The following is an 84,138-nucleotide window of genomic DNA, read 5'->3' as shown; positions in this document are numbered from 1 at the left end:
GCCCTGAACGCCGGCCAGGACCTGGCCGTCATCTCCAGCCGAATCACCGCAGGCGAAAACGCCAACCTCTCGGCAGGCGAAAACCTCAGCATCCTGGCCGCGCAGGACAGTGACTACTACCTCTACGACAAGAAGAGCAAAGGCAGTTGGGGCAAAAAGAAAACCAAACGCGATGAAGTGACCGATATCCGCAATGTCGGCAGCGAAATCACATCCGGCGGCGACCTGACGCTGGAGAGCGGTGGCGACCAGTTGTACCAGGTGGCGAAGCTTACCAGTGGCAATGACCTGACCATTGACAGTGGTGGGGGCATCACCTTTGAGGGGGTGAAGGACCTGCATCAGGAGAGTCATACCAAGAGTAATAACGACGCCTTTTGGACCTCCTCCAAAGGTAAAGGTAGTACCGATGAAACCTTGCGTCAGACGCAGATGGTTGCCAAGGGCGAGATGACAATCAAAGCCGTTAATGGCTTGAAAATCGACATCAAGCAAGTCGACCAGCAAACCGTCACACAGGCCATTGATGCGATGGTCCAAGCTGACCCGCAACTGGCCTGGTTGAAAGAGGCTGAGAAGCGTGGAGACGTGGATTGGCGGCAGGTGAAGGAAATCCATGAGTCCTTCAAGTACAGCAACTCCGGGCTTGGTCCTGCTTCGCAGATCATCATTGCAATTGTAATGGCAGCAGTTGTGGGGCCTATGGCTATGGGAGCTGTCGGAGCTGCAACTGGAGGAGCAGTTGCTGCCGGAACCATGAGTGCAAGCACTGCCACGTTCCTGTCGGCTGGAGCCGGTGCTATTGCTGCTGGTGCTGCAACGAACGCGAGCGTTAGCTTTATCAATAATGGCGGAAACCTTGGTGCTGTATTCAAGGATGTTACCTCTTCCGACGCTATGAAGGGGTATTTGATCTCTGGTGTTACTGCTGGTCTGACGTCAGCCTATTTTGATGGATTGACCGGTACTCATTTTGATCAGGCCACGCAAAAGCTTGTTGGAGTACCGCTCGACACTTTGAAGGGCATAGGCCAGTTTGCGGGTAATCAGTTATTGCAGGCTGGTACTTCGACACTCTTGAGTAAAGCGTTAGGGGTGGAAAGTAGTGGTAGCGATGCGCTGAAAAACGCTCTGTTCAATACTTTGGCAGCAGCCAGTTTCAATGCGGTTGGTGATTACACCTACAATGTCTTTGAAACTGGAACTCCACCCAAGATCATCATTCACGCCATGGTCGGTGGTTTGCTATCCAAGGCAACAGGAGGCGATTTCAAGACTGGGGCTTTGGCTGCTGGAGCTAATGAAGCCTTGGTGGGGCATTTGAATACGTTGGTTAGCGGTAATGAGAGCTTGTTGAGTATGAGTTCTCAAATCGTTGGGGTATTGGCGGCTGCTTCGCAAAAGGATGCTGATGCCAGCTCGATCCAGAAGGGAGCCTGGATTGCGAACAACGCTACGCAATATAACCTTTTGAGTGACCACGCGAGACAGGTGCGTGACAACGCACGTGAGGCTTACCAAAATGAAGGGCGAGTAGAATCAGCTAAGAAGTTGGTGACGCTTGAGAATGCAGATCAGCGTAGCGACAATTTGCTGGAGGTTTACAGGACTAACCCAGACTCTTTGACTAGAGCTGATAGAGTAGAACTGGCAGCCTACATCCAAGTGTATGTTGCTCAACAGACTGCTATGTATGGTTCAGAGCAGGCACAAGCCAGTCTTGCCAACCTTCTGAGAAATGGCTCGACAATAAACGGTTACCCTTATGCTGGAACATCAGACGCTAAAATAGCTTACAGCGATGCCATTCGTGCCGAACTTAGTTTTGCGGAACAGTTTGGCTGGTCGCGTGACCAAAGCCAAAATGAGCAGATATACCACGATGCTAAAGGGCTATTGCTTAATAATAATCATATGCAAGGGTTGGCAAATATTGGCAATCCTGCTATATACGGCCTGTCTGGTTCGCTAGGAGCGACAATTCGTATCGCTGCTGCGGCTAACGGTGTGCTGCAAGCGAGCTATGGTGCACAACAGGCGATCAACGGGGATGCTTGGAACGCCGCAGGCAATATAGCTTTTGGTGCCTTGGGTGTTGTTGGAAGCTTAGGGATTCCGGGGGCGAAGCCCTCAGCTTTTACTGGTGCAGCAGAAGTGCCAGCTACTTCTGCAATTGCACGGGTAGGACTGCGGGAAGATCTTGCAGCGCAAGCCGGGATCCCTCGAAATATGGTCGAAGCTCCGGCAAATGTTTGGGGGAAATCAATTGATGATATCCAGCAGTCTTTCAAGATGGATGGTGCCAAGCTCACATATGTACCGCCGAAAACTGGAACATCTGGTAACGCACAGGTGTACAAAGTTGAGGGTGGCACAACAGGTATTAAAGAGATTCAATATAGTCCATCTACTGTTGATGCACCGGTTAAATCAGTGCATGTGGGTGAGTACTATAAAATCACATACGTTGATGGTAGTAAGGCGAAGGTTATTGATCCTGCGACCTACAGGCCTACATTTCAAGGGCCCTCTAAGCCTATTTATGATGCAAATACGACATACTTGAATCCGCAAGGTCAGAAAGTGAAATTCAACCCTGTCACCAATATATGGGTTTCCGAATGATGCCAATAGAAGATTTTTCTATAGTTTGGGATGCTTCAATTGTTCCTGGTGTATCACTTGCAGGAATACCGTTGAATGTTAGTGTTATTGATCTGGATGCTGTGCTTTCGAGATATTTGACTGATAAAAATTCTTTGCGATATAGGTTTGAAGGAGCTCCAGACCTTTGTTTGAGTGGATATGGTCTGGATGAGTACGGTAATGGCGGGTATTCTTTTTCAGTTTTTGATGATGAAATCGTCAGTGTGTTAAGAAAAGGAGTTCCTGCATTATCTGTTCTTATTCGTAGTGGGAGGGTGTTCGCGGTTAAGGTTTATGATTTTAGCTTTCCAGGTGAACCTGCGCATAAATTTGTTTACAAGGGGCTCTTGTCAGAGTGCATTGGCTTGGGAAGCCTTGTATCTGATATTTTGCCATTCTCTAGTTTAGAGTTTGATGAGGCCGAGGAGTGGTTTTATACCGAGCGTGCTTATGGTGCTCTTGAAATTACGGGGTGGGGGGTGGCTCTGGACGAGCAGCCGAATCAGCTTATTACAGCTATTTGTGTAGTTCAAGGATACTAGGCTCTGTACGAAATCCCTTGAAACATCGAAACGGGTAAAATCGCAGCCATCAAAGGCAGGAGACCCTGATGGCAAAGCGTTACGAACTCGATGATGCATCCTGGGAAATGATCGAAGATCTTATCGCCCAGGATCAGAAAACCGGACGGCCCCGAAGCAATGATCGCCTGATGCTCAACGGCGTACTTTGGGTGATGTACTCAGGGGCCGGCTGGCGCGATATGCCGGAGCGATTCGGCCCTTGGTCAACGGTCTATCAACGGTTTCGAGACTGGCGCAATAGAAGCACGTTTGACCAGATGCTCAAGCGCTTGCACATCAGGCTCAACGAGCAAGGGCTGATTGATCTGGATACCTGGATGATCGACTCCACCGCAGTGTGCGTAACTTGGGCCTCTTTATGTTTGATCACTCTCCCCTCAAATAAAATACGGGGGCGGTATTTCTGAATTTGAATAATGGATTTTTAAATTAAAAGAAATAAGTTTCTGTGTGAGCTTTCTGCTGTTTGTGTTAACGAAAACAGTTACTCTTTGGGCGAAGTTCTAGGTGGTGATTGTGTTTGTGTTGTCTCAGAGGGTGTTGGATGGAAAGTTTATTACGTTGAACGTGAAAAGCCTGTTGAACTTGCAGTGCTTGATAGTGAGGAGGAAGCGTAGGGTTTTGTATATGCGATTTTCTGCAAGTGGCTTGGTGTAAATACGGTTGTGTAGGGGCGTATGAGTAAAAATTTAAAGCTTTAATTTTTATGGGGTTCTCAATTTTTTAATCCTAATATGGGTTCATTCGAGCGTCAGGTTAAGGCCGCGGTGATGTCAGGAGAGACAGTCAGTTATAGGGCGATTCCAGTTTGCACAGCTTCCAATCCCATGCCGACGAGTGTTACGTTGACGGCTCGTGGTTCGGGAGGTTCTACTCTTGATTTGTCAATTCCGAATGTCAGTGGAGTTAAGTGAGAATGATGGATGAGCTAATTAATATTCTTCCGCCACCGTCGCGATATGGCCTCGACAGTGCCGCGTGGGTGAAATTTGAAACTGAAGAAAAACTGCGCGTGCCGCAAGATTTTAAGGAATTTATATCGATTTATGGTGGTGGTCAGATTGATGGTTTTTTGTGGGTTTTGAACCATTTTTCTGTTAATCGTAATTTGAGCTTTGAAAAAAGTAAGTACTTTCAAGAGGCTTATGCTTCCATGCGACAGGAGTTTCCATCTGACTACTTTAGGCCCGCTTATCCTGAACAGGGCTCTTTTCTTCCCTGGGCGGTAACGGACAACGGAGAGACTTTTGTCTGGCTGGTTGATGGGAATCCGGACTCATGGAAAGTTGCCATTCACAGTTCGGATCAGGGCGAGGAGGAAAGTTGTAGTTGTGGATGCGTAGATTTATTTTAAATATTCTTCGTAGAGATATGTCTTCACGTATTCTCCCCAGTCAATTCCCGCCCGCTAACCTAGAAAAACATGTCTTTAAGGCGACAGATTAAGCTCATGCGGAATCCCTTGGAACATCGAGGTGACGCTGACAACATATGAGGTATTATTAGCTGGGCAGAAATATCTAGGTCCTTAGTATAAAGAAATTGGTAAGCCTAGCTCTGGTGTTTTTCATAGCGTGAATGGCACTAGGGAGTTTCGAGGCGGCTCAGGGTCTCTATCAGGAATCCGTGCTCCAAGAGTGTCACATATAGATATTAGGAGTTGGTATGTCTTTGGTTAGAGAGGGGGTGGTTGTAGGTGGTGAGTATTCTGGTTGGAGTATTTTCATTGATGATGATCGTGAGGGTGAAACTGGTGGTTATTATTTATATCTAAAGAAAAATAATGTTCAGGGGGGCGATTATTGGTTTGAATTTGAGGGGGGGCTTCAGGTTCAATTAGCCGATTTTAGTGTTGATTGGAGTGATTGATTTATAAGCGTCATGAGCTAGATATGCATGTCAATGATACTGTGTTGTATGTCTTGCTTGTCGATTGTTAGAGAGATTGAAATTTTTATATTAATACAATGGCGATGGTCAAGCCGCCAGCGCCTGCCAGCCCTGTCTATGTGCCGCTCATTATTCCCCAGGTAAAACGCTAACAATCCATCAGATAAAAGGGACGATATAACTACATCCCTTTTATCGATCCCCGCTCATTTCCCCACCTTATTCGACGAATACCCACCCGACGGATCAAAGCACTGACTGTCATAGCGCGGGCTCTTGCACTGCGATACCGCAGTCGGTGGCGGTGGTCTGTCTCGCTGGTATTGCTTGTAGCTTTCTGTCTCGTAGACGGTGACTTTCGCCCGGCCGCTGACTTTCAGGTATTCGGTTGCTTTGAGGTTGACCTTGTGGGCGTGGTCTACGGGTTCGCCCTGGCGCAGCATTTTGGGCGGGCCTTGTCTTTGCAGGGAGCTGTTTACGTCGCCTTCAGCGCACGGGATGGATGCGAAGCTCACATGGCCTTCAGGTGAGGTGCATTTGAAGATTTCGCTGTGGGCAGTGCCGGTGAAGTTCAGCGCGGCGGCTGCCAGCGCCAGTGAAGGCCATTTCATGAAGTCTCTCCGTTGAGGGCGCAAGGCTAGCATTTGCAAAAGGTTGCGGCTACCGCTGGTCTGTTGTGTCGCACTCTTGTGATCTGAGGTTTTCTGACGTGCAGGTATCAGACTCAAACCGATCTGACTGGAGGTACGCAATGACAGGCGATAAATCGAAGGCTGGAAACTCAGACGACCCGGATTTCAACACGGAATCTCCCGATGCCGAGGATCCGCAAATGGACCCTGTGAAGCCTGCGAAGACGCCGGCGAAAGAGAAGGGCACCCAGGATGATTACCCGCCTTACAATCCGGAAAAGTAAGGGCTCGGCAGGAAGTTATTTATTTGCATCCAGATACTCCAGCAGGTCTTCCATGCGCTGGTCGTTACCCATCCACCAGAGTTTCATGCGGGTGCCGGGTACCATTTCGCTGGGGTCCTTGATGAAGGCGCTGAGCTTTTCGCGTGTCCAGACGATGCCGGAAGCCTGCATCTCGGGGGTGTACTTGTAGTCGGGGTATTGCGCGGCCTGGCGGTCGATGATGCCGTTGAGAGGCGGGCCGAATGCGCTGCGGGCCGAGGGGCCGATCTTGTGGCAGCCGGAGCAGAGTCGGGTAAAGACCGCCTTGCCTGCTTCTGCATCGCCAGCGGCCTGGGCGGTAGTCTGGAGCAGCAGGGCCAGTATCAGTAGCACGGTTTTTTTCATGTACGTCCCATGGGCATTTTTCAAACGCCGAAAACCACGAAGCCCCTGAGATTCTGTGAATTCAGGGGCTTCGCGTTTTTCTAATTTGGCGGTGAAGGAGAGATTCGAACTCTCGATACAATTTCTTGTATACACACTTTCCAGGCGTGCTCCTTAAGCCACTCGGACACTTCACCGTATCTCTTCAGACTGTTGTGTCTGCCGAGGCGCGCTAATGTATTCGAAACGTTTTCTGAACGCAAACTTTTTTTCAGAATTTTCATGCGCTTAAGCAAAAAGTGCAGCTTTGGGGGGGCGTTCCCGGCTTCCTTGCCGGGCTCGGGGCGTACTGTGGAGCGGATCAGGCGCTGAAGCCGCCGTCGATGGTCAGGCTCGCGCCAGTTATATAGCCCGTTTCTGGACCTGCGAGGTAGGCCACGAAACTGGCGATTTCTTCACTCTTGCCATAACGCGGGATGGCCATGAAACCCATCAGGCTTTCGGCGAACTCGCCATGGGCCGGGTTCATGTCGGTATCCACCGGGCCTGGCTGCACGTTATTGACGGTAATGCCCTGCGGGCCGAGGTCACGGGCCAGGCCTTTGGTCAGGCCGACCAGTGCCGATTTGCTCATGGCATAGGGTGCGCCGCCTGCGAAGGGCATGCGGTCGGCATTGGTGCTGCCGATATTGATGATGCGGCCACCTTCGTTCATATGGCGGGCAGCTTCCTGGGTGGCGATGAACACGCCGCGCACGTTGATAGCCAGGATTCTGTCGAAGTCTTCCAGGCTGAATTCATCCAGCGAGCCTACGGCCAGCACGCCCGCATTGTTGACCAGAATATCCAGGCCCCCGAAGGTTTCGGCGGTGGTCTGTACGGCATGCCGAATGGCGTTGGCATCAGCGCTGTCGGCACGGATGGCCAGTGCCTTGTTGCCGTTGGCATTGATGCTGTCCTGCAGGTCAAGTGCATTGACTTCGGAATTGACGTAAGTAAAGGCAACGGCCGCGCCTTCCTTGGCCAGGCGCCTGACAATGGCGGCACCGATACCGCGTGAGCCGCCCTGAACGAGTGCGACTTTACCGGCGAGGCTTGGGTGTTGAGTCATGATGTTCTCCTGAGCGAGTGCAACGTGGGAGTGGGATGTTTCAGCGTAGTCCCCCAACCCGGACCTTGCAGGAGTTGCCGCGCTACCGATTCTGCAAGAAAACCACATACCCCCTGAACCACTCGTTGTCCTGCAGATACCCGGGCGCTTGCCATTCGCCGCCCTGTATCAGGCCGATCTTGAAGGGCAGGCCTAGGCGGTTCATGCGGGGCAGGTAGGCGGCGTAGTCAGGGATGCTGTGGCGGCCCTGATAGGTTTGCACCACCACTTCGTCGATCACGCCTTTGAGGTCGCCGATGGTGCTGGCGTCGGCGTTGCTGCTCCAGTCCATGAGGCCGGTGATGCTCAGGCGGTATTCAGGTGGCAGACGGCGGCGCAGGTCGCGCAGGAAGTCGACGTATTCATTCAGGTAGCGGGTGCGGGCATCGAAATCGATCTGGATGCCGACCAGGGTATTGCCTGCCTGTCGCCAGCGTTCGACCTGGCCGAGCAACTGGCGGTAGACCGACTCGGGCCAGCGCAGGGTGTGAGCGCGATACACCACCCAGAGCTGTTCCTGAGGCAGTCGGGTAACGGGCATGCCCTGGGCGATGAAGTTGACCCGCTGCTGCGGGTCCCGGTGCGAGGTGCTGATCTGGCCTTGTAACACGTACAGCGTTCGGGCCTGCGCCAGCACCGGTTGCGAGTTGACGCCGCCCCATAACCAGAAGGCGTCGTAATCCGAGGCGTCCACCGCTGCCCAGGCATTCAGCGGACCCAGCAGCCAGAGCAGCGGCAGGCAACGCCAGACACTCATCGCAAGTTACCAGTAATACTGCAGCGATTTGCTCCAGCGGGTATCGGCGAACTCGCCTTTCAACTGTTTGAACCAGGCCTTGCGTACGGCGGGAGCGACATCCTTGCCGTTGCAACTGTTATAGCCCGAAGGTGCGTAGCAATTGATGGCGCGAAACAGCGCGTAAGCCTTGTCGTCACGGGCCGCCTTGGGGTTGGCGATGACCAGCTTGTAACCTTCGAGCCGGGAGAAGACCTCACCGGCAAATCCCGGTGCAGTGCCGCCCAGGCTGTCGGCGTGACGCTTCTGGTCAAGTGGCATGCTGTCCAGCTGGTTGCGCAGCATGAATTCGCCCAGGCAGTTGAGGCCTTGCGGGTTCTTGTTGTCAGCCTGCAAGACCGCGGCTGTCTGGGCAATGCTCGGGCAGGTGTAGCCGGACTGGGCCTTGTCGCCTTGCCAGTGGAAGAGGGCGAGTTCCGGTCCCTTTTCATACACATAGCCCAGGCTGTAACCCAGCTTCTCGTCGGGAAGCGTGGCAGGCAATCGCTTGAAGTCCTCGGCAAAATCGGCATAGCGGCTGCGCAGCAGGTCTTTGTAGAGCAGGACGAACAGCGCGGTGTTGCGTTCCGTGGCATCGGGGCCTTGAGTGGTTTGCTGACGCAGCAAGTCGGCATCGGCCACATGCCTGAGCAGGGTGTAGCGAACCTGTTGTGACTGAATCGGCGAGTCTGTCGCAAAGACCCGGGCCAGTTGTTCATCCCGTTCATAACTCATGGCCAGGGCCAGTTCCAGTTGCTCCCGTTGCAGTGGTTGCCTGGCCAGCGGCAACAGGTGTTCCCACAAGGCCTGGGCGGCTTTCCAGTCCTGTCGGGCTTGCAGTGCCAGGCCGCGCAGCATCTGCTGGCTGAAGCTCAAATAGTCGAGAGTGGCCGGTGGCTCATCTGGCAGCAGTGTCAGGGCTTTTGCCGGGTTGTCTTGGACATAGAAGGCAAATGCGGCCTGCAAGTATTCATACAGGGCAGGTTGTTCGGCAAAGATCGCTTTCTGCGCCTGCAGGTCGGCTTCGGTCAATTGAGGCGTCGACTTTTCCCGCATCCACATCAGGTCATTGATGGCCATCAGCAAGGGTGTCTGCACAGCTTGCCGGTTGACCGTCAGCAGCTTGGTATCCACCTCGCTGACCAGATCATCCAGAGAAACATTGCGCTGCGCATCGCTGGTTTGCGTCAGTTGCAGGGCGAAATCCCTGGCTAGCTTGTCGGCGTCATTGGCCAGCCAGTGAACGCGCCGCAACAAGCCTTGAGCCGAAGCGGTGTACTCGCCTTGAGGATAAACCTGCACATAACGCTCGAAACCGCTTTCGGCCCGTTGCAGCGCAGCCTTGTCCAGTTGCTCGGCAGAGCGTTCGCCGTATTCATTGAAGGCGTTTTGCTGAGCATCGTTCAGCGCGGTGCGTGCGCTCATGTACAGCGCGGTCTGTTTGAGCCAGGGCTGTGTGCTGTCGGCAAGGGCCGCAAAGCCTTTTGCCGCATCGGCGAAACGACCGCTGTAAAAGTCGCTGGCGGCTTGCAGATAAGTGGCGAACGCCTTGCCGGTGGCAGACTTCAGATCAGCGGGGAGCATGCTGGCCTGCTGGCTGGCGTCCCAGCCGCACACGGTCAGCAATTGCAGGCGGGCATAGGCCAGTGCGCGGCGCTCGGTGTCGCTCAGTTCGGGGCTGGCAATCAACTGCCCTATAAAGGCAGTGGCGCTTGCCTGGCCATTGCTGCGACAGCGACTGCCTTCTCCTTGCAGGAATGCATCGCCAGCGGTTTCGGTGACTTCGTGCTTGATGCCCAGTTTTTCCAGCAACGGGCTCAAGGCCGTATTGACAGGTTGCTCTGGAGATTCAGCTTCGTCCTGAGTTTTGATTGCCGCCAGACGATAAAGAGGAAAAGGCACCGGGCCATAACCCTGCGCCAGATCGTCGTTGTTCAGTGCATGGGGTTGTATCGCCAGCGCACCCTGATCGGCCAGCAACAGGCGCAGATTGACCTGGCTGTCGTTACCGGGACTGAGGAAAGCCAGGTTGCTACAGATGTCCAGACGCTCCTTGAGGATCGTCCAGTTCGGGTAGCAGGAATCATCGCCGCTGGCCTGGGCCTGAGTGCAGAAAACAGAGCCGACAGCAAGGGCCAGAGCAGTCAATAGCCGGGTGCGCATGGGGATGTCCTTGAGCCATGAGAATGAACACTGGCAATCATACAGACCAATACGCCGCTTTGTTTGCGGTCTTTTCGCGACTGAAGTCGGTCCTCCAGTCGCTCCCTCGCAGTCCGATCACAGCATCCGCTTGAGCGTATTGTCCTTGCGCACGAAGTGATGCCAGATCGCAGCCGCTGCATGCAGGCCGATCACGTAATAGAAGATCGAGGCCAGCAGCTTGTGCAGGTCCTCGAACCGTTCGGCTACACGCCCCGAAGTGGGGAAGGGCCAGGGAATCTGCAGTTCAGTCAGCGGAATCGGCAAGGCGCCTTTTTCAACCATGACCGTGAGCAGCCCGAGCACTGGCTGGGCGAACAGGAAGGCATACAGGGCATAGTGCGACACGGTCGCCGCAAGGCGCAGCGCGCCTTCCAGAGGCGGGGTAATCCCCGGCGGTCGATGGCGACGGCGTTCTGCCACGCGAAAGAAGGCCAGGGTCAATATCGCGATGCCGACCCAGAAGTGGCTTTGCACGACGAAGGTTCGGTATTCCGATCCCCTGCTGAACTGGGTACGGCTGAGAATCAAGGCATAAGCCAGCACAATCAGGATGGCCATGATCCAATGCAACCATCTGGCCCGACAGGTGTAGCGTGCAGACGACGGTAAATCCACGTTTTTGAACCTTGTCATGTTGATCTAAAGCCTGCTGTGCATCGCGCTTTGCATCGCTTTGAGTGAGGATAGCTTCAAAAGAGTGCTTCCTGACACTTTTGCAATTGTTACGTCATAAAGCAAACCTCATGCCTTGAAGCGTTCATGAGCCAGTGTGAAGCGTGCCGCCTGCGTGAAGTTCCAGCGTAGATGACCAGCGGCAAGGCGATCACGAGTTTGACAAGCGACGGAACCTGTACATCCCCAAGGCTTCATATGACTTGAATGTCGTGAAGGAGCGAGCCTTGACCAGTGCCAATCCCCCCTTGGGCAACATCACGCCGGTATCAGCGAACATTTCATTGAACGTGCTGACCATGAACATGCATATGGGTTTCGGCATCTTCAACCGTCGTTTCATTCTGCCGGAGCTGCGCGAGGCAGTACGGAGTGTGTCCGCCGATATCGTGTTCCTGCAGGAAGTCCATGGCGAGCACCAGAGTCATGCCCGGCGCATCAAGGACTGGCCGACGATTTCGCAGTATGAGTTTCTGGCCGACAGCATGTGGAAGGACTTTGCCTATGGGCGCAACGCGGTGTACCCGGAAGGGGATCACGGCAACGCGCTGCTGTCCAAGTACCCCATCGTCCAGCATGAAAACCTCGATATCTCCATTCACGGCACTGAAGAGCGCGGGTTATTGCACTGCATCCTCGAGGTCCCGCATTACGGGCATGTACATGCGGTCTGTGTGCATCTGGGGTTGTTCGAGAGCCACCGGCAACAACAGCTCAAGCTGCTGGCCGGGTTGATGGAGCGTTTGCCGGCCGGTGTGCCGGTGATTGTTGCCGGGGATTTCAACGATTGGCGTCAGCGCGCCGATGCGTTGTTGCAAGGCACCGGGCTGCATGAGGTCTTCGTCGAGCGTTTCGGCGCGCCGGCCAAGAGCTTTCCGGCCCGCTGGCCCCTGCTGAGGCTGGATCGGATTTACGTACGCAACGCGACCACCCACAAGCCCAGAGTGCTGTCCAACCGGCCCTGGTCCCATCTTTCCGATCATGCACCCTTGGCGGTGGAGGTAACGTTATGAGCAGCAATGCCAGGGAGCAGCAGGAGCAGTGGCGCGATGGTAATTGCGTGGAGCTGTTGATCAACGGCGAAGATTTCTTTTCCCGGGTCTTCGAGTGCATTCGTGCCGCCCGCAAGGAAGTGCTGGTCGAGACCTTCATCATTTTCGAGGACCGCATCGGCAAGGGTTTGCAGGAGGCTCTGATCGAGGCGGCGAACAATGGTGCGCGGGTCGTCGTCACAGTGGACGACTATGGCACTTCGGACCTGAGTTCCGGGTTCGTCAAAGCAATGATCGAGGCGGGTATCCAGATCCAGCTGTTCGATCCGCGCCCGCGTTTCATAGGGATGCGCACCAATCTGTTCCGGCGCTTGCATCGCAAGGTGGTGGTGATCGACGGTGAACTGGGTTTCATTGGCGGTATCAACTACAGCGTCGATCACATGACCGATACCGGGCTCACCGCCAAGCAGGACTATGCCGTGCTGGTCCGTGGCCCGATCCTCGCCGATATCCATCGCAGTGCGCTGCACATGCTCAACCCGACAGTGCGCGCAACGCTGAAGCAGATTCCCCTGAAACTGAAATACGCCGGCAGTGCCCGGATGATGCTGGCCGAACGCGACAACACCAATCACACCACCGATATTGAGGAGCAATACCTCAAAGCGATTCGGGGCGCGACCCAGCGAATCACCATCGCCAACGCCTACTTTTTCCCCAGCTATCGCTTCCTGCGCGAGCTGCGCAATGCGTCAAGACGCGGGGTGAAGGTCACGCTGATTCTGCAGGGGCAGCCCGACATGCCGTTCGTGCGGGTCTGTTCACGGCTGACGTATACCTACCTGCTGCGTGATGGCGTGGTGATTCACGAATACAAGCAACGGGCATTGCACGGCAAGGTCGCGCTGATCGATCGGGAGTGGTCCACCATCGGCTCCAGCAATCTGGACCCGCTCAGTCTGGCGCTGAATCTTGAGGCCAACCTGTTCATTCGTGACCAGGACCTCAACCAGCGCCTGCATGAGCATCTGTGCGAACTCGCTGCTGCACATAGCACCCAGATCAATCTCAAGGGCGCGGCCCGTGGTCAGTGGTGGCGTGCGCCGATGATTTTCCTGTGCTTCCACTTCCTGCGGCATTTTCCGGCCATCGCCGGGTTGTTTCCGGTTCACGGTATGCGCCTCAAGCCCATCAGGGCAGGGGATGTGATGCCCGAGGCGCGTGTCATCGAGCAGCAGGCTCATCAGGATTTACGAGACAGGGAGCAATCGTCATGACTCAGGTCGCCCAGGCATCAGCCGATAATGGCCACGGGACCCGCTGGAAGTGGGCCAAGCGTGGCTTGAACCTGTTTTTCTTCATCGCCGTGCCGGTGTTGCTGTTCATGCTGGTCAAGAACCTCGACTGGCAGGAAGTCAGCCATGCCTTGCAGTCCTACAAACTCAGTACCCTGAGTATTGCGGTACTGGTAGCGCTGGTCAGTTACCTGACGTATTGCGGGTTCGACATCCTGGCGCGTTATTACACGGGCCATAAGCTGTCGATACAGCAGATCGTACCGGTGACGTTCGTCTGCTACGCCTTCAACCTCAATCTGAGTTCCTGGGTGGGCGGGATTGCCTTGCGCTATCGCCTGTATTCCCGGCTTGGGCTGGATGTGCCGACCATTACCCGAATTCTGAGCTTCAGCCTGATCACCAACTGGCTGGGCTACATGTTGCTGGCGGGAGCCGTGTTCTCGATGGGCTTTCCAAAGCTGCCCAAGGCCTGGGAGGTCGGTACGACGTCCTTGCAACTGATCGGTGTGGCTCTGCTGGTGCTGTGCTTTTCCTACCTGCTGGCGTGTCGCTTTTCCAAACGGCGCTCCTGGAATCTGCGAGGGCAGGAAATCGTTCTGCCTTCCCTCGGGCAGGCGTTGATGCAGGCCGGTCTCGGGGCCTTGAACTGGTCGTTGATGGCGATGGTGATTTACACCCTGCTGCCGGATAACGCGTTCTATCCGGCGATATTGGGTGTGCTGTTGATCAGCAGTATTGCAGGTGTCATTACCCACATTCCGGCAGGTCTCGGGGTGCTGGAAACCGTGTTCATCACCTTGTTGGCCAATGAGTTTTCCAAAGGCAGCCTGCTGGCCGGACTGATCGGCTACCGGGCCATTTACTTCCTGTTGCCTCTGCTGATTGCTCTGCTGGTGTATGTGGTGCTGGAGAAAAAGGCCAAGAAGCTCAGCGCAAAGAATCAGAAACGCATGTGAAAAAGGAGCGAATTCATTCGCGACAGGCCCGTACATGCGATGAGATATACCGCATTCAGTGGCGTATCGCGGATAAATCCGCTCCTACAAATTACACGCCCTGGCGCGCAAACATTTTCACGGCATCGACCGCATGGCTGGTGCCTTCGCTGATCTGGACGATCACCGAGCCGGCCTGATCGGCCAGATCTACACCCTTGACGGCGTTGTTGCGGGTGTTCTCCATGCTGTCGATGGCCTGGCGGGTTTCGTTCTGGATCACGCCGATCATCTCCGATATTTCGGCCGTGGAGCGGCTGGTGCGTCCGGCCAGTTGGCGAACTTCATCGGCCACCACCGCAAAACCGCGACCCTGATCACCGGCACGAGCCGCTTCGATGGCCGCGTTCAGCGCCAGCAGGTTGGTCTGCTCCGCAATACTGCGAATGGTGTTGACGATGGTGGTGATCTGCTCCGAACGTTCGCCCAGTTGGGTAACGATGCGTGACGAATCCTCGATATTCACCGAGATCTGGCGCATTTCGGTCGCGGCCTGCTGAATCACTTGGGTGCCTTGTTCGGTGACTTTCCGGGTTTGTACCGAGATGTGATAGGCCTGGGCAGCACTGTCGGTATCGCGCTCATGTTTTTCGACTCGTGCAGTGATGTCCGAGGCGAATTTGATGATTTTCCACAGCTTCCCGTCCGTGTCGTATACGGGGTTGTAACTGGCTTCCAGCCACAGAGTCTGCCCATGGCGGTTGACACGTTTGAACTGGCCGCTGAAGAACTCGCCCTTGTTCAGGCGTTTCCAGAAGTCGGCATATTCGCTGCTGTTGGTGATTTCCGGCGGGCACAACAGCTTGTGGCTCTTGCCGATCAAGTCTTTTTCGCTGTAGCCCATCAGGTTCGTCAGGTTGCTGTTGGCACACAGGATCCGGCCTTCCAGATCGAACTCGATCACAGCCATGGCACGGTCAAGGGCCTGCAGCTTGTTTTTCGCTTCGCTGTCGGCCTGCACCTTGGCGGTGATGTCCAGCGCGTACTTGACGATTTTCACGGTCTTGCCCGACTCATCCTTGATCGGGTTATAACTGGCTTCAAGCCATACCGTCTCGCCATTGCCGGCTACACGACGGAAAGTCGAGGAGACAAACTCTCCGGCTCTCAGGCGATTCCACAACTGGCTGTATTCCGGACTGCGGGCGTATTCGGGCGGGCAGAATTTGCGGTGCTCCTTGCCCAGCACGTCTTCGCGACGGTAATGCATGGTTTTCAGGAAGTTGTCATTGACTGTCAGCACAACACCATTGAGATCGAACTCGATAATGGCCATCGAGCGATCAAGTGCTTTTAATAGCCAGGCTTGTTGGTCAATGGTCTGCTGGAGGGCAATTAATTCTTTTTTGTTTGAATTAAATAGCATGGCGGCGTGGCTCAGGAGGAAGTTGCAATGAGGGTTCCCGTCCTTCGGCCTGCGGTGCGTAGGGCACTCGTGCGTATCCTTCTGCGATGATGGCACTATAGGTGGCACTTCGGGCGTTTGTACAACGGATTATGAAAAAAACATCCAGATGATAATGATGTTCAACTTTGTAGCTAATACGAACATTGTTTTGTATTGGATCACTTGAAAGTTTTATTCAAATGAATGGTTTCATGGTTTTTTGACGCCAATCAAATAACCGGCAGCCTCCCTCTAAAGGCTGCGCCATGAAAGAGTGCCTCAGTCCTCGAACCCCGCCTGTTCATGAATTTCATCCACCTTCAATTCCAGGCGATAGGCCACGGCAATGAACAGTGCCTGGCACAGGCACAGTGTGGCGCTCAAGGAGCGGAAGGCGAACGAACTGCCTTCATTGACCAGCAGCACCGAATTGGCTCGTTTGGCCAATGGCGAAAGGTTGCTGTCGGTGATGATCAGGGTCTTGGCCTGATTGTGCTGGGCGATGCGCAGGCAATGCTGGGTTTCCTTGCCGTAGGGCGTGAAGCTGATGGCAATGACCAGGTCATTGGCCCGCACGCTGCGCATCTGTTCCCGATAACTGCCGCCAAGGCCCGAAATCAGGTGGATGCGCTTGTTGGTGTGTTGCAGGTTATAGACCAGATAATCGGCCACGGCGAAGGAGCGGCGCACGCCCACCACGTAGATATTGTCAGCGTTGACCACCAGGTCCACGGCTTTCTCGAATTCGTCGTCGTCCAGGTCCGCGCCCAGTCGCTCCAGGCCCGACAAGGTGGCATTCACGCATTCGCGAGCCAGATCGCCGCCGCGGGCTTTCTGGGACTTGTTGGCGATCATGTTGCGGATGCGTTGCTGGTAGTTCTGTACCGGCGTGGTCTTGTGGGTATAGGCCTCGCGGAACAGCGCCTGCATTTCACTGAAACCGCTGAAGCCGAAGCGCTGGGAAAAGCGCACGATGGCTGAAGGATGAACTTCGCATTCCCGGGCGATATCGCTGATGCGATCGACCATGATCCGGTCGCTCTGCTGGCTCATGTAGCTGGCGATACGCTTGAGCTGACGTGGCAGGCCGTCATATTCATTGGTGATCAGCCGCAGCAGGCCCTCGGCACTGGTCGGTGGCGTATCGAGGCCTGTGTCCGGCAGGGACGGCTGCTCGGTGCTGTTCATATCTCAATCCTTTTTGCTTGTTCTTTAGGGCGCCACACGCTGTACGAAAATGGTCGAGTGTCGTTGATCGCGCATTGATCTGGCCGCTTTCGTACATAGCCATGAACTATATCTCACCTGTCAGCCAAGTGTGACAGCACTCCTCGCATCGTCATTGGAAAAAATATTCTACTTGAAAAAATTATAGAATAATTATTGATTGATCCTGCGGGACGTTTTAGGCTCTGTCCTACCAAAAGCATTTTGCGCATCAATGGCGTGACATGCAGGCTGATAAAAATAACAGGAGCCACCATGGGCCAGACTCGCTTTGTCAGTGGGCGTCAGTTGGATCTGATCTGCCTCGGACGCCTTGGCGTCGACCTCTACGCGCAGCAGGTTGGAGCGCGGCTGGAAGATGTCTCAAGCTTTGCCAAATACCTGGGCGGTTCGTCGGCGAACATCGCCTTCGGCACGGCTCGACTGGGCCTCAAATCGGCCATGCTCACCCGTGTTGGCGACGATCACATGGGGCGTTTCCTGGTTGAATCACTTGCGCGTGAAGGCTGTGATGTCAGCGCAATCAAGCGTGATCCCGAGCGTCTGACGGCCATGGTGCTGCTTGGGTTGAAAGATCGTGAAACATTTCCGTTGGTGTTCTACCGCGAAAACTGCGCCGATATGGCCTTGCGCGCCGAAGACATCGACGAAGCCCAGATTGCTTCAAGCAAGGCCCTGCTGATTACCGGCACGCATTTCTCCACCGAGCAGGTTTTCAAGGCCAGCAGTCAGGCACTGGATTACGCCGAAAAGCACAACGTCAGACGGGTTCTGGATATCGATTACCGGCCAGTCCTGTGGGGCGTGGCCGGCAAGGCCGATGGCGAAACCCGGTTTGTCGCCGATCAGCATGTCAGCCAGCATGTGCAGCGCATTCTGCCGCGTTTTGACCTGATCGTCGGCACCGAAGAAGAGTTTCTGATCGCGGGCGGGACCGAGGACTTGCTCGCTGCCTTGCGGGTGGTGCGTGGGCTGACGGCTGCGACTCTGGTGGTCAAGCTCGGGCCGCAGGGCTGCACCGTGATTCACGGTGCGATTCCGGCCCGCCTCGAAGACGGTGCCATTTATCCGGGCGTGCGGGTCGAAGTGCTCAATGTGCTGGGGGCCGGTGACGCTTTCATGTCTGGCTTCCTCAGCGGCTGGCTCAAGGATGCCAGTGACGAGCGCTGCTGCCAGTTGGCCAATGCCTGCGGCGGTCTGGTGGTGTCGCGCCATGCCTGCGCACCCGCCATGCCGACTCCGGCGGAACTGGATTATCTGTTCAACAGCCCGGTGCCGATCACCCGGCCGGATCGCGATGTTGTCCTGCAACGCCTGCATCAGGTCAGCGTGCCTCGCAAACAGTGGAAGCAGTTGTTCATCTTTGCCTTCGATCATCGCGGGCAACTGGTGGAGCTGGCCCAGCAGGCCGGACGCGACCTTGGCAGCATCAGTCATCTCAAGCAGCTCTTTATAACGGCTGTCGAGCGTGTCGAAGCTGATCTGCACAAGCGCGGTATCGAGGCTGATGTCGGTCTGCTTGCCGATCAGCGATTCGGTCAGGACTCACTCAACGCTGCCACCGGTCGCGACTGGTGGGTTGCCCGACCAGTGGAAGTGCAGGGCTCAAGGCCGTTGGCGTTCGAGCATGGCCGCTCCATTGGCAGCAATCTGTTGAGCTGGCCTCAGGAACAGATCATCAAGTGTCTGGTGCAGTACCACCCTGACGACGAGCCGCTTCTGCGTCTTGAGCAGGAGGCACAGATCAAAGGCTTGTACGAGGCCTCGCAAGTCAGTTGCCATGAGTTGCTGCTGGAAATCATCCCGCCCAAGGACCACCCGTCGACTCATCCCGACGTCATGTACCGTGCCCTCAAGCGTTTGTACAACCTGGGCATCTATCCTGCGTGGTGGAAGATCGAAGCGCAGAGCACCGAGGTCTGGCAGCAACTGGATGCCTTGATTCAGGAGCGTGACCCGTATTGCCGTGGCGTGGTACTGCTGGGGCTCAATGCACCAGTCGAACAGTTGGCCGTCGGGTTTGCCCAGGCGCGTCACAGCACGACCTGCAAGGGATTTGCCGTTGGCCGGACGATTTTCAGGGAGCCGAGTCGCGCCTGGATGGCCGGGGAAATCGACGACGCTACCCTGATCAGTCAGGTGCAGAGTACGTTTATCTGGTTGATCGAGTCCTGGCGCGAAGCCCGCGCCTGACCCCATCCTCATTGACGCAGTGATAACAACAAGAAAAGGTGCAGCCATGCCTGTTTCCGCATCCAACATCCGCATCGGCATCAATCCGATTTCCTGGAGCAACGACGACTTGCCGGCGCTGGGCGGCGAAACGCCGTTGAGCACTGCCCTGAGCGAGGGCAAGGAAATCGGCTACGAAGGTTTTGAACTCAACGGCAAATTTCCCAAGGACGCCAAAGGTGTCGGTGATGTGCTGCGTCCTTATGGGCTGGCGCTGGTGTCGGGCTGGTATTCCAGCCGACTGGCACGGCGTTCGGTGGCCGAGGAAATCGAAGCCATTGCCTCCCATGTAGAACTGCTGGCGCAGAACGGTGCTTCGGTGCTGGTGTATGGCGAAGTCGCCGATTCCATTCAGGGGCAACGCATTCCTCTGGTCGAACGGCCCCGTTTCCACACCGATGTCGCCTGGCGTGAATATGCCGACAAGCTCACCGAGCTGGCGCGTTTCACCCTTTCCCGGGGCGTGCGTCTTGCCTATCACCACCACATGGGCGCCTACGTCGAGTCGCCTCAGGACATTGATCGCCTGATGGCGCTGACCGGTCCCGAAGTGGGCCTGCTGTTCGATTCGGGCCATTGTTACATGGGCGGTGGCGAACCCTTGCAGGTGCTGGGCAAGCATATCGACCGCGTCTGTCATGTGCATTTCAAGGATGTGCGCAAGCCGGTCGTGCAACTGGCGCGCAACAATCTATGGAGTTTCCCGGACTGCATCGTCAACGGCACCTTTACCGTGCCCGGCGATGGCGATATCGATTTCTCGGCGCTGCTCAAGGTGCTGCTGCAGGCTGGTTATCAGGGCTGGCTGGTCGTCGAAGCCGAACAGGACCCTGCCGTCGCGCCCAGCTATGTCTACGCCAAAAAAGGCTATGACACGCTGCGCCAACTGTTGGTGGATGCTCGATAACGGAGGACTGAACAATGAATCTGTTGACTAAAAGCAAGGCACAGGGGCGCGACATCGTCGAGTTGCAGGATGGCGCGCTGGAATATGTCGGCTTCGCCGCGTATCGCCTGGAAACCGGTGAGCGTTTGTCCCTCAATGCCGAAGACAACGAATTGTGCGTGGTGCTGCTCACCGGCCATGCCAGTGTGAGCGGCGAAGCATTGGGGCAGGGCGCGTTCAGCTGGGAAAACATCGGCGACCGGCACTCGGTCTTTGAAGAGAAGTCGCCGTTTGCCGTGTACCTGCCGCCCCACAGCCAGGCACATTTCACGGCACTGGGGCCTGCGCAACTGGCGGTCTGCAAGGCGCCCGGCGACAGTTCCAAGCATGCCCCGGCGCGCCTTATCACGCCGGACAGCATGAAGCGCAGCGTGCGCGGCAAAAACGCCAATACCCGTTATGTCTGCGACATCCTGCCGGATACGGAGCAGGCCCATTCGCTGCTGGTGGTGGAAGTGCGTACGCCATCCGGGCATTCCTCCAGCTATCCGCCTCACAAGCACGACATGGATAACCTGCCCCACGAGAGCTATCTCGAAGAAACCTATTACCACCAGGTCAACCCGCCACAGGGTTTCGTCTTCCAGCGGGTCTACACCGACGATCGCAGCATCGATCAGGCCATGGCCGTGGAAAACAACGATCTGGTGACCGTACCCAAAGGCTATCACCCGGTCAGCGTGCCTTACGGCTACGAGTCTTATTACCTGAACGTGATGGCAGGCCCCAAGCGTGCCTGGCAGTTCAATAACGACCCGCAGCACAGTTGGTTGCTGGATCTTTAACCTCTTTCGATTTGGAGTCAGTCAGATGAGCGAGTCCCCGGTTATCGGCCATTACATCAACGGCCAGTTGAATAACGGTGATGGCGAGCGTTACAGCGATGTGTTCAATCCGGTCAGCGGCAAGGTTCAGGCGCGGGTTGCCCTGGCCAGCCTCAAGACCATCGACGAAGCCGTCGCCTCGGCCCAGGCAGCGTTTCCAGCCTGGGCGGATCAGTCGTCCCTGCGTCGTGCGCGGGTCATGTTCAAGTTCAAGGAGCTGCTGGACAGACATCACGAAGAGCTGGCGCAGATCATTTGTCGCGAGCACGGCAAGGTCCTGTCCGATGCCCGTGGCGAGGTGGTGCGCGGCATTGAAATCGTCGAGTTTGCCTGTGGTGCGCCGAGCCTGCTGAAAAGCGATTTCAGCGATAACATCGGCGGTGGCATCGACAACTGGAACCTGCGTCAGCCGCTGGGCGTCTGTGCCGGGGTTACGCCGTTCAACTTCCCGGTGATGGTGCCGCTGTGGATGATTCCCCTGGCACTGGTCACCGGCAACTGCTTCATCCTCAAGCCTTCGGAACGTGACCCTTCGGCGAGCCTGCTGATGGCGCGTCTGCTGAAGGAGGCCGGTTTGCCGGACGGCGTGTTCAGCGTCGTGCAGGGCGACAAGGCGGCCGTGGACGGTCTGCTGCAACATCCGGGCATCGAAGCGATTTCCTTTGTGGGCTCGACTCCGATTGCCGAATACATCCACCAGCAAGGCACTGCCCACGGCAAGCGTGTGCAGGCATTGGGTGGCGCCAAGAACCATATGATCGTGATGCCCGATGCCGACCTGGATCAGGCCGCCGATGCCTTGATCGGCGCAGCCTATGGTTCGGCTGGCGAACGCTGCATGGCGATTTCCATTGCGGTGGTGGTCGGCGATGTCGGCCAGCAACTGATCGAAAAACTGCTGCCACGCATCGATCAGCTCAAGGTGGGTGATGGCATGCAGGCCGACTCGGACATGGGGCCGCTGGTCACTGCGGTACATAAAGCCAAGGTCGAGGGCTATATCGATCAGGGCGTCAAAGAAGGCGCGAAGCTGATTGTGGACGGTCGCAACTTCACAGTGCCGGGTGCCGAGCAGGGCTTCTTCGTCGGGGCGACGCTGTTCGATAACGTCACGCCCGAGATGCAGATCTACAAGGAGGAAATCTTCGGCCCGGTGCTGGGCATCGTCCATGTGCCGGATTTCGCCAGCGCTGTAGCGCTGATCAATGCCCATGAGTTCGGCAACGGCGTGTCGTGTTTTACCAGCGATGGCGGCGTGGCCCGCGCCTTTGCCCGCTCGATCAAGGTCGGCATGGTGGGCATCAACGTGCCGATTCCGGTGCCCATGGCCTGGCATTCCTTCGGTGGCTGGAAGCGTTCGCTGTTCGGCGATCACCATGCCTACGGCGAAGAGGGCCTGCGCTTCTACAGCCGCTACAAGAGTGTCATGCAACGCTGGCCGGACAGCATCGCCAAAGGTCCTGAATTCAGCATGCCAACCGCCAAGTAACCTTCAGACAATGGACTGTGGAGAACAATAACAATGAGTCAGCCCCTGCGCTTTGCCCTCAATCGTATGGTCGCCCCACGCCTGTCCCTGCCGGACTTTGTCGATCTGGCAGTGAAGCTTGGAGCCGACGCCATCGAAATTCGCAACGACCTCAAAGGTATCGAGATCGAGGACGGTACGTCGCCACAGACCGTCCGCGAGCTCTGTGCTGCCAAGGGGGTTCGTGTGCTGTCGATCAATGCTTTGTACCCGTTCGATGTGTGGAATGACGAGCGTCGGGCCCAGGCTACGAAGCTGGCGCAATATGCCCGCGATTGCGGTGCCGAAGCGCTGGTGATGTGCCCGCTCAACGAACGTGGCGATACGCGTAATGCCGCGCAGCGTGCCACAGGCCTGCGCACGGCCTTGACCGAGCTGGCTCCGATTCTGCGCGAACACGGGATTCTCGGTTTCGTCGAGCCACTGGGTTTTGAAGAGTGCGCGTTGCGCTTCAAGCGTCAGGCGGTGGATGCGATCAGAGGCGTGGGCGGGCTGGATGTGTATCGGTTAGTGCATGACACCTTCCATCACCACCTGGCGGGTGAGGTTGAGCTGTTCCCCGAACTCACCGGGCTGGTACACATCTCCGGTGTCGAAGATACCCAGGCGCCCCTCAACAGTATTCGCGACGGGCATCGGGTTCTGGTGGGCGAAGCGGACATTCTGGGAAATGCCAGTCAGATCGAACGGTTATTGGCCAGTGGCTACAACGGGCATCTGTCCTTCGAGCCGTTTGCCGAAAGCGTGCATGCCCTGGACAACATTCCCCAGGCCATCGAACAGAGCATGAGTCATTTGTCCCAATGCTGCCTTCGCGGCTAAATCCGCACAGATATCGGTAGGAGCGAATTCATTCGCGAAGAGACAACCCACAAGAACAAGGTGCAAGCATGAGTACAACCCGATTGACCATGGCCCAGGCGCTGGTGAAGTTTCTGGATAACCAGTATGTCGAAGTCGATGGCGTGCAGAGCAAGTTCGTCGCCGGGGTTTTCACCATCTTCGGCCATGGCAACGTGCTGGGGATTGGTCAGGCGCTGGAGCAGGACAGTGGCGATCTCGTGGTTCATCAGGGCCGTAACGAACAGGGCATGTGTCACGCCGCTATCGGTTTTGCCAAACAGCATCTGCGGCGCAAGATCTACGCCTGCAGCTCTTCGGTGGGGCCGGGCGCTGCCAATATGCTGACCGCTGCGGCGACCGCTTCGGCCAATCGTATTCCCTTACTGTTGCTGCCCGGCGATGTCTACGCCAGTCGCCAGCCCGACCCGGTGCTGCAGCAGATCGAGCAGTTCCATGACCTGAGCATCAGCACCAACGATGCCTTCAAGGCTGTCAGCAAATACTGGGACCGCATCAACCGTCCCGAGCAGTTGATGAGCGCTGCCCTCAGTGCCATGCGGGTGCTGACCGATCCGGCTGAAACCGGTGCCGTGACCCTGGCCCTGCCTCAGGATGTACAGGCCGAAGCCTACGATTACCCCGACAGCTTCCTGCAAAAGCGTGTGCATCGCATCGACCGTCGCCCGCCAAGCCGTGCGATGCTCGATGACGCGCTGGCGTTGCTCAAGAGCAAACGCAAGCCGCTGCTGATTTGTGGTGGTGGGGTCCGTTATTCCGGTGCCGCCCAGGCCTTGCAGGATTTTGCGGAACGCTTCGAGATTCCTTTCGCGGAAACCCAGGCCGGCAAGAGCGCCATTGTCTCGGCCCATCCCCTGAACATGGGTGGCATTGGTGAGACGGGCACGCTGGCGGCCAACCAACTGGCCAAAGAAGCAGACCTGATCATTGGCATCGGCACGCGTTACAGCGATTTCACCACCGCCTCGAAATGGCTGTTCCAGAATCCGGATGTGCAGTTTCTCAACCTTAACGTCGGCGCTTTCGACGTTCAGAAGCTCGATGGTGTACAGGTTCTGGCCGATGCCCGGGAAGCCTTGCAGGAGCTGCTTCAGGGTTTGCAGGCCAGCGACTATCGAGCAGCCTGGGGAGACGCTCCCGGACGTGCGAAGCAGGAGCTGGATGCAGAAGTCGATCGCATCTATGCCGCCGAATACCAGGCCATTGATTTCACCCCGGAAATCAATGACCACATGGATCCGGCCGTGTTGCGCGAATTCATCGAGGTGACCGGTTCCTGCCTGACCCAGAGCGCTGTGCTGGGTGTGCTCAACCAGAGCCTGCCAAAAGACGCTGTCATCGTCGCCGCTGCTGGCAGCCTGCCGGGCGACCTGCAGCGTGCCTGGCGCAGTACCGGCGTCGATACCTATCACGTCGAGTATGGCTATTCCTGCATGGGCTACGAGGTCAATGCCGCACTGGGCGTCAAGCTGGCCGCGCCGCAGCGGGAAGTCTTCGCGCTGGTGGGTGACGGCTCCTACATGATGCTCCACTCGGAACTGGCGACCTCGGTTCAGGAGCGACGCAAGATCAATATCGTGCTGCTGGACAACATGACCTTCGGTTGCATCAACAACCTGCAGATGGGCAACGGCATGAACAGCTTCGGCACCGAGTTCCGTTTCCGTAACCCGGAAACCGATCTGCTCGATGGCGACTTCGTGCCGGTGGACTTCGCCATGAGCGCAGCGGCCTATGGCTGCAAGACCTACAAGGTCAACACCCTTGAGCAACTGCGCGAGGCGCTGGCAGATGCGCAACGGCAGACCGTTTCGACGCTCATTGATATCAAGGTCCTGCCCAAGACCATGATCCACAACTACCTGTCCTGGTGGCGGGTGGGTGTCGCCGAGGTATCCACCACCGGCACCACGGCTCAGGTGTACGAAAAGCTCAACAAGGAACTGGCCAAGGCCCGTCAATATTGATTGCGGTTATTCATTCGGAATGAATTCAACAGGAGCACTGCAATGGCTTTGAAATTAGGCGTAATCGGTACTGGCGCAATCGGTCGTGATCATATCCGGCGTTGCAGCAAGACTTTGCTTGGCAGTCAGGTGGTGGCCGTCACCGACATCAATCTCGAACAGGCAGCCACTGTGGTTCGTGAGCTGGATATCACGGCTGAAGTCTATGCCGATGGTCACGCCCTGATTGCCGCACCGGATGTGGAGGCCGTGCTGGTGACTTCATGGGGGCCGACCCATGAAGAGTTCGTGCTGGCAGCGATTGCCGCAGGCAAGCCGGTGTTCTGCGAGAAGCCTCTGGCGGTCACTGCCGAAGGTTGCCGTCGTATCGTCGAGGCGGAAATCGCGTTCGGCAAACGTTTGGTGCAGGTCGGGTTCATGCGTCCTTATGACGAAGGCTATCGTGCCCTTAAGTCGGTGATCGACAGTGGCAGGATCGGCGAGCCATTGATGCTGCACTGCGCTCATCGCAACCCGACCGTGGGCGAGAACTACAAGACCGACATGGCAATCACCGACACCCTGATCCACGAGATCGATGTGCTGCGCTGGCTGCTCGACGATGACTATATTTCGGTGCAAGTGGTCTTCCCGCGCAAGTCCTCCAGGGCGCTGGCGCACCTCAAGGATCCGCAGATCGTACTGCTGGAAACCGCCAAGGGAACCCGCATCGACGTCGAGGTCTTCGTCAATTGCCAGTACGGTTATGACATCCAGTGCGAAGTGGTAGGCGAGACCGGTATCGCCAGGCTGCCCGAGCCGTCGCAAGTCCAGTTGCGCAGCGAGGCCAAGCTGTCGAATGCAATCCTGATGGACTGGAAGGACCGTTTTATCGCGGCCTATGATGTCGAATTGCAGGCTTTCATCGATGGCGTGAATGCCGGTAAAGTCGGTGGTCCTTCAGCCTGGGATGGCTATGCCGCTGCCGTGACGGCCGACGCCTGCGTCGAAGCGCAGCGCAGTGGTGCGATCGTGCCGGTCAGCCTGGCCAGTCGTCCCGGGTTCTACGGCTGAAAAAGAGTGGTCAGCGATAGCAACAACAGGAGGACTTCATGCGAATAGGATTGGTGGGCTACGGAAAGGGCGGGCGTTACTTTCATGCAACGCTGCTTTCAAGTTTGCCCGATGCAACATTTGTGGGGGTCGTGACCCGCTCACCCGAGCGGCGGCAGGAAGTGGCCAACGATCATCCCGATGTCGCGACCTTCGATACCCTGGCCGATCTGGTCGCAGCCGGTGTCGATGCGGTGGTGATCTCCACGCCGCTGGCTTCCCGTCGCGCTCTGATACTCGAAGCCATCGAGCTGGGCGTGAACGTGGTCAGTGACAAGCCTTTTTCCGATAACGCCGCCCAGGCCCGTGAGTTTGTAGACGCGGCGAAGCGGCGGGGCGTGCAACTGAGCGTTTATCAGAACCGGCGTTGGGATTCGGACTTCCTGACCTTGCGCAAACTGATCGACAACGATGTGCTTGGCTCCATCAGTCGTTTTGAATCCAGTATCGAACGCTATTCCCCCAGGTCGGTGGGCAAGACCAGCGGTGGTGGTCTGTTGCGTGATCTTGGCAGTCATCTGGTGGATCAGGCGCTGGTGCTGTTCGGCCCGGTCAGCCGGGTCTATGCCGAACTGCAGTTTTCCGCGCCCGATGCGCCGGACCACGCCTTTTTCATTTCCCTGACCCACGCCAATGGTGTCGTTTCGCATCTGGCCGGCAGTTGCCTGCAAAACACGCCAAGACCGCGTTTCAGGGTCAGTGGAACCCAGGGTTGCTACAGCGTCGAAGGTCTGGACGGTCAGGAAGAGGCCGCTCTTGCGGGGCTGACGCCCAGGTCTGAAGGCGAGCGCTGGGGTGTCGAAGAGCACAGGCGCTGGGGCTGGTTCGAGCACGGCGACCACCGGGAGCGGGTTCCCTCGGAGCAGGGATGCTGGCTGGAGTTCTATAAACAGTTGCAGGATTCCATCGACGCTGGCGGGCAGAATCCTGTGGATGCAAACGATGCAGTCGCGACTGCCGTGGTGCTGGACGCTGCACGGCTGAGTGCGCAGGAGGGGCGAGTGATCGCCTTGTAAACAGCGCGTTTTTTCAGAGTTACACGCAAGCCCCGGTTCTCTGGAGAGAGTCGGGGCTTGCTGCTATCGACATTCCGGGAGAGTGAAATAAAAAATTCTAAAATGAGTTGAATTGGAAAATATTTTCCAATAAAGTCGTTTTCAGGTTGCCGACTATCGAATCACCTGCGCTGTCAGACTTGTCTGAAGGTCGCAGGGAACAAGCAAACAAAAACAAGACAAAGATAGGTACCGTCGATGAAAACCCCTACCCGCGGCCAACAGGCCATGCGTTCTGCCCCCTCGTCATTCTGGATCTCTGTCATGGAGCGATTCCTTACGCTCGTCGCACGCGGCATGTGCGTGCAGCACAAGGACGCGCAACTGTTCTGCATACCCGGTGCTACGGGTGTTCGTCTGCCGAAATAAACCGCTCTTCGCTACGTCGTTACCAAGTCTGAACAACAACAAGAATTTGGAGACAGACCTTCATGAAGACCAAGATTCGTTTCACCTCCCTGGCTCTGGCCCTGCTTCTGGGCAGCGGCACTGCACTGGCCGACATCAGGATCGGCGTGGCCATGTCGCAGTTCGATGACACCTGGCTGACCTATCTGCGCGAAGACATGAAAGACCATGCCAAGACACTGCCCGATGGTGTCGACCTGCAGTTCGTCGATGCCCGTGCGGATGTGAACAAGCAGATCGATCAGGTACAGGAGCTCATCGGCAAGAAAGTCGACGCACTGATCGTGAACCCCGTGGATACCGCAGCGACCGCCCGTATCACCAAATTCGCCACGGCAGCCAAAATCCCGCTGGTGTACGTCAATCGTCGTCCCGACGATCCCAAGCTGCCCGAAGGCGTTGCCACCGTCACCTCCGATGACATGGAGGCTGGTCGCATGCAGATGCAATACATCGCCGAAAAACTGGGTGGCAAGGGCAGCGTCATGATCCTGCTGGGGGATCTGGCCAACAACTCGACGCAGAACCGCACCAAAGGCATCAAAGAGGTGCTGGGCAAATATCCCGACATCAAGATTGATCAGGAACAGACCGGTATCTGGTTACGCCAGAAAGGCATGGACCTGACCAACGACTGGATCACCCAGGGCAGAGCCTTCAATGCGGTGCTGGCCAACAACGACGAGATGGCGATTGGCGCTTCCATGGCACTCAAGCAGGCTGGCACCAAGCCCGGCAGCGTGCTGGTTGCCGGAGTGGATGGCACGCCTGACGGTCTCAATGCCGTGAAGCGTGGCGACCTGGCGGTATCGGTCTTTCAGGATGCTCACGGTCAGGCTACAGGCGCAATCGATGCCGCTGTGAAGCTGGCCAAAAAGGAAAAGGTCGAGCCGCAGGCCATCCTGATTCCGTATCGCCTGATCACGCCTGAAAACGTCGACGAATTCACTAAAAAGAAACAGTGAAGAGGCCAGGGGAGGGCGCAAGCCTGCCCTCCCACAGCTTGCTGCCTGAGGAGTTTCGATCATGTTCGGTTCCGCTACTGCCACCCGCCATGCCCAGCACGAGACGCCGTCCGCTGCTCGTGTCGATGACCCTGCTGCCACTGACGTTTCATCTCCCTATCTGCTGGAAATCAGCAATATCAGCAAGGGCTTTCCGGGCGTCATAGCCCTCAATGATGTACAGCTGCGGGTCCGGCCCGGCACTGTACTGGCCCTGATGGGCGAGAATGGCGCAGGCAAGTCGACCCTGATGAAAATCATCGCCGGAATTTATCAACCCGATACCGGCGAGATACGCCTGCGGGGCAATCCCGTGCGCTTCGATACGCCTCTCTCTGCCTTGCAGGCGGGTATTGCCATGATCCATCAGGAGTTGAACCTGATGCCGTTCATGAGCATTGCAGAGAACATCTGGATCGGCCGCGAACAACTCAACAGCCTGCACATGGTCGATCATCGGGAAATGTACCGCTGCACGTCCGAGCTGCTGGAGCGCTTGCGCATAAGGCTCGATCCGCAGGAGCTGGTAGGCAACCTGAGCATTGCCGAGCGCCAGATGGTGGAGATTGCCAAGGCAGTGTCCTATGACTCCGACGTTCTCATCATGGACGAGCCGACATCTGCCATTACCGAAACGGAAGTCGCCCACCTGTTTTCCATCATTGGCGACCTGCGTGCCCAGGGCAAAGGCATCATCTATATCACCCACAAGATGAGTGAAGTGTTCGAGATCGCCGATGAAGTGGCGGTGTTTCGCGACGGTGCCTACATCGGTCTGCAGCGTGCGGAAAGCATGGACGGCGACAGCCTGATCTCGATGATGGTCGGGCGCGAACTGACCCAGCTCTTTCCCGAGCGGGAAAAACCCATCGGCGACCTGCTGCTGTCGGTGCGTGACCTGAGTCTGGACGGGGTATTCCAGGGCGTGTCCTTCGACCTGCATGCCGGCGAGATTCTTGGCATTGCGGGGCTGATGGGGTCCGGCAGGACCAATGTGGCCGAAACCCTGTTCGGTGTCACGCCCAGTCAGGGCGGTGAAATACAACTCGATGGCGTGCCGGTGCATATTGCCGATCCGCATCAGGCCATCGAAAAGGGCTTCGCGCTACTGACCGAAGATCGCAAGCTGACGGGGCTTTTCCCCTGCCTGTCGGTCATGGAGAACATGGAAATGGCCGTTCTGGCCAACTATGCCGGCAATGGTTTTGTCCAGCAGAAAGCCCTGCGGGCGCTGTGCGAAGACATGTGCAAGAAGTTGCGTGTCAAGACGCCGTCCCTTGAGCAGTGCATCGATACGCTTTCTGGCGGCAACCAGCAGAAGGCATTGCTGGCCCGCTGGCTGATGACCAACCCCAGAATCCTGATTCTCGATGAGCCGACCCGCGGCATCGATGTGGGGGCCAAGGCAGAAATCTATCGCCTGATTTCCTTGCTGGCCGGTGAGGGTATGGCCGTGATCATGATTTCCTCCGAGTTGCCCGAAGTGCTGGGCATGAGTGACCGGATCATGGTCATGCACGAAGGCGAAATGATGGGCATCCTCGATCGCAGTGAGGCCACCCAGGAAAAGGTCATGCACCTGGCTTCCGGCCATTTGGTTCACTGAGTTGCCCGTCCGGACGGGCGGCAGAAGAACAAGAGGGAAATGGAAATGAGCAACGCAATTTTGCAGAACAAACCGGCCCTGGCGCCGAACAAGAGCAAACGGCGGCTGCCTACCGAACTGAGTATTTTTCTGGTGCTGATCGGTATCGGGCTCGTCTTCGAATTGTTGGGCTGGATCGTGCGCGACCAGAGCTTCCTGCTCAACTCCCAGCGACTGGTGTTGATGATCCTGCAAGTCTCGATCATCGGCCTGCTGGCTATCGGTGTCACTCAGGTCATCATTACCACCGGTATCGATCTGTCGTCGGGCTCGGTGCTGGCTCTGTCGGCGATGATTGCCGCCAGTCTGGCGCAGACGTCGGATTTTTCCAGGGCGGTCTTTCCATCGCTCACCGACTTGCCGGTCTGGATACCGGTGGTCGTGGGGCTTGGAGTCGGGCTGCTGGCCGGGGCAATCAACGGCAGTATCATCGCAATCACCGGGATTCCACCTTTCATTGCGACGCTGGGCATGATGGTGTCGGCTCGCGGACTGGCGCGTTTCTATACCGAAGGCCAGCCGGTGAGCATGCTTTCCGATTCCTACACGGCGATTGGTCAGGGGGCGATGCCGGTCATCATCTTTCTGGTTGTCGCGGTGATCTTTCACATCGCCTTGCGCTACACCAAGTACGGCAAGTACACCTACGCCATTGGCGGCAACATGCAGGCGGCTCGTACTTCGGGTATCAACGTCAAACGTCATCTGGTCATTGTCTACAGCATTGCGGGTCTGCTGGCGGGTCTGGCCGGGGTCGTGGCTTCGGCACGGGCGGCGACAGGGCAGGCGGGGATGGGCATGTCCTATGAACTGGATGCCATTGCCGCCGCCGTGATCGGCGGCACCAGCCTGGCCGGTGGCGTCGGGCGCATTACCGGCACTGTGATCGGCGCGTTGATCCTGGGCGTCATGGCCAGCGGCTTCACCTTTGTTGGTGTGGATGCTTATGTTCAGGACATCATCAAGGGCCTGATCATTGTGGTTGCAGTGGTAATCGATCAGTATCGCAACAAGCGCAAAGCCAAGCGTTGATAGCGGATTGAGCACAAAAGGGCCTTCAAGAGGCCCTTTTGTGCTTTTTCCTTTATCGGAACTGATCTCTCGAAGCAGAGTCAGAGGCTCTTCACACAGGTATCAAGGCCTGATTTTCAGGGGCGTCGATGCAGTCGGGGTACAAAATCCCTTCAATTGTATTGCCGACGGGCCAAGCCGGCCTTAGACTGCCGCCCCTCGTAAATTGAGTGCCTGGTGGCGCTTGGAGATCATGGCGCTTTTACGGCAACGTTGAGCCGCTCCTCAATGCACGTTTTTTTATAGAGAAATCAATGACAAAGGAAAAGTTGCTGGCCATGCCGGCCGATGACTACATGAATGCTGAACAGCATGCTTTCTTCGTCGAGCTGTTGCAGGCCATGAAGGTTGAAATCCACGAGCGTATCGAGCAAAGCCGCATTGCTATCGAGAGCCTGGACACCCCGGCCGATCCTGCCGATGCTGCTTCGGTAGAAGAAGAGCGTCATTGGCTGGTGAATGTCATCGACCGCGATCAGCGCATGCTGCCACAGCTGGAAATGGCTCTGTCGCGTATTGCCGATGACACCTTTGGCTGGTGCGACGACAGCGGAGAGCCTATTGGCCTCAAGCGCCTGCTGATCAGCCCGACGACCAAATATTGCATCGAAGCGCAAGAGCGCCACGAGCAGATCGACAAGCACCAGCGCCAGGCCTGATCCACAGGCTGGAGTGAGGTGTCACCTGACCGGGAGGCTATTTTAGCCTCCCGGTTTTGTTGTGTCTGGAGTTTACCCATTTCCCCGATGTATCTATTCAGGAGGCTGTAAATGCCCTGTGAGTTTTGCTGGATAATACTTTTCTAAACTATTGTGATATTTATGTGTTGTTTAGTCTGAATAATATTGTCTCGGTTTGTAGGATTGCTCTGTAAATTTCTCCGTTACTTGACTGTTGTCTATTGCTGGGCAAGCTGTTTAATCAATTGTATTGAATTGGTTAAAAGGCAGTCATACGAGATGACTGTTTTCTACGGACGGACAGACAATGAAAAATACATGGAAAGTTAATCGGGGGGCTGCGGTATCGGATACCGTCATGCTCCGTGTTACGGTGCGTGCAGGCCTTTTCTTCGATGGGACGGGCAATAATCGCTCCAATAGCCAGATAGGCGCCGATTGCCGCGCCATGATGGAAATCAACGACCGGAAACATATAATCGAGTGTGCGGGACGGCACTCAGATCCCAATAGCAGTTACAGCAATGATCTGAGTAATATTGCCCGGCTGGTTGCACTTTATCGCCATCAATATGTAGCCCGGAATGATGGGGAAGGCTTGAAAGTTTATTGGCCTGTTTATATCAGTGGCGCCGGTACAACTTCCGGGGGCGGGGATTCCCTCTGGCCGGGGCAGAGTTTTGGTCGCGGCACCACGGGCGTGGTGGCCAAGGCCGAGCATGCCATCAAGAAGCTCGGCTCTCGCCTCAAGGCGTTTGCCCTGGATAATCCCGGGTGCGTCATCGAGGCCCTTGAGCTGGATGTATTCGGTTTCAGTCGTGGGGCAGCCTCGGCCCGGCATTTCGTCAATGAAGTCCTCAAGCAGGCTCAAGGTGCGCTCGAACCCGCTCTGGCAAGCCGCAAGGTCCCGCTGGGGCCGGATTTCAGCTGGGGCAAGGGCAGCGTCAGGCTGAAGGTCATCGGGTTGTTCGATACGGTTGCTGCCATTGGCAGTTTCAAGGATCTCTACAATGTCCGCGATTCGGCCAACAACAGAGTCAACCTCTATCTGCCCCCCGGATGTGCCCAGCAGGTGCTGCATCTGGTGGCGCGGGACGAGTCGCGGCGCAATTTTGCGCTCAACAGCATCACCCCTGACTGGGGTCGGGAGATTGTGTTGCCCGGAGCCCATGCCGACATTGGAGGGGGTTACCATCCGCAGATGGAAGAAAAGCTGTTCTTGACCCGGCCCCGACTGAGCATGACTTCCCGTGATACGGCCTGCGAGTCGAGTACAGCCTGGTTGCAGGCTCAGGAAGACTTGCAGGCGCTGGATGCCGGGCAGTGGATTGATCCCCGGGATCGCGAGGCCTCGTTACGGGTGGAGTGTTGCGAAGTCTTTGGTCGTGCGCACGCGACAGCCCTGGGTCTGAAGACGGTGATGGCGGCAGCCTGTTTGCGTCGTCAGGTGTTCGGGCATCTGTCGCGGGTCTATCTGCGGGTCATGCATGCACTGGCCTGTGATGAAGGCGTGCCGTTCGGGCCGGTTCCCGACACTGCTGAGTTACGGCTCGTTCCTGAGCTGGAAAGCATCTGCCGCAAGTTGATCACTTATGCCCGCGGCGGTGCCTATACCCTGAACGAGCAGGAAGAATGCCTGCTGCGCTGGCGCTACATTCATCACTCGGCGCACTGGAATGCGATCATCGGCCGGGTCGGCAGTTTCAGTGATGCGGTATTCGTGCATGCGCCGCAGCCTGGGGGCCGTGTCCGGTATCCAAACACAAGTCAGCCTGGATACCGGCATTGAGTTCCGGGCGCTATGGGCTCTTGTGCAGCAACACATTGAGTTCGTCGACCACAGGAGCCCAGTCGGCATCTTCGCGAAGTTCTTCCTTCAGGAAACGAGCCTGTTGGGGTGTCCAGAACTCGGCGTCGATCAGTTTCACATCATCAGGCAGTGAATGGTTGGCAATGAAGTTCTGGATGCTATCCTCATCCGAGTCCAGGCCCAGTTGGGCGAACAGGTTGGGCAGAGAGTGGGTTGGCAGTTCCATGTCATCTCCTTGGCTACAGGGTTGGCCTTTGTCCCTTATGGGAGTGCCGACGGCGGACAAGAGTTCGACGAACCTTTTATTGATCCGGCGACAGGTGCTAATGTCTGTCTCGCGTGCCGAACCGTGCCGCTTTCCCTGTCCCTGATATCTCTCTGTACAAAAGGTATATATGCCGCTGGCGTTGTCTGTCGGTAGAATCCGCCTCCAGCCTGCCCGGCAGGGTGGCGACCATGGAATCATCGCTCGCAGTTTCAGTGCGTGTCAGCAGGTATTTCAGCCGCTCCGGTGGCCTGTAAGGATGCTTATTTTTTGACTGTCCTGGCTTTGTCAGGCAGCTTTATTTTCATGTTCGAGGATTTGTACATTGGCTGTAAGTAACCTGGATACCCATTCTCTGTTTGTGCTCGGTGATCTACGTGCGCAGTTGGTCAAGCAGTTCCAGTCACGTTTTGTCTACGTCACCGAGCAATCGCCCGACGGCATCTACATGTCCGAAATCGACACCGAAACAGCACTGGTAGTCGATGACAAACCGCGCCTTGAACTCAAGGTAGGGGATCATTTTCGCGCTTCGGTCCTGCCCAGCCGTGAAGGCGGAAAGTTTGAATTGAAGTTCCGCGATATCAAGTTCACCGTCTATGGCCTGGGTGATTACGCCTATGTTGATATTCCTGAAGGCCACGGCATCGTTTTCAGAGAAGGTCATGGCGTGTTCATGGTCTTTGCGGCCAATGAACAATTGCAGGGCGGTTTGAGCAAGCCTCTGAAAGCGGCCATCGGCAAGGCTGCCAAATGGCGCAAGGGTGAGCTGACCTTCAAGGCCAGCGAGTGATTCAAGCCTGACTGCAAGTCTTCGCGAGCAGGGCTGCCCGCGAAGTGATCAATGACGTTTCAGTTTTCCACTGAATCTCGTGCGGGACGATCGCCACTGACTTCCGGCGGAACATCGTTATCTCCGGCCATGCGCTTGCGGAACAGCCCGGTACGGGCCAGCAGCAGCGTGGTGACCGGCACGGTGATCGACAGCAGGACTGGAATCAGCCAGGCGTGAATCACCGGTCCTGATTTCAGTGCCGAGAAATAAATGATCGAGGCCAGTGCAACGAGCCAGGCTCCCAGCGTGGAGGCCAGGGCCGGTGGGTGCATGCGCTGAAAAAAGGTCTTCAGGCGCAACAGGCCCAAGGCGCCGGTCAAGGCGAACACACTGCTGGTAACCAGCAGTAACGAGGTAATGACCTGCACCCAGAAGGGAAGGGTCTGTAGCGAATTCATTCGATCACCTCTCCGCGCAACAGGAATTTGGCCAGGGCAAAGGAGCCGACGAAACCGAACAGGGCGATCAGCAGGGCTGCCTCGAAATAGGTGTCGCTGGCATAGCGTATGCCCAGCACCAGCATCATCAGCATGGCAATGACGTACAGGTAATCCAGAGCCAGTACGCGATCCTGTGCCGACGGCCCCCTGAACAGACGAATCAGGGTAATCACCATCGCCAGGGCAAAGATGAGCAGGCTGAGCAGAATGGCATTGTCGAGCAGTGCAGTCATTCGAAAATCTCCATCAAGGGGCGCTCATAAGCTGTCTTGAAGTGCTCGATGAATTGCGCTTCATCTTCCAGATCGAACACATGCATCAGCAGAATGCTGCGGTCCAGCGCCAGTTCCGACCAGACGGTGCCGGGTACCACGGTCGTGACCATCGCCAGTGCGGCAAGGCCGCTGGGATCGCGCAGGTCCAATGGCACCTTGACGAATGCCGAGCGTGGCGGGCGACGTTTCAGGTTCCAGACCGACATGAATATCTGCAGGTTCGAGATGACTGTGTCGTAGCCCACCCGCAGGAAAAACTTCAGGATCGTGCCGGGTTTGCGAATGCGTACCGGAGTCGGTCGCAGAGGTGCCATGAGCATCGGAGCCAGGAAGCCGAATATCGCACCCAGCAACAGGGTGCCGGGGCTGATGGAAAGGTTCAGCACCAGCCACAACACCCAGAGCGCCAGGGAAAACCATGGGGCGGGGAAGAAGAACTTCATCATGGCTGCACCTGCGAGACGTCTTTGGGGCTGGTCGGCCCTGGCACGGGGCGTGTGGCCATGACCGATTGCACGTACTGCGTGGGCGTATGCAAGGCGGCAGCGGTATCCTGTGTGTAGCGCAACAGCGGTTCTGCCTTGATCGTCAGGGCAATGCACAGACCCAGCAGAATAATGATGGGCAGGCACTCATTGCGGCGCAACAGCGGCGAAGGGCTTTCCAGCGGAGTCCAGAAACGCTGGATGCCGAGGCGGGAAAAGGCAATCAGCGAGGCCAGGCCCGAGAAGATCAGCAGGCCGATCAACATCCAGCCTTGAGTGGAAATGGCCTCGTCCTTTGCCACGTCCAGCCCCAACGGGTTGAGCAGGGCGCTGAGCAGGGTCAACTTGCCGATGAAGCCCGAGAGTGGTGGCATGCCGATGATCAGCAGGGCGCAGGCCACGAAGCTCAAACCCAGAAAGGCCATGGTCATGGGAATGACCTGACCGACCACGGCTTTCTGCTCGTCATCCAGGTTGGTGCCCGGCGGCGGGTGCAGGGATTCCATATTGCGTGGCAACTGGTCTGCATCATCTTCGAGAGGAATCTCGTTGGAGGAGCGTGAGCGCTCGATCAGTTCGCCCAGCAGGAACATCGCGCTCAGCGCCAGGGTCGAGCTGACCAGATAGAACAGCGCGCCCGAGGTCAGGCTCGGCTGAGCGAAACCGATAGCCGCCAGCAGGATGCCCGCCGATACCAGAATGCTCAGGCTGGCCAGACGCTCCAGGCGCTGGGCGGCGATGATCGCGACGGCTGCGGTGACGATGGTTGCCATGCCGCCATAGATCAGCCAGTCCCCGCCGAAGAAGGCCGAAGGCCCGGCCTGTTCGGAGAACAGCAGCGTCCACAGGCGCAGCAGGGTGTAGATGCCGACCTTGGTCATGATGGCGAACATGGCCGCAACCGGGGCACTGGCTGCCGAGTAAGCCGGCACCAGCCAGAAGTTCAGTGGCCACATACCGGCCTTGGCCAGAAATGCGGTGGCCAGAATCGCTGCGCCCGCATGCAGCAGGCCGAGGTCGGATTCCGGCACCTGAGGGATCTTGATCGCCAGATCTGCCAGGTTGAGAGTGCCCGTTACGCCGTAGATCAATGCGGCGCCAATCAGGAACAGCGATGAAGCCAGCAGGTTGATCGAGATGTAATGCAGGCCCGCCGACACCCGGGCACGACCCGAACCGTGCAGCATCAGGCCATAGGAGGCCGCCAGCAAGACCTCGAAGAACACGAACAGGTTGAACAGGTCGGCGGTCAGGAAGGCGCCATACAGGCCCATCAACTGAATCTGGAACAAGGCATGGAAGCTGGCGCCTGCCCGGTCCCAGCGGGCCAGTGCGAACAGCAACGCACACACGGCGATGATGCCGGTCAGCACCAGCATCAGGGCAGACAGGTGGTCCACCACCAGCACGATACCGAACGGCACTTCCCAGTTACCCGGCAGATACACACCGATGGTGCCCGTGGTGCCGCTCTTCTGGACCCACAGCAGCAATGTGATGGAAATCGCCAGCCCGAGCATGCTCGACAGCAGGTTGATGCGGCCCTTGAGCGGCCTGTGTTTTTCACCTAGCCAGAGCATCAGCCCGGCGGTCACCAGTGGCAACAGGATGGGAGCAACGATCAGTTGGTTCATCCAGCTCATGCCTTGGGCTCCCTGCCATCTACATGGTCAGTGCCGGTCAGGCCGCGGGAAGCCAGCAGCACGACCAGAAACAGCGCGGTCATGGCGAAGCTGATGACGATTGCGGTCAGTACCAGCGCCTGTGGCAGGGGATCGGTGTAATTGAGCAGATCCTGAGGAATGCCGTCCTTGATGATGGGCTCCTTGCCGATGAACAGGCTGCCCATGCTGAAAATGAACAGGTTCACGCCATAGGACAGCAGGCACAGCCCCATCACCACCTGAAAGGTACGCGGGCGCAGTATCAGCCAGACACCGGATGCAGCGAGAACGCCAATGGCGACTGCGATGACTTCTTCCATCAGACGGCTCCTTGTGTAGTCGCGGATTCGGCCGCAGGGCGGACAATCGGTTTCGGCAACTGGGTCGGTCGATGGCTGCGAACCGACTGGTGGGCCAGCGCGGTAAGGATCAACAGGGTCGAGCCGACGACCACGGCATACACGCCCACATCGAAGAACAAGGCGCTGGCGAAATGGACCTCACCGAGTATCGGCAGGTCCAGATGCGCGGTATGGGTGGTCATGAACGGATACCCCAGAGCCATGGAAACCAGGCCGGTGGTGACAGCGCACAGCAGGCCGGTGCCCATCCAGCGCAGAGGCCGCAGGCTCATCTGCGCCTCGACCCACTGAGTTCCGGCAACCATGTATTGCAGGATGAACGCCACGGACATCACGAGACCGGCGACGAACCCGCCGCCTGGCTGGTTATGGCCGCGCATGAACAGGTACATCGAAATCATGAACGCGATGGGCAGCAGCAGGCGCACCAGCGCAGCCGGCACCATCATGAAACCCAGTGCCGTATCGCTTGCGCTGCGCGGGTTGATCAGGTCAGTGACCACGTCACGGGCCAGCAGGCGTTGCTGGGTAGGCAGGGCGATGCTTTCCTTGGGTGGGCGGAAACGTCGCAACAAGGCGAATACTGTCAGGGCCACGGCAGCCAGTACCGTGATTTCACCGAAAGTATCGAAGCCCCGGAAGTCCACCAGCATCACGTTGACCACGTTGGTGCCGCCACCTTCGGGCAATGCCCGGCTCAGGTAGAACGAAGAGATGGCGTTGGGGGTCTGGCGGGTCAGCATGGCATAGGACAGCAAGGCCATGCCGACACCGACCAGTGCGGACAGTGTCAGGTCGCGTATACGTCGGGTGCGGGCGTTGATGCGTGTGCTGACCGATGGCGCGACATCTTCGTTACGCCGCGGCATCCAGCGCAGGCCCAGCAGAATCAGCACGGTGGTCACCACTTCGACCACCAGCTGAGTCAGTGCCAGATCCGGTGCCGAGAACCAGACAAACGTGATGCAGGTCATCAGGCCACAGACGCTGACCATGATCAGTGCAGCCAGACGGTGATACTTGCCTTGCCATGCGGCCCCGAGGGCGCAGGCAATCGCGATCAGCCACAGGGTTACAAATACCCCGGAGCCCGGAATCTTCGGCCGGTCACCCCAGGTCAGGCCGCTGAAGTACATCGGGATAAAGCCCAGCAGTGTCGCCGTCAGGACCAGCATGAACAATTGCGGCTGCAGGCGACGGGTGCTGACCTGACGTTCGAAGCGTCGGGCCCAGTGCATCATGATCACCTGGCAACGCTCGAAAAACAGCTTGCCGTTGAGTCGCGATACCAGTGGCGGGCCGACAAAACGCTCCTGGCGGAACGACTTGCGCAGCAGCAGATACAGCACGATGCCACCGGCCATGGCGATCAGGCTCATGATCATCGGCGCGTTCCAGCCATGCCAGATTGCCAGGCTGTACTGGGGCAACGTGTCGCCCACCACCGGTTGTGCAGCAGCGGCCAGCAGTGGCGCGACCGATTGAGCCGGGAAAATACCGACCACCAGACAGGCCATCACCAGCAACTCCACCGGCGCACGCATCCAGCGTGGCGGCTCGTGGGGCAGCAGAGGAAGGTCTTTGGCTGCCGGGCCGAAAAACACATCCACGGTAAAGCGCAGGGAGTAGGCGACGCTGAAAGCCCCGGCAATGGTCGCGATGATGGGCAATGCCATCTCCACCCAGGTCGTGGCGGAAATGAACACGGTTTCGGCGAAGAACATCTCTTTGGACAGGAAGCCGTTGAGCAGCGGCACCCCAGCCATCGACGCGCTGGCAACCATGGCCAGTGTCGCAGTGTAGGGGATCAGCTTTATCAGGCCGCTGAGACGCCGGATATCCCGGGTTCCGCTTTCGTGGTCGATGATCCCCGCCGCCATGAACAGTGAGGCTTTGAAGGTGGCGTGGTTGAGAATGTGGAACACGGCTGCAACGGCTGCCAGCGGACTGTTGAGGCCCAGCAGCAAGGTGATCAGGCCCAGATGGCTGATAGTCGAGTAAGCCAGCAAGCCTTTCAGGTCATTCTGGAAAATGGCTGAGTAGGCGCCGAGCACCAGCGTGCAGGCGCCGGCCCCGCTGACGATCCAGAACCACTGTTCGGTGCCGGACAGCGAAGGCCACAGGCGTGCAAGCAGAAACACGCCGGCCTTGACCATGGTTGCCGAGTGCAGATAAGCCGAGACCGGCGTCGGTGCGGCCATGGCATGGGGTAGCCAGAAGTGGAACGGAAACTGTGCGCTCTTGCTCAAGGCGCCGATCAGGATCAGGGTCAATAACACCGGGTACAGCGCATGGGCGCGGATCGCGTCGCCTGAGGCCAGCACGCGGTCCAGGTCATAACTGCCCACCACATGCCCCAGCATCAGCGCGCCCACCAGCAACGCCAGCCCACCGGCACCCGTGACCATCAACGCCATGTAGGCGCCGCGTCGGGCGTCATTGCGGTGGTGCCAGTAGCCGATCAGCAGGAAGGAAAAGACGCTGGTCAGTTCCCAGAAAAACACGATCTGGATCAGATTGCCGGAGATCACCAGCCCCAGCATGGCGCCCATGAACGCCAGAAAGAAGGCAAAGAAGCGCGGAACAGGATCGTCCGGTGACATGTAATAGCGGGCATACAAGGACACCAGTGTGCCGATGCCCAGCACCATCATCGAGAACATCCAGGCAAACCCGTCCATGCGCAGGACGAAATTCAGTCCCAGGCTGGGCAGCCAGTAATATTCTTCACGAATCACACCGCCGTCGGCGATCTGAGGGAACCACAACGCCACCTGCACGGCACCGATCAGAGCGATCATGCCTGCGAGCAGGGATTCAGCGTTACGCGCGTTGTGCGGCAAAAGTGCCGCCAGACAGCTGCCGATGAAAGGCAGAAGCAGTAGAACTATCAGAGACATAGGCTTCTAATCTGCAGGGAAATGTCAAGCATCATACGTGCCAGACGTCGCATCTCCAAACGCGAGTCTGCAGGAATTTCCTACAAGAAGTGTCTGTTTTAAACCTGAGAGCCTTGCCGGGCGTGGAATCTGGGCTTATTGATCCAGTCTTTGCACGCTTTCTTCCTGATCCACTTCCTGCTCCCTGGCCTTGGCCCGTGTCTTCATTTCACTGACGATCACACCCGCGACAATCAGCGCTGCGCCCAACAGCGCGATACCCGGCAAACGTTCACCCGCCAGCCTTCCGGCAATGCCAGCCCAGACCGGCTCGCCCGCGTAGATAACGGTTGCACGGGTCGGGGAGACGCTTTTCTGTGCCCAGTTCATGGCGACCTGGATGATTGCGCTCATGGCGCCCAGCCCCACGGCGCTGATGACCAGAAGCCAGGAGAAGCCCGGCAGGCTTTCGCCGGTGGGGACGATCATCAGGAACGCCAGTATCGAGGCGGTTGCCAGTTGCACGACGGTGACCCGTCGTACATCGACCTTGCCTGCGTAGGCGCCGATCATGATGATTTCGGCCGCGATCGCCACGGCGCTGATGATGGTGGCAACCTCTCCAGGGCTGAATTGCAGCGAGGCGCCTTCCGGTCCCGACAGCAGCATCAGGCCGCTGAAGGCCAGGGCAATGCCCAGGCTGGGCATCAGGCCGGGACGACGCCCCAGCACCAGCCATTGCAGCAATGGCACGCAAGGGACATACAATGCAGTGATGAACGCCGACTGGCTGCTGGGAATGGTTTGCAGGCCTATGGTCTGCAATCCGTAGCCGAGCATGATCGAAATGCCTATGAATAGACCGGCCTTGAGTTCAAGCAAGGTGAGATCACGCATTATTTTCATCGAAAACAACGCTACGATGCAGGCCGCCGCTGCGAAACGCAGGCCCACGAAAAACATCGGGCCGCTGACGGTGAGCGCGTGCTGGACCAGCAGGAATGTGCCGCCCCACAGGACAGTGATAAGGATCAATACCGCTTCAGCCTTGCTGACGCGCGGTACCCGGCGAATGGAGGTCATGAGGGTTTTCCAGGCTTTAAAGCCTTGCATGCAATGGGACACGCAACACACAATGCGTCGCAAAATGTGGGCAGTATAATGCGCAAAGGGTTCAGATGAGCAATATCGTGCACAAAGAAAATTCCCAGCGTGCCCCTGTGCTGCAGCATGTCAGCCACAACGTCCGCCGCCTGCGCAATGGCGCGGGGCTGAGTCAGAGCGCTCTGGCGGAAAAGTCCGGCGTCAGCCGCCGCATGCTGGTGGCTATCGAAGCGGGGGAGAAGAATGTCAGCCTCGCGACCCTGGACCGGGTGGCCGAGGCGCTGGAAGTGGCTTTCAGTGACTTGATCCAGGCCCCCGAGCTGGCGGATCACAGCCGTATCAATGAACTGGCCTGGGAAGGCACCCGGCCGGGCAGCAAGGCCGTGCTGCTGGCCAAGGCTCTCGCCCGGCGCGAGGTCGAGTTGTGGGAGTTCACTCTCGAGCCCGGGGATGTCTACGCATCCGAGGCAGATCCTGAAGGCTGGAGCGAACAGGTCTATGTCGTCGAAGGGCATCTGAGCATTGGCTTTGCCGGGCCGGACAGGCAGCATCGGGTCGGTCCCGGCGAATTCTTCATGTTCCCCAGCAACCAGCCACATACGTATCGCAATGAAGGTGAGATTACCCTGCGTTTTGTACGCAATGTGGTGCTGTAAATACAGACTTCCCTGCAACCAGCCCGAGGCGATGTTCGATGCGCGATGACAAGACCCTGCCTGCCGTAGCCGATGTCCTGATCATTGGCGGTGGCCTGAGTGGCACCATGCTCGCAGTCCAGTTGCTGCGCCAGCCCGGCGTGCGACGAATCCTGATCGTCGAGCCCCGTGCCGAGCTGGGCAGGGGCGAGGCCTACAGCGCTACTGAGCCGGGACATACCCTCAATGGCAATGCTGCCCGGATGAGCGCTGACCCCGACAACCCTGACGACCTGACCCACTGGCTGACCCAGTATCTGGCCGATGGCGGCTGGCCTGAGTCAAAGGAGCAATCGGTGCCGGTGTCGGTGCTGTTTCCGCCACGAGGCGTCTTTGGACTGTATGTGCAGCAACGTCTGCGGGAGGCTCAGGCGGTCGGGCAGGTTCACGGCTCCAGTGTCGAGCATGTGTACGGGGAAGCGGTGGATCTGCTGACGAATGAGTCGGGTGTCACTGTCACCCTGGCCGACGGGACCGAGTTGCAGGCCCGTTTCGCGGTGCTGGCCACGGGAATGTACGCGGCTTCACGTACGCCACAGCATCATTCCAATGGCCTCAATGCGGCAGCGCTCGATCCCTGGAACGTCGAGGTCATGCGTCGGCTGGATCCGCAGTCCACAGTGCTGATCATCGGTTCCGGGCTGACCATGGTCGATGCCGTGGTGTCCTTGCAGCAGTCCGGGCATCGTGGCCCCATCCGGGTGTTTTCCCGTCATGGCCTGCTGCCTCATGTCCGCCGTCAGCCGCCGGAGTGGGCCGACTTCCTGGGCCAGGATCACAGTATTCGCAGTACCCGGCAATTGGTGCGCAAGGTGCGTGAACAGTGTGAACTGGCCATCGAAAGCGGTATAGACTGGCAAGCCCCTCTGGATACAGTGCGGGCCAATATCGGTCGTTTGTGGAACCAGGCTTCCGATCGCCAGCGCCGTCAGTTCGTCAGGCATGTGCGGCCCTGGTGGGAAAGCCATCACCATCGTTCGCCACCGCCCAGTGCTGCGCTGCTCGCGGACCTGGTGCAGCAGGGGCGCCTGACTATTCAGGCGGCCTCTTTGCAAGGGGTGAAGTCCGAACCTCAGGGGCGGGTACACATTCAGGTCCGGCATCGTGGCCAGAGCCAGTCGTCACTGGTTCCCGGAGATGCCCTGATCAACTCCACGGGTATCGAATACGACTGGCGCCGTGTCGACCGGCCCTTGCCACGCCAACTGCTGGCACGCGGCCTGATTCAGCCTGGTCCTCTGGCGTTGGGGATTGCCGCCGATCTCGATGGAGCAGTTCTCGATGCCAAGGGGCGCCGTTCACCGCGTCTGTTTGCCATGGGCCCGCCGTTGCGGGGCATATGGTGGGAAAGCACTGCGGTGACCGATGTGGCGATCCAGTCCAAGGCACTGGCCTTGCGCTTGACCGCCTTGCTCTCAGACTGACAGGTGCAGCATCCGCTCACCTTGCAGGTTTTCACCGGGGCGGCGTTTGTTGACGGCCAGCTCTCCGATGCGAATCAGGTGCGCCCGTGTGACATTGCGGGTCAGGCCCAGCAGGTTGGCGGTGTGTACCTGATTGTGATGGCAGAAGCGATAAGCCGCTCTTAGCAGGGCATCTTCGACTTTCTCATGCAGCGCACCAGCCTGTTCTTCAAACAGCTTCTGGAAGGCGCGCTTGAGCAGTTCTTCCGCCGACTCATCGCCCCTTGGCGACTCTTCCTGGCGCTCGATCCTCAGGTTCGAGAGGCGCAGGTCTTCATGCTGGATGATTCCGTTACGGCAGACCAGCAAGGTGTGGTGGATGACGTTTTCCAGTTCGCGAATATTGCCCGGCCAGCTGTAGCTCTTGAGCTTCAGTTCGGCTTCGGCATTGATGCGTATCGGGCCGTAGTTCAGGCGTTGGCTGTAGATGTCGATGAAGTGTCGGGCCAGCGGCAGAATATCGCCCGGCCGCTCGCGCAGCGGGCTCAACTCCAGATTGACCACGTCCAGCCGGTAATACAGATCCTCGCGGAAATGCCCGGCATTGATGGCTTTTTCCAGTTGCACGTTGGTCGCGGCCAGCACCCTGACATTGATGGGAATGCTCTTGCGCGAGCCCAGGCGTACCACCTCACGCTCCTGCAAGACACGCAGCAGCTTGACCTGCAGAGGCATGGACAGATCGCCGATTTCATCCAGAAACAGCGTGCCGCCATCGGCCTCTTCAAACCAGCCGGACTTGGCGCTCAGGGCGCCGGTGAAGGCGCCTTTCTCGTGGCCGAACAGCTCGGCCTCGATCAGGGATTCGGAGAATGCGCCGCAATTGACCGCCACGAAAGGTTTGTCGCGGCGATGACTGAGTTCATGGATATGCCGTGCAACCAGCTCCTTGCCGGTGCCGGTCTCCCCGATGATCAGCACGCTGGCATCGCTGGGCGCCACTTGCTGCACGTGGGCCAGCAAGTCTCGGGATTTCGGGTCCTCGAAAACCTGGGCCGTAGCCCGGATTGAAGTCGCCAGGGCCGGCGAAGGCGGCAAGGTCAGCAGTTGCACAGACATCACTTGGCCTGCGGTGGCAGATCATTGGCGATCATTTCGCCAAAGGGGCCGGTGAGGTTGGTAATGCCGCGTCCTGCCAGGCTGGCATAAGGCTCAGGCAGCAGCGGGAACACCAGCTCGGCGAAGCGGTAGGCTTCCTCCAGATGTGGGTAGCCGGAGAAGATAAAGCTCTCGATGCCCAGGTCCGCGTACTCTTTGATGCGCTCCGCGACTTCCTGCGGATTGCCCACCAGCGCCGTACCGGCACCACCGCGCACCAGACCGACGCCGGCCCACAGGTTGGGGGCGATTTCCAGGTTGTCGCGACGACCGTCATGCAATGCAGCCATGCGGCGCTGACCTTCGGAGTCGAAACGGGAGAAGGATTTCTGCGCAGCCGCGATGGTTTCGTCGCTGATGTGTTCGATCAGGGTGCTGGCAGCTTTCCAGGCTTCTTCACTGGTTTCACGCACGATCACATGCAGACGGATACCGAATTTGACAGTGCGGCCCTTGCGTGCAGCACGCTCGCGGACATCGGCCAGTTTTTCGGCCACCGCAGCCGGTGGCTCGCCCCAGGTCAGATAGACATCCACCTGATCGGCGGCCAGATCATGGGCGGCGTCGGAAGAACCACCGAAGTACAGGGGCGGGTAAGGTTGCTGGATCGGCGGGTACAGCGCCTTGGCGTTCTGCACGCGCAGATGCTTGCCCTCGAAATCCACGGATTCGCCTTGCAGCACGCGACGCCAGATTTGCAGGAACTCGTCGCTGACTTCGTAGCGTTCGCTGTGATCAAGGAAACTGCCATCGCCACGGTTTTCATCCGGGTCGCCACCGGTGACCACGTTGATCAGCAAGCGGCCACCTGAGAGGCGGTCCAGAGTCGCGGCCATACGGGCCGAAACCGTCGGCGAAATGATCCCCGGACGAATCGCCACCAGAAACCTCAGGCGCTCGGTCAGCGGCACCAGCGCCGAAGCGATGACCCATGAGTCTTCGCAGGAACGGCCGGTAGGAATCAACACACCGTGATAGCCCAGGTCATCGGCGGCCTGCGCCACCTGCTTCAGGTAGTTGAGCGTGACCGGGCGTGCGCCTTTGGTCGTACCCAGAAAATGACCATCGCCGTGGGTGGGAAGAAACCAGAAAACGTTCATGACAATTCCTTGGGAAGATCAGGCAGTGTTGATAGCTGAACAGCACCTACTGTTGCCTCGCAAACAGTTGGCTCACAGCATGGGAGTGGTGCCAGTTATAAAGGCTGCGATTTATTCCGTAAAAGAACGTAAGCGTATATTTTTATAGCTTTATTGAATATGAAGGGGCGAGCTGTTTGTAAGGCAGCAAACAGTATTCGCGAGGCGTCATTGAAGACGACTGATTTTCTTTGGATTCACTGGCCCCTCGCGAATGAATGCGCTTCCACGGAAACTCCACCCATACGCCCGTCACTGAGTCGAAACTTTTGCCTGCACAGCCCTGTCATTTTTTACGATGAGCAACGGGAGACAGGCAATGGCAAGGGCAATATGGAAAGGAGCAATCAGTTTCGGGCTGGTGCATATTCCGGTGGCGCTGGTATCGGCGACTTCGTCCCAGGGGGTTGATTTCGACTGGCTCGACAAGCGCAGCATGGACCCGGTTGGCTACAAGCGGATCAACAAGGTCACAGGCAAAGAGGTGACCAGTGCGAACATCGTCAAGGGTGTGGAGTACGAGAAGGATCGCTATGTCGTACTCAGCGAAGAGGAAATTCGCTCTGCTCACCCGCGAGCGACACAGACCATCGATATTTTCGGTTTCGTCGACAGCCAGCAGATTCCCCTGCAGAACATCGACACGCCTTATTACCTGGCCCCGGACAAGCGGGGCGGCAAGGTTTATGCCTTGTTACGCGAGACCCTGAAGGACACAAAAAAGGTGGCCTTGGCCAATGTAGTGCTTCATACCCGTGAACATCTGGCTGCCGTGATGCCTCTGGAGTCAGCGTTGGTGCTGGTGATCCTGCGCTGGCCGGCTGATGTGCGAGGGCTCGACGAGCTCGAACTGAACGATGAAGTGACGGATGTTTCCCTGACCAAGAGCGAACGTGACATGGCCAAGCGTCTGGTCAAGGACATGAGCGCCGATTGGCAGCCCGACGAGTACCGCGACACGTTTCAGGAAAAGATCATGCATCTGGTCGAAACCAAGGCGCGGGAAGGCAGCATCGAAGACGTGGGTACCGATAGCGGTGAAGACGAACGCCAGAGTGCCGATGTCATCGACCTGACCGATCTGCTCAGGCGCAGCCTGGCAGGCAAGAGCACCGCGAAAAGCAGCAAGCCGGCCAGCAAAGGCAAACCCCGGCCGCCAGCCAAACAGCGCCCGGCGACCAGAAAAGCCAGCAAGGCTTCCTGAGCGCTCCGGAGATAACTGATCATGGCCAAGTCCGTCAGCGAATACACCCGCAAGCGCAACTTTGAAATTACCTCCGAGCCTGCTGAAGCGTCGGAAAAGAAAGGCAAGGCGCCTGCGCGGGCGTTGAGTTTCGTGATTCAGAAACACGATGCGCGCAACCTGCATTACGACTTTCGCCTGGAGCTCGGCGGCACTCTCAAAAGCTGGGCGGTTCCCAAGGGACCGAGCCTGGACCCGACGCAGAAACGTCTGGCGGTTCATGTGGAGGATCATCCCCTGGGTTACGCCAGCTTTGAGGGCAGTATTCCCAAGGGGCAATATGGCGGCGGGGACGTGATTGTCTGGGACCGGGGCGTCTGGCAACCCCATGGCGATCCGCAAGAGGCCTATCGGCAAGGCAAGCTCAAGTTCACCCTCATCGGTGAAAAGCTGACCGGCGACTGGGCACTGGTGCGTACTCGCCTCAAAGGCAGTGGCGACAAGGAGCAATGGCTGCTGATCAAGGAAAAGGATGCCGTCGCCCGGCCTGCTGCCGAGTACGACATCATTCGCGAACAGCCGCAAAGCGTAATCAGTGGCAATCAAGTGGGCGTGACGCGGACCGTCAAGGAGAAAAAGACGGCGAAAAAGCCCCGACTCACAAAGCACGACAGCTTTCCCGGACAACTCGCGCCCCAACTGGCGACGCTGGTAGAGGCGCCGCCCGAAGGTGACTGGCTCTACGAAATCAAGTTCGATGGCTATCGAATCCTCACCCGCTTTCAGGGCGGTGAGGTGCAACTGTTGACTCGTAACGGCAATGACTGGACTGACCGCATGCCGCAACTGGCCAGTGCCCTCAAGGCGCTGAAGCTCAAGGACAGTTGGCTCGATGGCGAAGTGGTGGTGCTCGACGGGCAGGGGCTGCCGGATTTTCAGGCACTGCAGAATGCCTTCGAGACTGGACGCAGCCAGGACATCCTTTATTACCTGTTCGATGCGCCGTTTCTGAAAGGGCAGGATATGCGCGAAAGACCTGTCGAAGAACGGCGTGAGGCGCTCAGCCAGGTGCTCGACCAGCAGAGTAGTGCTTTGTTGTGTTACTCCGATGCGTTTCGAACCGGGCACAAGGACATTATCGAAAGTGCCAGCGCCATGGGGCTTGAAGGCGTGATCGGCAAGCGGGTTGGCAGCCCTTATGTCAGCAAGCGTAATGGTGACTGGATCAAACTCAAGTGCCGGTTGCGCCAGGAGTTCGGTATTGTCGGCTATACCGCCCCCCAAGGCAGTCGCAGCGGTTTTGGTGCCTTGCTTCTGGCGGTCAATGACGAGGATGCGGGGCTGGTGTATGCCGGTCGGGTCGGAACGGGCTTCAGTGCGGTGCTGATCAAGCAACTGCTCAAACGCCTGGAGCCTTTGCAGCGCGATACATCGCCTCTGGCCAGGCCACTCAATTCGGCTCAGAAGCGAAATGTGCAATGGATCGAGCCGCAACTGGTCTGTGAAGTCGAGTTCGCCCAATGGACTCGCGAAGGCATTTTGCGTCATGCAGCGTTCGTCGGTTTGCGCAGCGATAAACCGGCCGACGATATCGTACGCGAGTACCCGCAACAGGTGACTGTGCCCAGTCCTCCCAAGGCTGCCAAAAACGCCAGGGGCAAGGTCAATGTGGCAGGTATCGGTATCAGCCATCCCGAGCGGATCATCGACCGGGAAAGCAAGGCGCAAAAGAGCGACCTGGCGCATTTCTACGAGTCCATCGCCGACTGGATTCTGCCGCATCTGGCCAACCGGCCGGTTGCCTTGCTGCGGTGTCCTGAAGGTGTCGAAGGCGAGCAGTTCTTTCAGAAGCACGCCGAGCGACTCGCCATCCCGCACATCCATAAACTGGACTCGGCGCTGGACCCCGGCCATGCTCCGCTGATGGAGATCGATACAGTGCAGGCACTGATTGGTGCCACCCAGATGGGGGCCATCGAATTCCATACCTGGGGCGCGACCCATGACCGGATCGAAACCCCGGATCATCTGGTTCTGGACCTCGATCCCGATCCGGCCTTGCCCTGGCGCAGCATGATCGAAGCCACGCAAATGCTTCTGGCAGTGCTTGAAGAACTGGGACTTGAGGCTTTTCTCAAGACCAGTGGCGGCAAAGGCATGCATATCATCGTGCCCTTGGCACGGCAGGCGGACTGGGACAGCGTCAAGGCGTTCGCTAAAGCCATTGCCGAATTCGTCAGTCGGCAGTTGCCAGAGCGCTTCACGGCGGTGATGGGACCGAAAAACCGTGTCGGCCGGATCTTCGTCGACTATTTGCGCAATACCCGTGGCGGCAGTACGGTTACCGCTTATTCCGTGCGCGCCAGGCCCGGGCTTCCGGTATCGGTGCCCATCAGTCGTGACGAACTGGAAGGGCTGCAATCCGCCCGGCAGTGGCACATCGGTAATCTTGAGCAACGTTTGCGTCAGCTCGGATCCGACCCCTGGGCGGGGTATCGAAACAGGCAGCGCATTACGCAAAAGATGTGGAAGCAACTGGGGGCCGAACCAACCAGGAGAACGCCATGACCTCATCGACCGGATTCACCCGCAGGCGGCTGCTCACTCTGGCTGCCGGAACGGCGGCTGCTCTGGCATTCGATAGTGCCGCTGCGAACGACAAGCCGCCGACCATTCCATCGCCGTCTTCACCCTCGAAGCTGACCCAGGAAGGCAAGACTATGCTGACCCGAGCGATCCCCTCCAGTAACGAACCCATTCCCGTGGTCGGGCTGGGCACTTATCGCGGTTTTGATGTGGCGACTTCAAGCCCGGCCTACAAGCAATTGCGTGCCGTACTCGATGCGCTGTTTGCGGCCGGCGGCAGCGTCATCGACAGCTCGCCCATGTATGGCCGTGCCGAGCAGTCGACGGGCGAATTACTGTCCATCCACGAACCCCGTTCGCCTGCCTTTCTGGCGACCAAGGTCTGGACCCGTGGGCGCAAGGAAGGCATTGCGCAGATGGAGGACTCTTTCCGGTTATTGCAGACCGAACGTATCGACCTGATGCAGATTCACAACCTGCTGGACTGGAAAACCCATCTGCCGACCCTGCGGGAGTGGAAGGAGCAAGGGCGGATTCGCTACATCGGCATCAGCCATTACACCTCGTCGGCTTATGACGAAGTGGAAGCCGTGCTCAAGGCCGAGCCGCTGGATTTTCTGCAGATCAACTATGCGCTGGATGATCGGGCCGCCGAGAAGCGCTTGCTGCCGCTATGCCGCGAGCGCGGCGTGGCAGTGATCTGCAACCGGCCGTTTGGCGGCGGAGGCCTGCTTTCCAGGCTCAAGGATAAACCTTTGCCTGGCTGGGCCGGGCAGGTGGAAGTGAGCAGTTGGCCGCAACTGGCGCTCAAGTTCCTGCTGGCCAATCCTGCGGTGACCTGCGTGATTCCCGGCACCGGCAACCCGCGCTATATGGCCGAGAATGCTGGTGCAGGGTTCGGCCCGATGCTGACCGATGCCCAGAGGCAGCAGTTGATTGCGCTGGTGGGTTGACGACTTGCGAATAAATTCGCTCCTACGAACTCTGTAGGAGCGAATTCATTCGCGAAATCAGGCATTTACAAAATCCGGTACAACAACCGCTCTATCCTGACCCGGCTGACCCGGCGCAGGAACTTGCTCACGCCTTCGGGGTAATTGGCCAGGGTATCCAGCTCGTCGTACTGCCCAACCCGCTGGGTGTTCTGCATCAACTGTTGAATCTCTTCCTCCCGCGGCTTGAGCCACTGGCCTTTCGGGTCATCGATCAGCAGGCCGTTTTCCAGGTCCAGATTGAAAGCCCGAGGGTTGAGGTTGTTGCCGGTCAGCAAGGTATAGCGATCGTCTACCCAGACGCCCTTGAGGTGGAATGTGTTGTCGCCGTGCTTCCAGAGATGCAGGTTCAGCCGGTGCTGGGCAATGGCCTTTTTATGTTTCTGGGCGAATCGACGCAGGCTGATTTCATACAGATAGGGCAGGGCAGAAATGACCTTGAACGGCTCCTCGGGAGGAATGAAGAAGTCGTTGGCGGTCTTGTCGCCGATGATGATATCGACTTTCACGCCGCGCTTGAGGGCGCGATTGATTTCCCGGGTCACCGCCACTGGCATATTGAAATAGGGCGTGCAGATGGTCAGTTGTGTCTTGCTGGCGGCGATCAGGTCGCAGATGGCCCGGTTGAGCGGGTTGCGCGGGCCGACGCCCAGCAGCGGCATGATGCGCAGCTCACCGTTTTCCTTGTCGCCTGCGCTGGTTTCGTAGGCGGCGCGCTTCAGGTTGCTGCGAAAAGCCCTGATCTCGCCACGCAGGCTGCGGGAATCAGGAGGCGATTGCAGGTCCAGGCGGTGGACGGCTGGCGAAGGCAGTATTTCACGCTGCACCATGTCCACGAAGGTGTCGGCCAGTTGCCTGTTCTGGATCAGGTGATAACGGTCCAGACGGTATTTGTCGAGCTTGTGCAGGTAAACGTTATTGATGCTGGCGCCGCTGTAGATGACGCAGTCGTCGATGATGCTGCCCTTGAGATGCAGCACTCCGAACAGCTCGCGGGTCTGCACCGGCACGCCATGGATCGGGACTTCCTCGTCGTACTCCAGATTCTGCGCTTGATACCAGGCCGAGTTTCCCGCCTGACGACCCGCTCCGATCAGGCCACGCTGGGCACGAAACCAGTCCACCAGCACCACGACATCCAGTTCGGGACGTGCAGCCTTGGCGGCATACAGTGCGTCGAGGATTTCCTGGCCGGCTTCGTCCTGTTGCAGATACAGGGCGATGATATAGATGCGCCGGGTGGCAGAAGCGATCTTCTCCAACAGGCAGCGTCGGTATTCAGCGGCAGAAGGAACAAGGGTGATGGCATCGTCGGACAAGGCAAAACCGCGAAGCGTGGCCAGGGTCGAGCGTCGGAAGTTGGACTGCATAAGCCTCTCGAAGGGATAACCAGCAGCGCACGAGCTTACACCAGACTCGACACAAGGTCGCCGTTGAAGTCTGTCGCAATGATGTCTGTTTGTAATGCACAGACCGCGTCGAGCCGCGCGGTCTGTGCGTTCGATCAGTAACCGTTACGTTTCAGGATCGAATCGATGCTGTCTTTGGCCGGGCGGCCATAGAACTTGAGGAGTTCCGTGGTGCGGTTGGTGAAGAAACCGTCGACACCTGCGGCGCTGATCTGCTTGAAGTCCACGGCCTCATCCACGGTGTAGGTGTGGACCACCATGCCTTTGTCGTGGGTGACGTTGTTCATCCATGGCTTGACCAGATCCATGTAGCTCTGGTCGCCGCCATCGGCGAGTTGCGAGGATGGGCCGGTGCCGATGGCGCCATGAGCCTTGGCCCAGTCGATCCAGGCCACGAATTCTTCCTGGGATTTGATTTCCTGAGCGGCGTAATAGCTCGCCTTGTCCTTGAACCCGGAATCCTTGAAAGGAACAGTGGATTTGGGTTCTATCGAACCTTCACCGATCCACAGCAACAACACCTTGGGAACCTTGGGCATTTCCTTCTGCAGCAGCACCAGGCTGGATTTGTCGAAGGTCTGCAGCACCACACGCCCCGGCGACTGGGCGACATTCACATGGCCAGCCGCTGCGGCCGGACGCGGGCTGAGCCAGCCGCGCTTGGCCAAGGCCTTCTTCAGGTCGGCCTCGATGCCCGGGAACTGGGTCGGGACCTTGGTCTCGATATACAGCCCCGGCTTGTTGGCGCCACCTTCGGCGATATCGATCACTTCATCCAGGGTCAGAATCTGCAGGCCTGCATACGTGTCGCGAGCCCGAGACGGGTAGGCCTTGTTGAACCAGGTGCCGGCATCCAGCTCCTTGAGCTCGGCCAGTGTGAAACTGCTGACCGGGTCCTTGCTGCGCTTGGGGTAGACCTGGGCGATATTGGTGGTGCGGTCGAGCGTGTCGTCATGCAGGGCAATCAACACCCCGTCCTTGGTGCGTTGAATATCCATTTCCAGATAGTCCGCGCCCAGATCCCGCGCCAGCGTATAGGCCGGAATGGTTTCTTCCGGCGCATCGAACGAAGCCCCGCGATGGGCGATCACCGCGGGCCAGGGCAGGCCGTTCTTCTCACTGATGACCTTGCCCGGCGCATCGGCTGCCGATGCCGTGCCTGTGGACAGCATCACACCTGCCATGACTGCGGTTGCCAACAAACGGGCCAGCGGGTTCTTGTGAAACGGAAATCGGGAAAATCCTTGCATGATCTGCTTGTTCCTTATGGGCATGAAGTGTCATGACGAAGCCACGGCATGAAGCATTAACAACATTTACAGGAAGTGGTGTGACGATTCAAATCGTGCATCCTTCATTGACCCCTGCCCAATCCCCCCAAGTCGCGCTACTGTCAGCCTTTTCATGACCCGTTAAGGAAAAGTGCATGACGACGGTACTGGTACTGGTCGAGAGCGTTAATGAATATTTGCCGATTCTGGAGAGCAGCGGTTTTCGCTTGATCCGTGCGCCCACTGCCGCTTTGCGTGCCGAAGCGATTGCCGCTCATGGTGAGGAAATCACGGCGGTCATGACCCGCGGTCCTTTGGGGCTCTTTGCGGAAGAGATGGATGCCTTGCCTCATTTGCGGATCATCTGTGTGTCGGGTGCAGGTTACGAAAAGGTCGATCTTGCGGCTGCCCAGGCTCGTGGCATTACCGTGACCAATGGCGCTGGAGTCAACGCGCCGACCGTGGCTGATCATACGATGGCGTTGTTGCTGGCGATCGTGCGCGATATCCCTCAGAACGATGCGTCTGTACGGCGCAGTGAATGGCGCAAGGTCACGTGCCCGTCCTTTGCCGGCAAGCGCCTGGGGATTGTCGGGCTGGGGGCGGTCGGGCTGGCCATTGCCAAGCGGGCTCAGGCATTCGATATGTCGATCCAGTATCACAACCGCAACGCGCGCAATGATGTGGATTACCTGTGGTATGCGACCGTTCTTGAACTGGCGGCTGCTTCGGACTTCCTGATCATCTCGACGCCAGGCGGAAAGGGCACGGAGCATTTAATCGATGTCCGCGTACTTGAGGCATTGGGGCCGCAGGGCTATCTCGTGAATATTGCCCGTGCCAGCGTCGTCGATACCGAGGCATTGGTCGAGGCCCTGCAACAGCGCCGGATTGCCGGTGCGGGCCTGGATGTTTTCGATGACGAGCCGCAAGTGCCGGATGCCTTCAAGACCCTCGATAACGTAGTGCTGACGCCCCATGTGGGCGGGCTATCCCCCGAGGCATCGAAGGACATGGTCCTGATGGTCAATAAGAACCTGCTGGCGTTCTTCTCCGGCCAGCCGGTTCTGACGCCGGTCTATGGCTGAGGCATTTCGAGAATGAGCGAATAGGCATTCAGGCATTGAATGCTTGCCTGAATGCCAATTTTGCTTGCGCTCAGGCACGCCTATAGTCCCGCCATCACTGGATGGGAGGGACATGAGCATGTCGGACGTGAAAGGCAAGACGCTGCGAATAGGTCTGGTAGGGGATTTCGATCCAGAGGTGCCTGCGCATCAGGCGATTCCACTGGCGCTGGACATGGCGACCGTCATAGACAGCCCTCAGGTTCAGCATCAATGGCTGCCGACACCGCAGATCGGTGAGGGCGAAATCCTCGCCGGTTTCGACGGTATCTGGTGTGTGCCCGCCAGCCCTTATCGGGATATGCAGGGCGCTTTGACCGCCATTCGTTTTGCCCGTGAGCAGCAGATACCGTTTCTGGGCACTTGCGGCGGTTTTCAGCATGCCTTGCTCGAATATGCCCGCAATTGCCTGGGCTGGCAGGACGCCGAGCATGCCGAAACTTCACCGGATTCGCCTCACACCATCATTACTCCATTGAGCTGTTCGCTGGTGGAAACCACGGCGGCGATTCAACTGCAGCCCGATTCGTTGATTGCTCAAGCCTACGGCACCTCTGAAATTGCCGAGCGCTATCGATGCCGCTATGGCCCGCGCCCTGAGCTGGAAGCCTCGATGTTCGAAAATGGGCTGAAGGTCAGCGGTCGCGGGCCGGAAGGGGATGTCCGCAGTATCGAGCTGCAAGGCCATCCGTTTTTTGTCGCCACCCTGTTCCAGCCGGAGCGGGCGGCCTTGCAGGGCGTGGTCCCGGCGCTGGTGGCGGCTTTCGTTCGGGCCTGTGCCCGTCGTGCTGAAGGAGTGTGCTCATGATCGCCGCACGCTTTCCCGCGCCTTATTACGCGGTGATCTTCACGTCGTTGCGCACGGCCCAGGGTGCCCATGATTATGAGGTGGCCGCCCACAGGATGGTCGAGTTGGCCACGGAGCAACCGGGCTTTCTGGGTGTTGAGTCGGCTCGCGGTGAGGACGGCCTGGGAATCACCGTTTCCTACTGGACGGACGAGCAGGCCATTCTGGGATGGAAGCAGCACATTGAACATGCCAAGGTGCGAGAGCAGGGACGTGCGCACTGGTATCAGGCCTGTACCACCAGAGTCTGCAAGGTCGAGCGGGACTATGCCTTTGAGGCCCAGACATACTGAAACAATGATTCAGCCCTTTGGCCCTGTCTGAATCTGCGGGGATATGCCAGCATTACGCTCTTTCAGCCACAAAGCTGCTTTTGTGTGGAGCCCTCATGAACGAAAAAACGGCCCAGCCTGCCGTGCTGCGTATCCCCGAAGGCTTGCAGATCCCGGCCCAGGTGATCTGCCACGCCACCAGCCTGCGTCGGGCGAGTCGGCGTATCTGCCAGCTGTATGACGCGATCATGGCGCCCTGCGGGTTGCGTTCGACCCAGCGTTCGATCCTGATGCAGATCGCCCGTAATCAGGCCCTGAGCATGACCGAACTGGCGACGTTACTGGTACTGGACCGCTCGGCCCTGGCCCAGAATCTCAAGCCACTGGAGCGTGAAGGGTTTGTCATGGTCGAGGTGGACCCTGATGACCGGCGCAGTCGCCTGGTGCGTCTGACCCAGAGCGGCGTCGATAAACTGCTTGAGTCCCAGGCCTTGTGGGAACAGGCCCAGCGTTGCTATGAGACCGCTCTGGGCGCAGAGCGGGCTCATGAGTTGCGTCAGTTGCTGGGCATGGTCCCGGTGGCCGATTATGGCGATGGCATCATTGGCGGGATGTAGGTCAGCGTTGTGCCCAGTGCCCACAGCAATACCAGCACCAGCGGCGTATGCACCAGTAATTGCACGAACGAAAAACCGATCAGGTCGCGAGCTTTCAATCCCAGCACGCCCAGCAGCGGCAGCATGTAGAACGGGTTGATCAGGTTGGGCAGGGCTTCTGCCGCGTTGTAGATCTGCACGGCCCAGCCAAGGTGATATTGCAGTTCATTGGCGACCTGCATCACATAAGGCGCTTCGATGATCCACTTGCCGCCCCCCGACGGAATGAAGAAGCCCAGCACCGCTGAATAGACGCCCATCAGCACGGCATAGGTGTCGTGGGTGGCAATGCTGGTGAAAAAGGTCGAGATATAGTGCGCCAGCGTCTGGGCATCGCTGCCTTTGACCGTGGTCAGCAAGGCGGCGATGGAGCCATAGAGCGGAAACTGGATCAGCACGCCTGTGGTGGTCGGCACAGCACGGGTCACCGCATCCAGAAAGCTGCGTGGACGCCAGTGCAGCAGTGCGCCGAGCATGATGAACAGGAAGTTATAGGTGTTCAGCCCCGAAATCGCAGTAATCGCAGGCTTGGTTGAAAACTCGTTGAAGAGCCAGCCGGCACCCAGCAACACCATCAGGATGATCAGCAGCGGGCTGTATTCCAGCCATTCGCCGGGCCGTGTGCGGGGTGGCAGCGGTGGCAGATTGAAAGCCGGGTCAACGCCACAGTCCTCTGCAACTTTGGCGGCATTCGGACCGGGAGCCGTGGCGTAGGCGACGACCAGGGAGATGATCACCAGCGCTGCCAGCATGACGCCCGACTGCCAGAGGAAAATGGTTTCGGTGAAGGGAATCACGCCCGTGATTGCCAGGATCGAGGGCGGCAGGCTGCCAGGGTTGGCCTGCAATTGTGCTGCCGATGAAGAGAGCCCAAGCGCCCAGACTGCGCCCAATCCCAGATAAGCCGCAGCGCCCGCCGCGCGATAGTCCATGTGCAGATCGGTGCGCCGGGCGAGGGCGCGTACCAGCAGGCCGCCGAACACCAGGGAAAGTCCCCAGTTCAGCAGGGAAGCCAGCATGGAAATCAGTGCCACCCAGGCCACGGCGGAGCGACCGTTTTTCGGGATGCGGGCCAGTCGATCGATCAGACGCACCGCAGGCGGTGAGCTGGCGACTACATAGCCACCAATGACCACGAAAGCCATTTGCATGGTGAAGGGGATCAGGCTCCAGAAGCCGTCACCAAACGCCTTGGCCGCTTCCGCCGGTCTGGCACCGATGGCCAGCGTTGCAAGAGTGACGATGGCTACTGCCAGTGCGGCAAAGACCCAGGAGTCGGGGAACCAGCGTTCGGCCCAGGCGGCACAGCGCAGGGCAAAGCGGGCTGATCGGCTTTCTTCTATATGAGTGGTCACGTGGAGAGCACCTTTGATTATTGTTATTGGGAGGAAGCTCTCTGATTCGTCGGTGCTGTCAGGCCAGCCGGGTCGCCAGCGAGCTTCCTCGCTCAAGGCTAGCAAATCCTGCCGCGGGCAAGGTCTTGCCGACCCTGCCCGTTTTTCCACCTGAAACAATCACCTCCCTGGACTTTTCAAGACAGTTGCTGGTGTGCTCAATGCATCCCGGCTGCCATGCGGTGTGTGAACACGTGACAGCACGGTGTAAATGGATGGCAGGACGAACAGCGTGAACAAGGTGCCCACCAGCATGCCGACAACGATTACCAGGCCGAGGCCAAAACGGCTGTTGGCGCCCGCTCCGCTGGCGAACAACAAAGGGATCAGACCCACGACCATCGCCGCCGTGGTCATCAGGATCGGCCTGAGGCGAATGCGCGATGCCTGCACCATCGCTTTAGCCGCCGTACAGCTTCTGAGCACGCGCAATTCATTGGCGAACTCGACCATCAGAATCCCGTGCTTGCTGATCAGCCCGATCAGGGTGACCAGGCCGATCTGGGTGTAGATGTTTACGCTTGCCAGACCCATGGCCAGGGGAATCAGCGCGCCGCAGATCGACAGCGGCACGGTGATCAGAATGATCAGCGGATCGATCAGACTTTCGTATTGAGCAGCCAGCACCATGAAAATCACCAGCAGGGCAAACAGGAAGGCGATCAGCAACGAGTTGCCTTCATGAATGAATTGTCTGGCATCGGCCTGCCAGTCCTGGCTGAAGCCGGCAGGCAGGCTTTCACCTTGTGCCTGCAGAAACGCAACAGCCTGTCCCAGGCTGACACCCGGCGCGGGAATGGCCTGGAAGGTTGCAGCGTTCTGCTGGTTGAACTGCTTGAGTGCGTTGGGCTGAATGTCACGCTCCAGGGTGACTACACTGGAAAGCGGTATCTGACGGTTCTGATCGGTACTGACGTAGATATTGTTGAGGGCCTGGGGCGTCAGGCGCTGGCCTGCCGAGGTCTGGGGGATGACGTCATAGGAACGGCCCTGTAGCCCGAAACGGTTGGTGTAGTTTTCGCCCATCAGCACCATGAGGGTCGTGCCGATATCCTGCATGCGAATGCCCAGACTGTTGGCCTTGCTGCGGTCGATACGTACCCTGACCACCGGGTTATTGAACGCAAGGTCACTGTCGACTACCGCGAACAGCCCGCTGTCACGCGCCCGCTGTTTCAGACCCTCCATTGTTTCGTGCAGTACGCGATAGTCCTGAGTTGTGCGAATGATCCATTGCACAGGCAGCCCTCCGCTCGATGCCGGCAAGGCTGGCAACTGGAATACAAAAACGGCATTGCCTTCGGCGGCATCCACCGCATGCTGCAACTCGCTCTGGATCTGTGCCGCGCTACGTTTGCGCTCATCCCACGAAGCGAAGTTGACGCCGGCGAAGCTGGCCGCCACCCCGTCGGTACCGTTGATGATCCAGGTGCTGGATGCTTCGTCCAGTTGACTCATGATGTCGCTCAACTGGTAGGCATAGCGTTCCACATAATCGAGGCTGGCGTTTTGCGGCGACTTGATTGCCAGCAGCAGATTGCCCTGATCCTCGTTGGGGGCCAGTTCTTTGGCGGCCATGCCATACAGCCAGGGCAGGCTGACCAGAACCATCGCGGCAAAGGCCAGAACGACTCCACGCCGGCGAAGCGAGGCAATCAGTGCCCGCTGGTAACGCCGGGACAGATGCCGGAAAAACGCCTCGGCACGTTGACTCATGGGCGCTTCGTCCTGTCCGGATGGCAATAGCCGGGTGCAAAGGACGGGCGTCAGGGTCAGCGCAATCACTCCGGATACCAGCACCGAGCCGGCCAGCGTCAGGGCGAACTCCTTGAACAATGCGCCTGTCAGGCCCGCCATCAATCCGATCGGCATGTAGACGGCCGCCAGGGTAATGGTCATGGCAATGACCGCAGAAGCGATTTCCCGCGCACCTGCCAGTGCAGCCTCCCAGGGCGTGCGGCCTTCGCGGATGTGGCGGTGAATGTTTTCCATGACCACAATGGCGTCGTCCACTACCAGCCCGATCGCCAGAACCATGGCAAGCAGGGTCAGCAGGTTGATACTGAACCCGAATAGCGCCATGAGCCCCAGCGCACCGAGCATTGACAGCGGAATGCTGATAATGGGGATCAGTACGCTGCGCACCGACCCCAGGCACAGATAAATGATCAGCACCACGATCAACGTGGCCTCGATCAGTGTTTCGATCACTTCGACGATAGAAGCGTGGATGAAATTTGCGGTTTCAAAGGCCAGGGCTACCTGCACTCCCGGGGGTAAAGTCTTTTCTATTTCGGGCAGCAGTTGCCTTATGGCTGCAACTATCGACAGCGGATTCCCGTCCGGTGTCGCATAAAGGCCCAGGTGTACGGCGGGTTTGCCATCCATCAGAGCGCTGGTTTCGTAGGCTGCCGACCCCAGCTCTACGCTGCCCACATCGCGCAGGCGCAATAAACGGTCTGCCTGGTTGCTGATGACCATGTCGCGAAAGTCTTTCAGGCTGCTCAGGTCAGTGTTGACCTGAATCGAGCTGACAACGTACTGGCCCTTTATCTGGCCTGGCGCCGCCTGGAAGTTATTGGCCTTGATCGCCCGCTCGACATCTTCGGCGCTGATGCCGTGGCCGGCCAGGCGTATGGGGTCCAGCCAGAGGCGCATGGCCAGGCGCTGACCGCCGAATGTCTGGACTTTGGCCACGCCATCAATGCCGGAAAACAGCGGCTGGACAACCCGGTCAAGGTAATCGCTCAGTGCGGGCACGGTCATGCGATCGCTTGAGAATCCTACATAGGCAACGGCTGTGGCATCTCCGGCGGAGCGTTCGATGACCGGATCATAGGCTTGTTCGGGCAAGCGATACTTGACCTGATTGACCTTGGCGATCACCTCGCTCAAGGTCTTGCTGGAGTCCTGGTTCAGCCCCAGGCGCAACGTGATGAGGCTGCGTCCCTGCACCGATGACGAACTGACGTAGTCAACGCCCTGTACCGAGGCCAGGGACTGGTTCAGCGGCTGGGTCACGAAACCCTGCATCAGTTCGGCCGGCGCGCCCGGATACTCTGTGCTTACGGTAATGGTCGAACTTTCCAGGAGCGGATACTGGCGAACCGTCAGGTCCTGATAGGCCTTGAGCCCGGCCAGTACGATCAGCAGGCTGACCACCAGCGCCAGCACTGGACGTTGAACGAAGACATCCGTGAACTTCACAGGTCTGCTCCCTTGAAGGTGTCATGCAGGTGCGAGGCCGATGTGTCGAGCACGCTCTTGCCAACCGGCTCGATCACGGCACCGTCACTGAGCTTCAACTGCCCGGAAACCACCACGCGGTCATCGCGCAGCACGCCCTGTTCGATGATGACCCGACCATCACGGCGTTCGCCGGTTTTTACGGCTACCCGACGTACCCTGAGTGCCTGTCGGGCATCCTGTGCCGGTTCAAGCACATAGATCTCTTCGCCATAGGCGTTATAGGTGATCGCCGTTTCCGGTACGGTCAACACATCCCTGGCCTGCGCCTGAGGAACTTTGACTCGGGCAAACATGCGCGGCAGTGCCGTCTTGGGGGGCTGTTGCAGACGTGCCTGGACGTTGATCATTCGCGAGCGGTCGAGAATGGGGTCCAGCGTCGTGACCATGCCTGTTATCGGTTGATCCGGCAGTGCGTCGAGCACGACTTCCAGCGGCCTGCCGGGCTGGATGTGGGGCAGGGCATGTTCCGGCACACTGAAGTTGACGTAGAAACCCTCGTTGCCCACAAGGTTGATCAGGGTTTGTCCTGCTGTGACATATTGGCCCAGATGCACCTGGCGAATCCCCAGAGTGCCGGCGAAGGGCGCCTTGATGGTGAGCTGATCGATTTCGGCTTCAAGTGCCTGCAAGGCACCCTTTGCAGCCAGATACTCGCTTTGCGCATCGCCTTCTTCCTGTCGGGACATCGCGTCCAGAGAGGTGAGCTGGCGTGCGCGTTGCAAACGTGCCTGGCTGTTTTTCATCTTGCCTTGCAGGCGCACCAGGTCTGCGCGCTGGCGTGCATCATTCAGACGCACCAGCACCTGACCGTCCTCGACCTGCTGTCCTGAGCGTATGGGCAGGTCGATGATACGCCCGCCGACCTCGGCAGGTACGCTGACCTCCTGAAAAGCCTCCAGCTCGCCGATGGCTTCCAGGTAATCGGTGAACGGCGCGCTGTCGACCCTGGCAACCGCGACCTTCACAGGCGTCACCGTCGCAGTGTCCACAGGCTGGGCCGTGCTCGTGCGAAACGTCCAGATACTGCCCAGCATGACCAGTCCCGAGAGCAGCAGAGCAATGAGTGGGTGGCGTCTCGCTGCACCGACATCAATCATTGGGATTTTCCTTGAATGGCTTTTAATAGATCGGCCAGCAACCCGGAGTCAGGAGTTCCACAAGGTGGTCGTCCGGGTCTCGGAAATAAATGCTCGACCCGCCTTTTGGCCATTGCGTCCGGCCTTCTATGGGAACGCCTGCCTGGGCAAGTCGATCGGTCCAGGGGGCCATATCCGCAGTGTCGATAGCAAAGCAGACATGGATTCGGCCCTGAGCATCATGAGGCGGGATTTCTCCGCCACTCAGGTGCTTGGTTTCCAGGGAGGCACCTTGCTTGAACAGCAACAGGGCGTTCGCCCCGCCAACGTTCAGTGCAACCAGTACGTTGCTTTCCACCATCACTTCGAGCCCAAGCGTTTTGTAGTAAAAATTCTTGGCTTCTGTAAGATCTTTCACATAAAGCGCGGTCTCAATGATCCTGTTGAGTCGCGGCATATCTCGCTCTCCTTATGGAATCAAGGAAGCACCCTCTCTCCCGAAGTTGGAAGGCTAAGGATGGCTACTGTTTTATTGCGTAATATCGACCTGAATTTGCTGGTGGTTCTCGATGCCCTGCTGACTGAAAAGCACGTCACCCGCACGGGCGAACGATTGCATCTGAGTCAGCCTGCCATCAGTCACTCCCTGAGCAAGTTGCGCAGTCTGCTGGATGACCCGATCCTGATCAGGAAAGGCAATGATGTGTTCCTCAGCGCATTGGCACTCAGCATCCAGACTCCCCTCAAGAACCTGTTGAGCCAGATCGAAGGGCTGTTTGGCAGTTCGATTGCCTTTGAACCGGCCACCTCCCGGCGCACGTTCAACCTGGCCATGTCGGATTACGGCGCGGCAATCGTGTTGCCCAAACTGCTGGTCCGTTTTCGCCGGGAAGCGCCCAACACTACGCTGGTTGTCACCCAGAGCAGCCGTCACGGCATGCTTGAGCAAGTCGCTCAAGGCAAGATCGATCTGGCGTTGGGCGTATTTCCCAACCTGCCGACCGACATCTCCCAGGCCACGCTGTTCGAGGAAACATTTTCGTGCCTGCTCGACCGCAATACCTTGCCGCCGGGTGGAACGCTCGATCTCGAGAATTATCTGTTGCGTCCGCATATATCCGTTTCCATGGATGGAAGCGTGGGCGAGGTGGACACGCTTTTACGTGCCCAGGGCCTGCACCGACGTATCGCCGTCAGTGTGCCGCACTGGCGCACGGCGCCAGGCATGATCAGCAATACCGATCTGATCCTTACTGTCGCCACACGCACGCTGGATGAAGCACCTCTTGACGACTCGCTTGTACAACTCAGGCCACCTCTGACCATTCCGCCGTTTCCGTTCGTACAGATCTGGCATGACCGGTTCAATGAAGACCCTGCTCATCAATGGCTACGCGAACAGGTCGCACAGGCGGCCGCTCATCGCACGGTCTCGTTCTGATCGGGACGCAGCCGCAAGCGCAGGTCCGGACCGATGCTGGTGACTTCATACAGACTGAAATCCAGGCTGTCGTGAAGGCTGGTCAACTCCGGTAGATGGACCATCGGCCGGGCGATATCACCCAGCAGGCGCGGTGCGATGTAGACCAGCAGTTCGTCCACCAGGCCGGCCTTGAGCAACGCGCCGGCCAGAGTGGGGCCTGCCTCCACGAAAACATCGTGCAGGCCGCGTTCGCTGAGCACGTGCATCAACTGCGCAAGATCCACTCCGTTCTCGTCGCTTTTCAAGCGCAGTACTTCGCTGCCCGTGGTTGTGGACGGGGCCGGTGAGGCGTCCAGCCCGACCACATGCAGGCTGGGCGCCAGGTTATTGAATACCCGCGCGTTGCCGGGGACCCGGGCCTTGCTGTCGATCACGACCCTGACCGGAGGCAAGGCCGCCGGTGAGGAGAGATGGCGGACGGTCAGCAACGGGTCATCAGCCAGTACAGTGCCACTGCCGGTCACGATAGCTGCGCTGGACGCTCTCCAGAGTTGCACATCACTGCGTGCCTGATGGCTGGAAATCCATTGTGAACGACCGTTGTTCAGTGCCGTCCGACCGTCCAGGCTCATGCCCAGCTTTAACTGCACCCAGGGTCTGTGCCGTTCGACACTGGACAGAAAGCCGCGATTGAGTTCCCGGGCGGCGGTCCTGAACAATCCCACCTTGACCTCGATACCGGCTTCACGAAGTTGTGCGATACCGCGTCCGTTGACCTTCTCGTAAGGGTCTTCATGGGCGACGACAACCGTAGCAATGCCGCTGTCGATCAACGCCTGATGGCAGGCGCCGGTGCGTCCTACATGGCTGCAGGGCTCCAGCGTCACATAGGCCGTGGCACCTTTTGCCAGTGCCCCGGCCTGACGCAACGCAAAGACTTCGGCATGCGGCCCGCCAGCGCTGCGATGCCAGCCTTCTCCAACCACTTGGGCTCCGTGGGCAATCACACAGCCCACCCGAGGGTTGGGCCATGTGGAGTGACTGCCACGTGCGGCCAGCGACAATGCATGCTGCATGTGCTGGAAGTCGCATTCAGTGAAGTGGTTCATACCTGCGCCTGTGCTCCGGCGTGGACGTTGATCGGGTAGATGCGCCCGTCATAGGCGCTGGCCAGGAAGCCTGTGCCGTCAATGTTGTGGGAGATGCAGGAGATACCGCTGGCCGTCGGTTTCTCCACAGCCACCCAGCGACGCTTGGCAACATCGAAAATGGCCACTGTCCCGCCATAACTGCCTGTTGCGATCTGCGTGTGGTCAGGGGAAATGGCAATGCACTTGATCGAGTGCTGGTGAGGCGTGTCATAGACCTCATCCTGACCGTTACGCCACAGGCGCAGCTTGAGGTCCCTGCCAATGCTGGCAAAACCGTCTTCAATGCGGGTGCAGCCGTTGGAAATACGAGCGTGTGCCTTGTCCAGGTAGCGTTCCAGGCTGAAATCGTCGATCCGGTGAAAAGCCGCCGCCGCCGTCGCGCACACACTGAACAGAAACGCTTCGTCGGCAGCGATACCCTTGATCGCATTCTCATGCAGTTGTACCGAGGTGACGAAGCGGGGCTGGCCTGCTTCCAGCGCGAAAATCAGCGCCTCGCCGGTGTACGTTCCGATGGCCGCATGCAACTGGCCATTTTTCTCGAACGTAGTGCCGCAGTTGAGCGGAGAGCGATGCTGATAAAGCGTGTCACCGGTACGGGCGTCGAACACGGTGCCCATTTGCCCGCCTGTCAGAACGCTTTCGCCGAAGGGCAGCAGGAAGTTGCAGAGGCTGCCGGCGTGAGTGCTGGCCTGGCCATTGATGTGCAGGATTCCGGCATCGCCAATGCTGTAGATGTCGTCGTTGACGACAGCCACGGCATTGAGGCTGATCGCAGGCTCGATACCGTCCAGGTCCCAGACCTGTGTCTTGAAGTTCCAGGTTGCGTACCGTGAGCCAAAGGTCACGAAGGCGATGCGGTCGGTTCCCAGCAACGTACAACTGCGCGGCCAGATGATGCTGGGCAGGGACGTCTGTGCAGTCTTGACCAGATGGTTGTGCTCATCCAGATGCCAGAGCATGACGCAACGGTCGTAGCTCAGACTGACCAGCAGACGCTGCTCATCATCCCAGATGATGCGCTTGATCCCGGCATCATGGGCAGGGTGCAGGCGAGTGCCGTTGGCATCGATGAGAGAAATCTTGCCCTCATCGTCACCTGCGAAAATGATTCCGTCCCGTGACAGCGCCACGGTGTCGGTTTCCACACCCCCCAGATCAATGAGTTCAAGCTGGTTACCGGTCTGGGCGCACCAGCGACGAATCGAGCCATCGTCACTGCTTGAAACCAGTGTGCGGCCGTCGGCTGACCAACTGACTGAAATCACATCGGCACTGTGGCCTTCGAGAATGTGTCGGGTCTGTCCTTGCAGGTCGAACAAGCGCAGTGTGTGATCGCGTGAGCTGGTGGCGATGGTCTGACCGTCCGGCGAGAACGCGGCCATCTCGATATCGTCTTCATGCCCGATCAGCACAGCCTTGAGGCGCAGGCCAGGCACTTCCCAGACGCGCGCCGTGTAGTCGCTGCTGGCACTGACCAGCAGCGTACCCTCGGCATTGAATGCGCATTGATTGGCCAGGTGGTCATGCAGCACGCGCTGGATGGGCGTTTTGGTCCTGGCATCCCACAGAATGACCTGATTGTCATAGCCTGCGGTGGCTACATAACGATCTTTGAAGGCGTTGATACCACTGATAGGTCCGAAATGACGCATGATCTATATCCTTTAGATAAATGGGAAACCCGAATTTCAGTCAGCCGCTGTCGGCCCGTGCATAAGGCAGACGGTAAGAAAAATCAGTTAGTTGCTAAGGGCGATACTGTGTTGTTTCTTGTCGATTTTGGCCTGTAGATAGTTTCGGTTATGTTCAGTGATGAACACGCCAGTAGGAATGACGTCTGAAACATGTATGCCGTTTGATTCCAGAGCCGACACTTTTTCGGGGTTGTTGGTGATAATACGGCAATCAGTAATACCCACAGCTTTCAACATGCTGGCTGCCAGAGAAAAGTCTCGATCATCTTCCGGGAAACTGAGGTGCGTATTGGCTTCAAAGGTATCCAGGCCCGTGTCTTGAAGTCGATAGGCTTCAAGCTTGGCATATAAGCCGATGCCGCGTCCTTCCTGACGCAAGTAAATAAGATAGCCGCCTTCCTTGTGCATGCGATTGATGGATTCGGTCAGTTGAGGCCCGCAATCGCAACGTTGTGAGCTGAAAACGTCTCCGGTCAGGCATTCGGAATGAATACGCACGAGGGGACTTTCCGGTCGATCGGGCCCCAGCTTTATCAAAATATGTTCATGTTTCGGGTCAAGGCCGCTAAAGGTGAAAAACGTGCCAGGGCATTGACCTTCATTGAGAGGAATATCAACTTTATTACGCACTTTGACAGTTTTCATGATTAACCTTCTTACTGAGTGATGAGGCTATTTGTTTTTATAGGGGGACACGGAGGCAATGATTCACGCCGAGGGTGTTTCTGCAAGGCGAAACCCCATGACATAGATGGCTCGAGGGTATTTGCCGTGGCGTCGGCAATTGCGTGCCAGATCTCTGAAGCGAGTGAAACTTCCGCCCCGGGCGACGCGATGAGTGCCCACAACCGTAACCAGATCGTCTTCGATCGCTTGACCGCCGGGGTAGGGGCCGTAGTCGTCGGCGACGTACTCTTCTACATTTCCCGCCATGTCCATGCAGCCGAACGGCGAGGCACCCTGGCTGAATGCGCCAACAGGCGATGAAGTGAACAGCCCCAGCTCTGCCGTATTGCAATGGTCAGGCAGAAAGCTGTTGCCCCACGGGAATGCCAGGTTTCTGGGGCCGGCAGCGGCGTATTCCCATTCCGCTTCCAGTGGCAGGCGAAACTGGCGCCCGGTACGCCCGTTGAGCCAGTCTATGTAGGCCTCAACATCGTCGACAGTTACGCCGAATACCGGATGATTGGCCCGATCCGTTGGAAACTGCCCGAAAGGCCAGTTATCCGGGATCCTGGGTTGCATCGAGTCTTCCAGGAAAGCCCGGTATTCCAGATTGGTGATCGGAAACTTGCCGATGCGATAGGGTTGGAGTGTCACCGCGTGGCGCGGCACTTCCTTTTCGATCCATGACCGATCAAGCCCCAGCCCGTGCATATCCTGCATGACCGAGTCGACTTCATCGCCAGCCAGGCCTACCGACACGTTACCGCCTCTGATATCAATCATCTGTGGGTCGAGTACGTTGATACGTGTGTCGACGGTCTGCGCGAGTAACTTGCCCGCTGCCAAGCGGGCCGGCAATGTGGCTTCGGGATCCTGAAGGCGCTCGATCAGTCGCTCTGTGGGCTCCTGAGCCAGCAATTTCCAGGTCGCCAGAGGCAGCGACATGTTCAAGGGTTGATAAAAGTGCTCGGGCAGACCCATCAGATACCTGTCGGTCATTTGAGGGGTTAGCGGCCCTTCAAAGACTGGCCAGTGGGTGAATGGATGATTTGTCGCCATTTGAGACGTGCCTCCTGCGGGAATCACGGGATATCGCCAGCCTCCTGTTTACGAGGCTGGGAGTCGGGTCGCTAGCGTGTACAGACCAGGCCGGTCTGTAGGCAGTTGCGCTCGAAGTCATCCCAGTAACCGGCGGGGAATTTGTCACGATTGGCTTTGGAGATGATTGGTTTCTGCCACTCGAAAGTGGAGAATCCGGCTTTGGACAGTGCGGTTTCGTAAGCCTCGCGACTCCAGCGGTAGAACGTGAATGCGCTGGGCGGCTGGGTGACGAATTCTGCATCGCAGCGAAAGCCGCCCTTGTGAGGCTGTTCATTGAGCACATGGACGCCATACTTGGTGAAATTCCCCTGTGCCAGTTGAAAGCCGGGGTCAACGGTATAGGCAATCAGCCTTCCACCGGGCTTGAGATTCTTTGCCACCACCGCAAACATGGTTTCCAGTTCGTCGATCGACTGCGCATAGTTGAACAGCCAGGCTGCGCTGACCCGGTCAAAGGGCGCCTGTGGCAATGTCCCCATGTCCGCAACATTGGAAACCAGATATTCAATGGCCTCATTGTTACGCTCGGACTCCTTGCGGGCCAGTTCGATCATGGAGGAAGAAATATCGACCCCAACGACTTTGCTGGCGCCCTGGCGATACAGCTCCCTGCCAAAAAAACCGAAGCCACAGGCCAGATCCAGTACGGACTTGCCTTTCACATCTCCCATCATGTGAAAGAAGGTTTGAGTCTCGACGGAACGCTGTGACGCGCTGTCTGTAAACGCTTCGAAGCGTTCGCCAATTGAATCGTATGCTGCGGATTGACCGGCCATTGTTAACTTCCTTTGTGTGGTGAAAATCCAGGGCCTCGGATTAACTGCGTGTAGTAATCAAGAAGCCGATAATGACAACGAAAACGCCGAACAACTTCTGAATGTTGACCGGTCTGCGGGGAAGACCCACCAGGCCGAAATAATCAATCAATAATGAAATAACCAGCTGTCCAACAATAACCGCCATCATGAAGTTGAGTGTTCCCAGTCGAGGGGCCATCAACAATGCAATGGTGATATAGAAAACACCAGCTACTCCACCCAGCCAGGCCCACCAGGGTGCACCTTGTAACGTCGTGGTATTCGGCTTTTCAACTTTGAATATCAATATGACGGCGAATACCGCAATCAGACTGACCAGAAGTGAAACAGTCGTGGCCCATAAGGGATGCCCCAGTAATGTGCCCAGCCTGGCATTAGTGCCCGCCTGCAGCGGAACTGCAAAACCAGCGGCCAGACTCAGAGCAATAGCAGTTAATACATTCATCAAGTGGGTTCCTCTTCTGGTCAGTTTTACTTTTATGGAGGGTGATAAGCCAATTCTTGTTTCTGATGGGCTGTATTCGTGAGGCCGATGACAGTCTTTGCCAAGGGCAGAGGGTTGGTCATTCACCTTTCAAAAACAGGGGCAGTGCTATGTTTTAGGGTGAGCTTGCCATGTAGCAGAGAAGCGAGAGATATAAGTCAATTGTTCTGGATGCCAACACAATCAGGCCCCAGGCGACTTTTTCATGCTCCGGTCATGACACTCTAGACAAGTATTTTCAATACGGTGATAGAAATGACATTAATAGCTATATGCCACTAATTTGGCCAGCGTTTTTTCAGGCAACAATACAGCAGACCGCTCTAAAAGAGCGGCCTGCTGTATAAAGAGTTGGATCGGCCTGCTGTAGCCGTGGAGTGAAACAAGGCTCTCAGAACGTCATTTCAATCACATCATCCGGCACGATCAGCTTGCCTGCGGTTTTGGCCACGATCTCTTCCACGCTGACCCCTGGCGCACGTTCGCGCAGGATGAAGGCACCGTTTTCGATTTCCAGATAGGCCAGGTCGGTCAGCACCCGACGGATACAACCGGCACCGGTCAGGGGCAGGCTGCAACGGGGCAGCAGTTTGGATTCGCCGTCTTTGGAAGCATGGGTCATGGTGACGATGATGTTGTCGGCACCTGCCACCAGATCCATCGCACCCCCCATGCCCTTGACCAGCTTGCCCGGGATCATCCAGGACGCGATATTGCCCTCGACATCCACTTCAAAAGCGCCGAGAACCGTCAGGTCCACATGGCCGCCACGGATCATGGCGAAGGATTCGGCCGAGGAGAAAATCGAGGCACCGATGCGTGCGGTCACCGTCTGTTTGCCAGCGTTGATCATGTCGGCATCGATGGTGTCTTCAGTGGGAAATTCGCCCATGCCCAGCAGGCCGTTTTCCGATTGCAGCATCACGTCGATGTCTGTGGGGACGTAGTTGGCCACCAGCGTCGGGATGCCGATGCCCAGGTTGACGTAGTAACCGTCTTTCAATTCACGGGCGACACGTTGAGCCATTTGTTCGCGGGAAAGTGCCATGGTCTGAACTCTCTTTTTTGTTGTACGCCGCTTCCTGTTTTGAGGAAACAGCCCGCAAAAGCGACGTGCTCAGGATTTCCTGACGGTGCGCTGTTCGATGCGTTTCTCGAAGGTGCCCTGAATCACCCGATCGACATAAATGCCCGGCGTGTGGATCTGGGTAGGCAGCAGCACGCCCGGCTCGACGATTTCCTCGACTTCGACGACGGTAATCCGGCCCGCCGTGGCGACCACCGGATTGAAGTTCTGCGCGGTATGACGATAGATCACGTTGCCGAAGTGGTCGGCTTTCCAGCCTCTGACCAGTGCAAAGTCGCCGGTGATGGCTTCTTCCAGAATCACATTGCGCCCGTTGAACTGGCGGGTTTCCTTGCCTTCGGCAACCGGGGTGCCGTAGCCGGTGGCGGTATAGAACGCCGGGATGCCGGCACCGCCTGCGCGGAGTTTTTCTGCCAGGGTGCCTTGGGGCGTGAGTTCGACTTCCAGCTCGCCGCTGAGCAACTGCCGCTCGAACAGCGCGTTTTCGCCGACATAGGAGGAGATCATTTTCCTGATCTGGTGATCTTCCAGCAGGATGCCCAGGCCGAAACCGTCGACGCCGCAGTTGTTGGAAACCACCGTCAGGCCTTTGATGCCCATGCGTTTGATCTGCGCAATGAGGTTTTCCGGGATGCCACACAGACCGAAGCCGCCGCACAACACCGTCATGTCATCGGTCAGGCCGGCAAGGGCCTCTTCATAGGTCGCGACACGTTTATCGAGTCCAGCCATGATGATTCGCCTTTTTTATTGTTGATCGTCAAGGACCGTTGTACCTGCATCTTCTCTCTCGCTCAGTGATTTGTTAATTTTGTTTTTCTGATCAATTGATAAGAAAAGCAAATATATGAACGTCAAACAGCTTCGGGCGTTTCTGGCGGTTGCCCAATGCCTGAGCTTTGCCCAGGCCGGAGAGCGATTGCATCTGTCACAGCCGGCCCTGAGCCTGACCATCAAGAGCCTGGAGGATGACTTGGGCGGGCAGTTGCTCACGCGCACCACGCGTACGGTCAGCCTGACCCCTGAAGGCGAAACCCTGCTGCCGCTGGCGCGCCAGTTGCTGGCCGACTGGGACAACACCGAAGAGCTGCTGCGCCAGCGCTTCACGCTGCAGATGGGCAAAGTGTCGGTGGCGGCAATGCCTTCGTTTGCGGGCAATCTGTTGCCGGGCGCATTGAAGGTCTTTCGCGGGCTTTACCCACGGGTCAACGTGGCGGTGCATGACGTGATCAACGAGCAGGTGGTGGAAATGGTGCGCCATCGCCGGGTCGAACTGGGGATCGGCTTTGAGCCCGAGTCGAGTAATTCGCTGGTCTTCACGCCGTTTTACATGGATCGTTTTGTCGCCGTGGTCGCAGCGGATTCACCGCTGGCCGAGCGCCAACAATTGACCTGGAGCGAGCTGCTGCGCGAGGACTTTATCGCCCTGCAACGTCCTTCAGCCGTGCGCCTGTTGCTGGAGGAAGCAATTGCAGCGCAGCACGGCAAGCTTTCGGTGGCCTTCGAGAGCCATCAGTTGTCCACCATCGGCCGCATGGTCGCCAATGGCCTGGGCGTCAGTGCGGTGCCAGCGTTGTGCATTCAACAGATGCAGGAGCTGGGTGCTCGCTGCATTGCTTTGGTCGAGCCGCGCATCGAACGGCGCATCGGCCTGATGATGCTGGCCGACCACAAATTGTCAGCCGCCGCCCATGCGCTGCGTGAGGTATTGATCCAGCATGCCGAAAAAGTCGATAGCCACTATCACGATGGATGATTTTTGCCTGAGGGAGCCGGGGATTAACCTTTGTTCATTCCCGAAAACGAGTCAGTCTGGAGGCTCCCATGAATCATTTCTTTGCTCTTGGTCTTGTCGTGTTCTTCAGCGCTGTGCTGCTGGGCGGCTGTTCAACTCATCACTCGGTCGAGTTGCGTCCCTACACCGCCGAGGAAACTCATCAACTGGCACTGGAAGACCTGAACCGTCGCGGTCTGTCGTTCGACGAATATCAGGCGCGCAAGGCTCAACTGATGGCTGATCCGTCCATTCAACAGGTTCGCAAGTTTGATGAAGCCGGTGAAGTGAGCGTTGATCGTGGGACCTTGCTGGAAGGCGGTCGCGGGTGAAAGCGGCTTAACAATTTTACAAAAAACGATTTTTTATAAAACTGTACCGGTAAAAGTTTCCCCCACTGTCCGTGTGTTTGCAGGCGATGCTCCGCTAGGGTGAGCGCCTGACTTTACCCTCTTCTGGACAGTGCGATGTTCCTCTCTTTCGATCTGCTGCTGGCTTTCGCATTGTTTGCGTTTGTCGCCTCCGTGACCCCAGGCCCCAACAATACGATGCTGCTGGCATCGGGGGTGAACTTCGGTTTCCAGCGCACCCTCCCGCACATGGCGGGAATCAGTATCGGTTTTTTCGTGCTGATATTGTCGGTGGGTTTTGGTCTGGGCGGTCTGTTCAAGACCTGGCCTGTGCTCTACACCATCCTGCGGTATGTGGGCGCGGCCTATCTGCTGTATCTGGCCTGGAAAATCGCGACTTCGGGTCCGGCCTCCGATTCTTCTGAACAGCGTGGCGACCCCTTGGGTTTTCTCCCGGCGGCGTTGTTCCAGTGGGTCAATCCCAAGGCTTGGGTAATGGCGATTGGCGCGATCAGCACCTACACGCCGGTGGAAGGGTATTTCACCAATGTGCTGGTCATCGCGTCGGTATTTGCCCTGATCGGCTTGCCTTGCGTCTGCATCTGGGCCGGGTTCGGCAGTTTGCTGCGCAACGTCTTGCGCGACCCTCTGAAGCTGCGGATCTTCAATGGCGTGATGGCGGTTTTGCTGGTGGTGTCGCTGTATCCGTTGGTGCTTGAACACTAAGTCGCGACCAAGTGGGACCGGATTTATCCGGGAAGGGGTCTGTACACCCGCCGCATCTTTATCTGAAGAAAAAATGCTTCCCGAATAAATTCGGTCCCACACAGTCAGTACACAGAACCGTTTTTACAACGCCAGTTGCAAATGCCCGCCTTGCTGTTTCCTGCGGGCCTGGAGCCGATGCTGCAAGCCGAGCAGGAAATGCTCCAGCCCTTCGCGCAGGCGTTCGGTGAGAATTTCATCCAGCTCACCGCCCAGTTCGTTATCGCTGTAACTGATCTGGCTATCGATGGCGAAGATACCGTGCAGCACTTCCTGTGATTTCAGCGCGGAAAGCACCGGCTTGAGGGCGTAATCCACGGCCAGCATATGGGCGATGCTGCCGCCGGTAGCCAATGGCAGCACCACTTTGCCGAGCAGGGCCCGCTCGGGAAGCAGGTCCAGCAGCGTTTTGAGGGCGCCGGAGAACGATGCTTTGTAGACCGGCGTGCCGATCAGCAGGCCATCGGCCTGGCGGACCGCTTCGATGAAGTCCTGCACCTGAGGGCTGTCGAACTGGGCGAAGAGCAGGTCTTCGGCCTTGAAGTCACGGATGCGCAGCGTCGTGACATTGACGCCCTGGCTTTCCAGCCAACGGCCGGCATGGGCCAGGACGACGCCGGAGCGGGATTTGGGGGAGGGGCTGCCTGAAAGCGAAACGACCAACATGCTGAATTCCTTGCGATAAGCGTATACCTGCAAAGCAGCATGTGTGCCAGCCTTTGTTTTTTATCAACTCATTGAAAATAAAGAGTTTATTTTCAATTATCCCATCAGGCCGCAAGCTTTTGATGCTGAATCAGCAGGCAAGTGCTGATCCACTGTTGCTGCGCAGACACTTTCCGCAGACAAAAAAAATCCCCGCACAGGTAGTGCAGGGACGTTTTGCGATCAGGTTCAGTTTGTGAAGGCTGCGCCTGTCTGGACCACACTGGCCGAGCCGAGCAATTGACTGATGAACCGGCTCCATCGCGTGATGTTGGCAGGTCCCACGAACACCACATCCTGAGCCCGCAGTTCAAACTGGCCGGCCAGCAGGTAGGAGGTGGGCTTTTCGGCATTGAGGTGATAGACCGTGGACGCCGCATTGGCCTGGTTCTCGGCACCACGAATCACATACACCGCGTCGCCATCGGCACTTTCCGGGCTCAGGCCGCCGGAACTGCCCAGGGCTTCTAGCAGCGTCACGCTGGTGGTGCCGAAGGAAATGACCTGCGGGTTACGCACTTCGCCCAGCACGTAGATCTTGTTCTTGGAGTTGCTGTTGAGGTGCAGGTAGTCGCCATCCTTGAGGAATATCTTGCTCAGTTGCGAGCCCTGGCGGTTCAGCGAGTCGATATCGATCAGGTAGTCCCGGCCATCGCGCCTCAGGCTCAGGCCTGCCAGGTTGGCATCGGTGAGATCAATGCCGGCGGTGCTGACGGCCTGCACCAGACTCAAGGGAATATTGGTGATCGATTGCGGGCCGGGGGTCTTGAACGAACCCGAGAGCAGGACGCGCTGGCTGTTGTAGCGCAGCACTTTCACGTCCACCTTGACCTCGGTGTATTGCGGCGCCAAGCCCATGCGCAATTGTTCGCGAATCTGGCTGACCGTCTTGCCTCCCGCCCTGATCCGGCCGACATAAGGGAAGAACAGCGTGCCGTCGCTCAGTACTTCCCGGGTGTTGGCGTCCAGTTGGTCCTGTGAGCCCGGAGCGGTCAGTTCGGGATGCTCGAAAACCGTCACCAGCAAGGTATCGCCCGGGCCGACCACATATTCCGGGGTTTTGTAATTCAGCAGCTCAGGAGGCAGGGCCACCGCATTGGAAGCGATGCGTTGCTGCTGTTGTTGCAGGCTCTTTGGGGTGATATTGACCAATTGAGCCTTGGGGCCGTCCGGATCATCCGTTGTGACGTCCTCTGAAGTCATGTGTTGGCCGGGGGCAAACACACATCCCTGCAGTATCAGACCGCAGAGCAGCATAACAACCAGGTTTCTATTCATATGAGAGTTCCTTGCTGACGGTGCATCTGGCACCACGATGATTTCATTGCTTCCCTGTTCCACATGTCGCTGCGGCTTGATCTCTTGTGCGCGCACATACCTCCCTCCGGCGTCGGGTGCCCGGAATCCTTCGTTTCGTTTGGGGTGAGAGCTGTCGAGCCAGTCAGAAGGCGTTCTTGTTGAGAAAGCCTTTGAACAGGGTTAACAGGATGATTTTGAGATCCAGCCAGACTGACCAGTGCTCGATGTATTCAAGGTCGAACTCGACACGCTTCTGCATCTTGTCCAGCGTGTCGGTTTCGCCACGCCAGCCATTGATCTGTGCCCAGCCGGTAATGCCCGGCTTGACCTTGTGCCGCAACATGTAGCCGCTGACCTGCTTGCGGTATTGCTCGTTATGCGCCACGGCATGAGGGCGCGGGCCGACGATGGACATGTCGCCGCGCAGCACATTCAGAAACTGCGGCAACTCATCCAGGGAGGTCCGGCGCAGAAAAGCCCCCAGCGGCGTGATGCGCGCATCGTTGCGGGTGGCCTGGCGCACGACGGAGCCGTTTTCCTGCACATTCATGCTGCGAAACTTCCAGACCATGATCGGTCGTCCGTCCAGGCCGTAACGCCGCTGGCGAAACAGGACCGGTCCGTGTGAGGTCAGCTTGATTGCCAGGGCGATCAGCAGCATGGGCAAGGCGATGAGCAGCAGAATCAGGACTGACAGCACAATGTCCTCGGCCCGTTTGACCAGACTCCAGGCTCCATCCATGGGCGAGTCGAAAATGCTGATGCTGGCCAGGCCATTGATACTTTCGCTGCGGGCATGCAGCAGCTCGAACATGAAAATGTCCGGGATCAGGTACACAGATGCCGTGGTGTCGCTGAGCCCCGTGATCAGTTCACGAAGATAGGGTTCGCCGCTGAATGCCAGGGTGATGTAGACCTTGTCGACCTTGCCTGCACGGGCGTCGTCGATCAGTTGTTCGAGATTGCCCAACACCGGAACATGATGACCGTTGCTGTTGAGCTCCATCTGCATGGGTTGCGAGTCGTAGAAACCCAGCAGATTCAGGCCCATCCACGGCGCACTGGAAATGGACTGCGCCAGCCGGGCACCGACCTGACCGGTGCCGACAATCGCGACCCGCCGAGTATTGAATCCGTGACGTCGCAAGCCATGCAGGACCCTGCGAATCAACAGCCGGTAGCCACACAAGGCCGCCAGTACCAGTGCGAACCAGGACATATGGCTGTTATCGGGCATCTGGAAGCTGCTGAACAGCAGGTAGTCCACGGACAGCAGAATGACGAAGGTCAGGGCCCAGTAATTGAAGACCTTGGCCAGCTCGCGCAGGATGCGTTCGCCCCGCCATGAGCCATAGAGCTGATGAAACTCGCTCAGCCAATGGAAAACCAGTACGGCGAGGATGATCTGGAACCAGATTTCGGCAGTGCTGGCTGCCGGTTGATGCTGACTCTGCCAATAGCCGATCAGCACAATGATGGTCAGGTCCAGCAGGCGATGGGCCACTGACAAGGCTGATTGGTGGGCGTGCAGGATGCCGCGGACTGGGGTGCGCATTAAGGGGCTCGCTCAAACGGATTCGGTTGGAACGACTCGGGATGACACTTCGCTGTTGATCCGGCTCGGGCTGTCTGGATTCAGCCAGAGCCGGGTCGGCAGGTGGGTCAGGTGCGTGGCGCTCATGCGGCTCTCGACGAACGAGCGGATTTCATGCTCGAAGCGCCGCACCGAAAACCGTTCGGCATTGGACCGGCAGGCCTGTGGGCTGATAAGCGATTGCGCGGACTCGAACTCACTGATGGCAGCAATCAGCGAAGCAACGTTTTGCTGCCTGTAGAAAACACCGGTGGGCTGCGGGTGATCCAGCCCGTGAACGGTTTCCAGCACGCCGCCCTTGCCGAAGGCGATCACCGGCGTGCCGCAGGCCTGGGCCTCAACCGGGCTGATGCCGAAATCCTCTTCGGCCGCAAACACGAATGCCTTGGCAGCGCGCATGTGCTCAAGCAGCACCGCTGCCGGCTGAAAACCCAGCAGCCGGACATTGGGCGCCTTGCTGGCGATGGCCTGGGCCTTGGCCATGTCCGGGCCATCGCCCACCACCACCAGTTGTTTGTCCGGCATGGCGGCAAAGGCTTCGATGATCATCGGCAAACGCTTGTAGGGCACCATGCGTGAGGCGGTGAAGTAATAGTTCTGCCGGGGACCTTCCTGGAAGGTGAAGCTCTGGGTGTCTACCGGCGGATAGATCACCGTGGATTCACGGCGGTACGCCTTGCAGATCCTTGCGCCAATGAAGCGCGAGTTGGCGATGAAATCATCGACGCCGGTGGAGGTGCGTTGATCCCACATGCGCATGTAATGCAGCACCAGCCGCGCCAGCTTGCCCTTGAGGCCCTTGTCCAGGCCCGACTCGCGCAGGTATTGATGCTGCAGGTCCCAGGCATAGCGAATAGGCGAGTGGACATAGCTGACATGCAGCTGGTCGGGACCGGTGAGCACGCCCTTGGCCACCGCATGGCTGCTGCTGATGACCAGGTCGTAGCCGGACAGATCCAGTTGCTCGATGGCCAGTGGCATCAATGGCAAGTAGCGCTGGTATCGGGTTCGGGCTCCCGGCAGGTTCTGGATAAAGGTGGTTTTGGCGACTTTGCCGCCCAGATGGGCGCGATCCTCGTCGCTGAGAAAATCGATGACCGCAAACAGATCCGCCTCGGGCCAGATATTGATCAGTGAAGCCAGCACGCGCTCGGCACCGGCATAGGTCACCAGCCAGTCGTGGACGATAGCAATTCTCATGGAGATTCCTTGCTCTGTAGCTCGCTCTACTTCAGGCGCAGGCTGATCGCGTCTTGGCGTGGCCGTTTTATTGAGATTCAGCTTTTTCCCGAAGGGGTTTCCGGCACGGAGCGGGCATTGGCGGCGTGTTGAGGGGATGAGCCCAGCAGGGCATCGATGCGTTGTGACAGGCGTATGGCCGAGCTCTCCCAGGAAAAGCGCGTCACGTTCTTCAGGCCCTGTGTGCGCAATGCCTTGCGTAACGGCTCATCGATCAGCACCCGCTGCATGGCGGCAGCCATGTGGCTGACATCCAGAGGGTCGAAATACAGGGCGCTGGCTTGCAGCACTTCGGGAATAGAGGCCGCATTGGCCGCCAGCACCGGGCAACCGCAAGCCTGGGCTTCCAGCGGCGGAATGCCAAAGCCCTCGTACAGAGAAGGGAAGACGAAAGCCGTGGCGCCCTGGTACTGCCTGATCAGTTCGGCATCGCTGAGGCGTCCCAGAAAGCGGATCCGCGGGTCCCGGCAGGCCAGGCGTTGCAGGTCCGGGTCTGCAAAGACCCCATGGGCGCCGCCGACGATATGCAACTGGACATCTTCATGCCCGCGCAAGCTCATGAAGGCCTGGATCATCCGGTGGAAGTTCTTGTGCGCACTTGGGGATGACACGGCCAGCAAGTATTTCCCGGCATCTTCGGCAGGCGGCTGAGGCATGAAGGCGTCGCTGACGGCGGCGGGCAGAACCAGAACCTTTTTTTCCGGGAAACCGTAGAACCGGGAAATCTCGCCTCTGGAAAAACTGCTGCTGGTCACAAGCGTTTTGATCCGCGACAGCAGGAGCGGCGTGATGATCCGGTAAACGGTCCTGAAGGTTCGTGTGTAACTCTGCGGGAAGCGTGCATAGGTAATGTCGTGATGGGTCGCAATCTGATTGCTGTAAAGAACCGGGCCGGTGCTGCAGGTCGACAGCAGCAGCGGGCTGCCCTGGCGACGCAGGTACAGCGGCAGGTCGATTTGTTCCCACAGGTGACCGCTATTGCGTCCGATGCAGCGCACCTCCAGCGCCTTGGCGCTTTCATGGCGTTTGATCCCGTGGGGGGCGACAAAAACCAGATCGTTGCGTATCTCCTTGAGTGCAAGGCATAACTGCTCTGCGAAGCGCTGGACCCCGCCTATTTCCTGGGTAAGAAACCGGGCATTGATAAAGATCATTAAGTGCATCCTGCAAGGGAGTGGGTGGTGTGTGTTCGCTTTGCGTGCGCATCTGTGAACGTCAGTGTGCGTCGTGAGCGAATAGCGCTGGTCTTGTGCCCAGACTGATTATTTTTGGAAACTCATTGATCGGAACCTGTGCCGAGCAGCGCGCGTCATTGCAGTTCCAGGGGATATCGGTGTCGAACTGACCTCTTTCGGGCTGGCCGCTGTCGATGATGCGTACTGTGCCGTGCTGCATGCTGCTGGCTTCCACATGGGTCAGCCTCGGTACGCCGGTGGTCCAGGCCACCAGTATCTGTTCGGCGCCCTTGGCGAATCGCAGCAGATACGTGCTGTCCAGCTCGCGGCTTTTTTCAGCGTCATAGCGGTATTCGAGAATCGTGCTGCTGATGGCCTTGAGCGTCAGGTAGGCCGGTTTCAGACTCAGGTCATACTTGAGCAGGCCGAAGTTCTGCTGCGGGTCATTGGCGTCCCGACCGCTGTCGATCAGGCCGTACCACCACAGGCCCTTGATGTCCGGCACGGTCTGGGCCAGGAAAAAACTGCGGGCCAGAAAGGCAGCCTGGGTCTGTTCGCTGATGCCGCATTTTCCTGTGTTGGTGGGCCAGCCCATTTCTGTCAGGTACAGAGGCACGGGGCGCGCGGCCAGGGTCCGCAGGTCGGCGTCGATCCAGCGCAACCAGGCGATCCAGCGTTCGGGCGTGTGGCGTTCTTCGTGACGGCAATGCACATAAGGGTGCAGTGACAAGCCATCGACCTGGTTGAGAATGCCGTTCTGGATCAGCCTGTCGGCAAACCCCAGGTCCATGCCCAGGCTGGTCACTGCGCCCGCCAGTATGGTCACCGGCTGCTTCTGTTTACGGATGCGGGCTACGCTGTCCTCGACAAGATTGTTGTAGTCCTTGGTGGCCCAGGCGTCGACGGGGTTGTCCCGGTCCCACTCATTCCAGATTTCGTAAAGATCGACGCTGTCGGCCAGTTCCCGGCTGACGAAGCTGACGTAGTTGCCGAATGCCAGGCTGACCGGGGGATGGCGGGGTTTTGCATAGTTTTCGTAATAAGGGTTGCCGTAGCCGAGCACCAGCAAGGGGCGCAAGCGGTGTTCCTGAGCCTTGCTCAAGTATTCTCGCCAGGCAGGGTCGATACGCATCAGGCCGCGCCGGGGTTCGACGGTGGTCCAGTAGGCATCGTCGCGAACCGAACTGACGCCTGCTTCCTCCAGCAGCCTCAAGACCTTGGCCGAAGTGCCATTGTCGTTCATCAACTGGGTATCGACGCCGATGATGAAGGGCTCTTCTCCCTGTGCGATACGGATCGAAAGCAGCCACGGCAGAAAAACCATCAACAGTTTTCGCCAACAGGATGCAGGTGTTTTTGACATGGGTTGTCTCAATGAAGAGGCACGGTCCGGAGCGCTTGCTCAGTGGGGCACGGGCCGATGGATGTCACTACGCGGTATCGGGCAGGGAATGCAGCCGGGGCAATGCGATCCTGTCCTGCAAGGTCTGGATCAGAATGTTTTCGTACTGGTCCAGCATCAGTTCCAGGCTCAGAAAGTCAGCGACACTGCGATGGGCCTGAGCGCCAAGACGTGCCAGCAATCTGGGTTGCTGATGCAGCTTGAGCATGGCCAGCCCCAGCGAGTCCGGGTCGTCGGGGCTACAAAGCAGGCCATTGAGTTGATCCTTGATGATCTCGGTCAGGCCGCCCATACGGCTGGCGATGACCGGACGCGAATGGGCACAGGCTTCTACCGCGACCATGCCGAACGGCTCGTTCCACATGGAGGGCACGATGGCGACGTCGATCTGGCGATAGAACGCCTCGGGGTTCTGGTAGCCGACGAAGCTGATGTTCGGTGACGTGGCCATTGCCTTGAAACGCTCCTCGTCATTGATCTGCCCGCGCCCGGCGATCTGCAGGGTGGCGTTGAACGGCAGATGCTGGAACTGATCGATCAGCCAGCCGACGCCCTTGGGGTCCGACAAGGTACCGATATAGCCGAAGCGCAGAGGCGCATCAGGCTCGGTTGCCTGGACTTGAGAGTCATTGGCCGGGCATGGGCTGGCGTTATAGACAACGTAGCTTTTCGAACCCTTGAAATATCCCTTTTCCTGCAGGCTGTTGAGCAGAAAACGGCTGACACCTACCACGGCGTCCACTTGCGAAGAGCGTTCGTCGTGACCCGTGCGAAAGCGTGTGCAAAGCCCGCACTGTTTCCGGCAGCTATGGCCTTTCTTGAACATGGTGCTGCTGGGGCAAAGCAGGTACATGTCATGCAGGACCTGCACGACCGGAATGCTGGCCTGGCTGATTTCATCCCAGGCCGAAACCGACCAGCCGGTGAGGTTGTGGCACATCACCAGATCGGGCTGCTCCAGTGACAGAACACGCTTCACATGATCGCGCATGCCGGGGTTGTAGCGATCGCGCAGGTGCCAGCCAAGCCGGGCCAGACGTCCCGGCCGCTGTGCCGTGAAATGCCAGTACGTGTTGTGCAGACCGGCACGATAGACCTTGATCTGGTTGACCGCGTCCATGTGCAATCCGGCCCTGGCGGTGGTACACAGTACCGTTACGCCATGACCGCGCTGCTGCAGGCCTTCGACCATGCGTTGCAGGATGATTTCGGCACCACCGCCGATATCGGGGGCATAAAGGCTGCTGATGAACAGGATTTTCATAGTGGATACGTCCTGTTCAGGCCCAGCACGCCGGCTTCTCCGTCACGTATGGCTGCTTCTATCAGGTTCAGGCGTTGTTCGGCATCGCAGCGGCGGGCAATCAGCCTCAGCAGACAGAAAAATATCCCGCGGTTGAGCCGGTAGAGCAGCGATGACGAGGCCCAGACATTCTTGTCGAACCAGGCCTGGTTGCGGGCACCGTAATAGGCGCGCAGGTCCGAGCCGCCCAGCAGGTAGTTTTCATAGACATTGCTGCTGCGGGCCTTGATGTTCCAGGAGTCCTCCAGGTCATCGAGCAAGGCTTCGGGCACCAGAAAGATCCGCCCGCCGCCCGCTGTTATGCGCCAGGTGTATTCGCTGTCGTCGGCATACAGCTTCAAGGCATCGAGCGGCAATCCGATCTTCTGGTACAGACTGCGATGAGCCAGCAGGCCGCCGTAGGTAGCAAAGGGCAATTGCACCATGTGCGGCGCGCCTTGCAGGGCTTGAGGTCGTCCCCAGGGCAGGCGCCGCCAGATCTTGTAGGGCAGTTGCGCGATATGAAACCCGAAAAAGCTGGAGCGCCTCTGGATGGCAAAACGCTGCGGCACGCCCGAGGCAATGTCGGCCTGATGAGTCGGACGAAAGCCCAGTACGGCAGCCTTGTCCTTGCCATCGATCTGTTCGCGCTGATGCAGGTATTTATGCAGGATCGAAATGGCATTGATGGTCGGTGCGTTGTCATCGTCCATCAACCAGATGTATTCGGCCCCGGCATCCAGCGCCGCCTGGATACCCACCGCATAACCATTGGCCGAGCCGGTGTTGTCGGGCAGATAGATCACCTGCACCTGGCCGGGCCATTTGTTGCTCAGGGATTCCAGAGGTGCCACTGAGGCATTGCTGACAATGATGACGCGCTCTATCTGCGGGCTTTCCAGCGAGCGGCTGACGAGTGTGTGCAGGTACTTGAAACGATCACCATAGGTGAGCGTCACCAGCGTGGTTCGATTGATCATGGTGAGGTTCCAGGATGGCGCCACCTTGGCGTCGCGCTGCGGTGCCATGTGGTTGCGGATTAAGGGTTCGGCTTTAGGCCGCTTTGCGCCTTTACGGCGCGTCACTTTGGTTTCGGCCAAAGTAACCAAAGCCATTGCTCCGGGTTCGGCCCCG

The 84,138-nt window shown here is 58.0% G+C and carries 75 protein-coding genes, 1 tRNA gene and 3 pseudogenes; 37 read left to right on the top strand and 42 right to left on the bottom strand.

The genetic code is table 11. The annotated features are described in order from the left end of the window. The 5 genes and pseudogenes from K5D32_RS18585 to K5D32_RS18565 form a co-directional block, all read left to right on the top strand. Positions 1–2,625, top strand: a 2,625-nt coding sequence (locus K5D32_RS18585; RefSeq protein WP_260407449.1) for a DUF637 domain-containing protein, incomplete at its 5' end; no start/stop codon positions are given. After that, entirely contained in the window at positions 2,622–3,188 is a 567-nt protein-coding gene (locus K5D32_RS18580) for a hypothetical protein (protein WP_260407448.1), read from the top strand. The genes K5D32_RS18585 and K5D32_RS18580, both read left to right, overlap by 4 nt. A gap of 68 nt (positions 3,189–3,256) precedes the next feature. Further along, positions 3,257–3,586 (top strand): annotated as a pseudogene (locus K5D32_RS18575) (transposase); the annotation flags it as partial. A gap of 560 nt (positions 3,587–4,146) precedes the next feature. Next, on the top strand, positions 4,147–4,584 hold the full coding sequence (locus K5D32_RS18570) for an SMI1/KNR4 family protein (protein WP_221601381.1): 438 nt from the start codon (positions 4,147–4,149) through the stop codon (positions 4,582–4,584). Between the two features lie 311 nt (positions 4,585–4,895). Further along, complete coding sequence (locus K5D32_RS18565; protein WP_221601379.1) at positions 4,896–5,099, top strand: hypothetical protein; 204 nt, start codon at positions 4,896–4,898, stop codon at positions 5,097–5,099. A 227-nt stretch (positions 5,100–5,326) separates the two neighbouring features. On the opposite strand, the gene K5D32_RS18560 is transcribed toward K5D32_RS18565, so the two are convergent. After that, the gene (locus K5D32_RS18560; protein WP_221601377.1) at positions 5,327–5,731 is read right to left on the bottom strand and encodes a DUF4124 domain-containing protein; all 405 of its coding nucleotides are present in this window, start codon (positions 5,729–5,731) and stop codon (positions 5,327–5,329) included. Positions 5,732–5,871: 140 nt separating this feature from the next. On the opposite strand from K5D32_RS18560, the gene K5D32_RS18555 reads away from it, so the two are divergent. Next, a complete protein-coding gene (locus K5D32_RS18555; RefSeq protein WP_201020498.1) occupies positions 5,872–6,036 on the top strand; it encodes a DUF6021 family protein in 165 nt (54 codons plus the stop codon). A gap of 15 nt (positions 6,037–6,051) precedes the next feature. On the opposite strand, the gene K5D32_RS18550 is transcribed toward K5D32_RS18555, so the two are convergent. From K5D32_RS18550 to K5D32_RS18525, 6 genes are all read right to left on the bottom strand, one after another. Further along, positions 6,052–6,420, bottom strand: a complete 369-nt coding sequence (locus K5D32_RS18550) for a cytochrome c family protein (RefSeq protein ID WP_221578429.1) — start codon at positions 6,418–6,420, stop codon at positions 6,052–6,054. 86 nt (positions 6,421–6,506) lie between these two features. Continuing rightward, positions 6,507–6,596: transfer RNA gene (locus K5D32_RS18545), tRNA-Ser, on the bottom strand. A gap of 164 nt (positions 6,597–6,760) precedes the next feature. Next, positions 6,761–7,510: a 3-oxoacyl-ACP reductase family protein gene (locus tag K5D32_RS18540; protein WP_221601375.1), complete on the bottom strand. Its 750-nt coding sequence runs from the start codon at positions 7,508–7,510 to the stop codon at positions 6,761–6,763. 82 nt (positions 7,511–7,592) lie between these two features. Then, on the bottom strand, positions 7,593–8,306 hold the full coding sequence (locus K5D32_RS18535) for a DUF3142 domain-containing protein (RefSeq protein ID WP_221601373.1): 714 nt from the start codon (positions 8,304–8,306) through the stop codon (positions 7,593–7,595). Positions 8,307–8,312: 6 nt separating this feature from the next. After that, positions 8,313–10,487 (bottom strand): outer membrane assembly lipoprotein YfiO, encoded by a 2,175-nt coding sequence (locus K5D32_RS18530; RefSeq protein WP_221601371.1) that lies wholly within the window; start codon positions 10,485–10,487, stop codon positions 8,313–8,315. A 117-nt stretch (positions 10,488–10,604) separates the two neighbouring features. Further along, entirely contained in the window at positions 10,605–11,144 is a 540-nt protein-coding gene (locus tag K5D32_RS18525) for a cytochrome b (RefSeq protein ID WP_221601369.1), read from the bottom strand. A gap of 284 nt (positions 11,145–11,428) precedes the next feature. Here K5D32_RS18525 and K5D32_RS18520 point away from each other — a divergent pair, with 284 nt between their 5' ends. The 3 genes from K5D32_RS18520 to K5D32_RS18510 are packed head-to-tail and all read left to right on the top strand — an operon-like array spanning position 11,429 to position 14,450. Beyond that, complete coding sequence (locus K5D32_RS18520; RefSeq protein ID WP_221578425.1) at positions 11,429–12,214, top strand: endonuclease/exonuclease/phosphatase family protein; 786 nt, start codon at positions 11,429–11,431, stop codon at positions 12,212–12,214. Continuing rightward, positions 12,211–13,473 carry a cardiolipin synthase ClsB gene (gene clsB / locus K5D32_RS18515; protein ID WP_221601367.1) on the top strand — a complete coding sequence of 421 codons (1,263 nt, stop codon included), beginning with the start codon at positions 12,211–12,213 and terminating at the stop codon, positions 13,471–13,473. The genes K5D32_RS18520 and clsB overlap by 4 nt, the downstream gene beginning before the upstream one ends. Continuing rightward, the gene (locus tag K5D32_RS18510) at positions 13,470–14,450 is read left to right on the top strand and encodes a lysylphosphatidylglycerol synthase domain-containing protein (protein WP_221578423.1); all 981 of its coding nucleotides are present in this window, start codon (positions 13,470–13,472) and stop codon (positions 14,448–14,450) included. Before clsB ends, K5D32_RS18510 begins: the two co-directional genes overlap by 4 nt. Before the next feature lie 91 nt (positions 14,451–14,541). Here K5D32_RS18510 and K5D32_RS26335 read toward each other — a convergent pair. From K5D32_RS26335 to K5D32_RS18500, 3 genes and pseudogenes are all read right to left on the bottom strand, one after another. After that, positions 14,542–14,973: pseudogene (locus tag K5D32_RS26335) on the bottom strand (methyl-accepting chemotaxis protein); the annotation flags it as partial. Positions 14,974–15,081: 108 nt separating this feature from the next. Further along, positions 15,082–15,855, bottom strand: a pseudogene (locus K5D32_RS26330) (PAS domain-containing protein); the annotation flags it as partial. A 300-nt stretch (positions 15,856–16,155) separates the two neighbouring features. After that, positions 16,156–17,064 (bottom strand): MurR/RpiR family transcriptional regulator, encoded by a 909-nt coding sequence (locus tag K5D32_RS18500; RefSeq protein ID WP_025259402.1) that lies wholly within the window; start codon positions 17,062–17,064, stop codon positions 16,156–16,158. A gap of 294 nt (positions 17,065–17,358) precedes the next feature. Here K5D32_RS18500 and iolC point away from each other — a divergent pair, with 294 nt between their 5' ends. The 14 genes from iolC (at position 17,359) to K5D32_RS18430 (ending at position 34,205) form a co-directional block, all read left to right on the top strand. Beyond that, positions 17,359–19,296 carry a bifunctional 5-dehydro-2-deoxygluconokinase/5-dehydro-2-deoxyphosphogluconate aldolase gene (gene iolC, locus K5D32_RS18495; protein WP_221601363.1) on the top strand — a complete coding sequence of 646 codons (1,938 nt, stop codon included), beginning with the start codon at positions 17,359–17,361 and terminating at the stop codon, positions 19,294–19,296. Positions 19,297–19,342: 46 nt separating this feature from the next. After that, on the top strand, positions 19,343–20,242 hold the full coding sequence (iolE, locus tag K5D32_RS18490) for a myo-inosose-2 dehydratase (protein WP_095068469.1): 900 nt from the start codon (positions 19,343–19,345) through the stop codon (positions 20,240–20,242). 14 nt (positions 20,243–20,256) lie between these two features. Next, positions 20,257–21,066 carry a 5-deoxy-glucuronate isomerase gene (iolB, locus tag K5D32_RS18485; RefSeq protein ID WP_221578420.1) on the top strand — a complete coding sequence of 270 codons (810 nt, stop codon included), beginning with the start codon at positions 20,257–20,259 and terminating at the stop codon, positions 21,064–21,066. 25 nt (positions 21,067–21,091) lie between these two features. Then, complete coding sequence (locus K5D32_RS18480; protein WP_221531006.1) at positions 21,092–22,594, top strand: CoA-acylating methylmalonate-semialdehyde dehydrogenase; 1,503 nt, start codon at positions 21,092–21,094, stop codon at positions 22,592–22,594. 33 nt (positions 22,595–22,627) lie between these two features. Continuing rightward, positions 22,628–23,455 (top strand): TIM barrel protein, encoded by an 828-nt coding sequence (locus K5D32_RS18475; RefSeq protein WP_221594327.1) that lies wholly within the window; start codon positions 22,628–22,630, stop codon positions 23,453–23,455. 68 nt (positions 23,456–23,523) lie between these two features. After that, on the top strand, positions 23,524–25,461 hold the full coding sequence (gene iolD / locus K5D32_RS18470; protein WP_221601361.1) for a 3D-(3,5/4)-trihydroxycyclohexane-1,2-dione acylhydrolase (decyclizing): 1,938 nt from the start codon (positions 23,524–23,526) through the stop codon (positions 25,459–25,461). 42 nt (positions 25,462–25,503) lie between these two features. Continuing rightward, positions 25,504–26,514 carry a Gfo/Idh/MocA family protein gene (locus tag K5D32_RS18465; RefSeq protein WP_221578417.1) on the top strand — a complete coding sequence of 337 codons (1,011 nt, stop codon included), beginning with the start codon at positions 25,504–25,506 and terminating at the stop codon, positions 26,512–26,514. Positions 26,515–26,552: 38 nt separating this feature from the next. After that, on the top strand, positions 26,553–27,569 hold the full coding sequence (locus K5D32_RS18460) for a Gfo/Idh/MocA family protein (RefSeq protein ID WP_221578416.1): 1,017 nt from the start codon (positions 26,553–26,555) through the stop codon (positions 27,567–27,569). Positions 27,570–27,806: 237 nt separating this feature from the next. Continuing rightward, complete coding sequence (locus tag K5D32_RS18455) at positions 27,807–27,977, top strand: hypothetical protein (RefSeq protein ID WP_155951531.1); 171 nt, start codon at positions 27,807–27,809, stop codon at positions 27,975–27,977. 62 nt (positions 27,978–28,039) lie between these two features. After that, entirely contained in the window at positions 28,040–28,981 is a 942-nt protein-coding gene (locus K5D32_RS18450) for a sugar ABC transporter substrate-binding protein (protein ID WP_198728309.1), read from the top strand. A gap of 61 nt (positions 28,982–29,042) precedes the next feature. Then, positions 29,043–30,626, top strand: coding sequence for a sugar ABC transporter ATP-binding protein (locus tag K5D32_RS18445; RefSeq protein WP_221594328.1), 1,584 nt, complete (start codon positions 29,043–29,045; stop codon positions 30,624–30,626). A gap of 45 nt (positions 30,627–30,671) precedes the next feature. Then, entirely contained in the window at positions 30,672–31,697 is a 1,026-nt protein-coding gene (locus K5D32_RS18440) for an ABC transporter permease (RefSeq protein ID WP_025259413.1), read from the top strand. Between the two features lie 293 nt (positions 31,698–31,990). After that, entirely contained in the window at positions 31,991–32,395 is a 405-nt protein-coding gene (locus tag K5D32_RS18435; RefSeq protein WP_025259414.1) for a TraR/DksA C4-type zinc finger protein, read from the top strand. Between the two features lie 328 nt (positions 32,396–32,723). Further along, positions 32,724–34,205, top strand: coding sequence for a phospholipase effector Tle1 domain-containing protein (locus K5D32_RS18430; RefSeq protein WP_221601359.1), 1,482 nt, complete (start codon positions 32,724–32,726; stop codon positions 34,203–34,205). Positions 34,206–34,215: 10 nt separating this feature from the next. On the opposite strand, the gene K5D32_RS18425 is transcribed toward K5D32_RS18430, so the two are convergent. Continuing rightward, positions 34,216–34,452: a DUF2789 domain-containing protein gene (locus tag K5D32_RS18425; protein ID WP_025259416.1), complete on the bottom strand. Its 237-nt coding sequence runs from the start codon at positions 34,450–34,452 to the stop codon at positions 34,216–34,218. A 364-nt stretch (positions 34,453–34,816) separates the two neighbouring features. On the opposite strand from K5D32_RS18425, the gene K5D32_RS18420 reads away from it, so the two are divergent. Further along, positions 34,817–35,284 carry a hypothetical protein gene (locus tag K5D32_RS18420; RefSeq protein ID WP_025259417.1) on the top strand — a complete coding sequence of 156 codons (468 nt, stop codon included), beginning with the start codon at positions 34,817–34,819 and terminating at the stop codon, positions 35,282–35,284. Between the two features lie 59 nt (positions 35,285–35,343). Here K5D32_RS18420 and K5D32_RS18415 read toward each other — a convergent pair whose 3' ends face one another. The 7 genes from K5D32_RS18415 to K5D32_RS18385 all read right to left on the bottom strand — a co-directional run bounded on the left by K5D32_RS18415 (position 35,344) and on the right by K5D32_RS18385 (position 42,514). Continuing rightward, entirely contained in the window at positions 35,344–35,724 is a 381-nt protein-coding gene (locus tag K5D32_RS18415; protein ID WP_201006689.1) for a Na+/H+ antiporter subunit G, read from the bottom strand. Then, the gene (locus K5D32_RS18410; protein WP_025259419.1) at positions 35,721–35,999 is read right to left on the bottom strand and encodes a K+/H+ antiporter subunit F; all 279 of its coding nucleotides are present in this window, start codon (positions 35,997–35,999) and stop codon (positions 35,721–35,723) included. Before K5D32_RS18410 ends, K5D32_RS18415 begins: the two co-directional genes overlap by 4 nt. Continuing rightward, positions 35,996–36,484 (bottom strand): Na+/H+ antiporter subunit E, encoded by a 489-nt coding sequence (locus K5D32_RS18405; protein ID WP_221541091.1) that lies wholly within the window; start codon positions 36,482–36,484, stop codon positions 35,996–35,998. The genes K5D32_RS18410 and K5D32_RS18405 overlap by 4 nt, the downstream gene beginning before the upstream one ends. Next, positions 36,484–38,169, bottom strand: coding sequence for a monovalent cation/H+ antiporter subunit D (locus K5D32_RS18400; protein ID WP_198728304.1), 1,686 nt, complete (start codon positions 38,167–38,169; stop codon positions 36,484–36,486). Before K5D32_RS18400 ends, K5D32_RS18405 begins: the two co-directional genes overlap by 1 nt. Next, positions 38,166–38,510: a Na+/H+ antiporter subunit C gene (locus tag K5D32_RS18395; protein ID WP_007251310.1), complete on the bottom strand. Its 345-nt coding sequence runs from the start codon at positions 38,508–38,510 to the stop codon at positions 38,166–38,168. The genes K5D32_RS18400 and K5D32_RS18395 overlap by 4 nt, the downstream gene beginning before the upstream one ends. Then, a complete protein-coding gene (locus tag K5D32_RS18390; protein WP_221594330.1) occupies positions 38,510–41,452 on the bottom strand; it encodes a monovalent cation/H+ antiporter subunit A in 2,943 nt (980 codons plus the stop codon). The genes K5D32_RS18395 and K5D32_RS18390 overlap by 1 nt, the downstream gene beginning before the upstream one ends. Positions 41,453–41,587: 135 nt before the next feature. Next, complete coding sequence (locus K5D32_RS18385) at positions 41,588–42,514, bottom strand: DMT family transporter (protein ID WP_221601357.1); 927 nt, start codon at positions 42,512–42,514, stop codon at positions 41,588–41,590. A gap of 107 nt (positions 42,515–42,621) precedes the next feature. Between K5D32_RS18385 and K5D32_RS18380 the strand changes: the two genes are divergently transcribed. Beyond that, the gene (locus tag K5D32_RS18380) at positions 42,622–43,191 is read left to right on the top strand and encodes a helix-turn-helix domain-containing protein (protein WP_221578407.1); all 570 of its coding nucleotides are present in this window, start codon (positions 42,622–42,624) and stop codon (positions 43,189–43,191) included. 38 nt (positions 43,192–43,229) lie between these two features. Next, on the top strand, positions 43,230–44,654 hold the full coding sequence (locus K5D32_RS18375) for an FAD/NAD(P)-binding protein (protein WP_221578406.1): 1,425 nt from the start codon (positions 43,230–43,232) through the stop codon (positions 44,652–44,654). On the opposite strand, the gene K5D32_RS18370 is transcribed toward K5D32_RS18375, so the two are convergent. Beyond that, on the bottom strand, positions 44,646–45,752 hold the full coding sequence (locus K5D32_RS18370) for a sigma-54-dependent Fis family transcriptional regulator (protein ID WP_221601355.1): 1,107 nt from the start codon (positions 45,750–45,752) through the stop codon (positions 44,646–44,648). The genes K5D32_RS18375 and K5D32_RS18370 overlap by 9 nt on opposite strands. Continuing rightward, positions 45,752–46,891 (bottom strand): FMNH2-dependent alkanesulfonate monooxygenase, encoded by a 1,140-nt coding sequence (ssuD, locus tag K5D32_RS18365; RefSeq protein WP_221578404.1) that lies wholly within the window; start codon positions 46,889–46,891, stop codon positions 45,752–45,754. The genes K5D32_RS18370 and ssuD overlap by 1 nt, the downstream gene beginning before the upstream one ends. Positions 46,892–47,249: 358 nt before the next feature. Between ssuD and K5D32_RS18360 the strand changes: the two genes are divergently transcribed. Genes K5D32_RS18360 through K5D32_RS18350 form a run of 3 tightly spaced genes read left to right on the top strand, consistent with a single transcriptional unit; the run spans position 47,250 to position 51,652 of the window. After that, complete coding sequence (locus K5D32_RS18360) at positions 47,250–48,134, top strand: Ku protein (protein WP_221601352.1); 885 nt, start codon at positions 47,250–47,252, stop codon at positions 48,132–48,134. A gap of 21 nt (positions 48,135–48,155) precedes the next feature. Next, positions 48,156–50,681, top strand: a complete 2,526-nt coding sequence (ligD, locus tag K5D32_RS18355) for a DNA ligase D (RefSeq protein ID WP_221601350.1) — start codon at positions 48,156–48,158, stop codon at positions 50,679–50,681. Further along, complete coding sequence (locus tag K5D32_RS18350) at positions 50,678–51,652, top strand: aldo/keto reductase (RefSeq protein WP_221578401.1); 975 nt, start codon at positions 50,678–50,680, stop codon at positions 51,650–51,652. The genes ligD and K5D32_RS18350 overlap by 4 nt, the downstream gene beginning before the upstream one ends. Positions 51,653–51,717: 65 nt before the next feature. Here K5D32_RS18350 and pssA read toward each other — a convergent pair whose 3' ends face one another. Beyond that, positions 51,718–53,061 carry a CDP-diacylglycerol--serine O-phosphatidyltransferase gene (gene pssA, locus K5D32_RS18345; RefSeq protein ID WP_221578400.1) on the bottom strand — a complete coding sequence of 448 codons (1,344 nt, stop codon included), beginning with the start codon at positions 53,059–53,061 and terminating at the stop codon, positions 51,718–51,720. Positions 53,062–53,195: 134 nt separating this feature from the next. Further along, positions 53,196–54,350, bottom strand: coding sequence for a glycerophosphodiester phosphodiesterase (locus K5D32_RS18340; RefSeq protein WP_221578399.1), 1,155 nt, complete (start codon positions 54,348–54,350; stop codon positions 53,196–53,198). Between the two features lie 176 nt (positions 54,351–54,526). Between K5D32_RS18340 and K5D32_RS18335 the strand changes: the two genes are divergently transcribed. The 4 genes from K5D32_RS18335 (at position 54,527) to K5D32_RS18320 (ending at position 57,234) form a co-directional block, all read left to right on the top strand. Further along, positions 54,527–55,459, top strand: coding sequence for a 2-hydroxyacid dehydrogenase (locus K5D32_RS18335; protein ID WP_221601348.1), 933 nt, complete (start codon positions 54,527–54,529; stop codon positions 55,457–55,459). 112 nt (positions 55,460–55,571) lie between these two features. Next, entirely contained in the window at positions 55,572–56,306 is a 735-nt protein-coding gene (locus K5D32_RS18330) for a CTP synthase (RefSeq protein ID WP_221601346.1), read from the top strand. Continuing rightward, a complete protein-coding gene (locus tag K5D32_RS18325) occupies positions 56,303–56,638 on the top strand; it encodes an antibiotic biosynthesis monooxygenase (RefSeq protein ID WP_221578396.1) in 336 nt (111 codons plus the stop codon). Before K5D32_RS18330 ends, K5D32_RS18325 begins: the two co-directional genes overlap by 4 nt. A gap of 95 nt (positions 56,639–56,733) precedes the next feature. Next, the gene (locus K5D32_RS18320; RefSeq protein WP_221578395.1) at positions 56,734–57,234 is read left to right on the top strand and encodes a MarR family winged helix-turn-helix transcriptional regulator; all 501 of its coding nucleotides are present in this window, start codon (positions 56,734–56,736) and stop codon (positions 57,232–57,234) included. Here the strand turns inward: K5D32_RS18320 and K5D32_RS18315 are convergent. The 4 genes from K5D32_RS18315 to K5D32_RS18300 form a co-directional block, all read right to left on the bottom strand. Next, the gene (locus K5D32_RS18315) at positions 57,204–58,628 is read right to left on the bottom strand and encodes a short-chain fatty acid transporter (RefSeq protein ID WP_221601344.1); all 1,425 of its coding nucleotides are present in this window, start codon (positions 58,626–58,628) and stop codon (positions 57,204–57,206) included. The two genes, K5D32_RS18320 and K5D32_RS18315, sit on opposite strands and share 31 nt — an antisense overlap. Before the next feature lie 159 nt (positions 58,629–58,787). After that, positions 58,788–61,874 carry a MexW/MexI family multidrug efflux RND transporter permease subunit gene (locus K5D32_RS18310; protein ID WP_221601342.1) on the bottom strand — a complete coding sequence of 1,029 codons (3,087 nt, stop codon included), beginning with the start codon at positions 61,872–61,874 and terminating at the stop codon, positions 58,788–58,790. Beyond that, positions 61,871–63,013, bottom strand: coding sequence for an efflux RND transporter periplasmic adaptor subunit (locus K5D32_RS18305; protein WP_221601340.1), 1,143 nt, complete (start codon positions 63,011–63,013; stop codon positions 61,871–61,873). Before K5D32_RS18305 ends, K5D32_RS18310 begins: the two co-directional genes overlap by 4 nt. Positions 63,014–63,035: 22 nt before the next feature. After that, entirely contained in the window at positions 63,036–63,449 is a 414-nt protein-coding gene (locus tag K5D32_RS18300) for a VOC family protein (protein ID WP_221578391.1), read from the bottom strand. A gap of 60 nt (positions 63,450–63,509) precedes the next feature. Between K5D32_RS18300 and K5D32_RS18295 the strand changes: the two genes are divergently transcribed. Further along, entirely contained in the window at positions 63,510–64,433 is a 924-nt protein-coding gene (locus K5D32_RS18295) for a LysR family transcriptional regulator (protein WP_221578390.1), read from the top strand. Here K5D32_RS18295 and ribD read toward each other — a convergent pair. The 8 genes from ribD to K5D32_RS18255 form a co-directional block, all read right to left on the bottom strand. Then, the gene (gene ribD / locus K5D32_RS18290; RefSeq protein WP_221578389.1) at positions 64,412–65,524 is read right to left on the bottom strand and encodes a bifunctional diaminohydroxyphosphoribosylaminopyrimidine deaminase/5-amino-6-(5-phosphoribosylamino)uracil reductase RibD; all 1,113 of its coding nucleotides are present in this window, start codon (positions 65,522–65,524) and stop codon (positions 64,412–64,414) included. The genes K5D32_RS18295 and ribD overlap by 22 nt on opposite strands. Continuing rightward, the gene (locus tag K5D32_RS18285; RefSeq protein ID WP_221601338.1) at positions 65,521–67,221 is read right to left on the bottom strand and encodes a WD40 repeat domain-containing protein; all 1,701 of its coding nucleotides are present in this window, start codon (positions 67,219–67,221) and stop codon (positions 65,521–65,523) included. Before K5D32_RS18285 ends, ribD begins: the two co-directional genes overlap by 4 nt. A gap of 87 nt (positions 67,222–67,308) precedes the next feature. Then, positions 67,309–67,908, bottom strand: coding sequence for a GTP cyclohydrolase II (gene ribA / locus K5D32_RS18280; protein WP_221578387.1), 600 nt, complete (start codon positions 67,906–67,908; stop codon positions 67,309–67,311). Positions 67,909–67,971: 63 nt separating this feature from the next. Then, positions 67,972–68,988: an SUMF1/EgtB/PvdO family nonheme iron enzyme gene (locus K5D32_RS18275; protein WP_221601336.1), complete on the bottom strand. Its 1,017-nt coding sequence runs from the start codon at positions 68,986–68,988 to the stop codon at positions 67,972–67,974. A gap of 71 nt (positions 68,989–69,059) precedes the next feature. Next, positions 69,060–69,806: a class I SAM-dependent methyltransferase gene (locus tag K5D32_RS18270; protein WP_221578385.1), complete on the bottom strand. Its 747-nt coding sequence runs from the start codon at positions 69,804–69,806 to the stop codon at positions 69,060–69,062. A gap of 40 nt (positions 69,807–69,846) precedes the next feature. Next, a complete protein-coding gene (locus K5D32_RS18265) occupies positions 69,847–70,293 on the bottom strand; it encodes a DMT family transporter (RefSeq protein WP_221578384.1) in 447 nt (148 codons plus the stop codon). A gap of 430 nt (positions 70,294–70,723) precedes the next feature. Next, positions 70,724–71,380, bottom strand: coding sequence for a CoA transferase subunit B (locus K5D32_RS18260; protein ID WP_221578383.1), 657 nt, complete (start codon positions 71,378–71,380; stop codon positions 70,724–70,726). Between the two features lie 69 nt (positions 71,381–71,449). Continuing rightward, entirely contained in the window at positions 71,450–72,151 is a 702-nt protein-coding gene (locus K5D32_RS18255) for a CoA transferase subunit A (RefSeq protein ID WP_025259438.1), read from the bottom strand. 115 nt (positions 72,152–72,266) lie between these two features. Between K5D32_RS18255 and K5D32_RS18250 the strand changes: the two genes are divergently transcribed. From K5D32_RS18250 to K5D32_RS18240, 3 genes are all read left to right on the top strand, one after another. After that, the gene (locus tag K5D32_RS18250) at positions 72,267–73,175 is read left to right on the top strand and encodes a LysR family transcriptional regulator (protein ID WP_221594344.1); all 909 of its coding nucleotides are present in this window, start codon (positions 72,267–72,269) and stop codon (positions 73,173–73,175) included. Between the two features lie 68 nt (positions 73,176–73,243). Further along, entirely contained in the window at positions 73,244–73,525 is a 282-nt protein-coding gene (locus K5D32_RS18245; RefSeq protein ID WP_221578380.1) for a hypothetical protein, read from the top strand. Between the two features lie 135 nt (positions 73,526–73,660). Then, positions 73,661–74,269 (top strand): LysE family translocator, encoded by a 609-nt coding sequence (locus K5D32_RS18240; protein ID WP_221601334.1) that lies wholly within the window; start codon positions 73,661–73,663, stop codon positions 74,267–74,269. A 123-nt stretch (positions 74,270–74,392) separates the two neighbouring features. Here the strand turns inward: K5D32_RS18240 and ssuE are convergent, their stop codons facing one another. The 8 genes from ssuE to K5D32_RS18200 form a co-directional block, all read right to left on the bottom strand. After that, positions 74,393–74,974: an NADPH-dependent FMN reductase gene (ssuE, locus tag K5D32_RS18235; RefSeq protein WP_221578378.1), complete on the bottom strand. Its 582-nt coding sequence runs from the start codon at positions 74,972–74,974 to the stop codon at positions 74,393–74,395. Between the two features lie 228 nt (positions 74,975–75,202). After that, positions 75,203–76,291 (bottom strand): polysaccharide biosynthesis/export family protein, encoded by a 1,089-nt coding sequence (locus K5D32_RS18230; RefSeq protein ID WP_221601332.1) that lies wholly within the window; start codon positions 76,289–76,291, stop codon positions 75,203–75,205. A 163-nt stretch (positions 76,292–76,454) separates the two neighbouring features. After that, entirely contained in the window at positions 76,455–77,867 is a 1,413-nt protein-coding gene (locus tag K5D32_RS18225; RefSeq protein ID WP_221594345.1) for an undecaprenyl-phosphate glucose phosphotransferase, read from the bottom strand. A gap of 12 nt (positions 77,868–77,879) precedes the next feature. After that, a complete protein-coding gene (locus tag K5D32_RS18220) occupies positions 77,880–79,106 on the bottom strand; it encodes a glycosyltransferase family 4 protein (protein ID WP_221601330.1) in 1,227 nt (408 codons plus the stop codon). 77 nt (positions 79,107–79,183) lie between these two features. After that, entirely contained in the window at positions 79,184–80,299 is a 1,116-nt protein-coding gene (locus tag K5D32_RS18215) for a glycosyltransferase family 1 protein (RefSeq protein WP_221578374.1), read from the bottom strand. Between the two features lie 61 nt (positions 80,300–80,360). Continuing rightward, positions 80,361–81,644: a hypothetical protein gene (locus tag K5D32_RS18210; protein ID WP_221601385.1), complete on the bottom strand. Its 1,284-nt coding sequence runs from the start codon at positions 81,642–81,644 to the stop codon at positions 80,361–80,363. 106 nt (positions 81,645–81,750) lie between these two features. After that, positions 81,751–82,986, bottom strand: coding sequence for a glycosyltransferase family 4 protein (locus K5D32_RS18205; protein ID WP_221601328.1), 1,236 nt, complete (start codon positions 82,984–82,986; stop codon positions 81,751–81,753). Next, the gene (locus K5D32_RS18200; RefSeq protein WP_221601383.1) at positions 82,983–83,984 is read right to left on the bottom strand and encodes a glycosyltransferase; all 1,002 of its coding nucleotides are present in this window, start codon (positions 83,982–83,984) and stop codon (positions 82,983–82,985) included. The genes K5D32_RS18205 and K5D32_RS18200 overlap by 4 nt, the downstream gene beginning before the upstream one ends. Positions 83,985–84,138: the final 154 nt, after the last annotated feature.

Origin of the sequence: Pseudomonas cichorii, assembly GCF_019719005.1 — a bacterium.
In the GTDB taxonomy this organism is placed as follows: Bacteria; Pseudomonadota; Gammaproteobacteria; order Pseudomonadales; family Pseudomonadaceae; genus Aquipseudomonas; species Aquipseudomonas cichorii_E.
The sequence above is the reverse complement of the archived record's forward strand: the minus strand, read 5'-3'. Positions and strand labels throughout refer to the sequence as shown.

What these genes read in the sequence shown, in the direction of transcription:
- ssuE (WP_221578378.1), bottom strand. Translation starts at nt 74,974, where the DNA reads ATGTTGGTCGTTTCGCTTTCAGGCAGCCCCTCCCCCAAATCCCGCTCC.
- K5D32_RS18445 (WP_221594328.1), top strand. Translation starts at nt 29,043, where the DNA reads ATGTTCGGTTCCGCTACTGCCACCCGCCATGCCCAGCACGAGACGCCG.
- ssuD (WP_221578404.1), bottom strand. Translation starts at nt 46,891, where the DNA reads ATGAACGTTTTCTGGTTTCTTCCCACCCACGGCGATGGTCATTTTCTG.
- K5D32_RS18320 (WP_221578395.1), top strand. Translation starts at nt 56,734, where the DNA reads ATGAACGAAAAAACGGCCCAGCCTGCCGTGCTGCGTATCCCCGAAGGC.
- K5D32_RS18200 (WP_221601383.1), bottom strand. Translation starts at nt 83,984, where the DNA reads ATGATCAATCGAACCACGCTGGTGACGCTCACCTATGGTGATCGTTTC.
- K5D32_RS18405 (WP_221541091.1), bottom strand. Translation starts at nt 36,484, where the DNA reads ATGAAGTTCTTCTTCCCCGCCCCATGGTTTTCCCTGGCGCTCTGGGTG.
- K5D32_RS18510 (WP_221578423.1), top strand. Translation starts at nt 13,470, where the DNA reads ATGACTCAGGTCGCCCAGGCATCAGCCGATAATGGCCACGGGACCCGC.
- K5D32_RS18360 (WP_221601352.1), top strand. Translation starts at nt 47,250, where the DNA reads ATGGCAAGGGCAATATGGAAAGGAGCAATCAGTTTCGGGCTGGTGCAT.
- K5D32_RS18475 (WP_221594327.1), top strand. Translation starts at nt 22,628, where the DNA reads ATGAGTCAGCCCCTGCGCTTTGCCCTCAATCGTATGGTCGCCCCACGC.
- K5D32_RS18540 (WP_221601375.1), bottom strand. Translation starts at nt 7,510, where the DNA reads ATGACTCAACACCCAAGCCTCGCCGGTAAAGTCGCACTCGTTCAGGGC.
- K5D32_RS18265 (WP_221578384.1), bottom strand. Translation starts at nt 70,293, where the DNA reads ATGAATGTATTAACTGCTATTGCTCTGAGTCTGGCCGCTGGTTTTGCA.
- K5D32_RS18270 (WP_221578385.1), bottom strand. Translation starts at nt 69,806, where the DNA reads ATGGCCGGTCAATCCGCAGCATACGATTCAATTGGCGAACGCTTCGAA.
- K5D32_RS18225 (WP_221594345.1), bottom strand. Translation starts at nt 77,867, where the DNA reads ATGCGCACCCCAGTCCGCGGCATCCTGCACGCCCACCAATCAGCCTTG.
- K5D32_RS18335 (WP_221601348.1), top strand. Translation starts at nt 54,527, where the DNA reads ATGACGACGGTACTGGTACTGGTCGAGAGCGTTAATGAATATTTGCCG.
- K5D32_RS18305 (WP_221601340.1), bottom strand. Translation starts at nt 63,013, where the DNA reads ATGATTGATGTCGGTGCAGCGAGACGCCACCCACTCATTGCTCTGCTG.
- K5D32_RS18325 (WP_221578396.1), top strand. Translation starts at nt 56,303, where the DNA reads ATGATCGCCGCACGCTTTCCCGCGCCTTATTACGCGGTGATCTTCACG.
- K5D32_RS18480 (WP_221531006.1), top strand. Translation starts at nt 21,092, where the DNA reads ATGAGCGAGTCCCCGGTTATCGGCCATTACATCAACGGCCAGTTGAAT.
- iolC (WP_221601363.1), top strand. Translation starts at nt 17,359, where the DNA reads ATGGGCCAGACTCGCTTTGTCAGTGGGCGTCAGTTGGATCTGATCTGC.
- iolE (WP_095068469.1), top strand. Translation starts at nt 19,343, where the DNA reads ATGCCTGTTTCCGCATCCAACATCCGCATCGGCATCAATCCGATTTCC.
- K5D32_RS18450 (WP_198728309.1), top strand. Translation starts at nt 28,040, where the DNA reads ATGAAGACCAAGATTCGTTTCACCTCCCTGGCTCTGGCCCTGCTTCTG.
- K5D32_RS18535 (WP_221601373.1), bottom strand. Translation starts at nt 8,306, where the DNA reads ATGAGTGTCTGGCGTTGCCTGCCGCTGCTCTGGCTGCTGGGTCCGCTG.
- K5D32_RS18230 (WP_221601332.1), bottom strand. Translation starts at nt 76,291, where the DNA reads ATGAATAGAAACCTGGTTGTTATGCTGCTCTGCGGTCTGATACTGCAG.
- K5D32_RS18295 (WP_221578390.1), top strand. Translation starts at nt 63,510, where the DNA reads ATGGCTACTGTTTTATTGCGTAATATCGACCTGAATTTGCTGGTGGTT.
- K5D32_RS18215 (WP_221578374.1), bottom strand. Translation starts at nt 80,299, where the DNA reads ATGATCTTTATCAATGCCCGGTTTCTTACCCAGGAAATAGGCGGGGTC.
- K5D32_RS18530 (WP_221601371.1), bottom strand. Translation starts at nt 10,487, where the DNA reads ATGCGCACCCGGCTATTGACTGCTCTGGCCCTTGCTGTCGGCTCTGTT.
- K5D32_RS18570 (WP_221601381.1), top strand. Translation starts at nt 4,147, where the DNA reads ATGATGGATGAGCTAATTAATATTCTTCCGCCACCGTCGCGATATGGC.
- K5D32_RS18300 (WP_221578391.1), bottom strand. Translation starts at nt 63,449, where the DNA reads ATGCCGCGACTCAACAGGATCATTGAGACCGCGCTTTATGTGAAAGAT.
- clsB (WP_221601367.1), top strand. Translation starts at nt 12,211, where the DNA reads ATGAGCAGCAATGCCAGGGAGCAGCAGGAGCAGTGGCGCGATGGTAAT.
- K5D32_RS18400 (WP_198728304.1), bottom strand. Translation starts at nt 38,169, where the DNA reads ATGAGCTGGATGAACCAACTGATCGTTGCTCCCATCCTGTTGCCACTG.
- K5D32_RS18455 (WP_155951531.1), top strand. Translation starts at nt 27,807, where the DNA reads ATGAAAACCCCTACCCGCGGCCAACAGGCCATGCGTTCTGCCCCCTCG.
- K5D32_RS18250 (WP_221594344.1), top strand. Translation starts at nt 72,267, where the DNA reads ATGAACGTCAAACAGCTTCGGGCGTTTCTGGCGGTTGCCCAATGCCTG.
- K5D32_RS18285 (WP_221601338.1), bottom strand. Translation starts at nt 67,221, where the DNA reads ATGCGTCATTTCGGACCTATCAGTGGTATCAACGCCTTCAAAGATCGT.
- K5D32_RS18350 (WP_221578401.1), top strand. Translation starts at nt 50,678, where the DNA reads ATGACCTCATCGACCGGATTCACCCGCAGGCGGCTGCTCACTCTGGCT.
- pssA (WP_221578400.1), bottom strand. Translation starts at nt 53,061, where the DNA reads ATGCAGTCCAACTTCCGACGCTCGACCCTGGCCACGCTTCGCGGTTTT.
- ligD (WP_221601350.1), top strand. Translation starts at nt 48,156, where the DNA reads ATGGCCAAGTCCGTCAGCGAATACACCCGCAAGCGCAACTTTGAAATT.
- ribA (WP_221578387.1), bottom strand. Translation starts at nt 67,908, where the DNA reads ATGAAAACTGTCAAAGTGCGTAATAAAGTTGATATTCCTCTCAATGAA.
- K5D32_RS18440 (WP_025259413.1), top strand. Translation starts at nt 30,672, where the DNA reads ATGAGCAACGCAATTTTGCAGAACAAACCGGCCCTGGCGCCGAACAAG.
- K5D32_RS18565 (WP_221601379.1), top strand. Translation starts at nt 4,896, where the DNA reads ATGTCTTTGGTTAGAGAGGGGGTGGTTGTAGGTGGTGAGTATTCTGGT.
- K5D32_RS18205 (WP_221601328.1), bottom strand. Translation starts at nt 82,986, where the DNA reads ATGAAAATCCTGTTCATCAGCAGCCTTTATGCCCCCGATATCGGCGGT.
- K5D32_RS18550 (WP_221578429.1), bottom strand. Translation starts at nt 6,420, where the DNA reads ATGAAAAAAACCGTGCTACTGATACTGGCCCTGCTGCTCCAGACTACC.
- K5D32_RS18560 (WP_221601377.1), bottom strand. Translation starts at nt 5,731, where the DNA reads ATGAAATGGCCTTCACTGGCGCTGGCAGCCGCCGCGCTGAACTTCACC.
- K5D32_RS18425 (WP_025259416.1), bottom strand. Translation starts at nt 34,452, where the DNA reads ATGGAACTGCCAACCCACTCTCTGCCCAACCTGTTCGCCCAACTGGGC.
- K5D32_RS18430 (WP_221601359.1), top strand. Translation starts at nt 32,724, where the DNA reads ATGAAAAATACATGGAAAGTTAATCGGGGGGCTGCGGTATCGGATACC.
- K5D32_RS18385 (WP_221601357.1), bottom strand. Translation starts at nt 42,514, where the DNA reads ATGACCTCCATTCGCCGGGTACCGCGCGTCAGCAAGGCTGAAGCGGTA.
- K5D32_RS18555 (WP_201020498.1), top strand. Translation starts at nt 5,872, where the DNA reads ATGACAGGCGATAAATCGAAGGCTGGAAACTCAGACGACCCGGATTTC.
- iolB (WP_221578420.1), top strand. Translation starts at nt 20,257, where the DNA reads ATGAATCTGTTGACTAAAAGCAAGGCACAGGGGCGCGACATCGTCGAG.
- K5D32_RS18395 (WP_007251310.1), bottom strand. Translation starts at nt 38,510, where the DNA reads ATGGAAGAAGTCATCGCAGTCGCCATTGGCGTTCTCGCTGCATCCGGT.
- K5D32_RS18435 (WP_025259414.1), top strand. Translation starts at nt 31,991, where the DNA reads ATGACAAAGGAAAAGTTGCTGGCCATGCCGGCCGATGACTACATGAAT.
- K5D32_RS18260 (WP_221578383.1), bottom strand. Translation starts at nt 71,380, where the DNA reads ATGGCACTTTCCCGCGAACAAATGGCTCAACGTGTCGCCCGTGAATTG.
- K5D32_RS18460 (WP_221578416.1), top strand. Translation starts at nt 26,553, where the DNA reads ATGCGAATAGGATTGGTGGGCTACGGAAAGGGCGGGCGTTACTTTCAT.
- iolD (WP_221601361.1), top strand. Translation starts at nt 23,524, where the DNA reads ATGAGTACAACCCGATTGACCATGGCCCAGGCGCTGGTGAAGTTTCTG.
- K5D32_RS18580 (WP_260407448.1), top strand. Translation starts at nt 2,622, where the DNA reads ATGATGCCAATAGAAGATTTTTCTATAGTTTGGGATGCTTCAATTGTT.
- K5D32_RS18375 (WP_221578406.1), top strand. Translation starts at nt 43,230, where the DNA reads ATGCGCGATGACAAGACCCTGCCTGCCGTAGCCGATGTCCTGATCATT.
- K5D32_RS18245 (WP_221578380.1), top strand. Translation starts at nt 73,244, where the DNA reads ATGAATCATTTCTTTGCTCTTGGTCTTGTCGTGTTCTTCAGCGCTGTG.
- K5D32_RS18210 (WP_221601385.1), bottom strand. Translation starts at nt 81,644, where the DNA reads ATGGTTTTTCTGCCGTGGCTGCTTTCGATCCGTATCGCACAGGGAGAA.
- K5D32_RS18255 (WP_025259438.1), bottom strand. Translation starts at nt 72,151, where the DNA reads ATGGCTGGACTCGATAAACGTGTCGCGACCTATGAAGAGGCCCTTGCC.
- K5D32_RS18390 (WP_221594330.1), bottom strand. Translation starts at nt 41,452, where the DNA reads ATGTCTCTGATAGTTCTACTGCTTCTGCCTTTCATCGGCAGCTGTCTG.
- K5D32_RS18340 (WP_221578399.1), bottom strand. Translation starts at nt 54,350, where the DNA reads ATGCAAGGATTTTCCCGATTTCCGTTTCACAAGAACCCGCTGGCCCGT.
- K5D32_RS18220 (WP_221601330.1), bottom strand. Translation starts at nt 79,106, where the DNA reads ATGAGAATTGCTATCGTCCACGACTGGCTGGTGACCTATGCCGGTGCC.
- K5D32_RS18500 (WP_025259402.1), bottom strand. Translation starts at nt 17,064, where the DNA reads ATGAACAGCACCGAGCAGCCGTCCCTGCCGGACACAGGCCTCGATACG.
- K5D32_RS18240 (WP_221601334.1), top strand. Translation starts at nt 73,661, where the DNA reads ATGTTCCTCTCTTTCGATCTGCTGCTGGCTTTCGCATTGTTTGCGTTT.
- ribD (WP_221578389.1), bottom strand. Translation starts at nt 65,524, where the DNA reads ATGAACCACTTCACTGAATGCGACTTCCAGCACATGCAGCATGCATTG.
- K5D32_RS18330 (WP_221601346.1), top strand. Translation starts at nt 55,572, where the DNA reads ATGAGCATGTCGGACGTGAAAGGCAAGACGCTGCGAATAGGTCTGGTA.
- K5D32_RS18465 (WP_221578417.1), top strand. Translation starts at nt 25,504, where the DNA reads ATGGCTTTGAAATTAGGCGTAATCGGTACTGGCGCAATCGGTCGTGAT.
- K5D32_RS18415 (WP_201006689.1), bottom strand. Translation starts at nt 35,724, where the DNA reads ATGAATTCGCTACAGACCCTTCCCTTCTGGGTGCAGGTCATTACCTCG.
- K5D32_RS18370 (WP_221601355.1), bottom strand. Translation starts at nt 45,752, where the DNA reads ATGTCTGTGCAACTGCTGACCTTGCCGCCTTCGCCGGCCCTGGCGACT.
- K5D32_RS18410 (WP_025259419.1), bottom strand. Translation starts at nt 35,999, where the DNA reads ATGACTGCACTGCTCGACAATGCCATTCTGCTCAGCCTGCTCATCTTT.
- K5D32_RS18275 (WP_221601336.1), bottom strand. Translation starts at nt 68,988, where the DNA reads ATGGCGACAAATCATCCATTCACCCACTGGCCAGTCTTTGAAGGGCCG.